We start from the raw sequence: 102,465 nt of genomic DNA, 5'->3' as shown, positions 1-102,465 counted from the left end.
GCGCGATATCGCGTCGTAAAACAAGGCGGTCGCGCGCGCCTGTCACAGGCGTGACTGGCCAGAAAAAAACGTAGGAGCGAGCGCAGCTCGCGATGCGCCGCGCGGGCGGCGCTCGATTTCTGCCACACCCTAAAACCCAAGCCAAACACACCCGGCCATTCCACAACCTCATGCCATGCGGTGTGGCTTCGTAAGGGTACGGCGGTAGAGGTGCGTCGTCTGGGAGACCGAGCGCCGCCCGCGCGGCGCATCGCGAGCTGCGCTCGCTCCTACGGTTGTTCCGGGCCAATTATTCCTGGGGGATTTGCGCGCGTACGCCTGGGCGCATGGCGCGATATCGCGTCGTAAAACAAGGCGGTCGCGCGCGCCTGTCACAGGCGTGACTGGCCAGAAAAAAACGTAGGAGCGAGCGCAGCTCGCGATGCGCCGCGCGGGCGGCGCTCGATCTCACTGGCAGCGCAAATCTTCCGTCATGCCCTACCGTTCGCGCAGTGCCTCCCTGGCTCGGTTCAGCGGTTTGATCAGGTAATCGAGGATGGTCTTCTCGCCAGTACGGATATCCACCGTGGCAATCATCCCTGGCACGATCGCGAAGTGCTTGCCGGCCTTGTTCTGCAAGCTGTCCTGTTCGGTGCGGATGAACACCCGGTAATAATAGATCTCTGGTTTCACCTCATCCTGCAAGGTATCCGGCGAGATCCCCACCACCTTGCCATCCAGCCCGCCATAGACCGAGTAGTCATAGGCGCTGATCTTGACCTTGGCCGCCTGGTCCGGGTGGATGAAGGCAATGTCGCGTGGGGCGATACGGGTTTCGATCAGCAGGCGCTCGTCCATCGGTACGATCTTCATCACCTGGCCCCCGGGTTGCACCACGCCGCCCAGGGTATTGACCTCGATGTCCTTGACGATGCCGCGTACCGGCGAGCGCAAGGTCAGGCGGGTAAGCGAGTCGCTGCGCCCGCGGACCACCTCCGACAAGCTGTCGGCCTCGGCGCTGGCCTTGGCCAGTTCTTCCCGGGCTCGCACCAGGTAGTCGGAGCGCGCCTCGTTGGCCTTGAGCTCCAGCTCCGAACGCTGGCGGTTCAGGCGGATCACCTCGACCCGGCTCGAGGCGCCCATCTTGGCCAGGTTCTCGGTGATCTTCAGCTCGCTGCGCACCAGTTGCAGCGAGTCCTCGATCCCTGCCAGGGTCTGTTCCAGGCCGCGGCGGCGGGTCTGGTACAGAGCGGTTTCGGCGTCGATCAGCTCGGGCGAGTCGCGCAGGCTGGCTGGGAAGGTCAGTGGCTTGCCGGTTACCTCGGCCTGCAGGCGCGCCTGGCTGGCCTTGGCCGCGCGGTACTTGGCCTCGCTTTCACCCACGCTGGAAGCAGTCTTGGTCGGGTCGAGCTGGGCCAGGATCTGGCCGCGCTCGACCAGGTCGCCCTCGGCCACGCTCATCTGCGCGACGATGCCGCCCTCGAACGACTGGATCACCTGCTCCCGTGAGCTTGGGATGACCTTGCCAGTGCCGGTGGAGACCTCCGTGACCTCGAACCAGGCTGCCCAGGCCACGAACGCCGCCAGCATCAGCGCGCACAGGGTGATGATACGACCGGCGCGGAATACTGCCTGGTCGTCCTGGCCGTCCAGGTAGGAGGCCGGGAGTTCATGGTTGCTCATGCCTGCGCTCCTTGCAGTTTGGCCAGTGCGGCATCGCGCGTGTCATCGATGACGATGCGCCCGCCATCGAGGACCAGAATGCGGTCGACCCGTTGCAGCACGCTCAGGCGGTGAGTGGCAATCACCAGGGTGCGGCCCTGGCAGAAGCGCTCGAGGTTATCCAGCAGCTTGCGCTCGGTCATGTCGTCCAGCGATGCGGTCGGTTCGTCCAGCAGCAGGACCTGCGGCTGGCGCACCAGCAGGCGGGACAGCACCAGCGCCTGGCGCTGACCGCCGGAAAGGCCCAGGCCGCCTTCAAGGATAAGGTGGTCCATCCCCTTGGGCAGGCGGCGGACGAAGTCCAGCGCGCCAGTGGCGGCCAGGGCGGCCACCAGTTCCTGGTCGCTGGCCTGGCCGGCGCCGAGGGTGAGGTTTTCCCGCAGGGTGCCGTGGAACAGCCGCGCGTATTGCGGCAGCAGGCCGACGTCGCGACGCAGGTCGGCAGGATCGAGGTGGGCCATGGCGATGCCGTCCAGGCTGACTTCACCCTGGACCAGGTCCATGGCCCCGCCCAGCGCTTGCAGCAGGGTGGATTTGCCGGCGCCGTTGCGCCCGAGCACGGCAATGCGCTCGCCAGGCTGAATATCCAGCTGGCCGATGTTCAGCACCGGCGGGGACTCTTCGCTGTAGCGGAAGTTGGCCTGGCGCAGCCGGTACTCGCCGCGGATGGCCGGCAGGTGCACGCGGGCTTCGCCTTCAGGGTGGTCGACCGGCGACTGCATCAGCTTGTCCAGGCCTTGCAGCGCTACCTTGGCCTGTTGCCAGCGGGTCAGGACATGGGTCAGCTGGGCCAGCGGCGCCATCATTCGCGATGAAAGCATCGACGCCGCCACCAGGCTACCGGTGGTGAGGTCGCCGGCGATTACCATGGGGGCGCCAACCACGATGACCACGGCGAACACCGCCCCCTGAACGTTCTGGGTCCACGTCACCAGGCCGTTGGTGAGGGTGCGCAGGCGCAGGTTGGTATGGGCACAGGCGGCGTTGTACTGGTTCCACTGGCGCTCGAAGCGTGCTTCGGCCTGCAGTGCCTTGATCTCGTCCAGGCCTTGGATGCTTTCCACCAGCATGGCGTTGCGCAGCGCCGATTCGCGCATCGAGGCATTGGCCAGCCGCGCCAGGCGCCGTTGCGCCAGCAAGCCTGGCAAGACCATGGCCAGCAGCGCGACCAGCGGGATGAACACCAGCACACCGCCAATCAGCCAGAACACGAACAGGAACAGCAGGAAGAACGGCAGGTCGGCCAGCGCCGTGGCGGTGCTGGACGTGATCAGATCGCGGATCGACTCCAGCTCACGCAGTTGCGAGATGAACGAGCCGGTGGACTTCGGCCGTACCGAGTTGCGCAGACGCAGGGCATGGCCGTAGACCAGGTCACTTACCCGCAGGTCGGCGCGCTTGCCAAGCAGGTCGCTCACTTTCAACCGCAGCAGGCGCATGCTGAAGTCGAACACCAGCGCCAGCACGACACCGCCAAACAGCACGTACAGGGTCGGCAGCGATTCCGCCGGGATCACCCGGTCGTACACCTGCATCGAGAACAGCACCCCGGCCAGCGCCAGCACGTTGGCCACCAGTGAGGCCACCATCACCTGGCCGTACGGGCGCAAGTCGCGCAGCACGATACGGGCGAACCAGTGGCGGTCGTAAGGTGCGGTGTAGTCGTCGGTACGCACGTCGCGCAGTGGCCGTGCCGGGCGCAGCAGGGCAACGCGGTTGATGCGGCCCTTGAGGGTGTCGCGGGGCAGGCGCGAGGTCAGGCCCTGGTCACCGGCAAACACCACTGCCAGGTCGTCTTCCTCGGTGACTGACTCGACCACAGCCAACTGGCCATCGTCCAGCTCCAGCACCAGCGGGGTGCGCCACTGCCGCAGGCCCTTGGCATCGAAGCGCACGAAGCGCAGGGCCAGCCCGGCCTGGCGGGCCATGTGCCGGAGAATTTCGTCGAGCGGTCGGGCATCCTCGACAGCGGCCAGGCGAATGCGCTGGGGCGATACATCCAGGCGGTAGTGGTGCGCGACCTGCAGCATCACTTCCAGCCATGGCCCGAGATCTGGCCGGTGGGCTTGGTCTGGGGCGGCAGCAGGAGCCTGGTTGGGCAGGGTCACATTGATCGAATCGCTCATGGCTGGATCTCCACACCTTGCAGGTTGCGCCCCTCGAGGCCAAAGGCCGTGCGCAGGGCGCCGGTGTTGTACAGGCAGTCGACATCCAGGCGCAGCAGATCGGAGCGGGTGCCGGCAAGTTCGAAGCGAGACTGATAGATCTCCTGCTCGGCGTTGAGCAGGTCGAGCAGTGGCCGGGTGCCCAGGTCCAGGTATTGGCGGCCATAAAGCATGCGTGCTTCCTGAATGCTGACCTGGCGCGCTTCCAGCGAGCTCAGTCGTCGACCCAGCCCAGAGGTTTGTGCCACGGCCTCGGCCAGGCCGCGGCGAGCCTGCAGGCGGGCGGCGTCCTCGGCAGAGTCGGCCGCGGTCAGGGCATGGCCAGCGGCGCGGCTTCGGGCGCTGATGGCACCGCCCTGGTAGATGGGCACTTCGACATTCAGGTAGATGCCTGCCTGGGTACGGTCCAGCCTGGCGTTGTCGCGGTTGTAGTCGTCGTCCAGGTAGTGGTTGACCTGCGGTTGCAACGACAAGGTGGGGTAGGCCTCGGCCTTGGCCTGGGCCAGTTCCGCCTGGCCTTGGGCGCGTTGGGCCAGGGCCATCAGCACCGCCGGCAGGCGGTCACCGCCCTGTGCGGGGCGTTTGCAGGCCTGGTTCAGTTCGTTGGGCGTGCCCTCGGCCAGGGCCGGCGGGGTGACGCGCCCCATCAGCGCAGCCAGGGTCGAGCGCCAGCGCTCGTATTGCGACTGGTACTCCTCCAGCGTGGCGCGGGCGCTTTCCACGCGAGACTCAGCCTGCACCACATCGGAACGGGTACTGGCGCCCATGTCGCTCCGCTGGCGCGCCATGCCGGCAATGTCACCGACCCCGCGGATCTGGTCGCGGGCAATGGTCATCAATTGTTCGTAGCGGCGGGTTTCGATCCAGGCGTAGGCGGTGTCACGGGCCAGGTCATCGACGACCAGCAGGATATTGGCCTGGGCGCGGGCAGCGGCAGCCTGAGCCGCGCTGACGGCGCTGTCGACCTTGCCGAAGTCGTAGAGCATCTGCTTGAGCGACAGGTTAAGGGCCTGGCTGTTGCGGTCGCCGCCATAACCGGTGTCGTAACCGGTGCGGATACCGCCGGAAATCTGCGGGTAGTAACCCGCGCGGGCGACGTTGATGCCTTCGCCCTGCTTGTACAGGTTGCCGATGGCTTCGGCGATGCTAGGGTGCCATTGCGCGGCTTGCAGCACCGCGTCTGTCAACCCGAGGCGTTCGCCACTGGCCACCGGGGCCATGCCGCTCGGCGGCCGGGCAGGCACCGCCTCGGGCGCATCGCGTAACAGCGATGGCCCGATCTGGCGCAGTTGAGGGTCTATATCATCGGCTGCCTGGGCACCCGGGTGGAAATTCAGCGCCACGAGCCCGAAGGCTCCCAGCAACAGCGGTGACAGCGGACTGCTTCGCTTCACATAGTTCCCTTACTGCTGGTCGTCCATGCCGCCGGGCGTGGGCCCGGCGGGTTTGCGGCGGCCTCAGACAACGTGGATACCGTTCTGTACCCACAGGTGGTGGCTTGGATCCTCCTGGGCCGTGTATTGGTTATAGTCGATCCCGTCGGCAGTTTGGTTCCCGACCAGGGTCCAGCTGTCCGTCATGTGCACCGAGTCTTTGTCGTCCCCCTTGATGATCAGTGTGTCGGTACCGGTTTCGGTGATTGCCACCACGTCCGCCAGATTGAGGGTCAGCGCCACCGAACTGGTGTCGTTGAGGTCGATGATTTCGATGTCATGCACACGGCCGGCCAGGTTGCCCAGGTCGATGCTGGCATCGCCGCCGCCCCACAGCAGGGTGTCGGTACCGGTACCCCCGTCGACACTGGCGAAGTTCTGGTCGACCACCACCAGCGTGTCGTCGCCTGCACCACCCTCCAGGGTGATGTGGCCACCCTGGCTGCCATCGAGGTGGTCGTTGCCGTCGGTACCGGCGATGACATCGCTGGCAGCGGCCACGCTGGCCAGCGCCACCGACTCGTCACTGGTGTCTGCCAGCAGCGAGGTGGTGGTGACGAGGCCGGCGGCGTTGTCCAGGTTGATGGTCAGCGTTGCCGTGTCGGTGGTGCCGTTGGGGTGGGTCAGCTCGTAGGTAAAGGTGTCATGCTGGCCCACCGCCGCCGAGGTGAGCCCGGCGTTGAGCGTATAGGTGTAGCTGCCGTCGGCATGCACCAGCAGCGAACCGTAGGTGCCTGCCACTGTCACGCCGTTGTAGCCCGGGATGGTGTAGGTGTTGGCGGCAGTCAGGACGCTCAGCACGGTCAGTGCCGAACCTACGTTGTCATCGGTCAGCAGGTTGCCGGTGGCCGCCGTTGCGCCACTGACCACGAATTCGGTCAGGTGCGTGGTGGTGGCGTTGACGCTGGTGGTGATCGAGCTGGCCAGGCCTATCCCGCCGGCAGTGACGCGCACGTGGTAGGTGCCAGCCCCTTGGTTCTGGAAGGTATAACCCGCGCCGCCACCCAGCAGGCTGATCAACGAACCACCGTTCACCGACTGCACCAGTACATACTGGCCGGTGGCCGGGTTGAGCTTGAGCAGTTCGATGGTAGTGCCGTTGAGCAGGCTCAGCAGGTTGGTGGAGTTGACCACCACTTGCAGGTTGGCCGTGGTGTCGGCGGCCACCGTGGTGGTGTAGGTGGCTTGCCGTGTACCGATCAAGGGCAAGGTCAGCGAGCCCAGCGTGGTACTGCTGGTGTCCACGCGGTTGGCCAGGGTGAGTTGACTGAAGCCGACATCGTTTACGGCGTCGACCACCGTGGCCGGGGCCCCGTAGTTGCTATCGCTCCAGATCTCCGTGGCTTGTGGGCTGTCGATGCGCACATACAGGTTGGCCGCATCAGACAGGCCGTTCGGGTGCACCAGTTGATAGCTGAACACGTCTACCTTGCCGACACTGCCTGGGCTGCCGTTCGGCGTATAGGTGTAGCTGCCGTCGCCCTGGATCACCAGTGTGCCGTACAGGCCCTGCACCGTGGTGGCAGTGCCAGCGGCAACGTAGCTGCCGTTTTTCAGTACTTGCAGCACCGCGCCGCTGTCCGGGCCGCGTGCATCCACGGTGCCATCAGTGCCCACATCGGTGATGACGTTGCCAGAGGTGGCAGTGCCGGTGCCGGTGAACTGGGTCAGGCTGGTGGACGTGATGTCCAGCGCGGTGGTTACCTGGGTGATCAGGCCAATGCCGCCACTGCCCACTGTCAGACGGTAGTCACCGGCTTGCAGGGTGCCGATATCGACCTGCAGCCCAAGTGGCAGCACGATCAGGTCGAGCAGCCCCTGGGTGTTGCCGGTGGCGATGGTGACCCAGGCGCCAGTCGCGTCTTTCACCTGCAGCGTGAATGTCGAGTTGTTGAGCAGCGCCAGCACACTGTTGGTGGTCAGCGTCAGGGTCGGGTCAACCGTGGTGCCTGCTGCCACTGTCCAGGTGTAGGTCTTGCTGAAGCCCGACAGCAGGGTCGTGAAGCTGTCCGTGTAGGTCTTGGTGGCGCTGACCGGCACCAGGTTGACCGTGGCCGTCGCCAGGTTGTCGCTGGCGACGACCGGCGCGTTGGCATCCACATCCGGCGCGGTGACGTTGACGTTGCCCGACACGTTGCCGCGCGGGTCGGCGAGGGTCACCGAAAGTATCTGGCCGTTGTCCTGCGGCGGGCTCAGGGTCACGGTGAAGGTGCCGTTCTGCTGCACGGTTGCGGTTTGCAGCACGTTACCGTTGGCACTGCGCACGGTCACCGTGGCCCCCACTTCGCCGGTACCGGTCAGGGTACCGCCGTCGGCGCTGAACACCAGGTTGCCGGCTGCCGCAGGCGGGGTCAGGTCCGGTGCGGTCAGTGCGGTGCCGGTAGACACGTTGCCGGCGCTGTCAGTGAGGGTGACGCTGAGCGCCTGGTTGTCGATCTGTGCGGCGGCCAGGCTGACCACGAACAGGCCGTTGCTGCCCACTGTCGCAGTCCCCAGCACGGTACCGGCGCTGTTGCGCACGGTGACCGTGCTGCCGACCTGCCCAGAACCGCTGACCGAGGTGCCGTTGGCGTTGATGGTAGCCAGCGGTGCAGCTGGCGCCGTGGTGTCGGGTGCGGTCAGGCTGGTGCTGGCGGACAGGTTGCCGGCAGCATCGGACTGGCGTACCACCAGCAGTTGCCCGTCGTTTTGCGGGGTAGTCAGGGTGATGCTGAAGGTGCCGTTGGCCTGCACGACTGCGCTACCGACCTGACCGCTCGGGCCTTGTACGGTGACCGTGGCGCCCGCTTCACCGGTCCCGGTGAGTACCGTGCCCGTGCCGTTGATGACCAAGTTGGCCGGTGCGGCAGGTGGCTGCAGGTCAGTGGCAGTGTAACTGGTGCTGCCCGAGTTGTTGCCCGCAGCGTCGGCCTGGCTCACAGCCAGGACCTGGCCATTGAGCTGCGCGGCGTTCAGGTTGATGGAGTACACGCCACCGGCATTCACCAGGCCGCTGCCGAGCACGTTGCCACCGGCATCGCGCACGGTCACCGTGGCTCCGGCCTCACCCGTGCCGCTCAGCACCAGGCCGTTGGTGGACAGGGCGGTCACCACCGGGTTGGCCGGTGGGGTGATGTCAGCTGCCTGCACGAAGGTGGGCTGCGACTCGCCGCCCACCAGCGCTACGGCTGTCACCGTGAGGTGCTGGCCGTTGAGCTGTGCCGAGTCAAGCGTGAGCGAGAAGGTGCCGTTGAGCGTTGCGCCACCGGTGCCGATCAGATTGCCTGCGGCGTCGTACACGCGGATACCGACACCGCTTGGCGCATTACCCGACAAGGTCAGGCCGTCGCTGTCCAGGATCACGTTGGTCGGTGGTACCGGCGGTGCGACCAGCGGCGTCACATAGGTCGTCACCGCTGATGTGTTGAAACCGTCGGACTGCGTGACTGCCAAGGTGGCGAGCGAGCCCGCCGCCGGCGACAGGGTGATCTGGAAGTTGCCTGCGGCATCGACCACGCCGGTGCCGATCACAGTCTGGTTGAGGCTGACGGTGACCGTCGCATTGGCCTCGCCCTTGCCGGTCAGCACGTTGAAGGTGTTGTTGATCGCCAGGTTGGTGACCGGCTCGGGTGCCGAGGTGTCGTTGGTTTGGTACGGCGCAGGCACCGAGGCGTTGCCGGCATCGTCGGTGGACACCACGCTGAGCAGCTGGCCGTTGTTCTGCGCCGGGCTGATCGGCACGGTGAACTGACCGTTGGCGCCCACTTCCACCTGGCCCACGATGCTGTTGTCCGGGCCGCGAACAGTGATGGTGCTGCCGGCTTCGGCGGTACCGGTCATCGACGTGCCGGCCGCATTCAGCAGCAGGTTGCTGGGCTGTACCGGTGGTGTCAGGTCCGGTGCAGTTACCAGCAGTGGCGACGATGGGTTGCCGGTGGCGTCCTGGGCGATCAGCGTCAGTTGCTGGCCGTTGATCTGCGGGCTGCTCAGGTCGACCACGAAGCTGCCGTCCGGGTCTACCGTAACTTGGCCCAGCAGGTCGCCACTGTTGTTGATCACGGTGACCCGAGTGCCGGCCTCGGCAGTACCGATCAGCTGGGTACCGCTGTCGTTGATGCTGGCAATGACGGTTGCCGGTGGCGTGATGTCCACCGCCGTGACCGTACTGATCGGCGAAACGTTGCTGCTGCCGTCGGTCAGGGTTACCTGCAACAGCTGGCCATCGAGCTGGGCGGCGTCCAGATTGACCGTGAAGGTGCCGTCCGGAGCAACCGTGGCGCTACCGATCTCGCTCGTGCCAACGTACACGCGCACCGTGGTACCCGCTTCGCCGGTACCCGCCAGCACATCGCCTGCTGCATTGAGCCGCAACTCGGTCGCCGCAGCCGGGGGCGTGAGATCCGGCGCCTGAACGTCGACCGGTTCGCTGACGTTGCCCGGTGGGTCAGCCTGCAGCACCGACAGCACCTGGTTGTTGATTTGCGCGGGGGTAAGCTCGACGCGGAAACTGCCGTCGGCGAGTACCGTGCCAGTCCCCAGCACGGTGCCAGCGGCGTCGCTCACGATCACGGTTGCACCGGCTTCGCCCAGGCCGCTGACTACGCTGCCATCGGCATTGATCACGACCTCGGTCAGCGGGGCAGGCGGGGTGAAGTCCGGGGACAGCAGGGTGGCCACTGCCGACACGTTCCCGGCGGCGTCGGTCTGGGTGAAGCTGAGCAGTTCGGCGTTACCCAGTGCCGGGTTGAGGGTAATGGTGAAGTGGCCGCTGGCATCGACAGTGGCACTGCCGATCTGCGCGCCGCTCGAATCGGTCACGGTCACCAGCGCGCCGGCTTCGCCACGGCCGGTCAGGGTCACACCTTCACCCGATACCGCCAGTTCGCTTGGTGCGGCAGGTGGCGTGGTATCTGGCGCGGTGATGGCGCTGGCAGCGGACTGGTTGCCAGCCGCATCGGTCAGCAGCACCTGCACCTGCTGGCCGTTGGCTTGCGGCGAGTTGAGGTTGACCTGGAAGGTGCCGTCGGCACGTACCACGGCGGTACCGAGCACGCTGCCATCGGCGGCCAGGACCCGCACACTGGCCCCGGCCTCGCCGCTACCATTGAGCAGGCTGCCACCCCCGGCGAACGCGAGGTTTTGCGCAGCATCCGGCGCCACACGGTCTGGCGCGGTGAGGCTGACACTGTTGGACTCGTTACCGGCGGCGTCGGCCTGCGCGGCGCTGAGCTGTTCCCCGTTGATCTGTGCGCTGCCCAGGTTGGCGCTGAAGTTGCCATTGGCATCGACCACGGCGGTGCCCAGGTCGATACCGCCTTCACCGATCACGGTAACGGTGGCCCCCGGTTCACCTCGGCCACTGAGGACCAGGCCATCGTTGGACAACACCAGGTTGGTCAGCGGTTGCGGTGCGGTGGTGTCCGGTGCCTGCAGCATCGCCGGCAGCGAAACCCCGCCGTCACTGCCGGTGGCGCTCACCTGCAGGACCTCGCCGTTGGCCTGTGCGCTGCCCAGGTTGACGGTGAAGGTGCCGTCGTTGGCCACTGGGCTGCTGCCCAGCAGCACGCCATTCGGGCCGTATACATTGACCGTGCTGCCCGCCGTCGCGGTACCGGTCACCGACAGGCCGTCCGCCGCCAGCACCAGGTTGTCCGGGGTGGCGGGCGCGAGCGCGCCAGGTGCGGTGACGTTCTGCGCAGGCGAGACGTTTTGTGATGCGTCGGCCTGGACCACGCTCAGGCTTTCGCCGGTGATCGCAGCCGGCGACAGGGTGACGCTGAAGCGCCCGTCGGCCGCGACCGTGGCTGTGCCCAGCGCGGTGCCGTCCGGGGCCCGGACGGTGACTGTCGCACCGGCTTCGCCATTGCCCATCAAGGTAGCGCCGTCGGCGGAGACTGCCAGGTTGCTTACCGCCGCAGGCGGCGTGGTATCGGTGGTGGTGTAAGGCGTCGCGGGCGATACGTTGCCTGCTGCATCGGTCGCGGTTACTTGCAGGGTCTGGCCATTGGTCTGGGCACTGCCCAGGGTGACCTGGAAGGTACCGTTGCTGCTGGCCACCGTGGTGCCCAGCACGTTGCCGCTGGCATCGCGCACGGTCACGGTGCTGCCGGCTTCGGCGTTACCGCTCAGTTGCAGCCCGGTGCCGGCCAGCACCAGTGCGGACGGTGCGGCTGGCGGGGTGAAGTCCGGTGCAGTCACCGCCACGGCGGTTGAAGTGTTGTTGCCGGCGTCGGTCTGGGTCACGCTCAGTTGCTGGGCGTTGAGCTGGGCACTGGTGAGCGTAAGGGTAAAGCTGCCATTGGCCGCAACCAGCCCGGTACCGATGATGGTGCCGTCCGGGCCGCGCACGGTGACGCTGGCGCCGGCTTCGCCGAGGCCGGTCAGGGTCAGGCCGTTGTTGTTCAGCACCACATTGGTCAATGGCGCAGGCGGGGCCAGGTCCGGAGTGGTCACATTGATCGCTGGCGAGGTGTTGCCGGCGGCATCCACTTGGGTGACGCCGATGGCCTGGCCGGTGGCTTGCGGTGTATCGAAGGTCACCGTGAAGCGGCCATCGGCACCCACTGTGGCGGTGCCAAGCACAGCCCCCGCAGCATTGCGCACCTGGACCGTTGCACCGACTTCGCCACTACCGGACAGCTGCCGGCCGTCCTGGCTCAGCACTGCGTTGGTGATTGCCGCAGGCGGTGTACGGTCTGGCGTGGCCAGGCTGGCGGGGCCGGAGACGTTGCCCGCTGCATCGCTGAGGGTAACTTGCAGGGGGCTGCCAGTGGTCTGTGCGCTAGGCAGGGTGATCTGGAACTGGCCGCTTTGGTTGACAGTGCCGGTCGCCAGGATAGCACCGCTGGCATCGCGAACCGTGACGGTTGCTCCTGCTTCGCCCTGGCCGCTGAGCACAGTGGCCGCATTGTTGAGGCTGAGGTTGCTGGCGGCCAGCGGTGCCAGCAGGTCGGGTGTCTGCACGCTGGTTGCCAGCGACTGGTTACCGGCGGCGTCGGCCTGGGTGACGATCAGGTTCTGGCCGTTGGCCGTATTGGCCGCCAGCGTGATGCTGTACAGGCCGTTGCTGCCGACGGTGCCGGTACCCAGCAGGGTGCCCTGGGCATCGGTGACCCGTACGGTAGCCCCTACCTCGCCCTGGCCGGTCAGCGTGCTGCCGTTGGTGCTGAGGTTGGCGGTCGGTGCATCTGGCGCCGTGGTGTCGCTGGCCACGACGGTGGCCGGCACCGATGGCTGGCCGTCGGCCGTGGCGCGGGCGCTGACGTGCAGGGTCTGAGCATTGAGCTGGGCGTTCTGGAAGAACACGCGGAAGGTGCCGTCGCTGCCGACGGTGGCGGTGCCCAGGGTGGTACCGCCGGAGGTCACGGTGATCAGCGAGCCAATGGTGCCGGTACCGGTCAGCAGGAAGCCGTCGGCGCTGATCGCCAGGCCGGCAGGTGTTGCCACTTCGTTGCCGGTCGGGCCTGCAACGGGTACTTCAGTGGAGGTGTTGCCCGCCGGATCGGTGACCTCCACGGTGCCGGTGTCGCCAGCGGCAAGGGGTGGATCGACCGGCACTACGAACGTGCCATCCGGGCCTGTGGTGCCGCTGCCGATAGGGTTGCCGTCGGCATCACGCACGACCACGGTACTGCCAGGTTCTGCGGTACCGCCCACAGTGCCGCCGTCCGGGCTCACGGCCACATCCGTGGCCGGTTGCGGGTCGGTGGTGTCGGGTGCTGTGGTTGTCACCGGGGCGGAGTCGTTACCGGCTGCATCGGTGACGACTACGGTCACGGTCTCGCCGTTGGTCTGCGGAGTGTCCAGCGGTACGCTGAAGCTGCCGTCCGGGTTGACCGGGACGGTGACCACGTTGCCCGCGCCGTCTGTGACGGTGACCGCGCTGGCACCTGGTGCAGTGCCGGTAACGGCGGTGCCGTCTGCGCTGACCGCCACATCGGTGGGCAGTGCCGGTGGGGTGATGTCGGGTGCGGTGATCGGGGTGGCGTCGGAGAGGTTGCCCGCCGCGTCGGTCAAGGTCACGTCCAGCACCTGGCCATCCAGCTGTGCCGGCGCCAGCGGTACCGTGAAGTTGCCACCCACCGGCACCACCACGCTGCCGAGCAGGTCGCCAGCGGCGTTGCGCACTTCAACGGTGCTGCCGGCTTCACCAGTGCCCTGGATGGCGTTGCCGCCCTGGGTGATGGTGAGGCCGGCCGGTGCCGTGGGTGCGGTGCTGTCGTCAGCAGTGAAGCTGGCCGAAGGCGAAGCGTTACCGCCGCCATCGATCAGTACCACCGACAAGGTTTCACCGTTGGTCTGGGCTGGCGCGATCGGCACGTCGAAGGTGCCATCGTCGTTGACCTCGATGGTGCCCAGCAAATCGCCGGCGGCGTTACGTACTTCCACGGTGCTGCCAGCCTCGCCCTGGCCGCTGAGCAGTGTGCCTTCCGCATTCAGGCCAAGGCCCTGGGCCGGCAGCGGAGCCTCAAGGTCTGGCGCGGTCACGGTGTCGGCCGGCGATGGGTTGCCGGCATTGTCTGCCTGGGTAACGGACAGGGTCTGGCCATTCACCTGCGGCGGGTCGATAGCCACGCTGAAGCTGCCATCGGGCTGCACGGTGGCGGTACCTACCACGGCGCCAGCCGCGCCGGTGACGGTTACTTGGGCACCAGGCTCGCCGGTACCGGTCAGGGTGGTGCCGTCGCCCGAAAGGGTGAGGCCGCCTGGAATGCCCGGCGGCTCGGTGTCGGGCGCAGCAAGGTCTACAGCCGCCGACAGGTTGCCGGTCGGGTCGCGTTGCTCCACGGTCAATGCCTGGCCGTTGGTCTGTGGTGTATCGAGGGTGATTTCGAATGCGCCGCCGGCGCCCACCACCACGCTGCCCAGCACGCTGCCGTCCGGCCCACGCACGGTGACGGTGGCGCCTGGCTCGCCGATGCCGGTGACGGTGGTGCCGGTGTCGTCGATGGTCGGGCTGGTGACCACTTGCGGTGGAGTGAAGTCTGGTGCAGTGAAGTCCACCGGCCCGGCACTGTTGCCCAAGTTGTCGGTGGCTTCCACGGTCAGGCTTTCGCCATTGCGCTGTGGCGCGTTGAGGGTAACGTCGAAGCGGCCGTCGCCCCCCACTGTGGCGGTGCCCAGGACGTTGCCTTCGGCATCGCGCACGGTAACGGTGGAGCCGCTCTGGCCCTGGCCGGTAAGGTGGATGCCAGCCGTGTCGATGGCCAGCCCCGAAGGTTGCAGCGGGCCGTCCAGGTCAGGCGCGGTGATGGTCGCGGTCGAGCTGTTGCCGGCTGCGTCGCGCAAGACCACATCCAGTTCCTGGCCGTCAGTTTGCGCCGGGTTGAGGATCACGCTGATCACGCCGTCGGCGCCGATTTGGGCATTGCCCAGCACGTTGCCCTGGGCATCCACCACCTGTACGGTGGTGCCCGGCTCGCCACGGCCAGTCAGGACGCTGCCGTCGTTGCTCAGTTGCAACTCGGTGGCTTCGTTAGGCGGGGTGATGTCTGGTGCACTGACCTGGGTGGGCAGCGAGCTGTTGCCATCGGCGTCGATCGCCACCACATCCAACAGCTCGCCGTTGGCCTGGGCAGGTGTGAGCGGGATGGTGAAGGTGCCATCGTTGCCGACCTGGATGCTGCCGATTACCGTGCCCTGGTCGTCAAGCACTTCAACCAGGCTACCTGCTGGCGCCGTACCGCTGATAGCGCTGCCGTCGGCCGACACGACCAGGCCGCTCGGGCTGTCAGGCAGTGCGGTGGCCGGTACGATGACGGTCAGGCCTGGCGAAGGGTTGCCGGCGGCATCGGTCTGCACCAGCACAACGGTTTCGCCCGCCGTGACCGGGCTGTCGAGGCTGACCAGGAATGTGCCATTTGCCGCGACGGTGCCGGTACCGATGACGGTGCCGTCGGCATCGCGCACTTCGACCGTGGCACCGGCTTCGCCACGGCCGGAAATGACCTGGCTGCCAGCACCAGTGATGACATTGCTGACGATGGCTGGCGGGGTGATATCCGGGGTTGCGTAGCTAAGCGGTACCGAGCTGTTGCCCGCCGCATCGGTCACCCTGACCGACACGGTTTCGCCGTTGGCTTGTGCCGGGTTCAAGGTAAGGCTGAAGCTGCCGTCCGGTGCGGCGATGGCGCTGCCTATCAGGTTGCCTGAGGCATCGCGCACATCCACCCGCGCACCTGCTTCGGCCGTACCGGTCAGGGTCACGCCATCGGCCAGCGCCAGGCCGGTCGGTTGCAGCGGCGCTACATTGTCGGGCGTAGTCAGCGGGCTTGGAGTGGACACGTTGCCAGCGGCATCGGTCAGGGTTACTTGCAGGGACGAGCCGTCGACCACCGGAGTCGGCAGGGTGACATTGAAGCTACCATCCGCTTGCACGGTGCCGCTGACCAGCACCTGGCCTTGGTCATCACGCACTTCCACGGTAGCGCCCGCTTCGCCGCGGCCGGATACCGTGCGCCCGTCGTTGCTGATCACCAGGTTGGTGGCCGGCTCCGGCGGCGTGGTGTCGCCGCCGTTGTCGATGATGGGGGCGGTGACGGTGCCTGCCTGCGAGGCGTTACCGGCAACGTCGGTGGCGGTGACTTGCAGCTGTTCGCCCGCTACCTGTGGCGGGCTGAGGGTAATTTCGAAGGCACCGCTGGCGCCCACCACCACGCTACCGAGCACGGTGGTGCCATCGGCGGCCAGCACACGTACGGTGCTGCCTGCCTCGGCGCGGCCACTGACGACGGTGCCATCGCCGGCGATTACCAGGTCGCTTGGCGCCACCGGCGGGGTGATGTCCGGTGCGGTGACTTGTACCGGCAGCGACGAGGCGCCGTTGCTATCGATGGCCACCACGTCCAGCAACTCGCCATTGGCCTGGGCTGGGTTGAGCACCACGGTGAAGGTGCCTTCGGCGCCGACCACGATACTGCCGACCAGCGTGCCATTGGCATCGTGGACTTCCACGCGGCTGCCAGCGGGGGCAGAGCCGCTGATGCTGGTGCCGTCTTCGGCCACCACCAGGCCGCTCGGGCTGGTGGGCGTGGCCACCAGTGGCACGTCGTAGGTCAGGGCCTCGGAGGCATTGCCGCTCGGGTCGGTCTGCACCACGCTCAACCGCTCGCCTGGCAGTGCCGCCGGGTCGAGGTCGAGCAGGAAGGTACCGTTCGCAGTCACTGTGCCGGTGCCGATCAGCGTGCCATTGGCATCGCGCACCTCGACCGTGGCACCGGCTTCGCCACGGCCGGCCAGAACCAGTCCATCGGCGCCGACCACAATGTTGCTGACTGCCGCGGGCGGGGTGATGTCCGGTGCATCGAACTGCAGTGGGCTGGAAATGTTGCCGGCGGCATCGACCAGGCGGATATCGAGCACTTCGCCGTTGGCCTGGGCCGGTGACAGGGTGACGCTGAAGCTGCCATTTTCGTTGACCAGACCGCTGCCAATCAAATTGCCCGCAGCATCACGCACCTGCACGGTCGCGCCTGGCTCGCCACTACCGGTGAGGGTAACGCCGTCTGCCAGGCCCAAGCCGGTTGGCTGGGTTGGCGCCTGCAGGTCCGGGGTGACCACCGAAGCCGGCGTGGAAGCATTGCCGGCAGCATCGGTCAGCACCACTTGCAGCGTGCTGCCATCCTTGACGGCCGGGACGAGGGTGATCTGGAAACTGCCATCCGGGTTGACCGTACCATTGGCCAGCACGTTACCTTGGGCATCGCGCACCTGCACGCTGGCCCCGGCTTCGCCGCGGCCGCTGAGCTGGGCGCCGGCGAGGCCGATGACCAGGTTGGTGGCGGCATCCGGTGGCGTGGTATCGCCACCGTCGATGTCTGGCGCGGTGACGCTGCCGGCGGTGGAAGCATTGCCGGCGGTGTCGGTGGCGGTGACTTGCAGCGTCTCGCCATTCACCTGTGGCGGGTCGAGGGTGATGCTGAAGCTGCCGGTGGCGCCAACCACCACGCTACCCAGTACAGTGGTGCCGTCCGCGGCAAGCACGCGCACGGTGCTGCCCGGTTCGGCACGGCCGGTGACCACGCTGCCGTCGGCATTGATCACAAGCTCGCTCGGGGCAACCGGTGGGGTGATGTCCGGCGCGGTGATTTGCGCCGGCAGCGACGAAGCGCCGCTGCCATCGATAGCTACCACATCCAGCAGTTCGCCATTGGCCTGAGCTGGATTGAGGATGACAGTGAAGCTGCCATCGGCGCCGGCCACCACACTGCCGATCAGCGTACCGTTGGCATCATGCACTTCGACGCGGCTGCCGGCAGGCGCGGTGCCGCTGATGCTGCTGCCATCCTCGGCGAACACTAGGTCACTCGGGCTGGCTGGCGCGGTAGTGACCGGCACTTCGAACTGCAGTGCCTCGGAGGCATTGCCGCTCGGGTCGGTCTGCACCAGGCTCAGTTGCTCGCCAGGTTGCACTGCCGGGGAGAGGTCGATGAGGAAGGTGCCGTTGGCCGTTACCACGCCGCTGCCGATCAGCGTGCCATTGGCATCGCGCACCTCGACGGTGGCACCGGCTTCGCCGCGCCCACTCAGGGCCAGCCCATCACCACCCACCACGATATTACTGACGGCAGTGGGCGGGGTGATGTCCGGTGCATCGAACTGCAGCGGCGCAGAAGTATTGCCGGCCGCGTCCACCAGCCGTACGTCCAGTGCTTCGCCATTGGCCTGGGCGGGGGACAGGGTGAGGCTGAACAGGCCATCGGCACCGACGATACCGGTGCCGACCAGATTGCCCGCGGCATCGCGCACTTGCACGGTGGCGCCGGGTTCGCCGCGGCCGCTGAAGGTGACGCCATCGGCCAGGGCCAGCTCGGTGGGCTGGGCGGGCGGCAGCAGGTCGGTCGAGGCAACCGAGCCTGGCGCCGACACATTGCCAGCGGCATCGGTGAGGGTGACTTGCAAGGTGCTGCCGTCTTTCACGGCAGGGGCCAGGGTGACGGCGAAGGTGCCATCGGCGCCAACGGTACCGCTTGCGATGAGGTTGCCTGCAGCGTCACGCACCTGCACGGTAGTGCCAGCCTCGCCACGCCCGCTGAGCTGGCTGCCGGCCAGGCCGACCACCAGGTTGGTCGGGGCATCCGGTGGCGTGGTGTCGCCGCCATCGATGTCCGGGGCAGTGACGGAACTGGCGGCGGAGGTGTTGCCAGCGGCATCGCTGGCAGTGGCTTGCAAGACTTCGCCGGCCACTTGCGGTGGCGCCAGGTCGATGCTGAACCGGCCGTCCTGGCCGACTACCGCAGTGCCCAGTTCGGTACCATCGGCGCCGACGATGCGCACGGTGCTACCCGGTTCGGCACGGCCGGTGAGCACGCTACCGTCAGCACTGACGGCCAGGTCGGTCGGCGCTGCCGGGGCCGTTACGTCGGGGGCAGTGACAGTGCCGGGGGCCGAGACATTGCCGGCGCCGTCGGTCAGGGTGACTTCAAGGTTCTCGCTGTTCACCTGCGGCGGGTTCAGGGTGATGTCGAAGCTGCCGTCGGCGCCGACGGTGCCAGTGCCGATGAGGTTGCCCGCGGCGTCACGGATGTTCACCGTGGTGCCCGCTTCGCCACGGCCGGTCAGGCGCAGGCCGTCCGGCGAGACCAGCAGGTCGATCGGCGTGGCCGGTGCGGTGGTGTCAGGATCGGAACCACCACTGCTCCCGCCACCGCCACCGCCACCGCCACCGTCGGCTGCCGCTGCCGCACCACCGACACCGAGCAGGCTGAGCCCGGCAATCGCCCAGGTCGGCATGGCACTACCAGCAGTGCCGATACCTGCGACCAGTTCGTCCAGCGAAGCCACATCCTCGAAGGTGAAACCGGTGAACGCCGCCGCATCGTACTGGGCATGCCACAGGGTGCCGTCTTCGCCAACGAAGACAATGTCGCTGCCGACCCCGGCCTGGTCCACGGCGAAGAAGTTGCCAATGGTGACTTTTTCACCGGATTTCAGGGTGACGATCAAGTCTTGCCCACGCTGAGTGACCGTGGCGATCTGGTCGGGGGCCACCGGCATCTGCACGACGCCTGGACCCTTCAGGTTGATATTCCCCCAGGCGCTCTGAGTGGCGACTTCGGATTGCTTATCGGCGACGACGATGTTGTCCATGAATGCTCCCTGCTGGTATCCGGATCCCCCGGCCCGGCTGTTCGGGCCACAACCGGCGTAACAAAGCCCCTTCAGGGTTGGTACGCACGGCCTCGACCAGGCAGTCGAGATTTGGGTGGTTAGGGAGATATAGCAGCCAGGCGGGAAGCAACCAGATGGCTTTCTGAGTTAATCCTTTTGTAGGTAAACCTCAGCGAAGCCCCAGCCGGCGGGCCAATCGGCTCAGATTTGCGCGGTCCAGCCCCAGCTCACGCGCTGCTGCCGCCCAGTTTTCCTGATGCCGTTGCAGGCAGGCCTCGATCATCTGGCGCTGGTAGACATCGATGGCTTCGCGTAGGCCTCCTTCGGGCACTGTACTGACCGGCAGCGGTGCCGCGGGCGAGGGCAGGGCGCCCGCGGTGGGTGAGGAAACGCGCAGATCAAGGTCGTTCGCTGCGAGGGTGAGGATCCGCGGCCGGTCGCGGTGCTGGCCCAATGCCTTGAGCGCCGAGCGGCCGATCAGGTGCTCGAGTTCGCGCACGTTGCCCGGCCAGTCGTAGGCCAGCAGCGCGGCCTGGGCTTCGCTGTTCAGGCGCAAGCTGTTCAGGCCCAGGCGTGAACGGTTCTGTTCGAGGAAGTAGCCCGCCAATAGCAGCACGTCCCGCCCACGTTCGCGCAACGGAGGCACCTGCAGTGGGTATACGCTGAGGCGGTGATAGAAATCGGCGCGGAAGTTGCCGTTGCGCACTTCTGCCGCCAAGTCGCGGTTGGTGGCGGCGATCAGGCGTACGTTCACGGTGTGCTCGCGGTCCGAACCCAGGCGCTGCAGTTGGCCGCTCTGTAGCACACGCAACAGTTTGGCCTGCACCGCCAGCGGCAGTTCGCCGACTTCGTCGAGAAACAGCGTACCGCCGTTGGCCAGTTCGAATTTGCCGCGGCGCTCGCCGTGCGCGCCTGTGAAGGCACCGCGTACATGGCCGAACAGCTCGCTTTCCACCAGCGTGTCGGGCAGGGCAGCGCAGTTGAGGCTGACCAGCGGCTTGTCGGCGCGGCTGCTGGCCTGGTGCAGGGCTTGGGCCACCAGTTCCTTGCCGACACCGGTTTCGCCTGTGATCAGCACCGTCAGGTCGCTGCCGCCGACCAGGCGAATTTCTTCTACCAGGCGTTTGTGCGCCGGGCTCTGGCCGATCAGCTCCTTGTCCTGGCCACTGGCCTGGCGGTAGATCTCGGCGCGAAGGTGTTCGTCCTCGGCGCGCAGGGCCAGGTGCTCTATGCGCTCGGCCACGGTCACAGTCGCGGCGGCCAGGCTGGCGAAGGCCTGCAGGGCATCCAGTTCCAGGCTCTGGAATTGCCCGGGGGTAAGGGCGTCAAGGGTGACCAGGCCCCAGGGGCGCTCATCGACCACCAACGGGCAGCCCATGCAGTCGTGCACTTCGAGGTCGGCATCCGGGGCATTGACCAGGCCATCGTAAGGGTCGGGCAGTTCGGAGTCGCTGGCGAAGCGGGTGGGCTCCGGGCGGCTGAGGAGGATCTGGAAGCGCGGGTGTTCGCTGACGCGAAAGCGCCGGCCGAGGGTATCCGGGCTCAGGCCGTCCACCGCTAGCGGCACCAGCCATTCGCCATCCAGGCGCAGCAGCGCGGCGGCATCGCACGGCAGCAAGCCACGCATGGCCTGCAGCAGCCGGCGATAGCGTTCCTGGTCGGGCAAGTCACGGGACAGGTCGCTGACCAGGGGCAGCAGGGCAGTGAGTAACGGCTTTGCAGTCATAAGGACTCCTCTTGGTCGATATGACTATACGCCGCCATGTGTCCTTTTGACATGTTATGGTTCAAGCCATTGATTTTCATGAACATAAAAGTTGGCACGATTGCTGTAGTGACCCTGGCAGTCATTTGAAGCCACCAGGCTCAGGAGTTTTTGCAATGCTCAATGCCGAACAACGTGCAATCATCAAGGCCACCGTACCGCTGCTGGAAAGCGGCGGCGAGGCGCTGACCACTCACTTCTACAAAATGATGCTCAGCGAGTATCCCCAGGTGCGCCCGCTGTTCAACCAGGCGCACCAGGCCAGCGGCGACCAGCCGCGTGCCCTGGCCAACGGCGTGCTGATGTATGCCCGCCACATCGACCAGCTGGAACAGCTGGGCGGCCTGGTCGGGCAAATCATCAACAAGCACGTTGCCCTGCAGATTCTGCCGGAGCACTACCCGATCGTCGGCAGCTGCCTGCTGCGTGCCATCGAAGAAGTGCTGGGCAAGGAAATCGCCACCCCTGCAGTCATCGAGGCCTGGGGGGCGGCCTATGGCCAACTGGCCGATATCCTGATCGGCGCTGAAGAAGGTTTGTATAAGCAAAAGGAGGAGGCCGAGGGAGGCTGGCGTGGTACTCGCGAGTTCCGCCTGGTGCGCCGCGATCGGGAAAGCAGTGAAATCGTTTCGTTCTACTTTGCCCCGGTGGATGGCAAGCCTGTGCTCAAGGCCGAACCTGGCCAGTACATCGGCCTGAAGCTGGACATTGATGGTGCCGAGCAGCGTCGTAACTACTCTTTGTCGGCGCTGTGCGATGGCAAGGAATACCGTATCAGCGTCAAGCGTGAAGCGGGCGGCAAGGTCTCCAGCTACCTGCACGATGAGCTGGTAGTTGGCGATACCCTGCAGTTGTTCCCACCTGCGGGCGACTTCACCCTGGCCACCAGCGAAAAACCGCTGGTGCTGATCAGCGGTGGCGTGGGTATTACCCCGACCTTGGCGATGCTGCAGGCTGCACTGCAAACCCAGCGTGAGGTGCATTTCATTCATTGCGCGCGCAATGGCGCGGTGCATGCCTTCCGCGACTGGGTCGATGGGCTGGCGGCGCGTCATCCGCAGTTGAAGCGCTTCTACTGCTACGCCGAGGCGCAAGGCGCGGATGCCGCCGATGCCGTGGGCCTGCTGAGCGCCGACCTGCTGGCGGAGTGGCTGCCACTTGAGCGTGATGTGGACGCCTACTTCCTTGGGCCGAAGGGCTTCATGGCGGCGGTCAAGCGCCAACTGAAGGGCCTGGGTGTGCCGGAGCAGCAGAGCCGCTACGAGTTCTTCGGGCCGGCGGCTGCCTTGGCGTGATGTAGCGCCTGTAATGCCCCTTCGCGGGTGAACCCGCTCCACCGGCATACCGCCCTGTAGCAGCGGGGTTCCCGGCGAAGAGGCCGGCACAGGCTTATGTGACTACTTCCTGCCTATATATAAAGGAAGATGAAACCGGCGCGCTGCGCTTTCATAGTTAATCGTCCTTTAATCACGGTATCCTTCACTCCCGGGTGTCGAGGGGCTTGCCCCTGCGCGGCACTCGGGCAGCCGTTTTTTTGCCGCCCGGCGTTGAACCGACGCCGTTACGGCCGGTCTCAGCCACACCGGATAGCCCTGCGCAGCGCTATCACGCCGCCTCCTCGGCACACTCACTGGCCCTGCCCAGCGTGTAGACTTGCGCCAAGGCGGGCGGACCACGCTGCCACTATCCATCGAAGGAACCGGTAATGATCGAACAAACAACGCGCCTGAATCGGGAACGGCGCTTTCTGGTGCTGCTGGGCCTGATCTGCATATCGCTGATCGGCGGCGCGCTCTACATGCAAGTGGTGCTGGGCGAGGCCCCTTGCCCGTTGTGCATCCTGCAGCGTTATGCACTGCTGTTCATTGCCGTGTTCGCCTTCATTGCCGCGGCAATGCCGGGGCGCCGTAGCCTGACCTTCTTCGAAGCCCTGGTGGTGCTCAGCGCCATTGGCGGAATCGTTGCGGCCGGCAACCATGTGTATATACTCGCCAACCCCATGGTCAGTTGCGGCATCGATACCCTGCAACCGATCGTCGATGACCTGCCGTTGGCCAAGCTCTGGCCGCTGGCATTCCAGGTCGACGGCTTCTGCAGCACGCCGTACCCGCCGATTCTTGGTTTGTCACTGGCGCAATGGGCGCTCGTTGCCTTCGTGCTGACTGCTGTGCTGGTCCCGCTCGGCATCTACCGCAACCGACGCCAGGCTTAGACAAAAGTCCCGAATTGCATCGGGTCTTTTGCAGCGCACGAGAAGAGCGAAAAGTTGCCTCCCGCTTGATTCAGATCAACCACCAAGCCTTGTAGAATGCGGCTTTGAGGGCTAGCAAGCGGGGTGCGACAAACTGTCGCGAAGTTGAATTGTTGAGTCGCATTGTTGCGGATTCTGTAAAAGACTGTTGCTCAATAAGTCATAGTCAAGGGTTGGCGACCTAACTACAATCGCCCCCAATTTCCGTTCGGCACTGCTTGCGAGTCGCAGGATTGAAGGAAGCCCCAGCGCTCCTTTTTGCTGACTTCGTCAAGTTTCGCCCAACGGCGATACCGGGCGGACCCCCCTCCGCGTTTTCCCGCACCAAATGGACTTGGTCTGAAGTACAGGCCTGTTGCCTACGAAACCATAAGCACCGTTAACCCGCTTGAAGCCAAGGTCCTGCAGTCGGACCCCAGGCAGGAGCGAGTACGGGCGCGAAATGCCTCACTTGGCAGGACGAAGTGTTGGCTACCAAAACACAAATTGCATTGAAGCAAGCTGATCTAGAGGTCGTGAGATGAGTAAAAAGCGTTACCCCAGACTGTTTGGCATATTGCCCTTTTTAGGCATGCTTTTACTCAGTGGGTGCAACTGGACCCTGCTCGACCCGAAGGGCCAGGTCGGCATTGAGCAAAAGAACCTGATCCTGATCGCTACCGGGCTGATGCTGCTGGTGGTGGTGCCCGTGATCATCATGACCCTGGCGTTCGCCTGGAAGTACCGTGCTTCCAACAAGGCTGCCACCTACACCCCTGACTGGTCGCACTCGACCAAGATCGAGGCCGCGGTGTGGATCATCCCGATCCTGATCATCATCGCCCTGGGTTACGTCACCTACCACTCCACCCACAAGCTGGACCCGTACCGTCCACTGGATTCCGATGTGAAGCCGGTGCAGATCGACGTGGTCGCGCTGGACTGGAAGTGGCTGTTCATCTACCCGGAACAGGGCATTGCCACGGTCAACAAGATCGTCTTCCCGGCTAATACCCCAGTCAACTTCCGCGTCACTTCCGACGCCGTGATGAACTCGTTCTTCATCCCGGGCCTGGGCGGCCAGATCTACGCCATGGCCGGCATGACCACCAAGCTGCACCTGATCGCCAACGAAAACGGCGAGTTCGACGGTATCAGCGCCAACTACAGCGGTGCTGGCTTCACCGGCATGAAATTCAAGGCTACTGCCACCTCCCAGGAAGACTTCGACAAGTGGGTCGCCGAGGTCAAGCAGTCGCCGAAGAAGCTGGACAAGGCCGAATACGACGCCTTGGCCAAACCAAGCGAAAACAACCCAGTCGCGCTGTATAGCGAGGCCTCGCCAGAGCAGTTCCAGCTGATCGTCGACAAGTACGAAGGCATGAACCGCGGTCGTAGCCACGAAGAAGCAGGCAGCAAAGATCTGGCCACAACCAAGGGTGTGGAATCGAGTATGCAACCAGCTGCCGGTGCAGAGGAGTAAGAGATGTTCGGTAAATTAAGCCTGGAGGCGATACCCTATCACGAGCCGATAGTCATGGTGACGCTTGCCATGATCGCGCTCGGCGGTATCGCTGTCGTCGGTCTTATCACCTATTTCCGCAAGTGGACCTACTTGTGGAGCGAGTGGCTGACTACTGTCGACCACAAAAAGATCGGCGTGATGTACATCATCGTCGCGATGGTCATGCTGCTGCGCGGCTTTGCCGACGCCATCATGATGCGTACCCAGCTGGCTGCCGCAACCGGTGGCTCCGAAGGCTACCTGCCGCCTGAACACTATGACCAGATCTTCACCGCTCACGGTGTGATCATGATCATCTTCATGGCGATGCCGTTCTTCACCGGCCTGATGAACCTGGCGGTTCCTCTGCAGATCGGTGCACGTGACGTTGCCTTCCCGTTCCTGAACTCCCTGAGCTTCTACCTGCTGCTGGCAGGCGTGCTGCTGGTCAACATCTCGCTGGGTGTTGGTGAATTCGCCAAGACCGGCTGGGTTGCCTATCCGCCGCTGGCGGGCATCCAGTACAGCCCTGGGGTGGGTGTCGACTACTACATCTGGGCGCTACAGCTATCCGGATTGGGTACGACGCTTACCGGCGTGAACTTCCTCGTCACCGTGATGAAGATGCGCGCACCTGGCATGAAGCTGATGGACATGCCGATCTTCACCTGGACCTGCACCTGGGCCAACGTTCTGATCGTTGCTTCGTTCCCGATCCTGACTGCTGCACTCGCGCTGCTGACTGTTGACCGTTATCTGGACTTCCACATCTTCACCAACGAGCTTGGTGGGAACCCGATGATGTACGTCAACCTGTTCTGGGCGTGGGGTCACCCTGAGGTTTACATCCTGATCCTGCCGGCCTTCGGCGTGTTCTCGGAAGTTACCTCGACGTTCTCTGGCAAACGCCTGTTCGGCCACCACTCGATGATCTACGCATCGGGCGCGATCGCCATCCTCGGCTTTGCAGTATGGCTGCACCACTTCTTCACCATGGGTGCCGGCGCCAGCGTCAACACCTTCTTCGGCCTGGCGACGATGCTGATCTCCATCCCGACCGGTGTGAAGCTGTTCAACTGGCTGTTCACCATGTACCAAGGCCGTGTGCGCTTCACCGCACCGATGCTCTGGACCCTGGGCTTCATGGTCACCTTCTCCATCGGTGGCATGACTGGCGTACTGCTGGCCGTTCCGGGTGCTGACTTCGTCCTGCACAACAGCCTGTTCGTAATTGCGCACTTCCACAACGTGATCATCGGTGGCGCGGTATTCGGCTACATCGCCGGTTTCGCCTTCTGGTTCCCGAAAGCCTTCGGCTTCACCCTGAACGAGAAGTGGGGCAAGGCTGCCTTCTGGTTCTGGCTGTCGGGCTTCTACGTTGCGTTCATGCCGCTGTACGCCCTGGGCTTCATGGGCATGACCCGTCGTCTGAACCACTCCGACAACCCACTGTGGGAACCCTACCTGTACGTAGCCGTCGTTGGCGCCGTGCTGATCCTGTTCGGTATCGCTTGCCAGCTGATCCAGATCTTCGTTTCGGTCCGCGACCGCAACCAGAACCTGGACGTGACCGGCGACCCATGGGGCGGCCGTACCCTGGAATGGTCGACTTCTTCGCCACCTCCGTTCTACAACTTCGCTCACATGCCTGAGAAAGTTGGCCTGGACTGCTGGCACGAAGCCAAGGAAGCGGGCGTTGCGTACAAGGCCCCGGCCAAGTACGAAGCCATCCACATGCCGAGCAACACTGCTACCGGTCTGTTCATGGGCCTGTTCCTGACCGTCTTCGGCTTCGCCTTCATCTGGCACATCTGGTGGCTGGTGGGCGCGAGCCTGGTTGCAACCATCGCTGTCTTCGTTCGCCACGCTGCACGTGACGACCAGGGCTACATGGTTCCGGCCGAAGAAGTGGCGCGCATCGAAGGCGAGCGTATGAAAGCGCTGGCCAAAGCAGGTGCTCTGCCTGCCGGCGCACGTGTCGAATCGTTTGAGCGGGTGTAATCAATGTCCAGTCAAGTAATGCACGGCGGCGCTGCTCATGGTCACGACCATGGGCATGACGACCACCACCACGACTCGGGCCAGATGACCGTACTGGGTTTCTGGCTGTACCTGATGACCGACTGCATCCTGTTTGCGTCGCTCTTCGCCACCTACGCGGTGCTGTCCGGCAGTTTTGCCGGCGGCCCGTCGGGTCATGACATCTTCCAGCTCGATTTCGTAGCTGTTGAAACGCTGTTCCTGCTGCTGTCCTCGATCACCTTCGGCTTCGCCATGCTGAAGATGTTCGATGGCAAGAAAGCAGGTGTACTGGGCTGGTTGGCTGTGACCTTCCTGTTCGGTGCAGGCTTCATCGCGATGGAAATCTATGAGTTCCATCACCTGATCAGCGAGGGCTTCGGCCCGCAGCGCAGTGGCTTCCTGTCGGGCTTCTTCGCCCTGGTAGGTACCCACGGTCTGCACGTGACTGCTGGTCTGATCTGGATGGCAATCATGATGTACCAGATCAACAAGCACGGCATCACGCCGACCGCCAAGACCCGCATGAGCTGCCTGAGCCTGTTCTGGCACTTCCTGGACGTGGTCTGGATCTGCGTATTCACCGTCGTTTACCTGCTGGGAGTTCTGTAATGGCTAACGCACACGACACTCATCACGAAGGTAATCACGGCAGCGTCAAGTCGTACATGATCGGTTTTGTACTGTCGATCATCCTGACCGCGATCCCGTTCGGCCTGGCCATGACCGCCAGCCTGCCGAAGAACCTGACCGTTCTGATCATCGTTGCCATGGCCGTGATCCAGGTAGTTGTTCACCTGGTCTACTTCCTGCACATGGACCGCTCGAAAGAGCAACGCAACAACGTATCGACGTTCCTGTTCACCACCTTGGTGATCGCTCTGCTTGTCGGCCTGTCGCTGTGGATCATGTTCAGCATCCACTTCGAAATGTTGGCCAAGTGAGGTAAGACTGCATGTCCGTTAAGCACTTTATCCAAATCACCAAACCGGGGATCATTTTCGGTAACGTGCTTTCCGTGGCAGGCGGTTTCTTCCTTGCCTCGAAGGGCCATGTGGATTTCGCCCTGTTCCTGGCGGTGGTGATCGGTACTTCGCTGGTGGTTGCGTCCGGATGCGTGTTCAACAACTGCATCGACCGTGACATCGACCACAAGATGGAGCGCACCAAGAACCGCGTCATGGTTCAGGGCGGTATGTCGCTGCCCCTCGCGCTGATTTACGCCACCCTGCTCGGGGTGGCGGGTTTCAGCCTGCTGTATGTACAGGCCAACCCGCTGTCTGCGTTCTGCGCACTGATTGGTTTCGTCGTCTACGTCGGTTTCTACAGCCTGTGGCTGAAGCGCAAGTCGGTGCACGGCACCTTGGTCGGCAGCCTGTCCGGTGCCATGCCTCCGGTGATCGGCTACTGCGCCGTGAGCAACAGCTTCGACCTGGCTGCGGTTACCCTGCTGGTGATGTTCAGCCTGTGGCAGATGCCGCACAGCTTTGCGATCGCCATCTTCCGCTTCAAGGATTACAGCGCTGCCAACATTCCGGTTCTGCCGGTGGCGCGCGGTGTCCTCGCGGCGAAGAAGCAGATCGTGCTGTACGTACTGGCCTTCGTTCTTGCCACCCTGATGCTTACCCTCGGCGGTTACGCCGGCCTCGGCTACCTGGCCGTGGCAGCCGCCATGGGCCTGTACTGGCTGTACATGGCCTGGGGTGGTTACAAGGCTGAAGACGATAGCAAGTGGGCCCGCAAGGTGTTCGGCTTCTCCATCCTTACCGTCACTGCATTGAGCGTGATGATGGGCGTGGACAGCCAGACTGCTGCGGACGTGCTGATGACCTACGCACGCTGAAACTGCTGCCTGCTTCACGAAAACCCCGGCCTCTGTGCCGGGGTTTTTTTTGGGTATTTTTCCTGTGCTGGCCTTTTCGCGGGTAAACCCGCTAGGAAGCCGGCACAGGAAAAATAGAAATTTCTGATTTTCAAACAATAGATCTGAAAAGACTAAACAAAACAGGAAATTATCCTTTACAAGGATCATGTTTCGGCACTATCTTCTGATTCAGGCCGCCACATCGGCCAGCGTCGCTCGGACGGTTCCGGGCGCTTACGTCCTCAGAGGAAGCCATGGCCAACCCAGGTTCGCCGCGCCGCTTTGCGCGCATCGATCGTCTCCCCCCTTACGTCTTCAACATCACTGCCGAGCTCAAGATGGCTGCCCGCCGCCGGGGCGAAGACATCATCGACCTGAGCATGGGCAACCCCGATGGCGCCACCCCGCCGCACATCGTCGAGAAGCTGGTGCAGGTCGCCCAGCGTGAAGATACCCATGGCTATTCCACCTCGCGCGGTATCCCGCGCCTGCGTCGGGCAATCTCCAACTGGTACAAGGATCGCTACGAGGTCGACATCGACCCGGAAAGCGAAGCCATCGTCACCATCGGTTCGAAAGAAGGCCTGGCGCACCTGATGCTGGCCACCCTCGACCAGGGCGACACTGTACTGGTGCCCAACCCCAGCTACCCGATCCACATCTACGGCGCAGTGATCGCCGGTGCGCAGGTGCGCTCGGTGCCGTTGGTGCCTGGTGTGGACTTCTTCAACGAGCTTGAGCGGGCCATTCGCGAGTCCATCCCCAAGCCGAAGATGATGATCCTCGGCTTCCCGTCCAACCCGACCGCGCAGTGCGTGGAGTTGGACTTCTTCGAGCGCGTGGTGGCCTTGGCCAAGCAATATGGCGTGCTGGTGATCCACGACCTGGCCTATGCCGATATCGTCTACGACGGCTGGAAAGCCCCGTCGATCATGCAGGTACCGGGTGCCAAGGACATTGCGGTGGAGTTCTTCACCCTGTCCAAGAGCTACAACATGGCCGGCTGGCGGATCGGCTTCATGGTCGGCAACCCCGAGCTGGTCAGTGCCCTGGCGCGGATCAAGAGCTACCACGACTACGGCACCTTCACACCGCTGCAGGTGGCCGCCATTGCCGCTCTTGAAGGCGACCAGCAGTGCGTGCGCGACATTGCCGAACAATACCGCCAGCGCCGCAACCTCTTGGTGAAAGGTTTGCACGAGCTGGGCTGGATGGTCGAGAACCCCAAGGCTTCGATGTACGTGTGGGCGAAGATCCCGCCAGAGTACGCGCACTTGGGTTCGCTGGAGTTCTCCAAGAAACTGCTGGCCGAGGCAAAGGTGTGCGTGTCGCCGGGGATCGGCTTTGGTGATTATGGCGATGATCATGTGCGCTTTGCCCTGATCGAGAACCAGGACCGCATTCGCCAGGCTATTCGCGGGATCCGGCAGATGTTCCGGGCCGACGGGTTGGCCCGCAAGTAAGGTGACTGGGGCTGCGACGCAGCCCCGATTGCCTCGAAGGTGAGCTTTCCACCTGCCTTCTGGGTATCGATATTCCTACCTTCAGCACTCATTTCTCACCAAAGAGATTCCCATGAGTGTCTTCACCGCCTATTTTTGCGGCACCGGATCGCACCGTTTCGACGATGCCAACCCCAACTTCTGGAATGGTGAGCTGGTCTCGACCCTGGCCAGCAACGACCAAGGCCGCGAGTTCGCCCACTGGATTGCCGTAGACGGCCCCGGCAGCGGCAACCTTCAGGATGACACCCTGTTCGTCGAACCCGGCGGCTATTTCAACTGGAGCGGCCAGCTGTTTGGCCGCGGCTGGGAAGAAAACGTCAACCATGTGCTGCAGGTGATCAAGGGCGAAAGCAACTGGCAGCGCACCAAGCTCGACGAAGAAGAGTACCAGCGGCTGAAAGCCGCCGGGGTGCCAATCCCGGACGTTACCACTACGGCGTCGTGGTTCTGGCGCAACTACGACTACGGCGATCGTCATCCAACGCCGCAGGAACTGCAAGAGCGTATCATCAGTGTGTTCCGCAAGCCGCGCTTGCCCACGCAGGTGAACCTGGTGGGTTGGAGCAGGGGAGGGATCAGTTGCCACATGCTGGCCAACGCCATGGCCCAAGACCCTGTATTGCGCGGCATCCCAGTGAATATCTTTGCCATTGACCCGGTGCCAGGGGTCGGTAATGTGCAAACCGAACGCGTCACGTTGGCTGGCAACGTCAAGGAGTACGTAGGTTTCTACTCGCGGGATGAGCGGTCCAAAGGTTTTGCGTGCGTGATCCCAGCGGTCGCCAGCTCCACGCGAACCTGCATCTATCCGATGCCAGGCCGGCATGCCACGCTGGTGGGTAACGCCTCGGTCGACGGCGCGAGCGACGGCAAGGTGCTGCCAGAACCTGGGTTGATCGTTCGCCACTTTGCCGAGGTCTGCCTGACCCGCTGGGGTGTGCAGCTGGACAAGTGCCTGGCCTTGGACGAAGGCCAGTTAATGAAGTATCACCAGCTCATGGCCGCTGCCGAAAAGCAGTACCAGGCCATGCGCAGTGAGTCTTACACGGTCCTTACCGAGGGCGAAAAGCACGACCGTCTGGTGCACCGTGGTGAGCAGCGTACGTACTTCAGCAAAGTGCGGGGCGAGGGTTACGACCCGAGCACAGGGCTGGCATTGCAGCGTTGGGATGCTGCCACTTACAAGTCCATCTGCTAGCCGAGGCGGGCGGCCGGATCAGCGGCAATTTTTTTTGCATTGCCCCTCTATCCAGCCGCCCCCGCTTGGAATGAAAATGGCGCGGCGGGCCAGCCCCGATAACAACAACCTTCCCTCCGTGCCATCATGTCCGAATATAACCCTTGCCTTGACTGCGGCGCCTGCTGCGGGTACTTCCGTGTGTCCTTCTTCTGGGGCGAATGCCAGTCTGCCGGGGGCGTCGTGCCGGACGACCTGGTGGTACAGATCAATCCCACCCGCGTTGCCATGATTGGCACCGATGCCAAGCCCTGCCGCTGCGTCAGCCTGCAGGGCGAGATCGGTAAAGAGGTGGCTTGTACGATTTACGCCAACCGTTCCAGCCCGTGCCGCGAGTTTGACGCGTCTTGGGAGGGTGGTGTGCATAACCCAAGCTGTGATGATGCGCGGGCGGCGTATGGTTTGCCGCCGCTGACCCCGCCAGAGGCCAACGAGCCGCATTGGCCGGATGATGGGGCCGAGGTGGCCTGATTTATTTGCACGGATGAGTTAGCTAGGCTCTGTACGAAAAGCCTTGATACTTGTTCATGCTGCGTTGAAAACAGCCTCGGGATGCTCATGTACGCCAGTACAGTCGGGCGCGACCTCGGCCGTTCCTCGGCTGTTTTCGCCTTGCCTGACCTGCGTCCCAAGACTTTTCGGACAGAGCCTAGTTTGCTTGAACGAGTGAGCCAGGCTAACTCATTACATTATTTCCAAGCCTTAGCAAAATATTTACTTCGTTTTCGCTTTCGCGCTGTCGAATATGGATGTTGTTATTCGTAAACGAAAATGCTCCTGCAGTGGATCGCGTAGCTTGGTAGCGGCCTTGTGCCGCGATGGGCTGCAAAGCAGCCCCGGGATGCCTCAACCCTGCACTTGACGGTAAACTGTCATCTCCCCAGCAATGGACAGGAGATCCGGCGTGACCCCACCCCGCAGTTTCCCCAGTGACCTCTGCCTCGACAGCCCACGCCTGCAACTGCGCCCCATGCGCCATGCCGATGCCGCGCAGTGGCTGGCGATCATGGCCGACCCCGAGGTCATGCGCTATTGGCACCATGCACCCTGGCAAGACCTGGCCGAGGCCGAAAGTGCCCTGGCCGCCGACCGCGAAGCCTATGCCAATGGCGACCAACTCAAGCTCGGCATGTACCGCCGCGACAACGGCGAACTGATCGGCATGGTCCAGCTGTTCAACATCGACGACATTTCCCGCCGTGGCGAAATCGGCTACTGCCTGGCCAGCGCCGTGCAGGGCAGGGGCTACATGGACGAAGCGCTGACCTGCTTCATCGACTACCTCGCCCACACCCTGCACATGCGCCGCCTGGAAGGCGAAATCGACCCGCGCAACCAAGGCTCGGCACGCACCCTGGAGCGCCAGGGTTTTGTCCTGGAAGGCACCTTGCGGGCCCGTTGGTGGGTGGCAGGTGAGCTGTCCGACTCTGGCATTTACGGCTTGTTGCTCGAACCACCTGTTGCATAGTCTTACGGCGAATAGCTACTATTCGGGAACAATTCTCACTTGTGTCCCGGTGCCCCATGCCCGTAGCCGACTCACCGAGCCCGTACCCGCTTGAACAGCTATACAGCGAGCACCATGGCTGGCTTTTCAGCTGGCTACGTCGCAAGCTGCGTTGTTCGCACAGCGCAGCCGACCTGGCCCAGGACACCTTCGTGCGCATCCTGGCCTCGCGTGATGCCTTGCTGGGCATGCGCGAGCCACGCGCCTACCTCAGTACCACTGCACGCCGCCTGTTGATCGACCGGGTCCGCCGACAGCAAATCGAAGAGGCCTACCTCAGCGAACTTGCCTTGGCTGCCGAGGCGCTGGAAGGGCACCAGTCTCCCGAAAGCATCCTCATCACCCTCGAAGCGCTGGAGCAGATCGCTTTCCTGCTGGAAGGCCTGCACCTGAATGCCCGCGAGGCCTTCGTCGGTTACTATTTGGACGACCTGACCCAGCCTCAGATTGCTAAACGCCTGCAGATTTCCCCACGCATGGTGCGCAAGTACCTGGCCCAGGCCTTGATCCATTGCCACCGCACGCTGGACATTGCCGAACCGTGAATCCCTCGCGTATCGAACAGGAAGCGGCCGAATGGGCCCTGTGCCTGGGCGAAGGTGAGCTGGATGCCGACGAGGCGCGTGAGTTCGACGCCTGGCTGCAGGCAGACCCACGCCACGGCGCCACCTTGCGCCGCATGCAAGGGGTGATCAGCCAGGTGCAGGCACTGCGCGAGCAACGCGGACCGGTGGGCGCGGGGCTGCGCGTCGGCGTACAGGTTTCGGCTCCAGGCTCGGGCGCACGGCGCACTTTGCTCGGTTTGGCCCTGACAATCTCCTTGCTGGGCACACTGAGCCTTTCCGGTGGAACCCCGCGCGACTGGCTGGCCGACTTGCGTACCGCGCCTGCGGAGTGGCGCAGCCAAACCTTGGAAGATGGCTCGCAGCTGACCTTGGCGGGCAACTCTGCCGTGGATGTCGACTTCAGCACTGGCGAGCGGCGCATCCGCCTGCTGCATGGCCAGGTGCTGGTGGATGTCAGTCATGACCCGACGCGACCCTTCGTGATACAGACCGACGAAGGCAGCTTCAAGGCCCTGGGCACGCGCTTCGTGGTCAGACACGGCCACGCTCGCAGCGAGCTGACCATGCTTGAGTCCCGGGTCGAGGCGCGCACTGCCTTGTCCGGCGATCAGTTGGTCGTCGGCCCGGGAGAGCGGGCATGGGTGGCGCGTGAAGGGCTTGGCCCGTTGCCGGCCATCGACCCGGCGCGGGTCGATCGGGCCTGGCAGCATCACCAGTTGGTGGCCGACGGCGTACCGCTCGACCAGGTGCTCGATGCCTTGGCCGAGCAACGCCGTGGCGTGCTGCGCTTCGATCGCCAGGCAATGCAGGCGATCAAGGTGTCGGCGGTGCTGCCTCTGGATGACAGCGAAAGGGCCCTGCGCCTGCTGGCCGAGGCGCTGCCGATTCGTATCGGCGGCGTTGGCCGCTGGTGGACCACGGTCGAGCCCGTCTCACGAGAAAATTGATTCAGGTGGTTCCGCTTCTGCGCAGTGGCCCGTCAGACAAGAGGCCAACCGATCAAGAACAAGGAGCCGATCCACCATGCGCCGATTCCCTGGCCACCCCGTCCTCAGCCCGCTAGCCCTGGCCTTGCGCCTTTCCTGTGCCGGGCTGGCCCTGTCCGTTGCGGCCCTGCCGGCTGTCGCCGAGGAGGCCGCCCGCCGCAGCTTCGAAGTGCCCGCCGGCAACCTGGCCCAGGCGCTGGGTAGCTATGCCCAGCAAGCCGCCGTGTCGCTGGCCTTCACCCCCGAAGCACTGGCCGGCCTGCACAGCAACGGCCTGCATGGTCTGTATTCGGTGGACAGCGGTTTTGCCGTGCTGCTGGCCGGCAGTGGCTACCGGGTAGAGCGTAGCGATAACGGCTACCGGCTGGTGGCCGAGCCGCAATCGGCGGTGAGCAGTGACGCGCTGGAACTTGGCGTGACCACAGTAGCCGGGCAGGGCATGGGCCAGAGTACCGAGAACACCGGCTCCTATGCACCGGGCCTGATCAGCGTTGGCTCCAAGACCCCGACCAGCCTGCGCCAGACGCCGCAATCGGTGTCGATCGTGACCCGCCAGCTGATTGAAGACCAGCAACTGACCGACATCAACCAGGCGATGAAAGTGACGCCGGGCATCGTCACCCAGAGCACCACCTTCCGCACCCAGGACTTCCTCTCGCGTGGTTTCAGTATCCAGAACCTGCAGATCGACGGCGCTGCGCCTCAGGCGCTGGGCACCGCGATGGGTTCATTCTATTCGTCGAACATCTTCGAACTGGCCGAGTTCGACCACATCGAGGTACTGCGCGGTACTGCTGCGTTGTATGGTGGCTCGGGTGACCCGGGTGGCATCATCAACATGGTGCGCAAGCGGCCGACTTCTTTTAACCAGCTGAAGCTGACCCTGTCGGCCGGTAGCTGGGACAACTATCGCCAGGAATTCGACCTTTCCGGCCCGCTGGGCTGGGATGGCCGCGTGCGCGGTCGCCTGGTGATGTCCAACACCGATCGCCAGTATTTCACCGACAACCGCGCCACCGAGCGGCCGTTGGTGTATGGCGTGCTGGAGGCGGACGTTACGGACGACACCATGCTCACCTTCGGTGCTCGCTACAACAAATCCCACGAAACCGGCAGCAACAGCGCGGTGCCGCGCTACAGCAATGGTGCTGACCTGAACCTGCCACGGCATACCGGCCTGACCAAGAAGTGGGCCTACCTCGACGCCACCGCGCGCGAGTACTTCGCCAAGGTGGACCACCGATTCAACGACGACTGGAAGCTTAACCTCAGCTACACCAACACTTGGGACCTTGGGCTGTTCAAGACGGCGACCACTCTGAATGCAGTGGACCCGGTGACCAATACCGGAGCGACCTGGTACGGCACCTCGACCCGCCAGGAGAACGAGCAGCACCTGTATGACGGTAACGTCTCTGGCCACTTCCAGGCCTTTGGTCTGGACCATGAAGTGGTCTTCGGTGCCGACTACCAGAAGATCGACAGCCGGTGGCTGGGCACTGCGCCTTATGCCGCGTCGGGCGCGCCCGCCAACGTGTTCGACCCCGACAGCTCGGCGTTCGACGACCCCGGCAATGGGCGTGACTACAAGCGCGACTACAGCCCCAACTCGCAACGCCAGTACGGCCTGTACGGCAGCCTGCGGTTGCAGTTGGCCGAACCCTTGCACCTGATTGTCGGGGCACGTGCGCAGCGTTTCCACTTTTGGCAGACCTACACCAACAATCTGACCTCGCCAGCAAGTATCTCCAGCCCGGAGCAGCGTATAGGCACGAAGGTCACCCCGTTCGGTGGCCTGGTCTACGACCTTGACGATCAATGGTCGACATACGTCAGCTATTCGGAAATCTACAAACCGCAGTCCAGCCGAATCAGCGGCCCTGCGCAAAGCGGTTCGCCGCTCGAGCCCATGACCGGCAAAACCTACGAAACCGGCCTCAAGGGTGAGTTGTTCAATGGCGCACTCAACGCCAGCGTGGCGCTGTACTACAGCACCCGCGAAAACGAAGCGGTGCAGGACCCGAACTTCCTGGCCACCAACGCCGGCTTCTCGGGCAGCTGCTGCTATGTGTCCAACGGTAAGGTGGTGAGCAAGGGCATCGACATGGAGCTGTCTGGCGAGCTGCTGCCGGACTGGATGCTGGTGGGGGGCTACACCTTCAACCTGAACCGTAACCGCAGCGCCGATGCGCCGCTGAGCACGGTGATGCCAAAGCACCTGTTCAAGCTGTACAGCACCTACCGGCTGCCGGGTATCCTCAGCGACTTCAAGGTCGGCGGCGGCGTGCAGGTGCAAAGCGCCACGTACATGAGCGGTACAGTGAATCGCTACGACAGCAGCGGCGCGCTGGTTGAGCGAAACGTCCCGTTCGACTTCGACCAGAGCGGCTATGCGATCTGGAACGCGTTGGTCGAATACCGTGTCGATGATCACTGGAACGTCACGCTCAACGGCAACAACCTGTTCGACAAGAAGTACTACGAAACCGTGGGTACTTCGACCTATGGCAACTACTATGGTGAGCCACGCAACTTCATGGTGACCCTGCGCGGCACCTATTGAGGGTTTGGAAGCGGGGCAGGGCCTGGGTTAAGGTCATGGGCTGTCCCGTTTCTCTCAGGAATCCCCTTTGCCCGTTTTCTACCTGAGCATCAGCCTGCTGCTGTATTTGCTCGCCCTGTTCTTCGATGGCGCGCTGATGAGCGGCGAGCGTCATATGCCGGCCCTGCAGATGCTGCTGTACGGGCCATGGGGTGTGCCTTTCGGCTTGCACCAATGGTTTGCCAATCCGCTGCTGGCCTTGGCCATCCTTGCCCATCGGCGGTTTCGCCGCCTTGCATTGCTGGCTGGTCTGGCCGCTACGTACCTTGCGGCCACCAGCTTCGGCATTACCCGACTGCCGGATAACCAGACCTATGAATTCCATGACCTGACGGGTTTCGGGGCGGGCTTCTACCTGTGGTTGGGGGCAATGGGGGTGTTCTGCATTGGCCAGGCCTGGCATTGCTGGAAGGCCCGCAGCGCGGATGACATGCCCGGTTGGAGCTGGCTTGATGTAGCCTTGATCGCGGCGCTGGGTGTGACGTTGTATGCGGCCACGCAGATGCCATCGTTGCGCTTCGAGCCAGGCAAGGTGTTGGTGCCGCCAGAGCAGCCGCAGACGCTTTGATACCCACAAGGAGGGTTAGCATGATCAAGCATTACCTGGCAGGCCTGGCGCTGGCCTGCGTGCTGCCTTTGGCAGTGGCGGACGATTACACGGCGGCTTACGGGCAGTGCATGGATAAGGCCTCCAGCACCGTGGCCATGAGCGCGTGCATCGGGGCCGAAACGCAAGTGCAGGACCAGCGGTTGAACCGGTTGTACAAGCAATTGATGGGCAAGCTGGATGCCGGGCAGCAAAAACGTCTGCGGGATGTGCAGCGCAAGTGGCTGGCCTACCGTGATGGCAATTGCCAGTTCCATGTACAGGCCAGTGGCGGCACCATGGCGCAGCTGGAAGGTGGCACCTGCATCATGGACATGACCCGCGACCGCGCGGCGGAGCTGGAGCGGGTGCTTAGCCCTGGGCAGTAGCGCCTGTTCAGGCATGATTGGCTCACCTCTGCCGGCACGGGTTCAGCCGCGAACACCGGCAAACCCGGTGTCATGCACCGCTTCGCCTTCTTCGCGGTTAAACCTGCGCCTACAGGGACTGCAGGGTGCTGGTTCTATTTGCGCGGCTCGCGCAGCGCCCGGGCCTTCAGGTACTCACGCACTTCCACGGCATCCCCGGCAAACTCGATACGTTCTGCCTTGGCATCGCGCTGGTAGGCATACATCGGGTCGTAGTACTCGGTCAGCAAGCCTTCGATCCAGCCCCGGTGCAAGTCCACCGCACCACTGCGCTGCTGCACTTCCAGCGCTTCGCGCAGAATCTCTGACAGCCGCTGGTAACGCTCGCCACCCAAGCGCTTGTAGATGTTGGCCATGCTCTGCAGCATGCGCTCGGCAAACAGCCGGCGACCGTCTTCCTCGCCATGTACCGCTACAAACTCGGCACTCAGGTTGACCACGTAATCGCGCAGGATGCGTTCCACGCGGTTGGCGAAGCTGTCTTCCAGCCATACCAGCGGGTACTGCTGCATGCCCTGGTACAGCGCCAACGGCACCGTGCAGCTGCCGACGATGCGGCCTTCGTCTTCCAGCACGAACTGTTCGATACCATGGGCGCGTTTCTTCAGCAGGTCGATCGCCAGCTGGTTTTCAAAATCGATCTGCGCCGGCTGCGCGGTGGCACGCTTGCCAAAGCTGGAGCCGCGATGGTTGGCATGGCCTTCCAGGTCCAGCACGTTGGTCAACTGGTGCAGCACATCGGTCTTGCCGGTACCGGTCAGGCCGCCCACCAGCACGAAATCGCATTGCTCCACGGCCTGCTGGGTAGTTTCCAGCAAGAAGGTCCGCATGGCCTTGTAGCCACCTTTGACGCGCGGGTATTGGATACCCGCCTCATCGCGCAGCCAGCCTTGCACGATCTGCGAACGCAGGCCGCCACGGAAGCAGTACAGGTAACCTTCAGGGTGGGCCTGGGCAAACGCTGCCCAGGCTTCGAGGCGAGCCTGCTTGGTGGCGCCGCTGACCAGCTGGTGCCCCAGGGCGATGGCGGCGGCCTGGCCCTGCTGCTTATAGCAGGTGCCCACCTTTTGCCGCTCTTGGTCATTCATCAGTGGCAGGTTGACCACGCCGGGGAACGCGCCCTTGGCAAATTCGACGGGGGCGCGCATGTCCATCATCGGCACGTCGTCGAGGAATAGCTGGCGGAAGTCAGTGCAGTCGTGGCGCATCAGAACACCTCGACCGCGTGGCTCTGTCGCTCGACCAGCTTGCCGATCGGTGCCAGTTGCAAGCCCAGTTCTGCCGCCACGGCAAGGAACTCGGTTTCACCCTCTGCAGTAACCGCAACCAGCAGGCCGCCGCTGGTCTGCGGGTCGCACAGCAGATACTTCTGCTCGTCACCTAGGGCGCCGATCTTGTGGCCGTAGCTGTCGTAGTTGCGCAGGGTGCCGCCGGGGATGCAGCCCTCGGCCAGGTAGTACTCGACGCTGGGCAGGCGTGGCACGGCGGCGTAGTCCAGATGGGCAGTGAGGCCGCTGCCCTCCGCCAGTTCGACCAGGTGGCCGAGCAGGCCAAAACCGGTGACGTCGGTCATGGCTTTGACCCCGTCAAGCTTGCCGAAGCGGCTGCCGGGGGTGTTGAGGGTGCACATCCAGTCACGGGCCAGGCCCTGGTCCTGCGCGCGCAGCTTGGCCTTTTTTTCGGCGGTGGTGAGGATGCCAATACCCAGCGGCTTGGTCAGGTACAGGCGGCAACCGGCGCTGGCGGTGTCGTTACGCTTGAGGTGGCGCTTGCTGACCACCCCGGTGACGGCCAGGCCGAAGATTGGCTCGGGGGCGTCGATGGAGTGCCCGCCGGCCAGCGGGATGCCGGCTTCGGCGCACACGGCGCGGCCACCCCGGATCACTTCGCGAGCCACTTCCGGGGGGAGCACGTTGACTGGCCAGCCGAGGATGGCAATGGCCATCAGCGGGTCGCCGCCCATGGCGTAGATGTCGCTGATGGCGTTGGTGGCGGCGATGCGGCCGAAGTCGTACGGGTCATCGACGATCGGCATGAAGAAGTCGGTGGTCGAGACCACGCCGCGTTCGTCGTCCAGCGCGTACACGGCTGCATCGTCGCGCGAGGCGTTGCCGACCCACAGTTTAGGGTCCAGCGCCTGGGTGCCGCTTTCGGCCAGGATCACGTCCAGCACCTTGGGGGAAATCTTGCAGCCACAGCCGGCACCGTGGCTGTACTGGGTCAGGCGAATCGGCTCGCTCATGCGTACCTCAGCAGGTCAAATTGTTGCGCGATTGTAGCAAAGCTGGCCTTTGCGCCTGTGCCTCTTATAATTCCCGGTGTCGGCGGAATTGTCGGCGCATCTGTTGGCATTGTCCCGCTATTGAACCGGAGAACACCCATGCTCAAACGCCCACTGGCGCTCGCCGCCGGCCTCGTGCTGTCCTGCTGTGCCGTTGTCGCCCAGGCCGCTGAAACCCTACGGGTCAGCGCCATCCCAGACGAAGCGCCAACCGAGCTGCAGCGCAAGTTCAAGCCGTTGGGCGAGTACCTGGCCAAGCAGTTGGGCATGGACGTGAAGTTCGTACCGGTGGCCGACTACCCAGCGGTGGTTGAATCCCTGGCCTCCGACCGTTTGGACCTGGCCTGGCTGGGTGGCTTCACATTCGTCCAGGTACACCTGAAGGACCCGACTGCCACGCCGCTGGTGCAGCGTGAACAGGATGCGCAGTTCACCTCCAAATTCATCACCGCCAACCCCGATGTGAAAAGCCTGAGCGACCTCAAGGGCAAGTCGTTCGCCTTCGGCTCGATCTCGTCCACTTCGGGCAGCCTGATGCCGCGCTACTTCATGCTCAAGCAGGACAACATCAAGCCTGAAGAGTACTTCAGCCGCGTGGCCTATTCTGGCGCGCATGACGCCACCGTGGCCTGGGTGCAGGCGGGCAAGGTTGACGCTGGGGTGCTCAACGCCAGCGTGTGGCAGAAGCTGGTGGATGCCGGCAAGGTCGATACCGGCAAGGTGAAGGTGTTTGCCACCACACCGACTTACTTCGACTACAACTGGACCGTGCGCGGCAACATGGACCCGTCGCTGAAAGAGAAGATCAAGAAGGCCTTCCTCGACCTCGACCCGGCCAACCCGGAGCACAAGGCGATCCTCGATCTGCAGGCCGCCAGCCGCTTCATCGAGACCAAGCCTGAGAACTACGCCGGCACCGAGCAAGCAGCACGCGAGGCCGGCCTGCTCAAGTGACAGCTCTGAATGTGGCCATCCACCTGTACGGCGCCAGTCTGCGCCATGGCCAGGTACGCGCACTTGATGCGGTCAACCTGCGCATCGACCAGGGCGAACGCGTCGCCATCATTGGGCCGTCGGGGGCGGGCAAGTCCAGCTTGCTGCACCTGATGGCGACCGCTGTCCAGCCCGGCAGCGGGCGCCTGGAACTGCTCGGCGAGCAGCCTTGGGCGCTATCGGCCCGGGCGCGCCAACGCCTGCGTGCAAGGGTAGGGCTGGTGCATCAGGCGCCGCCCCTGCCGCCGCGCCAGCGGGTAGTCACTGCGGTGCTGGCAGGGCGCCTGGGGCGGTGGAGTGTGCTGCGCGGCTTGCTCAACCTGTTGTACCCCAGCGATGTAGCAGGCGCGCGGCAAGTGTTGGCCGAGCTGGGGCTGGCCGACAAGCTGTTCGTGCAGTGTGGGCAATTGTCCGGTGGCCAGTTGCAGAGGGTCGGCATTGCCCGCGCGTTGTATCAGCAGCCGCAGCTGCTGCTGACCGATGAGCCGGTGTCGGCCATGGACCCGGTGTTGGCCGACCACAGCCTGGCGTTGCTCAACCGCTATGCCCAGGCCAACGGCGTAACCCTGGTAGCGAGCCTGCATGCGGTGGAGCTGGCGCTGGCGCACTTCCCGCGGGTGATCGGGATTCGCGAGGGGCAGGTGGCATTCGACTGCCCGGCGGAAGCCGTTACCCAGCAGTTGCTGGATGCGTTGTACGCCAATGAACAACTGGCTTCGCCGCCAACCCAGGGGCCGGCCCTGACCGTGCAGATTCCGCGATGTTGAGGGCTGACGCGCGCGACCCGGCTTTAATGCCGCGGTTGTTGTTGGCCTTGTTGGCCATAGCGGTGCTGTGGCCTGGTATCCAGTTGAGCGAGCTGAACCCCGCGGTGCTGCTGCACGCAGAGAACCGGCAGCAAATCGCCAGTTTCACACGTGCTTTTTGGCCGCCGGCGCACGATACCGAGTTCCTTGCATTGTTATACCAAGCCACCTTGCAGACACTGGCCGTGGCGACTGCCGGCATGGCGCTGGCGTTGTTGCTGGCAATCCCGGCCGGTTTGCTGGCGAGCCGCGCCTTGTCCTTGGGTGCGGCGTCACGCGGGGGGCGCGCCGGGTTCTGGTCACGCTTTTTGCGCCTGCCGGTGCGCGGGCTGCTGATTTTCCTGCGTAGCGTGCCGGAGATCGTCTGGGCGTTGTTGTTCGTGCGTGCTGTGGGCCTGGGGCCGACGGCAGGCGTGTTGGCCATCGCCATCACCTATAGCGGCATGCTCGGCAAGGTCTACGCCGAGATCTTCGAGTCGGTTGACCAGCGCCCGGCCCATGCCTTGTTGCAGGCGGGCAGCGGCCGGTTGGCGGCGTTTCTCTACGGCATCCTACCCAATGCCGCCTCCGAGGTGGTGTCGTACACCGTGTACCGCTGGGAGTGCGCGGTGAGGGCTTCGGTGGTGATGGGTTTTGTCGGTGCTGGCGGGCTGGGGCAGCAGATCGACCTGTCGATGCGCATGTTCGCTGGTGGCGAGGTGGCGAGCATGTTGCTGATGTTCCTGCTGCTGGTGATCCTGGCTGACCTGCTCAGCCGCCTGCTGCGCTGGAGGTTGGCATGAATCGGGTGATCAACCTGCTACTGCTGGGCGCCATCGTGGCGGCGGTGGTGGCTTCATTTGCCTACCTGCAGCTGGACCTGCACGCGCTGGTCGGTAACGGCGGACTGGCGCAGATGGGCGAGTATGCCGGGCGCTTCCTGCACCCGGACCTTTCGCCGGGGCATTTGCAGGCGGTGTGGCGCGGGGCGCTGGAAACCCTTGCCATGTCCGGGCTGGGCACCTTGTTGGCGATGGTGCTGGGGATGTTGCTGGCACTGCCGGCGGCGGGTCGCTTCGGTTGGCCGTTGCAGGGGGCGGCGCGTTTGCTGCTCAATGCCTTGCGGGCCATTCCGGAACTGGTGTGGGCGGCGCTGACCGTGCTGGCTGCAGGGCTTGGGCCGAATGCCGGTACCCTGGCCTTGGCGCTGCACACCGCAGGGGTGCTGGGGCGGCTGTTCGCCGAGGCGCTGGAGAACGCGCCGCCGGAACCCGCGGCGGCGATCCGCTTGCAGGGTGGTAGCCAGGTCGCGGCGTTCTGCTTCGGTACCTTGCCCAATCTGTGGCCGCAGTTGCTGGCCTACAGCCTGTATCGCTGGGAGAACAACATCCGCATGGCCAGCGTGCTGGGGTTTGTCGGAGCGGGCGGGCTGGGGCAGATGCTGTACACCACGTTGAGCCTGTTCCAGGAGGCTCAGGCCAGCACCGTGATCATCGGCATGCTGGTGCTGGTATTGCTGGTGGATATGTTGAGTGATGTGTTGCGCCAGCGCTATGTGCGTGCCTGACCGATAGCCGGGGCTGCTTTTCCGCCCCGCAGCTCTCAGGCATCCACAGCTTCGGCACACTGCGCCTCCCGTTGCATCGACTCCAGGTTGCGCTCGATCGTTTCGCAAATGGTATCCATCTGGATCTGGTGCTCACTGAACCGGAACGGGCTTTGCAAATCTGTCCCTATCCGCTCAATCGCCAGCAACATGAACCCCACCACCGTCGAAGCCAGTGGCGTGAACCAGCCCAGCGACTCCACCAACCCTACCGGCACGATCAGGCAGAACAGAGTGATGAACAGCCGTGGGAAGTACACATAAGGGTAGGGCAATGGTGTATTGGCGATCCGCTCCATGCCACCCTGGGCATTGGACAGGTCGACCAGCGTCGACTCCAGCCGTGCCAGGCGAATGCTGTCCAGCCGCCCGGCCTGGTATTCCCGCGCCAGCAAGGCCGCTGAGCCGCCGAGGATGTCGTTGGCGAAATTGTTCGAGCGGTTGCGCCTTTCAAACTCGGCTGGCGGGATAAAGGCCATCAACTCGTCCGGGCACGACTCACCCTTCAGGTGCGCCGCCAGGCAGTTCACATAGGCGATATGCCGACGCAGCAGGGTCGCCTTGACCGGGTTGAGGCCGTCGTCCGGGTCATCGATCAGGGTCAGCGTTTGCCGTGCGAAGCTGCGCGAACTGTTCACCAGCGCGCCCCACAACGTACGCGCCTCCCACCAGCGGTTGTAGGCACTGCTGTTGCGAAAACTCACCAGCACCACCAGTGCCGAACCCAGCAAAGTCAACGGGATCAGCGGCAGGCTGAACTTGCTGTTGAAGAACAGCATGAAGTCGATGGTAACCAGCACATCCCAGATCAGCAGCCAGAACAGCGACCAGCCGATGTAGCCGATGGTCTTCACCACCAGGCGGTACTTGCGGGCGATGACGTCTTTCACGCGGGGGTACCTCGGAACGCGGGGGATGCAGGATCGGACGTCGAGGGGCGCCGAAGGTTCGGGTGCCGAATGTTGCAAGGAATTTAGAAGCTGAAATGATGAGATAAGTCTGACCCGGCTAGACCGGGCCCGTTAGCTGAGCAGCTGCTTCATCTGCACCAACGCCACCCGCGTGCCATCCCACGCCTGCCGCTCCTCGATACCGAACGGTATGAAGCCCAGTTGCGGATAGAGCAGCAAGCCTGCGGTGTTGTGATTGAAGCATGACACCCAGACCTCCCGGGCGGCGTATTGCTGGCGGGCCAGGTCGATCATGGCGGTCACCAGATAGCGCGCCACGCCTCGGCCGCGGGCGGCGGGCGCCACGACGACGTTGCCCAGGGCACACACGCCGCCGTGTTCGGCTTTGTAAAAGTTGGCGAAAGCCAGGACCGTGCCCTTGTCTACCACCACCGTGGAGCCGCTGCGTTGAGCGATGGCGTCACTCAGCTGGACTGGGGTGAGGGGGTAGGTGGCTTTGGGGAACATATAGAACAGCTCGTCCGCGCCCTGCGGGAAGTTGCAGATGGCGGGGATGTCGCCCGGCTGAATCGGGCGGTGGGTCAGGTACATGGCAGATCCTTCTTGCGCGGGCTGGGCGCGCCTCTTCGCGGGTCAACCGCGCGAAGAGGCCATCAGCCTTGCATCATAAGCCGCTTTGCATCCGTATAGGTGGCCTGCCACTCAACTCATGGCTTGGCCGCTACTGCCACGTAGCCTTTCACCGCAGCCGGCGCGCGTGGCCTGGCCTTGTTGGCCAACTGGTACTGATAGCGCCGCCATTCCTTGTCGATCTCGTTGAACGACATGAATACGCTGATACGCTCCTTGCCCGCCAGGTCCGGGCGCTTGCCCGCGTCGATTTCGCTGGTGGGGATGATGGCAACGTTGATGCCCACTACCTGGCCGTCATCGGCGAAGACTGGCCCGCCCGACATGCCCTTGGTAATCGGGCCGTCATGCACCGAGTAGAAGACGCTGCCCGGCGTACCTTCAAGCCGCACCAGCGAAGGCAAGGCATGGCCCTTGCCCTGCATCGGCATCATGAAACTGTTGAAACCTACCGCCGTCACCGCTTCCCCAGGTACGTACTGGCGCCAGTGCGGCACGTTGCTGGCCTTGTGTTTGAAGAACACCACGTCACCGAGGCCCTCGTGGACCACGTTGCGCAGGAAAGGGGTGTGCTTGGCGGTGACGGCGTATTCATCGTTCCACTGAATAGCGCTTGCCATCAGCAACATCGGCAGCGGGGCGCCGGAAGTCACCACGAAAGCCTGGCTGTAGACAGGGTCGGAAACGTAAGACGTTGGCACTCCATTGCACCCACCGAGCAGCATCATTGCCGCCATGCAGGGCGCGATTTTTTTCATGGTTCACACACGGGTGGAGAAATGGGAGCGCAACTATGGCTAAGTGCCACTACCTCATCAATACTTTCGGCATATATCCGACGAATGACAGCTTAAGTGCTATCCATGTGTGCGGCCAATAGAATGCGGGTATGGCTCCCGGCCGCCTGGTCATTGAGGTGGCGTCAAATCTGCGCGGGGCTGCTCATGAAGAAATGGCAGAAAAAAAACCGACCATAAGGTCGGTTTTTTCGGGATCTTGGTGCCTGAGCGGGACTTGAACTGTGTCCCCCCATTGGCGATAGCCCCCTGTAAACAACGCCACTTCCATACAGCTAGGGTGATCGGGCACCGTCGCTTTAGGCAATGAGGTCGCTCATGGATCTAAGCAACCAGCAAGGTCAATGACCAAATCGTCTTAAAGTTAGATTTTTGGTATGCGCACCACTGAGCCAGTGTATTTGGGGTCTGTAGTGTCTTTCACAACCGTCACGTACATATACTTCTCGTCCGCATCGAAGGCAACATTCGTCGTTCCATCGCCACTGGCAATGTCAAACTGGTGCAGCAATACCCCTTCAGGAGAAATTTTGAGAATTTTCGAACCTTTCCATTGCGCCACATAGATATTACCTGTGCGGTCAATCTTCATGCTGTCAGGCCCTAGGGCAATGGATTTAGTAGCGTCATTAGTGAGGAGATTGAGGAAGGCAAAATTGGCGCGATCTGTTAAGGAGCCATTATCACTGATGTTGAATTTCTTGATGGTATTGCCAAATGTTTCAGTAACATACAGTGTTTTTTGATCTGGAGAAATTGCGACGCCGTTCGCGTGGTTAAGGTAATCCGCAACCAGTGTCCACTGACTTGAGCCTGGTGCCAGGTATAGAATTTTACCGACGACAGGGGCTTGGGGGCCGCCAGGGCCAGTCAATGTCGCATATGCGCCACCATTTTTGGTGACTACAATGTCGTTAACACCCCCTGCCATGGGGTGCCCATCTGCATCCTGCTCCCAACGGCGGATTTCTTGTCCATTAAGATCAGTTTCGATAATGGCTCCAGGTTCGGAATCACAAGCCAGCAATAACGTATTTTTCTGAGTGAGTGCCAACCCATTTTGGCTGCACTTTTTATCGCTGTTGATTACCGTTTTTTTATCGCCATCCATGCGAATTAGCTGGTAGCCTTCCCACGCTACGAAATACAGCTTGCCTTCGATAACTAAAGGACCTTCGGGGCCTAGGATATCCGTAGCAATGACTGTTTCGTCAGCTAAACATACCCCTGCACCTAGCATCAGTGAGACGAAGGAAATCATTCTTAGTAATTTCATTAGCATGCCCCCAGCTGCAACATAGTTATATTGTATTTTTCTGGCCAGCCAAAAGCCCATTTCTCGGCGAGGGGCGCAGGCCGCCAGGCGTGAAGAAATATTCTAATCGCTGTCTTGTTTTTGCCTAAAGAAGCTCATGGCCAGCGCTCGGGTCAGAGTGTCTCGCCAGTCCTAGTTGGACGCACTAACAGCGCGTGCTGAAAGCCATTAAAAGTCTGCTTAAAATCACGCGCTGGGATTGAGTATTGCAGATAGGGCAGGAGAGACACAGGGAAAACAATAGAACCGAAAATATTCCAAAATCAGATGGCACACCGCATTGCCCTACCCCAAGGATTCTGTTGCCACCACGGGTTATAGAGCGTGAATTTCCGATCACCGTCCGTTGACACCAAGTTAAGGGGGATGGCGCAGCCGTTAGCTATCTGCTTGATGCCCTTGATTCGGAACAAGCCATCTTCGGACAGGGGTGTGCGCTCCGTCCTGACCGACCATTACGACTGATATTTCTTGTTGGTATCGTCCATGACTGGTGACGTTTGGACGGGGCAAGGTAGATGCTGGATGCGTGGGACTGCCAGTGAGGTGTAAGCGCCAGGGAAGGCACATTGCGATGCGCTAAGCTGTAATCCTTTAGGATTGAGGTCTCAGCATGGAATGCCACGTTCGTCCCGCCACGAGCAGAGATGCAGCAGCGATAAGCCGCGTAGTTATAGCCGCCCTGCGTGAGTCAAATTCACAGGACTATCCGCCTGATGTGATCGCTCAGGTTGAGCAGAGCTTTTCTCCTGAAGCCATCACCACACAGCTTACGAAGCGTAGGGTCTTCGTAGCCTTATTGGGCGAAAACATTATTGGCACTGCCGGTCTCGACGGTGACGTCGTCAGAAGTGTTTTCGTTGACCCAGCTCACCAGAAAGGCGGTATCGGGCGGCATTTGATGGATGTCATTCATACAACTGCTGCCAGCGCAGGAGTTGGAGCTGTACGTGTGCCATCGTCGATTACAGCTGAAAGGTTTTATACCGCGTTGGGTTATCAGAGAATCCGCGACGAGTTTCATGGGGCGGAACGCACCATCGTTATGGAGAAGCGGCTGTAGGATTATTCCAGCCTATTTACCCACTTATGCGGCAATAAATCAGTGATCTCACTGGCCCACTGCGTGGGCAGCCGCGTCAGCACATCTTTGAGATAGGCATACGGATCATGCCTATTCATACGCGCCGACTGGATCAGGCTCATGATTGCAGCCGCCCGTTTACCACTGCGCAGCGACCCGGCAAACAGCCAGTTCGAACGCCCGAGCGCCCATGGCCGTATTTGGTTCTCGACCTGATTGTTGTCGATGGGGCTGTAGTCGAGCGCTTTGGCCGTGGCCGATCCATTGGGCACCAAGTCGCGCTGGGCCAACATCCAGTCATGCATTGTTTTGCCAATCGGTACCGCCAACTTCTGACGTATTCGCCAACGATCTCCATCACTCATGTCCCGAGCCTGGCGCTCGATCTCGTGCAAGCCGCTGATCGAGTGCAGCGCTTGTTCGGCCGATCTTCTCCTGCCCGTACAGACTCGTTGAGGTCGTTGATGTACCCATTGTTTTTGCGCGTTTTCAGCTTGTACTGGTAGCTGGAGTACTTCGGGGCGAATTCCCAGGACAGGACCGCTATGAGCTTATTAAGTGCCGACTCCACTTCGAGCCAGGAATGCATGATCGCCGCTCTAGGTGAGATTGAGGCTAACAGGGCTGTTTCAGCTGGAAGGGCAGATGTGACGGGGGGCGTTTAGCACAACAGTGCTGGATGAGAGCTCTTCCTGAACAGCTTTCAGCTTGTCCTCAAGATCTATCTCGAGGTCGCCATACTTCAGGCTGCGGATCGTGGGTAAGAGCTGTACGACGTGCTTCTTCAAGGCAAAGACCACGACAATGATGGCAACCGGCCAAGCCAGCGAGGAGGTGAGCGCTGCTACGCACTGCTTCCAATCCATGGTGACACCCTCGAAAGCCGATGCTTGTTAAGTGTGTAGCCAAAAAAAGGCTCAAGACCTACTGACCGCTAGCCAGGCATGGATCGCACCAGCCAGCGTTACGCCCAAACTACGCCTTAGGCATAAAAAAAGCCTGTAGATCAGGGATCTACAGGCTCGGATTGGTGCCCCGAGGGAGACTCGAACTCCCACTCCTTTCGAAAACGGATTTTGAATCCGCCGCGTCTACCAATTCCGCCATCAGGGCGTGGCGCGCAGTATAGAGAGGTGCCGCTGGTCGGTCAATCGGCTTTCATGGTCAATTTTCACACATTGGGCTAAACTTCTCGGCCCTGCCGAACCGAACATCATCATGCGCGTCGCCGATTTTTCCTTCGAACTCCCCGATTCCCTGATCGCCCGCCACCCATTGGCCGAGCGCCATGGTAGCCGTCTGCTGGTCCTCGATGGGCCGAGCGGCGCGCTTACGCACCAGCAATTTCCCGATCTGCTCGACTACCTGCGCCCCGGCGACCTGATGGTGTTCAACAACACCCGGGTGATCCCGGCGCGGTTGTTCGGCCAGAAAGCCTCCGGCGGCAAGCTGGAAGTGCTGGTCGAGCGTGTGCTCGACAGCCATCGGGTGCTGGCCCATGTGCGTGCCAGCAAGGCGCCGAAAGAGGGCGCGGTCATTCTCATCGATGGCGGTGGCGAGGCCGAAATGGTCGCGCGCCACGACACCCTGTTCGAACTGCGCTTCACCGAAGAGGTGCTGCCACTGCTCGACCGTGTGGGCCATATGCCGCTGCCGCCTTACATCGATCGCCCAGACGAGGGCGCCGACCGTGAACGCTACCAGACCGTGTACGCCCAGCGTGCCGGTGCGGTCGCCGCGCCCACCGCCGGCCTGCACTTCGACGAGGCGTTGCTGGAAAAAATCGCCGCCAAGGGCGTCGATCGTGCCTTCGTCACCCTGCACGTGGGGGCCGGCACCTTCCAGCCGGTACGGGTGGACAAGATCGAAGACCACCACATGCATAAAGAGTGGCTGGAAGTGAGCCAGGACGTGGTCGATGCCATCGAGGCCTGTCGTGCCCGTGGCGGCCGGGTGATCGCGGTCGGCACCACCAGCGTCCGTTCGCTGGAGAGCGCTGCGCGCGATGGCGTGCTCAAGGCCTTCAGCGGCGATACCGACATCTTCATCTATCCTGGCCGGCCGTTTCATGTGGTCGACGCCCTGGTCACCAACTTCCACCTGCCGGAGTCCACGCTGCTGATGCTGGTCTCGGCCTTCGCCGGTTATCCCGAGACCATGGCCGCCTACGCGGCGGCGGTCGAGCAGGGGTACCGCTTCTTCAGTTACGGTGATGCCATGTTCATCACCCGCAATCCGGCGCCACGTGGCCCCGAGGATCAAGCATGAGTCGCACCTGTCGAATGTCCTTCGAACTGCTGGCCACCGACGGCAAGGCCCGTCGTGGTCGCATCACCTTCCCCCGTGGCACCGTGGAAACCCCGGCGTTCATGCCGGTGGGCACCTATGGCACGGTCAAGGGCATGCTGCCACGCGATATCGAGGCCATTGGCGCCGAGATGATCCTGGGCAACACTTTCCACCTGTGGCTGCGCCCGGGCACCGAGGTGATCAAGAAGCACAATGGCCTGCACGATTTCATGCAGTGGAAAGGTCCGATCCTCACCGACTCCGGTGGTTTCCAGGTATTCAGCCTGGGCGCCATGCGCAAGATCAAGGAAGAGGGCGTGACCTTCGCTTCGCCGGTCGATGGTTCCAAGGTGTTCATGGGCCCGGAAGAGTCGATGCAGGTACAGCGTGACCTGGGCTCGGACGTGGTGATGATCTTCGACGAATGCACGCCTTACCCGGCCGAGCACGATGTGGCGCGCAACTCCATGGAGCTGTCGCTGCGCTGGGCCCAGCGCTCGAAGAACGCTCACGCCGACAACACCGCGGCGCTGTTCGGGATCGTCCAGGGTGGCATGTACCAGGACCTGCGCATGCGCTCGCTGGAAGGCCTGGAAAACATCGGCTTCGACGGCCTGGCCATCGGCGGCCTGTCGGTAGGCGAGCCCAAGCACGAAATGATCAAGGTGCTGGATTACCTGCCGGGCCAGATGCCGGCTGACAAACCTCGTTACCTTATGGGGGTAGGCAAACCGGAAGATCTCGTTGAGGGTGTGCGCCGCGGCGTCGACATGTTCGACTGCGTGATGCCGACGCGCAACGCGCGCAACGGTCATCTGTTCGTCGATACAGGGGTGATCAAGATCCGCAATGCGTTCCATCGCCATGATGATTCGCCGCTGGATCCGACCTGTGACTGCTATACCTGCACCAACTTCTCGCGTGCCTATCTGCATCACCTGGACAAGTGCGGCGAAATGCTGAGCAGCATGCTGAATACCATCCACAACTTGCGCCATTACCAGCGCTTGATGGCCGGTTTACGCGAGGCTATTCAACAGGGTAAATTGGCCGCCTTTGTCGACGCCTTCTACGCCAAGCGCGGGCTTCCCGTACCGCCTTTGGACTGACTGTTTGCATCCATTATTAGAAAATTACATTAGGAGTGCCCAATGAGCTTCTTGATCCCCGCCGCATACGCGGACGCTGCAGCACCTGCCGCTGGCCCAGCCGGCACCGGCTTCGAGTGGATTTTCCTGGTCGGTTTCCTGGTCATCTTCTACCTGATGATCTGGCGCCCGCAGGCCAAACGTGCCAAAGAGCAGAAGAACCTGCTGAGCAACTTGCAGAAAGGTGACGAAGTTGTCACCAACGGCGGTATCGCCGGCAAGATCGTCAAGGTTTCCGATGACTTCGTGGTTCTGGAAGTGTCGGACACTGTCGAGCTGAAGTTCCAGAAGGGCGCGATCGCTGCGACCCTGCCAAAAGGTACGCTCAAGGCTATCTGAGTTACCGGTTTTATTTTCCAGTCGGGGCGCGCAACGCGCCCCGCGTCTTGAACGGGCGGCGTGATGCTGAACAAATACCCTCTGTGGAAATATGCACTGATCGTGCTGGTACTGGTGGTCGGTTTCATTTATTCCGCTCCCAACCTCTACCCGGATGACCCGGCGGTGCAGATCAGTGGTGCCAGCTCGGCGCTGCAGGTAAACCAGGCCGACCTCGATCGCGTCAGCAAGGCGCTGGTCGATGCCAAAATCGCGGTCAAGGGCGCGAGCCTGGGCGAGAAGGGCAGCGGGCTGATCCGCCTGACCAACCAGGAAGACCAGCTGCCAGCCAAGGATGTTGTGCGCAAGGCACTGGGCGATGATTACGTCGTGGCCCTGAACCTGGCCCAGACGACCCCGCAATGGCTGCGTAACCTGGGTGCGAGCCCCATGAAGCTGGGCCTGGACCTGTCCGGTGGTGTGCACTTCCTGCTGGAAGTGGACATGGACAAGGCCATGACTGCCCGCATGAAAGTCTACGAAGGCGAGGTCAAGACCTTGCTGCGCAAAGAGCGCGTCCGCTACCGCAGCCTGCCTCAGCAGGATGGCGGCATCATGCTGGGCTTCGCTGACGATGCCACCCGCGAACAGGCACGTGCCCTGATCCGCAAGAATTTCAATGATTTCGACCTGACCACCACCGACCGCAACGAGCTCGCGGTGCTGCGTCTGGCGCTGACCCAGGCAAAAGTCGCCGAGATCCGCGAATACTCGATCAAGCAGAACCTCACCACTGTGCGCAACCGCGTCAACGAGCTGGGCGTGGCCGAGCCGCTGGTACAGCGCCAGGGCGCCAACCGTATCGTGGTCGAGCTGCCAGGCGTGCAGGACACTGCCGAAGCCAAGCGTATCCTCGGTAAAACTGCCAACCTGGAGTTCCGCTTCGGTGCTGAGCCAGGTGCATCCAAAGCCACCACCGAAGTGTTCGAGTTCCGTGAAGGCGGCCGCTCTGCCGCGGTCGAGCGGGGCCTGATCATCACCGGTGACCAGGTTACCGACGCCCAGGCCAGCTTCGACGAACACGGCCGCCCGCAGGTGAACATTCGCCTGGATGGCCACGGTGGCGAGCTGATGAGCCGCGCAACGCGCAGCAACGTCGGCCGCAGCATGGCGGTAATCTTCATCGAGCAGAAGCCGGTTACCCGCTACGTGAAGCAAACCGTCGACGGCGTCGAGAAGGACGTTGCCGTACAAAGCTTCGTCGAAGAGAAGAAGATCATCAGCCTGGCGACCATCCAGTCGCCACTTGGCAGCCAGTTCCGCATCACCGGCCTGAACGGCCAGGGTGAATCGTCCGAGCTGGCTCTGCTGCTGCGTGCCGGTGGCCTGGCCGCGCCGATGTACTTCGCTGAAGAACGTACCATTGGCCCAAGCCTGGGTGCTGACAACATCACCAAAGGTATCGATGCGTCGCTGTGGGGCATGCTGTTCGTCTCGCTGTTCATCATCGCCATCTATCGCGGCTTCGGCGTGATCGCCACCATCGCTCTGGCGGGCAACATGGTCCTGCTGCTGGCGTTGATGTCGCTGCTGGGTGCTACCCTGACACTGCCGGGTATTGCCGGTATCGTGCTGACCATGGGTATGGCAGTGGACGCCAACGTGCTGATCTTCTCGCGTATCCGCGAGGAGCTGAAAGCCGGCATGTCGGTGCAGCGTGCCATCCACGAAGGCTTCAACCGTGCGTACACCGCGATCATCGACGCCAACCTGACCAGCCTGCTGGTCGGCGGTATCCTGTTCGCCATGGGTACCGGCCCGGTCAAAGGCTTTGCGGTTACCATGTCCCTCGGGATTTTCACCTCGATGTTCACCGCCGTCATGGTGACCCGCGCAATGGTCAACCTGACCTGCGGCGGGCGTGACATCAAGAAGCTGTGGGTTTGAGGGAGCTGCGATGAAAACCATCAACTTCATGGGCGTGCGCAATGTCGCGTTCGCCATTACCGTGCTCCTCACCGTACTGGCGCTGTTCAGCTGGTGGCAGAAGGGCCTGAACTTTGGCCTGGACTTCACCGGCGGTACGCTGATCGAGCTGACTTACGAGCGCCCGGCCGACCTCAAGGCGGTGCGTGCCGAGCTGGTCGACTCCGGTTTCCACGAGGCGGTAGTGCAGAGTTTTGGCGCTACCACTGACTTGCTGGTGCGCATGCCGGGCGATGACCCGCAGTTGGGCAACAAGGTCGCTGCTGCGCTGCAAAAGGCCGGGGGTGACAACCCTGCCACAGTCAAGCGGGTCGAGTTTGTCGGCCCGCAGGTGGGTGAAGAACTGCGCGACCAGGGTGGCATGGGCATGCTCCTGGCCTTGGGCGGCATCCTCATCTACCTGGCATTCCGCTTCCAGTGGAAGTTCGCCGTGGGTGCGATCATTTCGCTGATCCACGACGTCGTGGTGACCCTGGGTATCCTGTCGTTCTTCCAGATCACCTTCGACCTGACGGTGCTGGCCGCGGTGCTGGCGATCATTGGCTACTCGCTGAACGACACCATCGTCGTGTTCGACCGGGTACGTGAAAACTTCCGCGTCATGCGCAAGGCTTCGTTGATCGAAAACATCAACGTGTCCACCACCCAGACCTTGCTGCGCACCATCGCCACTTCGGTTTCGACCTTGCTGGCAATTGCCGCGCTGCTGTTCTTCGGTGGCGACAACCTGTTCGGCTTCTCGCTGGCACTGTTCATCGGTGTTCTGGCCGGTACCTACTCGTCGATCTACATCGCCAACGTGGTACTGATCTGGCTGAACCTGAACAGCGAAGACCTGATCCCGCCGGTCAAGGCTGAAGGTGTGGACGAGCGGCCCTAAGGCCTAGTCCCTACGCCATACGGCGGCCCAAAGGCGCGAGTGTTGAACTCGCGCCTTTTTTTTTGCTCCAAGGCTGGGAGAAGGCGGGGTTACCCCCGCGGGTATGATCAGGAGGTTCATGTGAACAAATCAATGCTGGTGGGCGCGGTACTGGGTGCTGTCGCTGTGACTGCCGGAGGTGCTGTCGCAACCTACAGCTTGGTCAACAAGGGGCCTGAATATGCGCAGGTCACTGACGTGCAACCGATCAAACAGCAGGTTAAAACCCCGCGTGAAGTATGCAAGGACGTCGCCGTGACGCGTCAGGCGCCAGTCAAGGACCAACACCAGATTGCCGGCACCGTGGTCGGTGCTCTGGCGGGCGGCTTGCTGGGTAATCAGATTGGCGGCGGTACCGGCAAGAAGATCGCCACCGTGGCCGGTGCGGTCGGTGGCGGTTACGCCGGTAACAAGGTGCAAGAAGGCATGCAGCAGCGTGACACCTACACCACCACGCAAACCCGCTGCAACACGGTCAACGACATCAGCGAGAAGGTGGTGGGTTACAACGTGACCTATTCCATCGGTGATCAGGTTGGCAAGGTGAAGATGGATCGCGAGCCGGGCTCGACCATCCCGCTGGACAAGAATGGCAAGTTGATCCTGAGCGAAGCTGGTCAGTAATTTACGTTGTCACGCAAAACCATCAGGCATAAAAAAAGCACCTCGAGAGGTGCTTTTTGCTGTCTGGCAATTTGCGCTTAGCGCTTCATGCTTTCCGGCAGGTGTGGCTGGATAGCGGTCAGTACGGCCTTGAAGCACTTGATGTTGCCTGCAACGATGTGGCCCTTGTCGAGGAAGTCGTGGCCACCGTTGAAATCACTCACCAGGCCGCCGGCCTCTTGGATCAGCAGCACGCCAGCTGCCATGTCCCACTCGGACAGGCCGGACTCCCAGAAGGCGTCGAAGCGGCCAGCGGCAACGTAGGCCAGGTCCAGGCTGGCGGAGCCGGCGCGGCGGATGCCGGCGGTCTGGCCAGTCAGGGCGCGGAACATGCCCAGGTAGTTGTCCAGGTCGGCCATCTGGCTGTCGCGGAACGGGAAGCCGGTACCCAGCAGGGCGCCTTCCAGGCTGGTGCGCGAGCTGACGCGCAGGCGACGGCCATTGAGCTGGGCGCCACGGCCACGGCTGGCGGTGAATTCTTCTTGGCGAACTGGGTCGACGATTACCGCGTGCTCGAGGCGACCACGGTATTTGCAGGCGATGCTGACCGCGAAGTGCGGGATGCCGCGCAGGAAGTTGGTGGTGCCGTCCAGTGGGTCGATGATCCACAGGTAGTCTTTGCCTTCTTCGCCGGTACCCGCGTGCAGGCCGGTTTCCTCGCCCTGGATGGAGTGGTTCGGGTAGGCCTTGCGCAGGGCATTGACGATGCTTTGCTCGGCGGCGCGATCGACTTCGGAAACGTAGTCCTTGGCCTCTTTCTCATCGACCTTGATGCTATCCAGGCGTTCGATGGAGCGGAAAATCAGTTCACTGGCGCTGCGAGCGGCGCGCAGGGCGATATTCAGCATAGGCTGCATGGGCGGGTCACCTGGAGATGTTAAAGAAGAAAGCCGATCATTCTAGCAGAAAACTTTGGCGGCAGAAGTGTCACATTTGCTTTCATGGCGTTACGTCTGTCGGTTCTGTAAGATCGAAGGCCCTGATTCCTGCATCTGTGAGCACAACACCTTGCTGCAAAATATTCGTGTTGTTCTGGTCAATACCAGCCACCCCGGCAACATCGGCGGCGCTGCGCGTGCCATGAAAAACATGGGCTTGTCGCGTCTGGTGCTGGTGCAGCCGAAAGAATTCCCCGCCCTTGATGCCAGTGCCCGTGCCTCGGGCGCCGACGATGTGCTGGACAACGCCCAGGTGGTCGACACCCTCGAGCAGGCGCTGGTCGGCTGTAACCTGGTGATGGGCACCAGCGCCCGCGAGCGCAGCATTCCCTGGCCGTTGATCGGCCCGCGGGAGTGTGGTGACAAGGCGGTGGAGCATGCCAATGGCGGTGAAGAGATCGCCTTGGTGTTCGGCCGCGAACACGCCGGCCTGACCAACGAAGAACTGCAGCGATGTCACTTCCATGTGCACATTCCCTCCAACCCCGACTTCAGCTCGCTGAACCTGGCGGCCGCCGTGCAGGTGCTCTCCTACGAGGTGCGCATGGCCTGGCTGGCCGCCGGTGCGGTGCCGGGCAAGGTCGAGAAGGTTGACGCCAGTGAGCTGGCGACCATGGACGAAATGGAGCTGTTCTACGACCACCTGGAAAAAACCCTGGTAGGTATCGGCTTCCTCGACCCGGAAAAGCCCAAGCACCTGATGCCGCGCCTGCGCCGGCTATATGGGCGGGTGGCGGTCGAGCGTTCGGAAATGAGCATTTTGCGCGGCATCCTTACCGAGACCCAGAAAGTGGTCCGGGGCGAGCCGCATAAACGGAAGGACTGACAGATGTTCGAACGCCTGCGTGAAGATATTCAAAGCGTTTTTCACCGTGACCCGGCTGCGCGCAACGCTTTCGAGGTGCTCACCTGCTACCCCGGCATGCACGCCATCTGGCTGCACCGGTTGGGCAACGCCCTGTGGAAGCGCGATTTCAAGTGGCTTGCCCGCCTAGTGTCGAACTTCGGCCGCTGGATGACCGGCATCGAGATCCATCCCGGCGCCACCATCGGCCGGCGTTTTTTCATTGACCACGGCATGGGCATCGTCATTGGCGAAACGGCCGAAATCGGCGATGACGTCACCCTGTATCAGGGCGTGACCCTGGGCGGCACCAGCTGGAACAAAGGCAAGCGCCACCCGACCCTGGAAAATGGCGTGGTAGTAGGGGCGGGCGCCAAGGTGCTTGGGCCGTTCACCGTCGGTGCCGGGGCCAAGATCGGTTCGAACGCGGTGGTGACCAAGGCGGTGCCGGCCGGCGCCACGGCGGTAGGCATCCCGGGGCGGATCATCGTCAAGAGCGAAGACAACGAGGTCGAGGCCAAGCGCAAGGCCATGGCCGAGAAGATCGGTTTCGACGCTTACGGTGTCAGCGGTGACATGCCCGACCCGGTGGCGCGCGCCATCGGCCAGATGCTCGACCACTTGCAAGCCGTCGACGAGCGGCTGGAGGGCATGTGTGGTGCCCTGACCAAGATGGGCAGTGACTATTGTGCCAAGGAGCTGCCGGCCTTGCCGGAAGATGACTTCACCGAGGTTGCCCAGGCCACCCGGCGCGACACTCAGGCGCATTGATTGCGCCGTGTTGAAAGCCCGGTGACATACGGGGCGTGTGCTCACGCCCCATGCCTGCTACAATCGCGCCCGCCTCCCAGATGCAAACCCGACTAAAGCAGTAGGTCTAATAGTTGACTTAAATGCTCGGGAATCGCATACTCGCACACATCCCGAAACTCCCGTGGTACCCAATAGCCATGCGACTGACTACCAAAGGCCGATACGCCGTGACTGCCATGCTCGACCTGGCGTTGCACGCGCAGCATGGGCCGGTGTCTTTGGCCGATATTTCCGAGCGCCAGGGCATTTCCCTCTCTTATCTGGAACAGCTGTTCGCCAAGCTGCGCCGCAGCAGCCTGGTTTCCAGCGTGCGCGGTCCAGGTGGCGGCTATCAGCTGTCCCGGGGCATGGAAACCATCCAGGTGGCGCAGGTCATCGACGCAGTCAACGAGTCGGTCGATGCCACCCGTTGCCAGGGGCTCGGGGACTGCCATGCCGGTGATACCTGCCTGACCCACCACCTGTGGTGCGACCTCAGCCAGCAGATCCATGAATTCCTCAGCGGCATCAGCCTGGCCGACCTCGTCATGCGCCGCGAGGTGCAGGAAGTCGCCCAGCGCCAGGACCTGCGTCGAGTCGCAGGCCGAACCGCCCAGCTGGACAAGATTGAGACGTCAGCCGTCGATTGATCCCTTTGGGACGACGAGCGACGCCACCGCCTGATAGGAGAGACAAATGAAGTTGCCGATCTACCTCGATTACTCCGCGACCACTCCGGTTGACCCACGTGTCGCCCAGAAGATGGCCGAATGCCTGCTGGTTGACGGGAACTTCGGTAACCCGGCCTCGCGCTCCCACGTCTTCGGCTGGAAGGCCGAGGAAGCGGTCGAGAACGGTCGCCGCCAGGTTGCCGAGCTGATCAACGCCGACCCGCGCGAAATCGTCTGGACCAGCGGTGCCACCGAGTCCGACAACCTCGCACTGAAAGGCGTGGCGCACTTCTATCAGACCAAGGGCAAGCACATCATCACCTCCAAAATCGAGCACAAGGCGGTCCTGGATACCGCTCGCCAGCTGGAGCGTGAAGGTTTCGAAGTCACCTACCTCGAGCCAGGCGAAGACGGCATCGTCACCCCGGCCATGGTAGAGGCCGTGCTGCGCGACGACACCATCCTGGTCTCGCTGATGCACGTGAACAACGAAGTCGGCTCGATCAACGACATCGCCGCCATCGGTGAACTGACCCGTTCGCGCGGCGTACTGTTCCACGTCGACGCTGCCCAGTCGGCCGGCAAGGTGGACATCGACGTGCAAAAGCTCAAGGTCGACCTGATGTCGTTCTCGGCGCACAAGGCCTACGGCCCGAAAGGCATCGGCGCGCTGTACGTCAGCCGCAAGCCGCGTGTACGCCTGGAAGCCATCATTCACGGCGGTGGCCATGAGCGCGGCATGCGTTCGGGTACCCTACCGACCCACCAGATCGTCGGCATGGGCGAGGCCTTTGCCATCGCCAAGCAGGAAATGGCCGCGGAAAACGTGCGCATCAAGGCCCTGAGCGACCGCTTCTTCAAGCAGGTCTCCAACCTTGAAGAGCTCTACGTCAATGGCAGCCAGACTGCCCGCGTGCCGCACAACCTGAACCTGAGCTTCAACTACGTCGAAGGCGAATCGCTGCTGATGTCGCTGAAGGACATCGCCGTATCGTCCGGTTCGGCGTGCACCTCTGCGTCGCTCGAGCCGTCTTACGTGCTGCGCGCTCTGGGCCGCAACGACGAGCTGGCGCACAGCTCGATCCGCTTCTCCTTCGGCCGCTTCACCACCGAAGAAGAAGTCGACTACGCCGCGCAGAAAGTCTGCGAGGCTGTCAATAAACTGCGTGAGCTGTCGCCGCTGTGGGACATGTACAAAGACGGCGTTGACATCTCCAAGATCGAGTGGGCCGCCCACTAAGCAGTCGCCGGCAAGAGCGGCTCCCTGATGAGGAAGGAATTGCACCATGGCATACAGTGAAAAGGTCATCGACCACTACGAAAACCCACGCAACGTCGGCAAGATGAATGCCGAGGACCCGGATGTCGGTACCGGCATGGTCGGCGCCCCAGCGTGCGGTGACGTGATGCGTCTGCAAATCAAGGTCAACGAGCAAGGCGTCATCGAAGATGCCAAGTTCAAGACATACGGCTGCGGTTCGGCCATCGCTTCCAGCTCCCTCGCCACCGAGTGGATGAAGGGCAAGACCCTGGACGAAGCCGAAACCATCAAGAACACTCAGCTGGCCGAAGAACTGGCGCTGCCGCCGGTCAAGATCCACTGCTCGGTACTCGCCGAAGATGCCATCAAGGCAGCTGTGCGCGATTACAAGCAGAAGAAAGGCTTGATCTAAGTCGCCTGTTGCAAGGTAAGGAGTCCTGATGGCTATCAGCATGACAGAAGCCGCCGCCAACCACATTCGCCGCTCCCTTGACGGGCGCGGCAAAGGTGAGGGCATTCGCCTGGGCGTGCGCACCACCGGTTGCTCGGGCCTGGCCTACGTGCTGGAGTTCGTCGACGAACTGGCGGACGAAGACACCGTGTTCGAGAACCATGGCGTGAAGGTGATCATCGATCCCAAGAGCCTGGTGTACCTCGACGGCACTGAGCTGGATTTCGTCAAGGAAGGGTTGAACGAAGGCTTCAAGTTCAACAACCCCAACGTGCGCGGTGAATGTGGCTGCGGCGAAAGCTTCAACGTTTGAGGCTGGCTGTGGGTACTCCTTGTCATTACGCATTGTTTGACCTCCAGCCAAGCTTCCGCCTGGATCTCGACAAGCTGGCCACTCGCTATCGCGAGCTGGCCCGCGAAGTCCATCCCGACCGCTTTGCCGACGCCTCCGAGCGTGAGCAGCGGGTAGCGCTGGAAAAGTCCGCAGCACTCAACGACGCCTACCAGACGCTGCGCAGCGCTCCGCGCCGCGCCCGCTACCTGCTGGCCATCAGCGGCCATGAAGTGCCTCAGGAAGTCACGGTCCACGACCCTGACTTCTTGTTGCAGCAAATGCAGTGGCGTGAAGAGCTCGAAGAGTTGCAGGACGAAGCCGACCTTGATGGTGTCGGCGTGTTCAAGAAGCGCCTGAAGGCTGCCCAGGACACGCTGAACGAGGACTTTGCCGCCTGCTGGGATGCCCCAGGCGAGCGCGACAAGGCCGAGCGCCTGATGCGCCGCATGCAGTTCCTCGACAAGCTCGCCCAAGAAGTGCGCCAGCTGGAAGAGCGCCTCGACGATTAACCCGGTGTTGCCCGTGATGACACCTAAGGTATTCAGATAAGCATGGCCCTACTGCAGATTGCCGAACCCGGTCAAAGCCCTCAGCCTCACCAGCGCCGCCTGGCGGTGGGGATCGACCTGGGTACCACCAACTCTCTGGTCGCTGCACTGCGTAGCGGCCGCAGCGAGCCCCTGCCTGACGCGCAGGGCAACGTCATTCTGCCGTCCGCGGTGCGCTACCTCGACGGGCGTATCGAAGTGGGGCAGGCTGCGCGTGACGCCGCTTCCAGCGACCCGCTGAACACTGTGCTGTCGGTCAAGCGCCTGATGGGGCGCGGCCTGGCCGACGTCAAGCAACTGGGCGAGCAACTGCCGTACCGCTTCGTTGGCGGTGAGTCGCACATGCCGTTCATCGACACCGTGCAGGGTCCGAAAAGCCCGGTGGAAGTGTCTGCAGATATCCTCAAGGTGCTGCGTGAGCGTGCCGAGGCGACATTGGGTGGCGAGCTGGTGGGTGCGGTGATTACCGTGCCGGCCTATTTCGACGACGCTCAGCGCCAGGCTACCAAGGATGCTGCGCGCCTCGCCGGCCTGAACGTGCTGCGCCTGCTCAACGAGCCGACGGCAGCTGCCGTGGCTTACGGCCTGGACCAGAACGCCGAAGGCGTGGTGGCCATCTATGACCTGGGCGGCGGTACCTTCGATATTTCTATCCTGCGCCTGACTGCTGGCGTGTTCGAAGTGCTGGCAACCGGGGGCGATACCGCCTTGGGTGGTGACGACTTCGACCATGCCATTGCTGGCTGGATCATCGAGCAGGCTGGCCTGTCGTCCGACCTCGACCCGGCCACCCAGCGCGCGCTGCTGCAAACCGCTTGCGCCGCCAAGGAGGCCCTGACCGACGCCGACGTAGTCAGTGTCAGCCACGGTACCTGGCAAGGCGAACTGAGCCGTGCTGCCTTCGAGGGCATGATCGAGCCTATGGTCGCCCGCAGCCTCAAGGCTTGCCGCCGCGCCGTGCGCGACAGTGGCGTGGAGCTGGAAGAGGTCAGTGCCGTGGTCATGGTCGGCGGCTCGACCCGCGTGCCGCGCGTGCGTGAAGCGGTGGGCGCGCTGTTCGGGCGTACCCCGCTCACTTCGATCGACCCTGACCAGGTGGTGGCCATTGGCGCCGCCATCCAGGCCGACACCCTGGCCGGCAACCGCCGTGAGGGTGGTGAACTGCTGCTGCTCGATGTCATCCCGCTGTCCCTGGGCCTTGAAACCATGGGTGGGCTGATGGAGAAGGTGATCCCGCGCAATACGACCATCCCGGTGGCGCGTGCCCAGGAATTCACCACTTATAAAGATGGCCAGACGGCCATGATGATCCACGTGTTGCAGGGCGAGCGTGAGTTGATCAGCGATTGCCGTTCGCTGGCCCGCTTCGAGCTGCGTGGCATCCCGGCCATGGTCGCTGGCTCGGCAAAAATTCGCGTCACGTTCCAGGTCGATGCCGACGGCCTGCTCAGCGTCGCTGCGCGCGAGCTGGGCTCGGGCGTGGAAGCCAGCATCCAGGTCAAGCCGTCTTACGGCCTCACCGACGGCGAAATCGCCCGCATGCTCAAGGACTCCTTCGAACACGCAGGTTCCGACAAGCACGCCCGTCAGTTGCGCGAGCACCAGGTGGACGGCGAGCGCCTGCTCGAAGCGGTACAGGGCGCCCTGGACGCCGACGGCGAACGCTTGCTCAGCAGTGACGAGCGCGACGCCATCGAATTCCAGATGCAAGAACTACGTGATTTGCTGGCCGGCACCGATGGCGCAGCCATCGAGCAACAGACCAAGCGTCTGTCGCAGGTGACCGATGCATTTGCCGCCCGTCGCCTTGATTCGACGGTCAAAGCCGCACTGGCCGGGCGCAACCTGAATGAGATCGAGGAGTAATCGATGCCGCTGGTGACATTCCTGCCGCATGAGAAGTTCTGCCCCGAGGGGTTGACCGTGGAGGTCGAGCCCGGGACCAATATCCTGGAGTTGGCCCACGACCATCACATCGAGATGGAAAGCGCCTGCGGCGGCGTCAAGGCCTGCACCACTTGCCACTGTATCGTGCGCAAGGGCTTCGATTCGCTCGAAGAGGCCGACGAGCTGGAAGAGGACATGCTGGATAAGGCCTGGGGCCTGGAAGCGCAGTCGCGCCTGGGCTGTCAGGTGGTGGTCGCCGACGAAGACCTGACCATCGAGATACCCAAGTATTCGCTCAACCACGCTGCTGAAGCACCGCACTGAGGGCCTGTACATGAGTCTGAAATGGGTTGATGTACTTGAGATCGCAATCCAGCTTGCAGAAAGCAAGCCTGAGGTCGATCCTCGTTATGTGAATTTCGTCGACCTGCACCGCTGGGTGCTGGCCTTGCCAGAGTTCAGCGACGATCCGTCACGCGGCGGAGAGAAAGTGCTTGAGGCAATCCAGGCTGCCTGGATTGACGAAGCCGACTAAGCGTCATGTGCAGGTTAGGCAATCCCCTGAAACCCGCGTATAATTCGCGGGTTTAATTTTTCGTAACACTCATATTCTGGAGTTTTCCATGGCTGTTCAACGTACTTTCTCGATCATCAAGCCTGACGCTGTTGCCAAAAACGTCATCGGCAAGATCACCACTCGCTTCGAAGAAGCCGGCCTGAAAATCGTTGCCTCGAAAATCAAGCAGCTGTCCAAAGCCGAAGCCGAAGGCTTCTACGCTGAGCACAGCGAGCGCGGCTTCTTCGGTGACCTGGTTGCCTTCATGACTTCCGGCCCAGTTGTTGTTCAGGTTCTGGAAGGCGAAAACGCCATCGCTCTGAACCGTGAGCTGATGGGTGCTACCAACCCTAAAGAAGCTGCTGCCGGCACCATCCGCGCTGACTTCGCCGAGTCGATCGACGCCAACGCTGTTCACGGTTCGGACTCCGAAGCTGCTGCTGCTCGCGAAATCGCTTACTTCTTCGCTGCTACCGAGGTAACCACTCGCTAAGCGAAAGCTTACGGGTGAGGGTGAATCCATGACGACATCTACTGGCAAAATCAACCTGTTGGGTCTGACCCAGCCGGAAATGGAACAATTCTTCGACTCTATCGGGGAGAAGCGCTTCCGCGCCGGTCAGGTGATGAAATGGATTCACCATTTTGGCGTGTCCGACTTTGCGGCCATGACCAACGTTGGCAAGGTCTTGCGCGAAAAGCTCGAGGCCGTTGCCGAGATTCGCCCCCCGGAAGTGGTCAGTGAAGACATTTCCGCCGACGGCACCCGCAAGTGGGTGATCCGCGTTGCCTCCGGCAGCTGCGTCGAGACCGTCTACATTCCTACCGACGATCGCGGCACCCTGTGCGTGTCGTCGCAAGCTGGCTGTGCCCTGGACTGCAGTTTCTGCTCCACCGGCAAGCAAGGCTTCAACAGCAACCTCACTGCCGCCGAGGTAATCGGCCAGGTGTGGCTTGCCAACAAATCCTTTGGGACCGTTCCTGCCAAAGTCGACCGCGCGATTACCAACGTGGTGATGATGGGCATGGGCGAGCCCTTGCTGAACTTCGACAACGTCATCGCCGCCATGAAAATCATGATGGATGACCTTGGCTATGGCATTTCCAAGCGTCGCGTCACCCTGTCAACCTCGGGCGTGGTGCCGATGATCGACGAACTGGCCAAGCACATCGACGTGTCGCTGGCCCTGTCGCTGCACGCCCCGAACGACGAGCTGCGCAACAAGCTGGTGCCCATCAACAAGAAGTACCCGCTGAAAATGCTGCTGGAATCGTGCATGGGCTACATGGCCACCCTGGGTGGCAAGCGCGTGCTCACCGTCGAGTACACCCTGCTCAAGGACGTCAACGACCAGCCGGAGCATGCTGCGCAAATGATCGAGCTGCTGCGCGATGTGCCGTGCAAGATCAACCTGATCCCGTTCAACCCGTTCCCGCACTCGGGTTACGAGCGGCCGAGCAACAACGCTATCCGCCGCTTCCAGGACCTGCTGCACCACGGTGGTTTCAACGTGACCACCCGCACCACCCGGGGCGACGACATCGACGCCGCCTGTGGCCAGCTGGTCGGCCAGGTCAACGACCGTACCCGCCGCAGCGAGCGCTACATCGCGGTACGCCAGCTTTCCGCGGACGTCGAGCTGCAAGACAGCGCCGCCAGCCACTGACCGGGACCTGCCCATGAGCCTGCGCGCCGCGCTGTCGATCCTTGCGCTTTCGCTGCTGGCCGGCTGCGTGTCGGGCGGCGCGGGCGACCCCTTGGCCAGCCGCCAGGGCAGGGTGGAGGCAGGGCGGGCTTATGTGCAGCTTGGCCTGGGTTATTTGCAACAGGGTTTGACCGAGCAGGCCAAGGCGCCGCTGGGCAAGGCCCTGGCCCTCGACAGCTCCGATGCCGATGCGCACGCCGCCCTGGCCCTGGTGTTCCAGGCCGAAGCCGAGCCGGTATTGGCCGAGACCCACTTTCGCAAAGCCCTGCAGGTCAGCCGCGGCGACACGCGAATTCGCAACAATTACGGCAGTTTCCTTTATGCTCAGGGGCGATTTGCCGAGGCCGAGCAGATGTTTCGCCTGGCCAGTGCCGATACCCTGTATCCTGAGCGCTCACGCGTATACGAGAACCTCGGCCTGACCGCCCTGAAGCTCGAGCGCCGCGAGCAGGCGCACGGGTATCTGTCGAAAGCGTTGCAACTCAACCAGCGGCAACCGAAAGCATTGCTTGAAATGGCTGAGTTGTCCTACGAAAACAGGCATTATGTGCCGGCCCGGGACTACTACGATCGTTTCAGCCAGTTGAGCGACCACGATGCCCGTAGCCTGCTGCTGGGCAGCCGCCTTGCCAGGGTGTTCGACGAGCAGGGCACACTGGCCGAGCTTGGCCAGCAATTACAACGACTTTATCCCGGTACGCCGGAATATCAGCAATACCTGTCGGAGCAACGATGAACGCCGCGCATCCCGAAGTAGCAGTAGCGCCTGGCCAGAACCCCGGTGAGCTTTTGCGCCTGGCCCGTGAGAAACGGGGCTGGACTCAAGCCGAGGTGGCCCGCAAGCTCAACCTCACTGTCAGTTCGCTGAACCACGTGGAGACCGGCGCCTTCGACAAGCTGCCGGGGCATACTTTCGCCCGTGGCTACATTCGCGCCTACGCCAAGCTGATGGACCTCGACCAGGCCGCCCTGGTCGATGCCTTCGACCGCCACACCGGTACCCACGCCAAAGGCAGCGATGTGCATTCGCTGGGCCGTATCGAAGAGCCGGTACGCCTTTCGCACAACATCCTGCGCGGTGTCAGCCTGCTGTTGCTGGTGGCCGTGGTGGGTGGCGGCTTCGTCTGGTGGCAGGACCAGGGTAGCCTGCGCGGCAAGGACCTGGCCAAGATCGCCCTGGAGCACGTCGAAGTCGAGAGCGCCGACGGCACTACCCAGATTCACCCGCTCGATGAGCCTGAAGACCAGGCGGTATCCGCTGGCCAGCAAGCCGAAAGCGCGCCCTTGCCGTTGGAGCAGGCTGCTGCCGGGCAACCGGCCGCTGCTGCCGAGCAGGCACCTGCCAGCCCAGCACCCGGCGAAGCCGTAGCTGCTACCCCGGCACCTGCCCAGCAGGCGCCGGTACAGCCGGCTGTCAGCGCACCTGCCGCCCCGGTAGCGCCGGCTACCCCGGCTGCTGCACCGGCCGCGCCGGCGGTGGCTGCCGCCGAGCCCGCCGCAGTGCCGGCTGGTAGCGCCAAGGTTGCCATCCAGTTCACCGCCGATTGCTGGACCCAGGTCAGCGACGGCAACGGCAAGGTGCTGTTCAGCGCCATCAAGCGCAAAGGGGACAACCTCGAGCTGACCGGCAAGCCGCCATTCGCGGTACGCCTGGGCTTTGCCCGTGGCGCTCAGGTCAGCTACAACGGCCAGGCCGTCGATGTTGCCCCGTTCACCAGTGGCGAGACTGCTCGCCTGAAGTTGGGACAGTAAGTCATGCACGGCGAATCTCCGATCAAACGTCGCGAATCCCGCAAAATCTGGGTCGGCAATGTACCGGTGGGTGGTGACGCGCCCATCGCGGTGCAGAGCATGACCAACACCGATACCAACGATGTCGCCGCCACCGTGGGGCAAATCCAGCGCCTGGTCGATGCCGGCGTGGACATCGTGCGTGTTTCGGTGCCGGACATGGACGCTGCCGAAGCGTTCGGCAAGATCAAGCAACTGGTCAGCGTGCCGCTGGTCGCCGACATTCATTTCGACTACAAGATCGCCCTGCGAGTGGCTGAACTTGGCGTCGACTGCTTGCGTATCAACCCAGGCAACATCGGCCGCGAAGACCGTGTTCGCGCCGTGGTCGATGCCGCCCGCGACCGTGGCATCCCGATCCGTATCGGGGTCAACGCCGGCTCCCTGGAAAAAGACCTGCAGAAGAAGTACGGCGAGCCGACCCCGGCCGCACTGGTCGAGTCGGCCTTGCGCCACGTCGAGCACCTCGACCGTCTGGACTTCCAGGACTTCAAGGTCAGCGTCAAGGCTTCCGACGTGTTCATGGCCGTTGAAGCCTACCGCCTGCTGGCCAAACAGATCGTGCAGCCGCTGCACCTGGGCATCACCGAAGCCGGTGGCCTGCGTTCAGGGACAGTGAAATCCGCCGTTGGCCTCGGTATGCTGCTGGCCGAAGGCATTGGCGATACCATCCGTATCTCGCTGGCGGCCGACCCGGTCGAAGAAGTGAAGGTCGGCTACGACATCCTCAAGTCGCTGCACCTGCGTTCGCGTGGCATCAACTTCATCGCCTGCCCGAGCTGCTCGCGGCAGAACTTCGATGTGGTCAAGACCATGAACGAGCTGGAAGGGCGCCTGGAAGACCTGCTGGTGCCGCTGGACGTTGCGGTAATCGGTTGCGTGGTCAATGGCCCGGGCGAAGCCAAGGAAGCCCATGTAGGCCTGACCGGCGGTACGCCGAACCTGATCTACATCGATGGCAAGCCGGCGCAAAAGCTGACCAATGACAACCTGGTCGATGAGCTGGAAAAACTCATCCGCCAGAAAGCGGCTGAAAAGGCCGAAGCCGACGCGGCGTTGATCGCTCGTGGCTGACACACAGAATTCGTAAGGACTTTTCGTGAGCAAATCGCTGCAAGCCATTCGTGGCATGAACGACATCCTGCCAGAACAGTCGCCGCTGTGGCGCTACTTCGAAGGCACCGTGGCCGGTCTGCTGGACACCTACGGGTACAGCCAGATCCGCACGCCGATCGTCGAGTTCACCGAGCTGTTCAAGCGCTCGATCGGTGAAGTGACCGACATCGTCGAGAAAGAGATGTACACCTTCGAGGACCGCAACGGCGATTCGCTGACCCTGCGCCCGGAAGGCACCGCTGCCTGCGTGCGCGCCGTGCTCGAACACGGGATCACCGGCAACGGCCAGGTGCAGAAACTGTGGTACATCGGTCAGATGTTCCGCCACGAGCGCCCGCAGAAGGGCCGTTACCGCCAGTTCCACCAGATTGGTGTGGAAGTGTTCAATCTGGATGGCCCGGACATCGATGCCGAGCTGATCATGCTGACCTGGCGCCTCTGGGGCCAGCTGGGTATCCAGGACGCGGTCAAGCTGGAGCTCAACAGCCTGGGCACCAGCGAAGCCCGTGCGCGCTACCGTGACGCGCTGGTCGAGTTCCTCTCGGCGCGCCTGGAGCAACTGGACGAAGACAGCCAGCGCCGCCTGAAGAGCAACCCGCTGCGCATCCTCGACAGCAAGGACCAGAACACCCAGGCGGTGCTGGTGGGGGCGCCGAAGCTTGAAGACTACCTGGACGAAGAGTCGCGCGTGCACTTCGAGGGCCTCAAGGCCCGCCTGGACGCTGCCGGCATTCCGTTCGTGATCAACACCAAGCTGGTGCGTGGCCTGGACTACTACAGCAAGACCGTATTCGAGTGGGTGACCGACAAGCTTGGCGCCCAGGGCACGGTGTGTGCCGGTGGCCGCTACGACGGCCTGGTTGAGCAAATGGGTGGCAAACCGACCGCCGGCGTTGGTTTCGCCATGGGTATCGAGCGCCTGATTCTGCTGCTGGAAACCCTGGGCAAGGTACCAGAGTCCATCAGCCGTCAGATCGACGTCTACCTGTGCGCCTTTGGCGAACAGGCAGAACTGGCTGGCCTGCGCCTGTCCGAAGGCCTGCGGGACCGGCTGCCGGGCCTGCGCCTGGCGGTCAACGCCGGGGGGGGCAGCTTCAAGAGCCAGTTCAAGAAGGCCGACAAGAGCGGCGCACTGTTCGCCTTGATCCTCGGCGACGACGAACTGGCCAAGCAAGAAATCGGCTTCAAGCCCCTGCGTGGCCAGGGCGAACAACAGAACATTGCCTGGGATGCTCTGGCCGAGCACCTGGAAACCGCGATCGCGCAGGCGTAACGCGGTTCAACAACGAATAGGCGAAAAGGAGTATTGGGGTGTCGAGTACCGATGATGATGACCTGGCAGGGGTCAAGGACTGGTGGAACCGCAACGGCAAGCCGCTGCTGACCGGCGCATTGCTGGCTGGCGTGGTGGTGCTGGGCTGGAATACCTGGCACAAGTACCAGAGCAACCAGTCGCAAGGTGCCTCGCAACTGTATCAGGCGCTGCTTGAAACCAGCCTGACGCCGACTGGCCAGCCCGACGCCACCAAGGTCGCGGAACTGGCCGGCAAGCTCAAGAGCGAGTTTGGCGGAACCGCCTACGCCCAGTATGGCAGCCTGTTCGTGGCCAAGGTCGCAGTCGAGAGCGGCAAGCTCGACGACGCTGCTGCCGAGCTGAAAAGCGTGCTGGACAAACCGGCCGACGCTACCCTGGGCGAAATTTCGCGCCAGCGCCTGGCACGTGTACTGGCCGCCCAGAACAAGGCCGAGGACGCCCTCAAGCTGCTCGACGGTGACGCCGACAAAGCCTTCCTGGCCAGCCGTGAAGAGTTGAAGGGTGACCTGCTGGTACAGCTGGGTCGTGCCGACGACGCGCACAGCGCTTACGAAAAAGCCAAGGCCGCGCTGTCTGATGAGGCGGCGGTCGGTGGCCTGCAATTGAAGCTGGATGACCTGGCTAAAGGGGACGCGTAAGTGATCGGTTGGAAACATGCAGCAGTGCTGACCCTGGCCGTACTGGCCGCAGGTTGCAGCAGCAACAGCAAGAAGGAACTGCCCCCGGCCGAGCTGACCAAGTTCACCGAGGAAGTGGTGCTGAAGAAGCAGTGGAGCCGTTCGATCGGTGACGGCCAGGGTGAAACCTACAACACCCTGGTACCGGCCATCGAGAACGACCGCATCTACGCTTCCGACGTCAACGGTGAAGTCTTCGCCCTCGACCGCATCACTGGCGACGTGGTGTGGAAGAAGGACCTGGAGCTGCAGGTTTCCGGTGCAGTCGGCGTAGGCTATGGCCTGGTCATGCTCGGTACCCTCAAGGGTGAAGTGATTGCCCTGGATTCCAGTACCGGTGAGGAGCGCTGGCGCTCCCGCGTGACCAGCGAAGTGCTGGCTCCGCCTGCCAACAACGGTGACGTGGTGGTGGTGCAGACCCAGGATGATCGCCTTATCGGCCTGGATGCTGCCACTGGCGACCGTCGCTGGATCTACGAAAACTCCCCGGCCGTGCTGACCCTTCGTGGTACCGGTGCGCCGATCGCCACCAACCGCCTGGCCGTCGCCGGCCTGTCGACCGGCAAGGTAGTTGCGGTGGACATCAACAACGGCGTGCCGGTGTGGGAAAGCCGCGTGGCCATTCCGCAGGGGCGTTCCGAGCTTGACCGCGTGGTCGACATTGACGGCGGCCTGCTGCTGTCCGGTGGTACCCTGTACGTCAGCACCTATCAGGGCCGCGTAGCGGGCCTGGACCTGGAAAGCGGCCGCGAGCTGTGGCAGCGCGATGCTTCGAGCTACGTGGGTGTCGCCCAGGGCTTTGGCAACGTCTATGTGAGCGAGGCCTCGGGCTCGGTCGAGGGCATCGACGAGCGTTCTTCCAGCGCCCTGTGGACCAACGACTCGATGGCGCGTCGCCAGCTGACAGCCCCTGAAGTGTATTCCAGCTATGTGGCTGTAGGGGACTTCGAGGGTTACCTGCACCTGCTCAGCCAGGTCGATGGCCGCTTCGTTGGCCGTGAGCGTATCGACAGCGATGGCCTGCGCGCCCGCCCACTTGTGGTCGGTGACACCATCTATGTCTTCGGCAACAGCGGCAAGCTCGAGGCACTGACCATCCGCTGAAGCTATGCTTGAAGCCTTGGCTGGCTTCAAGCCGCGGCGTAGGACACGCCGCCCGTACTCCGGCCGCTGCCTTGCAGCGGCCTTTGCATTTTCAAGAATTCGAGAGTGGAGAGCCGATGGTTCCCGTAATTGCCCTGGTGGGCCGCCCGAACGTCGGCAAATCCACCATGTTCAACCGCCTGACCAAGACCCGCGATGCCATCGTCGGTGACCTGTCGGGTCTGACCCGTGACCGCCAGTACGGCGATGCCAGCTGGCAGGGTCGTTCTTTCATCCTGATCGACACCGGTGGCATCACTGGTGACGAAGTGGGCATGGACGAGAAAATGGCCGAGCAGTCGCTCATGGCCATCGAGGAAGCCGACTACGTACTGTTCCTGGTCGATGCACGCGCCGGCATGACCGCCGCCGACCAGATGATTGCCGAGCACCTGCGCAAGCGCAACAAAGAGGCGATCCTGGTCGCCAACAAGATCGACAACATCGACGCCGATGTCGCGCGCGCCGAGTTCTCGCCGCTGGGTATGGGTAATGCCATCCCGGTGGCCGGTTCCCAGGGCCGCGGCATCAACGCGCTGATGGAAGTCGTGCTTGGCCACCTGCCGCGCGACCAGGTCGAGGAAGCGCTGGACGCTGAAGTCGCCGAAGGCGAAGAAGCCGTCCGGATTCCTGGCCCGAGCGAAAAAGATGGCATCAAGATTGCCATCATCGGCCGGCCGAACGTTGGCAAGTCGACCTTGGTCAACCGCATGCTCGGCGAAGAGCGCGTGGTGGTGTACGACCAGCCGGGCACCACCCGCGACAGCATCTACATCCCGTTCGAGCGCGACGACGAGAAGTACACCTTCATCGACACCGCCGGCGTGCGCAAGCGCGGCAAGATCCACGAGGAAGTCGAAAAGTTCTCGGTGGTGAAGACGCTGCAGGCGATCAAGGACGCCAACGTGGTGATCTTCGTCATGGACGCCCGCGAGGGTGTGGTGGACCACGACCTGAACCTGTTGGGCTTCGCCCTGGAAGCCGGCCGCGCCATCGTCATCGCCCTGAACAAGTGGGATGGTATGCAGCCGGGCGAGCGTGACTACGTGAAGACCGAGCTGGAGCGCCGACTGTTCTTTGTCGACTTCGCCGACATCCACTTCATTTCCGCCTTGCATGGTACAGGCGTGGGTAACCTGTACAAGTCGGTGCAGGCCGCGTTCAAGTCGGCAGTGACGCGCTGGCCGACCAGCCGCCTGACGCAAATCCTCGAAGATGCCGTGAGCGAGCACCAGCCACCGCTGGTCAACGGCCGCCGCATCAAGCTGCGCTACGCCCACCTGGGTGGGGCCAACCCGCCGCTGATCGTGATCCATGGTAACCAGACCGAGAAGATTCCGAAGTCGTACTCGCGCTACCTGGAAAACACTTACCGCCGCGTGCTGAAGCTGGTCGGTACGCCGATCCGTATCGAGTACAAGGGCGGCGAGAACCCGTATGAGGGCAAGAAGAACACCCTCACCGATCGCCAGGTCAACAAGAAGCGTCGCCTGATGTCGCACCACAAGAAGGCCGAGAAGAAGCGTCGCGACAAGCGCTGATTCCGTGGCGGCTTCTTCGCGGGCAAGCCCGCGAAGAAGCCCTTTGATCCAAAGCAATCCCCCTATTGTTTCAACCTTTTTCCTGACCGCTCGATCCGCTATGCTCGGACCTCACCCCGTGCCGGATACACCCCAGGAAAGAGGGCTTCATGATCCGCAGCAAACTGCCGAATGTCGGCACGACCATCTTCACTACCATGTCCCAGCTCGCCGTGCAGACCGGCGCGCTTAACCTGTCGCAAGGCTTTCCCGACTTCAACGGCCCGCAGGCGCTGCTCGATGCAGTAGGCCGGCATGTGGCCGCCGGGCATAACCAGTATTCGCCGATGACCGGCTTGCCTGCGCTGCGCCAGCAAGTGGCGGCCAAGGTCGAGCGCTTGTACGGCGCCAGGGTGGATGCCGACCAGGAGGTGACCATCACCCCCGGCGCCACCGAGGCGATCTTCTGCGCCATACAGGCGGTGGTGAATGCCGGCGACGAGGTGATCGTCTTCGACCCGTGCTACGACAGCTACGAGCCTTCGGTGCAACTGGCCGGTGGCCGCTGCGTGCATGTGCAGCTCAGTGACGGCAACTTCCGTATGGACTGGCAAAAATTCAGTGATGCCCTGACCCCGCATACGCGCATGGTCATCCTCAATTCGCCGCACAACCCCAGCGGCGCACTGATCACCCGCGAAGACCTTGACCAGCTGGCACGCCTTATCGCTGACCGCGATATCTACCTGGTCAGTGATGAAGTCTACGAGCACCTCGTCTACGACGGCGTGCGCCACGCCAGCGTACTGGCCCACGCACAGTTGTACCAACGTGCCTTTGTGGTCAGCTCGTTCGGCAAGACCTACCACGTCACCGGCTGGAAGACCGGTTACGTGATTGCCCCGCCGGCGCTGAGCGCCGAGTTGCGTAAGGTGCACCAGTACGTCAACTTCTGCGGGGTGACGCCGCTGCAGTGCGCGCTGGCCGATTACATGGCCGAGCACCCAGGGCATGTCGATGAATTGCCGGCGTTCTACCAGGCCAAGCGCGACCTGTTCTGCGGTTTGCTGGAAGGCTCGCGCTTACGCTTTACCCGCACGGCGGGCACTTATTTCCAACTGGTGGACTATTCGCTGATCCGCCCGGACCTGAACGATGTCGACATGTCGCTGTGGCTGACCCGTGAGCACGGCGTGGCGACCATTCCGGTATCGGTGTTCTACCAGCAACCCATCCCCGAGCAACGCCTGGTCCGCCTGTGCTTTGCCAAACGAGAGGAGACGCTGCATCAGGCAGCGGAAAAACTATGCGCGATCTGAGCACACTCCCGAACCTGAAAGTCGCCCTGGTGCAGACCACCCTGGCCTGGCATGACCGTGAGGCCAACTATGCGCATTTCGAGGTGCTGCTGGAGCAGGTAGGTGAAGTGGACCTGGTGATCCTGCCGGAAATGTTCACTACCGGTTTTTCCATGCAGTCGGAAAGCCTGTGCGAGCCGGAGAACGGCCCGACCTACAAATGGCTGAAGGCCCAGGCCAAGAAGGTCAACGCAGTGATTACCGGCAGCGTGATCATCCAGGCCGCAGATGGCAGCCACCGTAACCGCCTGCTGTGGGCGCGCCCGGACGGGGAGATCTTGCACTACGACAAACGCCACCTGTTCCGCATGGCGGGTGAGCACAAGCACTACACCCCGGGTGAGCGCCAGGTGCAGTTCGAGATCAAGGGGTGGCGGATTCGTCCGCTGATCTGCTACGACCTGCGTTTCCCGGTGTGGAGCCGCGATGCCCAGGACACCGATCTGCTGCTGTATACCGCCAACTGGCCGGCTGCACGCCGCCAGCACTGGAACCGACTGCTGCCGGCGCGAGGGATCGAGAACCTCTGCTATGTGGCGGCGGTGAACCGGGTGGGGACGGACGGCAAAGGCTTTGCCTATTCGGGCGACAGCCAGGTGCTGGACTTCCAGGGCGAGAGCCTGCTGAGTGCCGGGGAGGCAGACGGCGTGTTTACCGCCGTGTTGAGCGCTGCGGAGCTGGCAGCGTACCGGGCCAAGTTCCCGGCCAACCTGGACGCCGATACCTTCGAGCTGCACTGACAGCCTGTACTGGCCTCTTCGCGGGTAAACCCGCCAAGAGGCCGGGGCGAGTTACATCGATGTCTGGTCAGTAAACATCCCGCCTATACCGCCCATCCTCGATCAACTGCTGCACAGCGGCTTCCCCAAGCATGCCGATGAGCGCAGCATCCACCCCTGCAGCCATCCCTTGCAGGCTGCCGCAGACATAGACACAGGCGCCCTCAGCCACCCAGCCCTTGAACGCTTCAGCCTGCTGCAGCAACACATCCTGCACATACACTTTTTCGGCCTGATCCCGCGAAAACGCAAGGTCCAGGCGTGCCAGGTCACCGCTTTGCAGCCACCCTTGCAGCTCCTCACCACACAGCAGGTCATGCGCGCGATTACGCTCGCCAAACAGCAGCCAGTTACGCTGCTCACCGGCATTCACCCGCGCCCGGAGCAGGCTGCGCAGGCCGGCCAGGCCGGTGCCGTTGCCGATCAGTATCATCGGGGCGGCGGTTTCTGGCAGATGGAAGCCACTGTTACGGCGCAGGCGCAGGTTCAGGGTGCCGTTCAACGGCAGGTACTCGGTCAGCCAGCCGGAGCCCAGGCCCAGGTTGCCATCGGCATGGCGTTCCTGGCGCACGATCAGCTCCAGCACACCATCACTGGCAATCGAGGCAATGGAGTACTCGCGGCTGCCAATCGGCACCAGGGCATCGACCAGCGCCTGTGGATGCAGACCGATAAGGTGATCGCGGCGTGTTGGTAGCTGGCGACCCGCGAGGGCCTGGGCAAGTGTTTCGTTCAGGCCATTCACTTGCACCGGGGTACTTGCGTCCAGCGCCATGCCTTTGAGGAACGCGTCGATCCGCGGTTGTCCATTCAGCGGCAGGATTTCCACCAGGTCACCGGCCTCCCAGCTGGCAGGCGCTTGCGGCTGCAGGCCGAGCAGGTAAACCGGCTGCCCCTGGCTGCCGGGGTTGAGCAGTTTGCGGTGCACCAGCGACCAGCTACCAAAGCTTGGCGGCTGCCAGGCGGCCACCGGCTGGGCGCCCGTCAGCTGCGCCAGTTCCTGTTGCCACTGCTGCAGTGCCGCCTGATCGGCGTTGTCCACTTCTACCGGGCTGAACGCGCTGCTGGCACCGCGCTCGCCCAGCCACGCCTGCAGACGCCGGGCGAAGCCGCAGAAGTGCGGGTACTGGCGGTCGCCGAGGGCGAGCAGGGCGTAGTTGAGGTGGTTCAGTGCCCACGGCTGGCCTAGTGCCTTGCGCTCGAAGGCGCGGGCGCTGTCAGGCGCTTCGCCGTCGCCGAAGGTGCTCACCACAAACAGCGCACGGCGGGCTTGGCGCAGGTCATGTTCACCCAGTTCGGCCAAAGCGCGTACCTGCACCGGCATGCCGGCGGCCTGCAGCTGGCTTGCGCTCTGCCAGGCCAGTTGCTCGGCGAAGCCGCTTTGGCTGGCAAAGCCGATCAGCCAGCTATCGCCGCTGCCATCGTTGCGGGCAACGTTGCCGCGGGCGGCACGCACCTGGCGCTTCTTGCGGCGGCGGTCGAGGTACAGCAGCCAGCCAGTGACGAAGAACAGTGGCATGGTCAGGCTGGCGACAGTGACGATGATGCGCCCTGGCAGGCCGAAGTACTCGCCCACGTGCAGGGCGTAGACGCTCTGCAGCAGTTGAGCCTTGAAGGACTTTTCAGTGTAGCGGTCATGGTTTTTCACCTGGCCGGTGGCCGGGTCCAGCACCAGGGTGTTGAAGGCGCGAGGGTGTTCGGCGCTGTCGAGCAGGTAAAACAGGTTTGCCGGTTGGCCGCCGACCGGGGGCAGTCGCAGGTTGTAGGTGGCAAGGCCTGGGCCGGCGGCGTTCTTGAGGTTGGCCCAGATGGCGTCGTAATCGACCACCAGTGGCGGGGCATTCTTGTCGACCTTCTGCGGCCCGTGGCGCCCACGGCCTTCGCCGCGCTTCTGTTGCTGGCCCGCAGCCGGTTTATCGGCCAGCAGTTTGTTCAGGCCCTCGCGGTACCACTCATAGGACCAGAACAGGCCGGTCAGCGCGAACAGCAGGTAAAACAGCAGGCACCAGGTACCTGCGACGGCGTGCAGGTCCCAGTTGAAGGCACGGCCTTTCTTGGCCCAATCGAAGGTCAGCCAGGTGCGCCAGTCCAGCGCTTTGCGCGGCCAGCGCAGGTACAGGCCGGAGAGGCAGAAGAACACCAGCATGAGGGTACAGGCACCGGTGATCTGCCGGCCGGTATCGCCCATGGCCAGGAAGCGGTGCAGGGTGAGCATGAGGTTGAAGAAGTCTTGCCCGGCCACTTCACCCTTGAGCTCGCCGGTGTACGGGTCGGCGTAACGCAGCTGACCGCGGCGCTCGCCCGGTGGCGGCGTGAAGAAGATGCGTGCGGCGTTGCCTTCACGCACGTCGACCCACAGCATCGATACCTTGTCGTGCTGCTGGGCTTCGACCCGTTGCACCAGTTCAGCTGGCGGCAGCACGCCTTCGGCGCGTACTTCGACCTTGAGCACATCGGCATTGAATGCGCGCAGCAGTTCTTCCTGGAACGAGTACAGCGCCCCGGTAATGCCCATCAAGGCCAGCACCAGGCCAGCGGTGATGCCAAAGAACCAGTGCAATTGGAACAGCGTCTTCTTCACCACATCGATCACCTTGTGTTGCTGCCGCAGACTGCGCGGCGTGCATTATGCCTTGATACGCAAAAGCCCCGCTCATTGAACGGGGCAGGGGGTGGGCTGCCTTGAGTGATGCCCGTGCTGAACGCTTCGCGGGACAAGCCCGCGAGCGGGCCGCTACAGGAGCAGCCTTTCTAGCGGATCAACCCAACGCCGACATCAGAAGTGCACGCTGGTGGTCAACAGTGCAGTCCGCCCGGCCGCCTGGTTGGCGAAGTGGGTGGAGAATGCCTTGTCGTAATACACCTCGTTGGTCAGGTTCTGTACGTTCAGCTGCAGGTCGATGTTCTTGGTCAGCTTGTAGGCGGCCATGGCGTCGTAGCGTACGTAGCTGTCGACCATGGTGGTGTTGGCCACGTTGCCGTACACGTCATCCACGTAGAACGCACCACCGCCCACAGTCAGCTTTGGCGTGATCGAGTAGGTGGTCCACAGGCTGGCGCTGTTGTTTGGCGTGTTCGGCAACTGGTTGCCGTCGTTGGCCTTGCCCACCGGGCCGCCGTCGATCTGGCGAGCCTGCATGTAGGTGTAGCCGGCGAATACCTGCCACTTGTCGGTCAGCTTGCCGCTGGCCGACAGTTCGATACCTTGAACCCGAGTTTCGCCAATGTTCTCGTAGGTGTTGGTGTTGACCTGGACCCGGGCGTTTTCCTTCTCGGTGCGGAACAGCGCCGCGGTCAGCGACAGACGCTCGTCAAGCAGATCCCACTTGGTACCGATTTCGTAGTTGGTGGTTTCTTCCGGCTCCATGTCGCTGCCCAGCAGGTTGCCGTTACGGTCTGGCGTGCCGCCCAGCGGGTTGCCTTCGGTACCTTCGCCAAGCATGGCGCCTGGTGGCGTGGCGGAGGTGGCATAGGACACGTAGATGCTGCCGTTTTCGGCCGGCTTCCACACCAGGCCCAGCTGGCCGGTCACGAACTCGCTGACATCTTTGCCTTTGGCGGTGGTGGTGCCCGCAGCGTTGTAGGTCTTGTAGTCAGTGTCGAAGTGGTCGTAGCGCAGGCCCATGTTGACCAGCCACTCCGGGGTCAGCTCCAGCGTGTCGAACACGTAGATTGCCCGGGTCTTGCTGTTGGTGGTGGTGCCGGCATAGTTGCGCGAGATGGTGCCGTTCCACGGATCATCCGGGTTCGGGTTGCCCAGCGAGGTGCAGTTGTAGCCGCTGGTGGCGCCGATCATGCCCGGGGTGCAGTTGGAATTGGCAGCGCCGCCAGGCACGGTGTCGGTGTTGACGGTGTAGCTCGAACGCTCGCTTTCTTCACGGCTCAGCTCGATACCGGTCGAGAAGCTGTTTTTCAGGCCGCCGACGTAGAACTCGCCGAACAAGTCGGTCTGGTTGGTAGTGGTAGCGGTGTTGCCGACGCGGGTGTTGGCACGGCGCCAGACACTGCCGTTGTTGACGTTGCCCTTGCTGTCGTCAGGCTGGGTCAGGATGTAGTCCTGCATGCTGTTGCCGTGACGCAGGGTGTTCTTGATGGTCAGCGAGTCGGTCAGGTCGTGCTCGATGGCGAAGGTGGCGATGTCCACGCGGGTTTTGCGGAAGTCGCGACCGGTCAGGCCATAGAAGTTGTCGCTGTCGCCACCGTCGTTCGGCTTGCTCGGGTGCGCCGAGGTGCGCCCGGCGCTACCGTTTGCAGGGATGGTGTACGGAATGCCCGAGTCCGGCAGGTCGTCGCTTTCCAGGTGGTAGTAGTCAAGGTTGACGCGGGTTGGCGTACCCAGGCCGAAGGCCAGCGACGGGGCGATACCCCAGCGATCGTAGTTGACCTTGTCGCGGCCGGCGACGTTGCTTTCATGGGTCATCAGGTTCAGGCGGCCGGCAACGGTATCGCTGAACTGATAGTTGCCGTCGAACGTGTAGCGCTGAGTCTGGTCGCTGCCCCAGGTCCAGGCGCCGTCCAGCGAGTTGCCCAAGTGTGCGCGCTTGCTCACCAGGTTGATGGTACCCCCTGCTGCACCACGGCCGCCCACGGCCGAGTTTGGCCCTTTGGCCACTTCCACCGACTCGATGGCGAAGATTTCGCGGGTTTGCGCGCCAGTGTCACGCACGCCGTCCAGGTAGGTGTCGCCCTGGGCGTCGAAGCCACGGATGAACGGCCGGTCGCCTTGCGGGTTGCCGCCTTCGCCAGCGCCGAAGGTAATGCCTGGCACGGTGCGCAGGGCATCCTGCAGGGTCAGCGCGTTGGTGTCCTTGATCACCTGCTGCGGGATCACGGTAACCGAACGCGGGGTGTCCACCAGCGGTGCGGTGTACTTCTGCGAAGCGGCCTTTTCGACCTTGTAGTCGGTGCTGGCCTGTTCAGCCTTGCCGTTGACGCTGGTGGCGTCCAGGGTGATGGCGCTGCTGGCAGCCGGGTCGGCGGCGTGAACCGACGAGGCGCTTAGCGCCACACCGATGGCGGTAACGATCAGGCGTGGTGAGCTCACTGCAGATGGTACGTACTGGCGCATTGCTAAGAACCTTCCCCAAGGTGTTGAGGCGGCGGATACTAATGTAAGCAATTGTGACTCACAATTGAGATTCGTTACCATTCGTGAAGAATTTACAATCTTTACAATTTGCCCTTACGGTTTCATGCAGCTGAAACGTCTTAAGCGGTGAATGGGGCTTGTGTAGCGCAAAAGGGAATCAATATCATTGGCGCCTTTGCATTTCCTTACGGTGCCGCCGCCATGCTGCTTCACATCCCAGGCCTGTTCGACGCAGATGAACTGGCCCGTATCCGCAAGGCGCTGGAGCAGGCCGACTGGGCCGACGGCAAGGTTACGGCTGGCTACCAGTCAGCCAAGGCCAAGCACAACCTGCAGCTGCCGGAAGGCCATGCGCTGGCCAAGGAAATCGGTAGTGCGCTGATCGACCGCCTGTGGAAAACCCCACGCTTCATGTCGGCAGCCTTGCCCCACAAGGTGTTCCCGCCGCTGATCAACTGCTACCGCGAAGGCGGCAGTTTCGGTTTCCATATCGACAATGCCTTGCGCCAGCCCAAGGGCAGCCCGGAGCGGGTGCGCACCGACCTGTCCTCGACGTTGTTCCTCAGCGACCCGGACAGCTACGACGGCGGCGAGCTGGTGATTCAGGACACCTTTGGCGAGCAGCAGGTCAAGTTGGCCGCCGGTGACCTGGTGCTATACCCCGGTACCAGCCTGCACAAGGTCAACCCGGTTACCCGTGGCCAACGCTATGCCGCGTTCTTCTGGACCCAGAGCCTGGTGCGTGAGGACAGCCAGCGGGCGTTGCTGTTCGAGATGGATAACGCCATCCAGCAACTGACAGCCGACGTACCTGAGCACCCTGCGCTGCTCCAGTTGACCGGCACCTACCACAACCTGCTGCGCCGCTGGGCCGAGGTCTGAGCCGTGTCCTATCAGTTGCGACGTGAGGAAGTAGTGGATGTGGCCGGCTTGCAGGCCATGCTCGAGGAGAGCCCCGGCAAGGCCGCCCAGGCAATTCTGGCAGCGGCGGGGCAGGGCGCGATCGAGGCGCAGTTGCTGCTGGGGCAGATCCTGCTGGATGGCCGTGGTATCCAGGAGGATGCCACCGTTGCCCGCCGATGGTTCGGTATTGCTGCACAGGGCGGTAGTCCCATGGCGCACAACATGCTCGGCCGTTGCCTGGAGCATGGCTGGGGGGGGGAGCCAAGCCTGGAACAGGCGGCCATTCATTATGCGCGTGCCGCAGACGCCGGGCTGGACTGGGGCCTTTACAACCTGGGCAACCTGCTGGCTACCGGGCGCGGGGTGCCGGCCAATCAGGCGCAGGCGCTCATGTGTTACGAAAAGGCTGCGCAGTTGGGGCATGCCAAGTCGATGAACCTGTATGGGCGTTACCTGGAGCAGGGTATTGCCACGGCACCGAGCCCGGCGCGGGCGGTGCGCTGGTATCGACGCTCGGCCGAGGCGGGGGATTTCCGCGGGATGTTCAGCCTGGCGTTGGTGTTGGTCGAGCGCGGGCAGTTGGCCGAGGCCGGGCAGTGGCTGGAGCAGGCCCGGGTTACAGGGAACATGAATTTCCTGCGTGCTGCGTTGGTAACCCTGCAGGGCGCGGGGCCGGTGTTGATGGCCTTTGCCGCACGGTATGCCGAAGAGATCGAGCGGCGCGGCGAGTAAGAGGCCTAGGAGAGCACACATGAAAACGGGGCCTTGCGGCCCCGTTCTGCATTACAGGTAGTAAGCCTTCAGCGGCGGGAAGCCGTTGAATTCCACTGCGCTGTAGCTGGTGGTGTAGGCGCCGGTCGACAGCCAGTACAGGCGGTCACCGATGGCCAGGTTCAGCGGCAGGCCGTACTTGTAGTTTTCGTACATGATGTCGGCGCTGTCGCAAGTCGGGCCGGCGATGACCACTTCCTCGGCTTCGCCTTTCTTCTCGGTCCAGATCGGGAACTTGATAGCTTCATCCATGGTTTCGATCAGGCCAGAGAACTTGCCCACATCGGTGTAGATCCAGCGCTCGACGGCGGTACGCGACTTACGTGCGACCAGCACCACTTCGCTGACCAGGATACCGGCGTTGGCGATCAGCGAACGGCCTGGCTCGAGGATGATTTCCGGCAGTTCGTCACCGAAGTCTTCCTTGAGGAAGCGAATGATCTCTTCGGCGTAGGTTTCCAGGCTGTTGGTCCGGGTGATGTAGTTGGCCGGGAAGCCGCCACCCATGTTGATCAGCTTCAGCTCGATGCCGTCTTCTTCCTTCAGGCGCTCGAAGATGACCTTGACCTTGGCGATGGCGGCGTCCCATACGCTGATGTCGCGCTGCTGCGAACCGACGTGGAAGGAGATGCCGTAAGGCACCAGGCCCAGGTCGCGGGCAAGGATCAGCAGGTCCATGGCCATGTCGGTCTGGCAGCCGAACTTACGCGACAGCGGCCAGTCGGCAGTGGTCGAGCCTTCGGTCAGGATACGCACGTACACCTTCGAACCCGGGGCGGCCTTGGCGATGTTGCGCAGGTCGGCTTCCGAGTCGGTGGCATACAGGCGTACACCCTTCTCGTAGAAGTAGCGGATGTCCTTGGACTTCTTGATGGTGTTGCCGTAGCTGATGCGGTCGGCGCTGACGCCGCGACCCAGCACTTTGTCCAGCTCGTAGATCGAGGCGATGTCGAAGCTCGAGCCTTTCTCTTTGAGCAGGTCGATGATCTCGACGGCCGGGTTGGCCTTGACCGCGTAGTAGACCTTGGCGAATTCGAAACCGGCGCGCAGGTCGTCATAGGCCTGGCTGATCATCTGGGTATCGATGAGTACGAACGGGGTTTCCTGCTTGTCGGCGAACGCCTTCATTTTCTGGAAGGTGTCACGCGCGAAATAGTCTTCGACCTGGATCGACATGCTCAGGGACTCCATGGGCAAACAAAAAGAATAAGTGGCTGCAAACTGAACGTCCTCCGTATCCCCACTTTGGTTCGCCTACTCAGTACTTGAGCCGGATGGATCGTTTCCAGCATGGACGTTCGGCGCGCACTTTAGGGCGTGAAGAATGCAGAATCAACAGGCAATCCGGGCGTGATCGGCGTTGATCGACGACCAGCCATTTGAATAACCGACTCGTGTGACCGGCTGATGTTCCCCGCGATGTTTCAAGCGTAAAAAATTGTGGAATGGACCGGATTGACCCCTTGGCGGGCAAGCCCGCTCCCACAGGGGATACGCGTTGCGTGTGGGCGCGGGCTTGCCTGCGAAAAGGCCGCGGGTGTTCATATTTATGGCCACATATTCCTGGCACCCCCGTACAGGAAATCGCCCATAAATTTTTTGTTACCGACTGGCGGATTTGCTGGTTTTGATGAGAAACATTACTATTCGCACCCTTGTCTGCCTCCCTGATGACCCCGACCGTGTCCGGACCCAAAGGCTTCCTCGACCACTACCATGAGCTGATCGGCACCTGGACGCGCAAATTGCGCAGTCGGCAGCAGGCCGAGGACCTCACCCACGATGCCTTTGTCCGGGTACTGGAAAACCCGCGCGAGCGGGTCGAGCAGCCACGCGCCTACTTGCACCAGACCGCACGCAACATTGCCGTGGATGGTTTTCGCCGCGAGGATCGCCGCCAGGCCCTGGAGCAGGGGGTCTTCGACGCCGCTGCTGCCGGCAGTGGCGACCCAGAGGCATACGTGCATGCGCTGGAGCTGGCTGACAGCGTGGAGCGGGCGCTGGCCGAGCTGCCACTCAACTGCCGGCAGGTGTTCATCTGGCAGAAGCTCGAGGGCCTGACCCAGGCCGAAATCGCCGAGCGCATGGGCTTGAGCAAGAACATGGTCGAAAAGTATATGATCCGCACGCTTCGGCACCTGCGTGAGCAGCTGGATGTGTCGGCATGATGAGTCAGGAGACCTTTTCGATGAAACCGCACGGTAGCGAAACCGTCCGCGAGCAGGCCGCCGCCTGGTTCGTCCGTGTGCAGGATGCGCCCAAGGATGCCGGGCTGCAGAAACAGTTGCGTGCCTGGCTGGCCAGCGATGAGCGTCACCGCCAGGAATACGAGCATCTCTGCCGGGTATGGCAGGCCGCCGACTTGATTCCACGCCAGCGCCTGGAGGCGTTGGCCCAGCCGGCACCGGTACAGCAGCTGCCACGTCGGCGTTGGCTGCGTCAGGCGCTGGCTGCCAGTGTCGCGGTGTTGGCGCTGGGCCTTGGCTGGGGCGGCTGGCACTACCAGCAACTGAACCATCAGGGCAGCTTGCAGACTGCCTTCAACGAGCGACGCCAGGTCGAATTGCCGGATGGCTCGCACCTCGAGCTCAATGGCGGTACGCAGCTGCAAGTCGACTTCAGCGCCGGGCAGCGGCATATCCGCCTGAGTGCCGGTGAGGTGATGTTCAGCGTCGCCCATGACAGCAGCAGGCCGTTCGTGGTCGACACTGCGCAAGGCCGCGTAACGGTCACCGGAACGCGCTTCGATGTGCGCCTGGACCCGGCCAGCACTCGTGTGGCGGTGGAGCAGGGTTCGGTACGGGTGCAGGGCCAGGGTGCGTCGTTGGCACGACTGACGGCTGGGCAGGGCTCGAATATAAATGCACAAGGCCTGGTAGCCGCACCTTATGCGGTGAACACCGGCGCCATCACCGCCTGGCGGCAGGGCAAGCTGGTGTTCGACAACGCTACCCTCGCCGATGTGGTGGCCGAAGCTTCGCGCTACCGCAGCCAGCCATTGCGGGTCGCCCCGGGTAAAGTCGCCCAGTTGCGCCTGTCCAGTACCTTCAACACCGACGACACCGACGCGTTGCTGCGTGCCTTGCCGAGCATCCTGCCGGTAGCCATCAAGGCCCATGAGGACGGTTCGCGCGAAATAGTCGCGAAATAAATTCAGGTTTTTTTCCGCTCGTTCGTCTTCCTCGCCAGCTGCAACTGCCAAGCATTTCCATTTGCACGCGGTTGGCGTTTATTCCGCATTCAGGAAGTTTCGACGACGTGAACAACAACAAGCCCTTCCCACGCTTGAGCGCCCTGGCGCTGGCCCTGGCGGTCAGCGCCGCGGCCGTCCATAGCCAGGCCGTCCAGGCCGCCAGCGCGATCCAGATCCAGGCCCAGCCGCTGGCTTCGGCGCTGAGCCAGCTTGGCCAGCAGACCAATCTGCAGCTGTTCTTCAGCCCCGAACTGGTGGCTGGCAAGCAGGCCCCGGCCGTGTCCGGCCCATTGGCGCCTGAGCAAGCCCTGCAGCAATTGTTGCAGGGCAGCGGCCTGACCTACGAAATGTCCCAGGGCACCGTGGTGCTCAAACCGGCCCAGGTCGACGGCACCTTGACCACCGGCAGCCTGGAGCTGGCACCAACGGACATCAAGGTGGTTGGTGACTGGCTGGGGGATGCCCAACAGAGTGTGGTGCAGAACCACCCTGGCGCGCGCACCGTGGTGCGCCGCGAGGCCATGGTCGAGAAGGGCGCGATGAACGTGCGCGATGTGCTGCGCGGTATCCCGGGTGTGCAGGTGCAGGACTCCAACGGCACCGGCGGCAGTGACCTGTCGCTGAACGTTGGGGTGCGTGGCCTGACGTCGCGCCTGTCACCGCGCTCCACGGTGCTGATCGACGGCATACCCGCAGCCTTCGCACCCTATGGCCAGCCACAGCTGTCGATGGCGCCCATTTCCTCGGGCAACCTCGACAGCATCGACGTGGTGCGTGGCGCAGGCTCGGTGCGCTATGGCCCGCAGAACGTCGGCGGGGTGATCAACTTCGTCACCCGGGCGATCCCCGAGAAGGCTTCGGCCGAGCTGTCCACCACCCTGGAAACCTCCCAGCATGGTGGCTGGAAGCATACCGAGTCGGCCTTCGTCGGCGGCACGGCGGAAAACGGCATGGGCGTGGCGTTGCTATACACCGGGGTGAACGGCAACGGCTATCGCGAAAGCAATAACGGTAACGATATCGACGACGTCATTCTCAAGACCCACTGGGCGCCGACCGACGTCGATGAGTTCTGGCTCAACTTCCATTACTACGATGGCCGTGCCGACATGCCCGGCGGCCTGACCCAGGCCCAGTACGACAGCAACCCGTATCAGTCGGTACGCGATTACGACTACTTCGCCGGCCGCCGCAAGGATGTGTCGTTCAAGTGGCAGCGCCAGCTCGACGAAGCCACCCAGTTCGAAGTGCTGACCTACTACACCGACAGCTTCCGTGGCAGCGCCATTGCCGCGCGCGACATGAAGACCCTGTCGTCATACCCGCGCAATTATCACACCTTCGCCATCGAGCCCCGGCTGTCGCGGGTCTTTTTCGCAGGCCCGACCACCCAGGAAGTCAGCGTCGGTTACCGCTACCTGAAAGAAGCGATGCGTGAGCAGTCCACTCGTCTGGCGCTGATCGACAATGTGCCGACGCCTACCCCGACTTCCGATGGCCACGTGTTCCAGGACCGCAGTGGCGGCACCGAGGCCAGCGCCTACTACATCGACGACAAGATCGATGTGGGCAACTGGACTATCACCCCGGGCATCCGCTTCGAGCACATCAACACTGACTGGCGCGATCGCCCGGTGCTCGGCGCCAACGGCCAGCCAGTGCCGGAGAAGAAGCGCAGCATCACCAGCAACGAGCCATTGCCGGCGCTGAGCGTGATGTACCACATCTCCGATGCGTGGAAGGTGTTCGCCAACTATGAGACCTCGTTTGGCAGCCTGCAGTACTTCCAGCTGGGCCAGGGCGGTACTGGCAACAGCACGGCCAATGGCCTGGAGCCGGAGAAGGCCAAGACTTATGAAATCGGCACCCGGTATGACAACGGTGGTTTCGCCGGTGAGTTGACCGCGTTCTACATCGACTTCGATGACGAGCTGCAGTACATCAGCAACGACGTGGGCTGGACCAACCTCGGTGCGACCAAGCACCAGGGCATCGAGGCTTCGGTGCGTTATGACCTGGCCGGGCTGGACCCGCGGCTGGACGGGCTTTCGGTGAGCGGTGGCTATACCTATACCCGCGCTACGTATGAAGGGGACATTCCGGGCTTCAAGGGCCGTGACCTGCCGTTCTATTCGCGCCAGGTGGCCACTGCCGGGGTGCGTTACGCCGTTAACCGTTGGACCTGGAACCTGGACGCCTATGCCCAATCGAAGCAGCGTGCGCCGGGTACCGGGATCAATGCCGACGGCAGCTTCAATGGCGATTACATTACCCAGCCAAGTGCCGACGGGCAGTATGGCGATATTCCGGGTTATGTGACCTGGCATGCCCGCGGTGGGTATGAATTCGGGCCTGAAGTGTCCAACCTGAAGCTGGCGGCGGGGGTGAAGAACCTGTTCGACAAGCAGTACTTCACCCGCTCCAGCGACAACAATGCCGGCCTCTATGTGGGTGAGCCGCGGACTTTCTATGTGCAGGCTAGCGTAGGGTTCTGATCTGAACTCGCCGGGGGCCGCTGTGCGGCCCATTCGCGGGGCAAGCCCGCTCCCACAGGCTTGATATCGACGCCGTCCCGAGAATGGGGCGCAAGGCGCCCCCGGGCATTACGAAACCACTGCCTCGGCCGGCGAGACGATGCTGGTCTTGGCCCCGCGCGATCTCCCCGAGCTCAGGTACGCCGCGATCGACTCCTGCGTCACCTCGCCCAGGAATACTTGCTCGGCATCCAGCACTGGCAACCACGCGCGGTTGAACTCATACATGCGCGACAGCAGGATGCGCAAGTGCTCATCGTACGACGCCGTGGCATTGAACTGCCGCAGGAAATCACCGCAAGTGCCTTGCTGGCGGTGCATGTCGCGCCGGCGCACGTAGCCCAGGGCCTTGTTCTGTGCATCGGTCACTACCACGTAGCGGCGGTCGTGCTCATCCAGCAGCTCCAGCGCGTCGCTCACAGGTGTTTCCGGGCTCACCGACGGCGCGTTGTCCGCCGCATCCTCGGCACGCACCAGCAACAGGCGTTTGAGGGTGCTGTCCTGGCCAACGAAGTTGCTGACGAAATCATCCGCCGGGTGCGCCAGCAGGGTATCCGGGTGATCCAGCTGCAACAGCTTGCCGGCACGGAAGATGGCAATCTTGTCGCCCAGCTTGATCGCTTCGTCGATGTCATGGCTGACCATGATCACGGTCTTGTTCAGCGCCCGCTGCATCTCGAAGAACTCGTTCTGGATCATCTCGCGGTTGATCGGGTCGACCGCGCCGAACGGTTCATCCATCAACAGTACCGGCGCTTCTGCCGCCAGCGCACGGATCACGCCGATACGCTGCTGCTGGCCACCGGAAAGCTCGCGTGGGTAGCGCTGCAGGTACTGCTTGGGCTCCAGCTTGATCATGTGCATCAGTTCGCGGGCGCGCTCGTGGCATTTCTGTTTATCCCAGCCAAGCAGGCGCGGGACCACGGTAATGTTTTCCTCGATGGTCATGTTGGGGAACAGGCCGATCTGCTGGATCACGTAGCCGATGTGCCGGCGCAGGGTGACTTCGTCCAGGCCGGTGGTGTCTTCGCCGTTGATGAACACCTGGCCGGAGGTCGGTGTGATCAGGCGGTTGATCATTTTCAGCGTGGTGCTCTTGCCGCAGCCCGACGGGCCGAGGAACACGCAGATTTCCCCTTCGTTGACGGTGAGGCTTACCGAGTCGACGGCTTTGACGTCCTTGCCGTTGACGTTGAAGGTTTTGCTGAGGTTCTTCAGTTCGATCATGAGCGCAGTCCTTCTGGAGTCAGGGCACGTTGCAGGGTTTGCAGCAGCAGGTCGGCGATGATCGCCAGCAGGCTGACCAGTACGGCGCCGACCAGCAGCATCGACATGTCGCTGCGGCTGATGGAAGTCAGAATCAGCACGCCGAGGCCGCCAGCGCCGATGGTGGCGGCAATGGTCATCACACCGATGTTCATCACCACGGCAGTGCGCACGCCGGCGAGGATCACCGGCACGGCGATGGGCAGCTCGACCATGCGCAGGCGCTGGCCGAAGGTCATGCCGATGCCACGCGCGGCTTCACGGATACCGGGCTCGACATTGGTCAGGGCCAGGTAGGTGTTGCGCAGGATTGGCAGCAGCGAATAAAGAAACACGGCAGTGATCGCCGGCAAGGGGCCCAGCCCCTGGCCGAACTTGGAGTAGAACGGCAGCAGCAGGCCGAACAACGCAATCGATGGGATGGTCAGCAGCACCGTGGCGCTGGCCTGCAGCGGGCCGGCCACCGCCGGGAAGCGGGTCATCAGGATACCCAGCGGCACGCCAACGAGGATCGCCAGGCCGACGGCGATGCCGACCAGCATGATGTGCTGCCAGGTCAGTTGCAGCACCTGGGCCCAGTCGAGGTGGGCGAACGTGTCGAGCAGGCTCATGGCTGTACCTCCTTGAGGGGATGCTCTCGCAGGAACGCGGCGGCCACTGCGGACGGGTTCTGGTGGTCCACGTCGACCTTGGCGTTGAGCTGGCGCATGGTCTCGTCATCGAGCTGCTCGGCCAGTGGCTTGAGCAGGGCGACCAGTTGCGGGTTGGCGTCGAGCACGGCCTTGCGCACCACCGGGGCGGCGGTGTAGTCGGGGAAGTAGTGCTTGTCGTCTTCGAGCAGCTTGAGGTTGAACGCGCTCAGGCGACCGTCGGTGGTGTAGACCAGGCCTGCGAACACTTGGTTGTTGTGCATGGCCGTGTAGACCAGGCCTGCGTCCATCTGGCGGATGTTGGCGCGGCCGACCTGCAGGTCGTACATCTCCTTGAGCCCGACCAGGCCGTCGGGGCGGTTGGCGAACTCGGTGTCCAGGGCCACCAGGTGGTTACGCTTGCGCTCGTCGCGCAGCACCTGGTTGAGGTCGCTGATCGAATTGATCTGGGGGTAGGCCTCGGCGACCTGCTTCGGCAAGCCGAGGGCATAGGTGTTGCTGAATTTCGATGGGGTCAGCCAGATCAGGTCTTTCTTGGCATCCAGCTCCTTGACCTTGGCGTAGGTGGCCTCGGCACTGGGCATACGCTCATCGATGTGGTTGTAGGACACCAGCGATACCCCGGTGTATTCCCACATCAGGTCGAGCTGGCCGGTTTCCTGGGCCTGGCGAGCGATGCTGCTGCCAAGGCCGGTGGTGACGCGTACGTCAAAGCCGTTGGCGCGCAGGTACTGCGCGGTGATTTCGGCGAGCACGGTCTGTTCGGTGAACACCCGCGCGCCGATGCGCACCAGGGGTTTTTCCGCTGCCTGGGCAACTCCTGCGAACAGCAGGGCCGCGCCCAGCAGCAAGGCGATTCTCTTCTTCATGCGTTTCCTATCCTTATTGGGCCAGGCCACGTTCCAGCCAGCGCCTGCTGGAGAAACTCACCGCTGCGTCCAGCACCAGTGCCAGCAGCGCGGTGCAGGCGGCCCCGAGCAGCAGCTGCGGCTGGTTGTTCAGGGCGATGCCGGGGAAGATCAGGCTGCCCAGGCTGTTGGCGCCGATCAGGAATGCCAGCGGTGCGGTGCCCACGTTCAACGCCAGGGCCACGCGTACGCCGCCGACGATGATCGGCACCGCGTTGGGCAGCTCCACCTGCCAGAGTTGCTGGCGCGGGGTCATGCCGATGCCGGTAGCGGCTTCCTTGAGCGAGGCGGGGACGTTTTTCAGGCCTTCGTAGGTGTTGCGCACGATGGGCAGGAGGGACGCGAGGAACAGTGCGAAGATCGCAGGCCCGGCGCCGATGCCCAGGATACTCAGGGCGATGGCCAGAACGGCAAGGGGGGGAATGGTGTTGCCAACGTTGAAGAACTGCATAAAGCGCTCGGCTTTGTCGACCCGGTGCGGTCGACTTAACGCAATGCCGGCGGGGATGCCCACGGCCAGCGCCGCCGCCATCGAAGCCAGCACCAATACCAGGTGCGCTTGCAGGTAGAACCCAAGATCGTCGCGATAACGCGCGATCGTGTCGATGCCGATCCAGTGGACCAGCAGGGCCAGGATGACGAGCACGGCGGCCCATCCCAACAGCCCCTTTCCGTAGCGTTTAGCCACAGGCGGACTCCTTGTGTTGTCGGCGAGCACACTTCTTGGAAGCCGGCCAATCCTGGCGGCGGGTGGTGTGTTCGCGAGTAGCAGCGAGATGCAAGCCGAAGGCTGCGATCAGGCCATGAGCCGAACCCCGTCGGGCCCGAAAATGCTGATGAAACCAGTCCCCAACCGAAGCGGGTTGCAGGGGAGTGGACGTCTCCGTGGGCGTAAAGGTTCCCATCTGAGGCGGCATTTGGCCAGTGTTAATCGCTGGGTGGCAGGATTCATGGCGAGAAAAAACAGCGCCTTAATTGGCTGCAGGCGTTGAAATAACTGCGCTTTGGTCATTTGTCGTGATAAAGCGATGGTCTGTTGGATTTCTTTTGTCTGTGCCGGCATCTTCGCGGGTAAACCCGCGCCTGCTTCCGCAGATTTTGGTCCAGGCCCAACTTCAGGTATGATACTGCCCCTTTCAAATCCCCCAGTCAGGCGATTTCCCATGACCAACCAGGCCGCCGAAGTCGCGAAGCGCCGCACTTTCGCAATCATTTCCCACCCCGACGCCGGTAAGACCACCATCACCGAGAAGCTGCTGCTGATGGGCAAGGCCATTGCCGTCGCCGGTACCGTGAAGTCGCGCAAGTCCGACCGCCACGCCACCTCCGACTGGATGGAAATGGAGAAGCAGCGCGGCATCTCCATCACCACCTCGGTGATGCAGTTCCCGTACCGCGAGCACATGATCAACCTGCTCGACACCCCCGGCCACGAAGACTTCTCGGAAGACACCTACCGCACCCTGACCGCGGTGGACTCGGCGCTGATGGTGCTCGACGGCGGTAAAGGTGTAGAGCCGCGGACCATCGCCCTGATGGACGTGTGCCGCCTGCGTGACACGCCCATCGTCAGCTTCATCAACAAACTCGACCGTGACATCCGCGACCCGATCGAACTGCTCGACGAGATCGAAGCCGTTTTGAAGATCAAGGCCGCGCCAATCACCTGGCCGATTGGTTGCTACCGCGACTTCAAGGGCGTGTACCACCTGACCGGTGACTACATCGTGGTGTACACCCCCGGCCACGGCCACGAGCGCACCGAAGCCAAGATCATCCAGAAGCTGGACTCGGACGAAGCGCGTGCCCACCTGGGCGACCAGTACGATTCGTTCGTCGAGCAACTGGAGCTGGTGCAGGGCGCTTGCCACGAGTTCAACCAGGACGAGTTCATCAACGGTCAGCTGACCCCGGTGTTCTTCGGTACTGCGCTGGGCAACTTCGGTGTCGACCACGTGCTCGACGCGGTGGTCGACTGGGCGCCGCGTCCGCTTGGCCGTGTTGCCCACGAGCGCACCGTGGAGCCTGTGGAAGAGAAGTTCACCGGCTTCGTGTTCAAGATCCAGGCGAACATGGACCCGAAACACCGCGACCGTATCGCCTTCATGCGTATCTGCTCGGGCAAGTACGAGAAGGGCATGAAAATGCGCCATGTGCGCTTGAACAAAGACCTGCGTATCGGCGATGCGCTGACGTTCTTCTCCTCCGAGCGTGAGCAGCTGGAAGAAGCCTTTGCCGGTGACATCATCGGCCTGCACAACCACGGCACCATCCAGATCGGCGACACTTTCACCGAAGGCGAGGCGCTGGGCTTCACCGGCATCCCGCACTTCGCGCCGGAGCTGTTCCGCCGCGTACGCCTGAAAGACCCGCTGAAATCCAAGCAACTGCGTCAAGGCCTGCAGCAGCTTGCCGAAGAAGGTGCTACACAGGTGTTCTTCCCTGAGCGCAGCAACGACATCATCCTCGGTGCGGTCGGTGTGCTGCAGTTCGACGTGGTCGCCAGCCGCCTGAAGGAAGAGTACAAGGTCGAGTGCGCCTATGAGCCTATCACCGTCTGGTCGGCGCGCTGGATCAGCTGCGATGACAAGAAGAAGCTCGAGGAATTCCAGACCAAGGCCATGGAAAACCTGGCTATTGACGGCGGCGGTCACCTGACCTACCTGGCGCCGACCCGGGTCAACCTGGCGTTGATGGAAGAGCGCTGGCCGGACATCAAGTTCCGCGCTACCCGCGAGCACCATTAAGGCCTGAAATCGGGGCCGCCAGGCGGCCCCATTTCAATTTCCGGCTTTGATACTGGTCCAGATTCGCGTACGAATACGGTCGATCTTCGCCGGCATCGCTTCCAGCGCATACAGCTTGCCCATCACCTCGTCGCTTGGGTAAATCATCGTATTGCCCTTCATTGCCGGGTCTACCAGCCCATCCGCCTTGAGGTTGCCGTTTGCGTATTGCACATGGTTGCTGATGTTGGCCATCACCTCCGGCTGCAGCAGGTAGTTCATGTAGGCATACCCGGCCTTTTCATCGGGTGCATCGGCCGGCATGGCCACCATGTCGAACCACATCGGCGCGCCTTCCTTGGGAATCGAATAGCCCACCTTCACGCCATTGTTCGCCTCGTCGGCACGGTTCTTCGCCTGCAGCACATCCCCCGAGAAGCCCACCACCACGCAGATATCGCCGTTGGCCAGGTCGCCGGTGTACTTGGACGAGTGGAAATAGCTGATGTACGGCCGTACCTGCATCAGCAGCGCCTTGGCCTTGTCGTAGTCCGCCGGGTTCTGGCTGTGGTGCGGCAGGCCCAGGTAGTGCAGGGCGATCGGCAGCAGTTCGGGGCCATTGTCCAGCACTGCGACGCCACAGCTTTTCAGCTTGCTCATGTACTCGGGCTTGAAGATCAGGTCCCAGGAGTCCACGGGCGCGTTGTCGCCGAGCACCGCCTTGACCTTGTCGATGTTGTAGCCGATGCCGGTACTGCCCCATAGGTACGGGAAGCCGTACTGGTTGCCCGGGTCGTTGACCTCCAGCGCCTTGAGCAGCACCGGGTTGAGGTTGTGCCAGTTGGGTAACTGCGACTTGTCCAGATGCTTCAGGGCCTTGCCCTGAATCTGCCGGGCCATGAAGTGGTTGGAGGGAAACACCACGTCGTAGCCGGAGTTGCCGGTCATCAGCTTGCCGTCGAGGGTTTCGTTGCTGTCGTATACGTCGTAGGTGGGCACGATACCGCTGGCTTGCTGGAAGTTCTTCAGCGTGTCCGGGGCAACGTAGCTGGACCAGTTGTAGATCTTTACCGTTTCGGCGGCACCGGCCACGCTGGCGGCCAGCATCAAGGGGGCGATAAGGAGTGTGCGCATGTCGGGTTTACCTTGCTTTGTCTGTTGTTATCGAAGGCAGGCGATCAGCGGATCAGAAGATAAGTACGTAGGTCTTGCGCACGGTCTCCTGGATATCCCAGGTGCCGGTGCTATTGGCCGGTAGCATCAGTGCGTCTCCGGCTTCTATGACCAAGGGCTCGCCACCGTCCGGGGTGAAGGTGCAGCGGCCCTTGATGAAATGGCAGAACTCCTGTTGCACGATCTGCCGCCGCCACCGCCCCGGGGTGCATTCCCAGATGCCGGTTTCGACGCCATCGCTGCGCTCCACGCTGGTGACCGAGGTCACGGCCACTGGCTCGCCGAGCGGTACCGCAACGGGGTTGGAACTGTCGAGCACGGCGCTGTCGGTGTTCTTGAACTGGGTGATGCTCATGACCGGTGGATCCTGTGTCGGGTAAAAGGGAAGTCAGTGCATGAAGCCTTCCATGAGGTCCGCAAGGTTGCTGGCCAGGCGCCGCCTCCACGGCGCACTGGCGGGGTTGGCGAGGGTCCGGTCCTCGTGGACGAAACTCTGGATGATCGCGTTGTAGCCCAGCCAGCGGCAGGGTTCGGGTGGCCAGCTGGCCAGGCTTGATACGGGTCGGTTGTCGAGCACCCAGGGTTGCGCGGTCAGCTCGTTGTGCTGGTTGAGGATCAGCGCTGCCAGGGTGCGTCCGCCCAGGTTGGTGGCACCGACACCTTCGCCGCCGTAGCCGCCGGCCAGGGCGATGCCGCGCTGGCGGTCGCAGAGCATGTGCGGGCGGAAGCGCCGCGCCATGCCAAGGTTACCGCCCCACGAATGGGTGATGCGCACGTGCTTGAGCTGTGGGAACAGCTCGCTGAACAGGTAGCGGCGCAGCTCGATTTCGTGCTCGTCGAGGTTGAAGTTTTCGCGTAGGCGGCCACCAAAGCGGTAGCCACCCCGTGCGCCGAACACCAGGCGGTTGTCAGCAGTCCGCTGGCCATAGGTGACTTGGCGGCTGCTTTCACTGAAGGCCTGGCCCTGGCTCAGGCCAATCTGCTCCCAGGTGGTTTCCGGCAACGGCTCGGTGGCTACCAGCAGGCTCTGTACCGGCAACTGATGTTTGCCCAGCGGCGGCAGGCTGGCTGCATAGCCTTCCACGGCGGGCACCATCCATTGGCAGCGGATGCGCGCCAGCGGAGTACGTACCTCGCCGGGCTGCCAATCGATGGCCGGGGTGTTCTCGTAGATCGGTACGCCCAGCGCCTCAACGGCCCGGGCCAGCCCGCGTACCAGCTTGGCGGGCTGGATGGTGGCGGTGTGCGGGCTGTAGATGGCGCCGTAGGCGTTGCTGACCCGCAGCTGGGCGTCCAGTTGTTCGGGGCGTAACCAGCGGTAGTCGTCCTCGGTCATGCCCTGGCGATACAAGTCATCGAGGTAGCCACGCAGGCTGCGCTCCTGTTCCGGGTAGCGCGCGGCGCAGTACAGCACACCGCCTTTGCGGTAGTCGCAGTCGATGCCTTCGCGTTGCAGCACGCGGTGTACTTCATCGGGAATACCGTGCAGCAGGTCGGTACTGCTGCGTCGCTGTTGTGGCGACAGGCTCGCAAGCAAGCGGTCTTCGCCAAGCAGGTTGCCCATCAGCCAGCCGCCGTTGCGCCCCGAGGCGCCGAAACCGGCGATGTTGGCATCGATGACTGCAATGTTCAGCTGGGGTGCCTGGCGCTTGAGGTAATAGGCGGTCCACAGGCCGGTGTAGCCGGCACCGATGATGCACACATCCGCGTCCAGGTCGTCGCGCAGGGCTGGGCGGGCGCACAGTGGCTCGTCGAGCTGGTCCATCCAAAGGCTGAGCGTGCGCAGGGGTTGCATCGGGTTTGGCTCCACATCCGTCAAGGTCTGTGGGCGATGCTAGTGGTGTCAGTGGGCGGCTGTCTTACGTGCGTGCACGCAGGGAAATTTGCTTCAGGTAGGCCTTGGGCGTGAGCCCGGTGTGTTCGCGGAAGCACTTGTAGAACGCCGACAGCGAGTTGAAACCGGCGTTGTATGCCAGGTCGTCGATCGGCGTTTCGACGCTGTCGTCGTCGAGGCAGGCCATCAGGTGCTGCAGCCGCGCCTGGTTGACGTAGCGGTAGAAGCTTTGCCCGAGCACCTGGTTAAGCAGGTAGGAAATCTGGTTGCGGCTGTACCCGCTGGCTTCCGCTACTTGCTGCAGGTCCAGTTCTGGGTCCAGGTACGGGCGCTGGCGCTGGAAGTAGTGCTCCAGGTCCTGGGCCATGGTCGACAGTTGCCGCGGTGACAGGCCCAGGCGGCTGGTGGCCGGGCGCGGGCCGCTGCTGACCAGGCCATTGCCATGCTGGCGTACCAGCGTGGCGTACTCGTTGACCCGCCAGATCAGGCCGTCCCTGACGGTGATCGCCTCGCTGGACTGGAACGCCACAAGGCCGTCGCCGCCCTGGACCGTGACCTGATACTGGATGAATGCGGTGCAGCCATCGACGCGGATGCGGTCGCTGTGGACGATGTCCTCGCCGGCTTCATGGGGCAGGCAGGCGCGTACGTAGTCGCGCAGCTCCTGATAGCCGAGCACGCGGTTCTGAAAGAAGTCGTGGTACTGGATATCGGGGTGGTACAGCGCCATGACGCCATCGAGGTCACGGTGCTTCCAGCACAGGTGGTAGCGCAGCACGGTGTCGGCGGTGAGCGGGGTCTGGGCAGCGTCGTCGGGAAGCGTCATGACCGAATCATGCCCCGTCGACTGGCCCTGTTACAAGAATGCAGAACACCTGATGCATTAGCGCCAGTCGCGCATTTTGCACGGTCCTGATTCAGCGGAGCTCTCTAACGCATTGATTTGTATGGGCGTCATTTTTTGTCACAACTGGCACAGCCGCTGCAATGGTTAATGCGCGAATGGAATTTTCGCTAACAACATAAGGCGCACACATCATGATCACCCCTGCCGACTATCCCGTTGTTGATACGCAAAGCCGCTCAGGTGTTTCCTGGGCGGCGATCTTCGCTGGCGCGGCTGCCGCCGCGTCGGTGTCCCTGATACTGGTGGTACTGGGCGCCGGCCTTGGCTTTGCGGCCACCTCGCCTTGGGCTGACGAAGGCGCCAGCGCGAAAGCCCTGGGCGTTTCGACCATCGTCTGGCTGCTGGTGACCCAAATCATTGCTTCAGGCCTTGGCGGTTATATCGCGGGTCGGCTGCGGGTGAAGTGGGCCAACCTGCACGGCGATGAAGTGTACTTTCGTGATACCGCGCATGGCTTCCTGTCCTGGGCGGTGGCCACTTTGGTGGCGGCGATGCTGATACTGGGTGCTGCAGGTAATCTGGTGGGTGCCGGTGCCAGTGCGGCTTCCCAGGCGGCCACAGTATCCGCCGCCGCGGGTGCTTCGTCGGCAACCGGTAGCGACAACGACTCGATGGGCTACTTCGTCGATAGCCTGTTCCGTGGCGACGGCCCGGCGCCGGTCAGCGAGGATGCTGCAAATAGCGTAGCCGCACGCATTCTGGCCAAGGGTATTGCAGGGGACGGTGCGTTGCCCGCCGAGGACCGCGCTTACCTGGCGCAGTTGGTTGCGCAACGCACTCGCCTGACCCAGGCCGAAGCTGAAGCGCGCGTGGACCAGGTGATGGCCCAGGTACAACAACTGAAAACCGATGCCAAACAAGCGGCTGAAACCGCTACCAAAGTTGCTGCCTGGACAGCGCTGTGGACCTTCGTCGCGTTGCTGTGTGGGGCCTTCTTCGCCAGCTTGGCTGCCCTGTATGGCGGTCGTCTGCGTGACCGGGTGCAGTGGGTTGAGGGCGACTACGTTACTCACCGCACCGTTCAACGTTAAGCAAGGAGAATCACTATGCGCTCGATACTGCTGTGGATGCTTGGGGTACCGATCCCCGTGATCATCCTGATTGCCCTGTTCATGCACTGATCAGAAGGGCGGCTTAGGCCGCCCTTCGCGACAAAAGGCTGCTGCCAAAGACCTGCATATGCTGGTCACTGTGGGAGCGGCCTATTGTCGCGAAAGGGCTACAAACCAGACCCGGCAATTCAAAGGCTAGAGAAACTGCTCCGCATAATGGCAGGCAACCTGCCGTGTACTCACCTGCCGCAATGCCGGCACCTCCTTGGCACACCGTTCGGTCGCATACGGGCAGCGTTTGTGAAACGCACACCCATCCGGCGGGTTCAGCGCAAAGATGCAGGTCCTCGATCCTGACGAAATTCTCCATGCTTTTCGACTGTTTTCGCCTTCGCGAATCCAGAAGCCTTGGGGGCTTGAGACCAATAAATTCAATAGAAGTTGGTGTGCTGATGAACACCAAAGGTCTCGTTAAATTAGTGAAACTTAGTGTAGGAGTACAGGCGGGTGTGTTGTCTGAAAGTTCCTACAGTATTCTATTGGCACTTGCCATTGTCTCTACGGTACTAACTAAGCCGTTAATGGCGTTGTTGGGCTGGTGGGCGTGCAGAAATAGGTCGATCTGTAGACGCTCGCCCAAAATAGATGTTTGATTTCTGCTATTTTCCCGATTACTGTCTGGGGAGGTTGAGGGATAACTCATAATTAAAGGCCGTTACTATGGACGTATTCATGGGGTTGCTGGCTGCGGTGTTCTGGGGGGCTACCGACTTCTTGGTCGGCGTGAACGCAAGAGCGGTCGGAGTAAAGCGGGCGGTATTTTTCGGGCAGTTGCTAGGGCTTTTCTTGATGGCAGTATTGATTGCTGTTTCAGCCGATCAGTGGCAAAAGTTTACATCTGCGCCTTGGTTCACCATAGGGTTAGGAGTTGTCGCCGCTCTATGCACCGTAGTAGGAGCGCTGGCGCTTTCAAAAGCTTTCGCTATTGGCAAGACAGCCGTCGTGGCGCCCCTGGTCACTTCGTATGGTGTTTTTACAACGCTGTTGGCATGGCTGGGTGGCGATGCCCTCTCCGCTTGGCAGGTGGTCGGTATCCTTGTCTGCTTTTTCGGCGTGCTGTTGGCCTGCCGCAGCGATAAGGGTGGTGATTTCGATCGTAAGGTCACCAGTGTGATGTCTGTGTGGTTTGCTTTGTTGGCGGCCATGCTCTACGGCATCAGCTTCTGGATTCAGGGGAAATTCGTCTTGCCGGCGCTGGGACCGGTGAACATGCTGGCGCTAGGGTATGCGGTAGGGGTCATGTTCCTGATCCGTGAAGCCGTCAGGTTTCTGCGGGACCATACGACGATAACGCTGAAGACCTATGGCTCACTGTGCGGGGCCAGTCTCTTCAACTTGGGAGGGTTTTCTGCGTTTTCTTGGGGGGCGCTAAATGGCTCGGTTTCCGTTGTCACCGTCATCAGTACTTTGTCGGGTGGTATTGCCGCGATCCTGGGGTACTTCTTTTTTCGCGAGCGGCTGTCAGTTATCCAGATCGGCGGTGTTAGCCTAGTGCTGTCAGGGGCTTTGCTTCTGCACCTGTATGGGTGAGATTTTTTCGGTATGTAAAATTGTAGATTTTTTGGGAGTTGTGCCAGTGGCGTATGTCTTCGCCGTGGTCCTGTAGATATGAGTGCTCATGGCAATGGACTATCAATGCTGCCTTGCGAAAGTTTATGTTGATATAGCTGCGTGAGTCGTCAGCAAATATATTTCGATTAAAGGAGCGATTTCTCGAAAGCCCGTAAGGGCTTATCCGTGTCGCGGTGCCACGTTCGTTGTATGTGTTGTGTCGTCAACTCGTTCCTGAGTTTCTTTAATGCTACCCCAGCGTCAATGTCCAGCTCATTTCTAATGAAGGGGATTTTGACTTCATTACCGAGGGTGTCGACGTTGGCATAAGAGTCACTGATAGCCCACCCTTAGGGCTGGTGGCACGCGAATTGTTTTCTGTCGACTTTGTTGTCTGTGCATCGACCAGCTACCTTGATACACACGGCCGTCGCGTTCACCCCGGCCCGAAACACCGACCTCACACACGCCGTGCGCCGAAGTGAATTTCCAATTTTTGCTTTTCACTGAACTCAAAACGGTATGCAGCTGTGTTCCGTCAAGGCCGTCGGGGCTGGAACGCATGCTCAGTCCTCCACTATTAGCCCTGCTAAGTGCGCGGTGGTCAGGAAGAGTGACTGGGCAGCGCAGCAAACTACGTTTTTTCGCATTGAGGGCTGCCCAGTTTTCTAACAGTTAAAGAAACTGCTCCGCATAATGGCAGGCAACCTGCCGTGTACTAACCTGCCGCAATGCCGGCACCTCCTTGGCACACCGTTCGGTCGCATACGGGCAGCGTTTGTGAAACGCACACCCATCCGGCGGATTCAGCGGGTTGGGCAGCTCCCCGACGATACGAATTTTCGGCTTCAACGGGTCTGGATGAATCGCCGGAGTCGCCGACAGCAGCGCCTGGGTATACGGGTGCAGCGGCTTCTCGTAGATGTCCTCCTTCGGCCCCATTTCTGCCGGCCGCCCCAGGTACATGACCAGTACCTGATCCGCCACATGCCTTACCACCGCGAGGTTATGCGAAATGAACACGTAGGCGGTGTTGAACTCTCTTTGCAAATCCATGAACAGGTTCAGCACCTGAGCCTGGATCGACACGTCCAGCGCGGAGGTCGGTTCGTCGGCCACCAGCACTTTCGGTTGCAGCATCATCGCCCGGGCGAGGGCGATACGCTGGCGCTGGCCACCGGAAAACATGTGCGGGTAGCGCTGATAGTGCTCGGGGCGCAGGCCGACCTGCTCCATCATCTTCTGCACTTTGTCGCGGCGCTCGGCCTTGCTCAACGAGGTGTTGATCAGCAGCGGTTCGGCCAGTTGGTCACCGATCTTCTGCCGTGGGTTGAGCGAGGCGTAGGGGCTCTGGAAGACCATCTGCACATCGCGGCGCAGTTGCTTGCGCTCGGCCTTGCTGGCGCCCTTCACCTCGGTGCCGGCTATTTGCAGCGAGCCGGACGATGGCTCTTCGATCAGCGTCAGGGCGCGGGCCAGGGTCGACTTGCCGCAGCCGGACTCGCCAACCACGGCGAGGGTCTTGCCGGCCTCCAGCTCGAACGACACGCCGTTCAGCGCACGGACCAGGGCATGGCCCTTGAACAGCCCGCGGGAGACTTCGTAATGCCGGGTCAGCTCCCGGGCAGATAGAACGACGGCCATCACGCCACCTCCTGGTTCAGCGGATAGAAGCAACGCACCAGGCTATGGGCCTGAGGGTCGAGGGGCGGGCGCTGCCGCCGGCAGTTGTCCTGCACATACGGGCAGCGCGGCGACAGCAGGCAGCCAGCGGGGCGGTCGTAGCGGCCGGGGACGATGCCGGGCAGGGTGGCCAGGCGTTCGGCACCGATGCTGTGCTCAGGGATCGCCGCCAGCAGGGCTTCGCTGTAGGGGTGCGCGGGAACATCGAACAGATCGGGTACCTGGCCCACTTCCACAGCCTGGCCGGCGTACATCACGCACACCCGCTTGGCCGTTTCGGCAACGACGGCTAGGTCGTGGGTGATCAGGATAAGCGCCATATTGCGCTCCTTCTGCAGGTTCACCAGCAGCTCCATGATCTGCGCCTGGATGGTCACATCCAGCGCGGTGGTCGGTTCGTCGGCGATCAGCAGCTTGGGCTCGCCTGCGATTGCCATGGCAATTGCCACGCGCTGGCTCATGCCCCCGGACAGCTGGTGCGGGTAGGCATCCAGTCGGCTTTCGGCGGCCGGGATCTCGACCTTTTTCAGCAGCTCCAGGGCACGCTGGCGCGCGGCCTTGCCCTTC

83 protein-coding genes, 1 tRNA gene and 2 pseudogenes (1 of these 86 running past the window's edge) are annotated in these 102,465 nt (G+C 62.6%); 57 read left to right on the top strand and 29 right to left on the bottom strand.

Annotated elements, in window-relative coordinates:
* Positions 1–477 precede the first annotated feature (477 nt).
* The 5 genes from DMX11_RS13485 to norR all read right to left on the bottom strand — a co-directional run bounded on the left by DMX11_RS13485 (position 478) and on the right by norR (position 21,113).
* A complete protein-coding gene (locus DMX11_RS13485) occupies positions 478–1,662 on the bottom strand; it encodes an HlyD family type I secretion periplasmic adaptor subunit (protein WP_110744967.1) in 1,185 nt (394 codons plus the stop codon).
* Entirely contained in the window at positions 1,659–3,827 is a 2,169-nt protein-coding gene (locus DMX11_RS13480) for a type I secretion system permease/ATPase (RefSeq protein WP_110744966.1), read from the bottom strand. The genes DMX11_RS13485 and DMX11_RS13480 overlap by 4 nt, the downstream gene beginning before the upstream one ends.
* Positions 3,824–5,260, bottom strand: coding sequence for a TolC family outer membrane protein (locus DMX11_RS13475; protein ID WP_110744965.1), 1,437 nt, complete (start codon positions 5,258–5,260; stop codon positions 3,824–3,826). The genes DMX11_RS13480 and DMX11_RS13475 overlap by 4 nt, the downstream gene beginning before the upstream one ends.
* A gap of 63 nt (positions 5,261–5,323) precedes the next feature.
* On the bottom strand, positions 5,324–19,366 hold the full coding sequence (locus tag DMX11_RS13470; RefSeq protein WP_110744964.1) for a BapA/Bap/LapF family large adhesin: 14,043 nt from the start codon (positions 19,364–19,366) through the stop codon (positions 5,324–5,326).
* 190 nt (positions 19,367–19,556) lie between these two features.
* Positions 19,557–21,113: a nitric oxide reductase transcriptional regulator NorR gene (norR, locus tag DMX11_RS13465; RefSeq protein WP_110744963.1), complete on the bottom strand. Its 1,557-nt coding sequence runs from the start codon at positions 21,111–21,113 to the stop codon at positions 19,557–19,559.
* Between the two features lie 155 nt (positions 21,114–21,268).
* Here norR and hmpA point away from each other — a divergent pair, with 155 nt between their 5' ends.
* From hmpA to DMX11_RS13380, 16 genes are all read left to right on the top strand, one after another.
* Entirely contained in the window at positions 21,269–22,447 is a 1,179-nt protein-coding gene (gene hmpA, locus DMX11_RS13460) for an NO-inducible flavohemoprotein (RefSeq protein WP_110744962.1), read from the top strand.
* A gap of 410 nt (positions 22,448–22,857) precedes the next feature.
* A complete protein-coding gene (locus DMX11_RS13455; RefSeq protein WP_110744961.1) occupies positions 22,858–23,364 on the top strand; it encodes a disulfide bond formation protein B in 507 nt (168 codons plus the stop codon).
* Positions 23,365–23,923: 559 nt separating this feature from the next.
* A complete protein-coding gene (cyoA, locus tag DMX11_RS13445; protein WP_110744959.1) occupies positions 23,924–24,865 on the top strand; it encodes a ubiquinol oxidase subunit II in 942 nt (313 codons plus the stop codon).
* Between the two features lie 3 nt (positions 24,866–24,868).
* Positions 24,869–26,887: a cytochrome o ubiquinol oxidase subunit I gene (gene cyoB, locus DMX11_RS13440; protein WP_003248603.1), complete on the top strand. Its 2,019-nt coding sequence runs from the start codon at positions 24,869–24,871 to the stop codon at positions 26,885–26,887.
* 3 nt (positions 26,888–26,890) lie between these two features.
* Positions 26,891–27,517: a cytochrome o ubiquinol oxidase subunit III gene (cyoC, locus tag DMX11_RS13435; RefSeq protein WP_012051225.1), complete on the top strand. Its 627-nt coding sequence runs from the start codon at positions 26,891–26,893 to the stop codon at positions 27,515–27,517.
* Complete coding sequence (cyoD, locus tag DMX11_RS13430) at positions 27,517–27,849, top strand: cytochrome o ubiquinol oxidase subunit IV (protein ID WP_003248599.1); 333 nt, start codon at positions 27,517–27,519, stop codon at positions 27,847–27,849. The genes cyoC and cyoD overlap by 1 nt, the downstream gene beginning before the upstream one ends.
* Positions 27,850–27,860: 11 nt before the next feature.
* Positions 27,861–28,748, top strand: coding sequence for a heme o synthase (gene cyoE / locus DMX11_RS13425; protein WP_014861450.1), 888 nt, complete (start codon positions 27,861–27,863; stop codon positions 28,746–28,748).
* Between the two features lie 275 nt (positions 28,749–29,023).
* The gene (gene alaC, locus DMX11_RS13420) at positions 29,024–30,232 is read left to right on the top strand and encodes an alanine transaminase (protein ID WP_110744958.1); all 1,209 of its coding nucleotides are present in this window, start codon (positions 29,024–29,026) and stop codon (positions 30,230–30,232) included.
* Between the two features lie 112 nt (positions 30,233–30,344).
* Positions 30,345–31,472 carry a hypothetical protein gene (locus DMX11_RS13415; protein WP_110744957.1) on the top strand — a complete coding sequence of 376 codons (1,128 nt, stop codon included), beginning with the start codon at positions 30,345–30,347 and terminating at the stop codon, positions 31,470–31,472.
* Between the two features lie 126 nt (positions 31,473–31,598).
* Entirely contained in the window at positions 31,599–31,982 is a 384-nt protein-coding gene (locus DMX11_RS13410) for a YkgJ family cysteine cluster protein (RefSeq protein ID WP_003248590.1), read from the top strand.
* Between the two features lie 433 nt (positions 31,983–32,415).
* Positions 32,416–32,979 carry a GNAT family N-acetyltransferase gene (locus DMX11_RS13405; protein WP_110744956.1) on the top strand — a complete coding sequence of 188 codons (564 nt, stop codon included), beginning with the start codon at positions 32,416–32,418 and terminating at the stop codon, positions 32,977–32,979.
* A 56-nt stretch (positions 32,980–33,035) separates the two neighbouring features.
* Complete coding sequence (locus DMX11_RS13400) at positions 33,036–33,563, top strand: sigma-70 family RNA polymerase sigma factor (protein WP_110744955.1); 528 nt, start codon at positions 33,036–33,038, stop codon at positions 33,561–33,563.
* Entirely contained in the window at positions 33,560–34,531 is a 972-nt protein-coding gene (locus DMX11_RS13395; RefSeq protein ID WP_110744954.1) for a FecR domain-containing protein, read from the top strand. The genes DMX11_RS13400 and DMX11_RS13395 overlap by 4 nt, the downstream gene beginning before the upstream one ends.
* 76 nt (positions 34,532–34,607) lie before the next feature.
* Positions 34,608–37,133: a TonB-dependent receptor gene (locus DMX11_RS13390; protein WP_110744953.1), complete on the top strand. Its 2,526-nt coding sequence runs from the start codon at positions 34,608–34,610 to the stop codon at positions 37,131–37,133.
* A 67-nt stretch (positions 37,134–37,200) separates the two neighbouring features.
* Complete coding sequence (locus tag DMX11_RS13385; protein ID WP_110744952.1) at positions 37,201–37,740, top strand: hypothetical protein; 540 nt, start codon at positions 37,201–37,203, stop codon at positions 37,738–37,740.
* A 20-nt stretch (positions 37,741–37,760) separates the two neighbouring features.
* Entirely contained in the window at positions 37,761–38,147 is a 387-nt protein-coding gene (locus DMX11_RS13380; protein WP_110744951.1) for a lysozyme inhibitor LprI family protein, read from the top strand.
* A 134-nt stretch (positions 38,148–38,281) separates the two neighbouring features.
* Here the strand turns inward: DMX11_RS13380 and mnmH are convergent, their stop codons facing one another.
* Positions 38,282–39,394, bottom strand: a complete 1,113-nt coding sequence (gene mnmH / locus DMX11_RS13375; protein ID WP_110744950.1) for a tRNA 2-selenouridine(34) synthase MnmH — start codon at positions 39,392–39,394, stop codon at positions 38,282–38,284.
* Complete coding sequence (selD, locus tag DMX11_RS13370; protein WP_110744949.1) at positions 39,394–40,428, bottom strand: selenide, water dikinase SelD; 1,035 nt, start codon at positions 40,426–40,428, stop codon at positions 39,394–39,396. Before selD ends, mnmH begins: the two co-directional genes overlap by 1 nt.
* A 138-nt stretch (positions 40,429–40,566) precedes the next feature.
* On the opposite strand from selD, the gene DMX11_RS13365 reads away from it, so the two are divergent.
* The 4 genes from DMX11_RS13365 to phnE are packed head-to-tail and all read left to right on the top strand — an operon-like array spanning position 40,567 to position 43,812.
* Positions 40,567–41,421 (top strand): putative selenate ABC transporter substrate-binding protein, encoded by an 855-nt coding sequence (locus DMX11_RS13365; protein WP_110744948.1) that lies wholly within the window; start codon positions 40,567–40,569, stop codon positions 41,419–41,421.
* Positions 41,418–42,227: a phosphonate ABC transporter ATP-binding protein gene (locus DMX11_RS13360; RefSeq protein WP_110744947.1), complete on the top strand. Its 810-nt coding sequence runs from the start codon at positions 41,418–41,420 to the stop codon at positions 42,225–42,227. The genes DMX11_RS13365 and DMX11_RS13360 overlap by 4 nt, the downstream gene beginning before the upstream one ends.
* Entirely contained in the window at positions 42,221–43,048 is an 828-nt protein-coding gene (locus tag DMX11_RS13355) for an ABC transporter permease (RefSeq protein WP_110744946.1), read from the top strand. Before DMX11_RS13360 ends, DMX11_RS13355 begins: the two co-directional genes overlap by 7 nt.
* Entirely contained in the window at positions 43,045–43,812 is a 768-nt protein-coding gene (gene phnE / locus DMX11_RS13350; RefSeq protein WP_110744945.1) for a phosphonate ABC transporter, permease protein PhnE, read from the top strand. Before DMX11_RS13355 ends, phnE begins: the two co-directional genes overlap by 4 nt.
* Before the next feature lie 35 nt (positions 43,813–43,847).
* On the opposite strand, the gene DMX11_RS13345 is transcribed toward phnE, so the two are convergent.
* From DMX11_RS13345 to DMX11_RS13330, 4 genes are all read right to left on the bottom strand, one after another.
* On the bottom strand, positions 43,848–44,741 hold the full coding sequence (locus DMX11_RS13345; protein WP_110744944.1) for a bestrophin family protein: 894 nt from the start codon (positions 44,739–44,741) through the stop codon (positions 43,848–43,850).
* 132 nt (positions 44,742–44,873) lie between these two features.
* A complete protein-coding gene (locus DMX11_RS13340; protein WP_110744943.1) occupies positions 44,874–45,353 on the bottom strand; it encodes a GNAT family N-acetyltransferase in 480 nt (159 codons plus the stop codon).
* Between the two features lie 116 nt (positions 45,354–45,469).
* Positions 45,470–46,117 (bottom strand): trypsin-like peptidase domain-containing protein, encoded by a 648-nt coding sequence (locus DMX11_RS13335; RefSeq protein ID WP_110744969.1) that lies wholly within the window; start codon positions 46,115–46,117, stop codon positions 45,470–45,472.
* 436 nt (positions 46,118–46,553) lie between these two features.
* Positions 46,554–47,450: an SMP-30/gluconolactonase/LRE family protein gene (locus DMX11_RS13330; RefSeq protein WP_158286176.1), complete on the bottom strand. Its 897-nt coding sequence runs from the start codon at positions 47,448–47,450 to the stop codon at positions 46,554–46,556.
* Between the two features lie 667 nt (positions 47,451–48,117).
* On the opposite strand from DMX11_RS13330, the gene DMX11_RS13325 reads away from it, so the two are divergent.
* Positions 48,118–48,567 carry a GNAT family N-acetyltransferase gene (locus DMX11_RS13325; protein WP_110744941.1) on the top strand — a complete coding sequence of 150 codons (450 nt, stop codon included), beginning with the start codon at positions 48,118–48,120 and terminating at the stop codon, positions 48,565–48,567.
* 2 nt (positions 48,568–48,569) lie between these two features.
* On the opposite strand, the pseudogene DMX11_RS13320 reads toward DMX11_RS13325, so the two are convergent.
* The 3 genes and pseudogenes from DMX11_RS13320 to DMX11_RS13310 form a co-directional block, all read right to left on the bottom strand.
* Positions 48,570–49,013 (bottom strand): annotated as a pseudogene (locus DMX11_RS13320) (transposase); the annotation flags it as partial.
* 204 nt (positions 49,014–49,217) lie between these two features.
* Entirely contained in the window at positions 49,218–49,454 is a 237-nt protein-coding gene (locus tag DMX11_RS13315; RefSeq protein WP_110744940.1) for a hypothetical protein, read from the bottom strand.
* 162 nt (positions 49,455–49,616) lie between these two features.
* Positions 49,617–49,701: transfer RNA gene (locus tag DMX11_RS13310), tRNA-Leu, on the bottom strand.
* 105 nt (positions 49,702–49,806) lie between these two features.
* Here DMX11_RS13310 and queA point away from each other — a divergent pair.
* The 6 genes from queA (at position 49,807) to DMX11_RS13280 (ending at position 55,872) form a co-directional block, all read left to right on the top strand.
* On the top strand, positions 49,807–50,856 hold the full coding sequence (gene queA / locus DMX11_RS13305) for a tRNA preQ1(34) S-adenosylmethionine ribosyltransferase-isomerase QueA (RefSeq protein ID WP_110744939.1): 1,050 nt from the start codon (positions 49,807–49,809) through the stop codon (positions 50,854–50,856).
* A gap of 14 nt (positions 50,857–50,870) precedes the next feature.
* Positions 50,871–51,986 carry a tRNA guanosine(34) transglycosylase Tgt gene (tgt, locus tag DMX11_RS13300; RefSeq protein ID WP_177410743.1) on the top strand — a complete coding sequence of 372 codons (1,116 nt, stop codon included), beginning with the start codon at positions 50,871–50,873 and terminating at the stop codon, positions 51,984–51,986.
* 42 nt (positions 51,987–52,028) lie between these two features.
* Entirely contained in the window at positions 52,029–52,364 is a 336-nt protein-coding gene (yajC, locus tag DMX11_RS13295) for a preprotein translocase subunit YajC (RefSeq protein ID WP_008092587.1), read from the top strand.
* A gap of 63 nt (positions 52,365–52,427) precedes the next feature.
* Complete coding sequence (gene secD / locus DMX11_RS13290) at positions 52,428–54,290, top strand: protein translocase subunit SecD (RefSeq protein ID WP_110744937.1); 1,863 nt, start codon at positions 52,428–52,430, stop codon at positions 54,288–54,290.
* A 10-nt stretch (positions 54,291–54,300) separates the two neighbouring features.
* The gene (gene secF / locus DMX11_RS13285; RefSeq protein WP_110744936.1) at positions 54,301–55,209 is read left to right on the top strand and encodes a protein translocase subunit SecF; all 909 of its coding nucleotides are present in this window, start codon (positions 54,301–54,303) and stop codon (positions 55,207–55,209) included.
* A gap of 120 nt (positions 55,210–55,329) precedes the next feature.
* Positions 55,330–55,872 carry a glycine zipper 2TM domain-containing protein gene (locus tag DMX11_RS13280; RefSeq protein ID WP_110744935.1) on the top strand — a complete coding sequence of 181 codons (543 nt, stop codon included), beginning with the start codon at positions 55,330–55,332 and terminating at the stop codon, positions 55,870–55,872.
* A 77-nt stretch (positions 55,873–55,949) separates the two neighbouring features.
* Here DMX11_RS13280 and suhB read toward each other — a convergent pair whose 3' ends face one another.
* Complete coding sequence (gene suhB / locus DMX11_RS13275; protein WP_110744934.1) at positions 55,950–56,768, bottom strand: inositol-phosphate phosphatase; 819 nt, start codon at positions 56,766–56,768, stop codon at positions 55,950–55,952.
* A gap of 151 nt (positions 56,769–56,919) precedes the next feature.
* Here suhB and trmJ point away from each other — a divergent pair, with 151 nt between their 5' ends.
* From trmJ to DMX11_RS13170, 21 genes are all read left to right on the top strand, one after another.
* Positions 56,920–57,675: a tRNA (cytosine(32)/uridine(32)-2'-O)-methyltransferase TrmJ gene (trmJ, locus tag DMX11_RS13270; RefSeq protein ID WP_110744933.1), complete on the top strand. Its 756-nt coding sequence runs from the start codon at positions 56,920–56,922 to the stop codon at positions 57,673–57,675.
* Positions 57,676–57,678: 3 nt separating this feature from the next.
* Positions 57,679–58,464, top strand: coding sequence for a serine O-acetyltransferase (gene cysE / locus DMX11_RS13265; RefSeq protein ID WP_110744932.1), 786 nt, complete (start codon positions 57,679–57,681; stop codon positions 58,462–58,464).
* A 179-nt stretch (positions 58,465–58,643) separates the two neighbouring features.
* Entirely contained in the window at positions 58,644–59,135 is a 492-nt protein-coding gene (gene iscR, locus DMX11_RS13260) for a Fe-S cluster assembly transcriptional regulator IscR (protein WP_008092572.1), read from the top strand.
* A 46-nt stretch (positions 59,136–59,181) separates the two neighbouring features.
* A complete protein-coding gene (locus DMX11_RS13255; protein WP_110744931.1) occupies positions 59,182–60,396 on the top strand; it encodes an IscS subfamily cysteine desulfurase in 1,215 nt (404 codons plus the stop codon).
* A gap of 46 nt (positions 60,397–60,442) precedes the next feature.
* Positions 60,443–60,829, top strand: coding sequence for a Fe-S cluster assembly scaffold IscU (gene iscU, locus DMX11_RS13250; RefSeq protein ID WP_003248539.1), 387 nt, complete (start codon positions 60,443–60,445; stop codon positions 60,827–60,829).
* Positions 60,830–60,857: 28 nt separating this feature from the next.
* Positions 60,858–61,181, top strand: a complete 324-nt coding sequence (iscA, locus tag DMX11_RS13245; protein ID WP_060511418.1) for an iron-sulfur cluster assembly protein IscA — start codon at positions 60,858–60,860, stop codon at positions 61,179–61,181.
* 8 nt (positions 61,182–61,189) lie between these two features.
* The gene (hscB, locus tag DMX11_RS13240) at positions 61,190–61,711 is read left to right on the top strand and encodes a co-chaperone HscB (protein ID WP_003248535.1); all 522 of its coding nucleotides are present in this window, start codon (positions 61,190–61,192) and stop codon (positions 61,709–61,711) included.
* A 42-nt stretch (positions 61,712–61,753) separates the two neighbouring features.
* Entirely contained in the window at positions 61,754–63,616 is a 1,863-nt protein-coding gene (gene hscA / locus DMX11_RS13235; RefSeq protein ID WP_110744930.1) for a Fe-S protein assembly chaperone HscA, read from the top strand.
* Between the two features lie 3 nt (positions 63,617–63,619).
* Positions 63,620–63,961, top strand: coding sequence for an ISC system 2Fe-2S type ferredoxin (gene fdx, locus DMX11_RS13230; protein WP_021781772.1), 342 nt, complete (start codon positions 63,620–63,622; stop codon positions 63,959–63,961).
* 10 nt (positions 63,962–63,971) lie between these two features.
* Positions 63,972–64,172, top strand: coding sequence for a Fe-S cluster assembly protein IscX (iscX, locus tag DMX11_RS13225; RefSeq protein ID WP_003248529.1), 201 nt, complete (start codon positions 63,972–63,974; stop codon positions 64,170–64,172).
* Between the two features lie 88 nt (positions 64,173–64,260).
* The gene (gene ndk, locus DMX11_RS13220) at positions 64,261–64,686 is read left to right on the top strand and encodes a nucleoside-diphosphate kinase (protein ID WP_012316140.1); all 426 of its coding nucleotides are present in this window, start codon (positions 64,261–64,263) and stop codon (positions 64,684–64,686) included.
* 28 nt (positions 64,687–64,714) lie between these two features.
* A complete protein-coding gene (gene rlmN, locus DMX11_RS13215) occupies positions 64,715–65,860 on the top strand; it encodes a 23S rRNA (adenine(2503)-C(2))-methyltransferase RlmN (protein ID WP_110744929.1) in 1,146 nt (381 codons plus the stop codon).
* 13 nt (positions 65,861–65,873) lie between these two features.
* Positions 65,874–66,635 (top strand): type IV pilus biogenesis/stability protein PilW, encoded by a 762-nt coding sequence (pilW, locus tag DMX11_RS13210; RefSeq protein WP_110744928.1) that lies wholly within the window; start codon positions 65,874–65,876, stop codon positions 66,633–66,635.
* Positions 66,632–67,651 (top strand): RodZ domain-containing protein, encoded by a 1,020-nt coding sequence (locus tag DMX11_RS13205; RefSeq protein WP_110744927.1) that lies wholly within the window; start codon positions 66,632–66,634, stop codon positions 67,649–67,651. Before pilW ends, DMX11_RS13205 begins: the two co-directional genes overlap by 4 nt.
* 3 nt (positions 67,652–67,654) lie before the next feature.
* Entirely contained in the window at positions 67,655–68,764 is a 1,110-nt protein-coding gene (gene ispG / locus DMX11_RS13200) for a flavodoxin-dependent (E)-4-hydroxy-3-methylbut-2-enyl-diphosphate synthase (protein ID WP_110744926.1), read from the top strand.
* 25 nt (positions 68,765–68,789) lie between these two features.
* On the top strand, positions 68,790–70,079 hold the full coding sequence (hisS, locus tag DMX11_RS13195; protein ID WP_110744925.1) for a histidine--tRNA ligase: 1,290 nt from the start codon (positions 68,790–68,792) through the stop codon (positions 70,077–70,079).
* A gap of 38 nt (positions 70,080–70,117) precedes the next feature.
* Positions 70,118–70,759, top strand: a complete 642-nt coding sequence (locus DMX11_RS13190) for a tetratricopeptide repeat protein (protein ID WP_110744924.1) — start codon at positions 70,118–70,120, stop codon at positions 70,757–70,759.
* The gene (bamB, locus tag DMX11_RS13185) at positions 70,760–71,902 is read left to right on the top strand and encodes an outer membrane protein assembly factor BamB (protein WP_110744923.1); all 1,143 of its coding nucleotides are present in this window, start codon (positions 70,760–70,762) and stop codon (positions 71,900–71,902) included.
* Between the two features lie 116 nt (positions 71,903–72,018).
* Positions 72,019–73,482: a ribosome biogenesis GTPase Der gene (gene der, locus DMX11_RS13180; protein ID WP_110744922.1), complete on the top strand. Its 1,464-nt coding sequence runs from the start codon at positions 72,019–72,021 to the stop codon at positions 73,480–73,482.
* A gap of 149 nt (positions 73,483–73,631) precedes the next feature.
* Positions 73,632–74,780 (top strand): pyridoxal phosphate-dependent aminotransferase, encoded by a 1,149-nt coding sequence (locus DMX11_RS13175; RefSeq protein ID WP_110744921.1) that lies wholly within the window; start codon positions 73,632–73,634, stop codon positions 74,778–74,780.
* The gene (locus DMX11_RS13170) at positions 74,768–75,559 is read left to right on the top strand and encodes an amidohydrolase (protein ID WP_110744920.1); all 792 of its coding nucleotides are present in this window, start codon (positions 74,768–74,770) and stop codon (positions 75,557–75,559) included. The genes DMX11_RS13175 and DMX11_RS13170 overlap by 13 nt, the downstream gene beginning before the upstream one ends.
* Positions 75,560–75,626: 67 nt before the next feature.
* Here the strand turns inward: DMX11_RS13170 and DMX11_RS13165 are convergent, their stop codons facing one another.
* Together DMX11_RS13165 and DMX11_RS13160 are read right to left on the bottom strand one after the other, a co-directional pair.
* Positions 75,627–78,182, bottom strand: a complete 2,556-nt coding sequence (locus DMX11_RS13165; RefSeq protein ID WP_110744919.1) for a sulfite reductase flavoprotein subunit alpha — start codon at positions 78,180–78,182, stop codon at positions 75,627–75,629.
* A 192-nt stretch (positions 78,183–78,374) separates the two neighbouring features.
* Positions 78,375–80,666, bottom strand: coding sequence for a TonB-dependent siderophore receptor (locus tag DMX11_RS13160; RefSeq protein ID WP_110744918.1), 2,292 nt, complete (start codon positions 80,664–80,666; stop codon positions 78,375–78,377).
* A 222-nt stretch (positions 80,667–80,888) separates the two neighbouring features.
* Between DMX11_RS13160 and DMX11_RS13155 the strand changes: the two genes are divergently transcribed.
* Positions 80,889–81,569, top strand: a complete 681-nt coding sequence (locus tag DMX11_RS13155) for a Fe2+-dependent dioxygenase (protein WP_110744917.1) — start codon at positions 80,889–80,891, stop codon at positions 81,567–81,569.
* A gap of 3 nt (positions 81,570–81,572) precedes the next feature.
* Positions 81,573–82,322, top strand: coding sequence for a tetratricopeptide repeat protein (locus DMX11_RS13150; RefSeq protein WP_110744916.1), 750 nt, complete (start codon positions 81,573–81,575; stop codon positions 82,320–82,322).
* Between the two features lie 51 nt (positions 82,323–82,373).
* Here DMX11_RS13150 and DMX11_RS13145 read toward each other — a convergent pair whose 3' ends face one another.
* The gene (locus DMX11_RS13145; RefSeq protein WP_016713187.1) at positions 82,374–83,537 is read right to left on the bottom strand and encodes a type III PLP-dependent enzyme; all 1,164 of its coding nucleotides are present in this window, start codon (positions 83,535–83,537) and stop codon (positions 82,374–82,376) included.
* Between the two features lie 494 nt (positions 83,538–84,031).
* On the opposite strand from DMX11_RS13145, the gene DMX11_RS13140 reads away from it, so the two are divergent.
* The 3 genes from DMX11_RS13140 to DMX11_RS13130 all read left to right on the top strand — a co-directional run bounded on the left by DMX11_RS13140 (position 84,032) and on the right by DMX11_RS13130 (position 88,049).
* On the top strand, positions 84,032–84,529 hold the full coding sequence (locus DMX11_RS13140) for an RNA polymerase sigma factor (RefSeq protein ID WP_110744915.1): 498 nt from the start codon (positions 84,032–84,034) through the stop codon (positions 84,527–84,529).
* Positions 84,530–84,549: 20 nt separating this feature from the next.
* Positions 84,550–85,512: a FecR family protein gene (locus tag DMX11_RS13135; RefSeq protein WP_110744914.1), complete on the top strand. Its 963-nt coding sequence runs from the start codon at positions 84,550–84,552 to the stop codon at positions 85,510–85,512.
* Positions 85,513–85,619: 107 nt separating this feature from the next.
* The gene (locus DMX11_RS13130; RefSeq protein WP_110744913.1) at positions 85,620–88,049 is read left to right on the top strand and encodes a TonB-dependent receptor; all 2,430 of its coding nucleotides are present in this window, start codon (positions 85,620–85,622) and stop codon (positions 88,047–88,049) included.
* Between the two features lie 108 nt (positions 88,050–88,157).
* On the opposite strand, the gene DMX11_RS13125 is transcribed toward DMX11_RS13130, so the two are convergent.
* Genes DMX11_RS13125 through DMX11_RS13110 form a run of 4 tightly spaced genes read right to left on the bottom strand, consistent with a single transcriptional unit; the run spans position 88,158 to position 91,600 of the window.
* Positions 88,158–89,315 (bottom strand): betaine/proline/choline family ABC transporter ATP-binding protein, encoded by a 1,158-nt coding sequence (locus tag DMX11_RS13125; protein WP_110744912.1) that lies wholly within the window; start codon positions 89,313–89,315, stop codon positions 88,158–88,160.
* Positions 89,312–89,965, bottom strand: coding sequence for an ABC transporter permease (locus tag DMX11_RS13120; RefSeq protein ID WP_010952080.1), 654 nt, complete (start codon positions 89,963–89,965; stop codon positions 89,312–89,314). The genes DMX11_RS13125 and DMX11_RS13120 overlap by 4 nt, the downstream gene beginning before the upstream one ends.
* Entirely contained in the window at positions 89,962–90,873 is a 912-nt protein-coding gene (locus DMX11_RS13115; RefSeq protein ID WP_110744911.1) for a glycine betaine ABC transporter substrate-binding protein, read from the bottom strand. Before DMX11_RS13115 ends, DMX11_RS13120 begins: the two co-directional genes overlap by 4 nt.
* Before the next feature lie 13 nt (positions 90,874–90,886).
* Complete coding sequence (locus tag DMX11_RS13110) at positions 90,887–91,600, bottom strand: ABC transporter permease (RefSeq protein WP_003248483.1); 714 nt, start codon at positions 91,598–91,600, stop codon at positions 90,887–90,889.
* Between the two features lie 475 nt (positions 91,601–92,075).
* On the opposite strand from DMX11_RS13110, the gene DMX11_RS13105 reads away from it, so the two are divergent.
* Complete coding sequence (locus tag DMX11_RS13105) at positions 92,076–93,659, top strand: peptide chain release factor 3 (protein ID WP_110744910.1); 1,584 nt, start codon at positions 92,076–92,078, stop codon at positions 93,657–93,659.
* A gap of 33 nt (positions 93,660–93,692) precedes the next feature.
* On the opposite strand, the gene DMX11_RS13100 is transcribed toward DMX11_RS13105, so the two are convergent.
* The 4 genes from DMX11_RS13100 to DMX11_RS13085 all read right to left on the bottom strand — a co-directional run bounded on the left by DMX11_RS13100 (position 93,693) and on the right by DMX11_RS13085 (position 97,471).
* The gene (locus DMX11_RS13100; RefSeq protein WP_110744909.1) at positions 93,693–94,772 is read right to left on the bottom strand and encodes a polyamine ABC transporter substrate-binding protein; all 1,080 of its coding nucleotides are present in this window, start codon (positions 94,770–94,772) and stop codon (positions 93,693–93,695) included.
* 52 nt (positions 94,773–94,824) lie between these two features.
* A complete protein-coding gene (locus tag DMX11_RS13095; protein ID WP_110744908.1) occupies positions 94,825–95,166 on the bottom strand; it encodes a cupin domain-containing protein in 342 nt (113 codons plus the stop codon).
* Positions 95,167–95,199: 33 nt separating this feature from the next.
* Positions 95,200–96,606: an FAD-binding oxidoreductase gene (locus DMX11_RS13090; protein WP_110744907.1), complete on the bottom strand. Its 1,407-nt coding sequence runs from the start codon at positions 96,604–96,606 to the stop codon at positions 95,200–95,202.
* Positions 96,607–96,670: 64 nt separating this feature from the next.
* Complete coding sequence (locus tag DMX11_RS13085) at positions 96,671–97,471, bottom strand: nuclear transport factor 2 family protein (protein ID WP_110744906.1); 801 nt, start codon at positions 97,469–97,471, stop codon at positions 96,671–96,673.
* Between the two features lie 212 nt (positions 97,472–97,683).
* On the opposite strand from DMX11_RS13085, the gene DMX11_RS13080 reads away from it, so the two are divergent.
* Positions 97,684–98,583, top strand: a complete 900-nt coding sequence (locus DMX11_RS13080; protein WP_110744905.1) for a hypothetical protein — start codon at positions 97,684–97,686, stop codon at positions 98,581–98,583.
* 216 nt (positions 98,584–98,799) lie between these two features.
* Here DMX11_RS13080 and DMX11_RS13075 read toward each other — a convergent pair.
* Positions 98,800–98,934, bottom strand: a pseudogene (locus tag DMX11_RS13075) (oligopeptide/dipeptide ABC transporter ATP-binding protein); the annotation flags it as partial.
* 390 nt (positions 98,935–99,324) lie between these two features.
* Between DMX11_RS13075 and DMX11_RS13070 the strand changes: the two are divergent.
* On the top strand, positions 99,325–100,194 hold the full coding sequence (locus DMX11_RS13070) for a DMT family transporter (protein ID WP_110744904.1): 870 nt from the start codon (positions 99,325–99,327) through the stop codon (positions 100,192–100,194).
* A 296-nt stretch (positions 100,195–100,490) separates the two neighbouring features.
* Complete coding sequence (locus DMX11_RS26460; RefSeq protein ID WP_110744903.1) at positions 100,491–100,700, top strand: hypothetical protein; 210 nt, start codon at positions 100,491–100,493, stop codon at positions 100,698–100,700.
* Positions 100,701–100,890: 190 nt separating this feature from the next.
* Here the strand turns inward: DMX11_RS26460 and DMX11_RS13060 are convergent, their stop codons facing one another.
* Positions 100,891–101,859 carry a peptide ABC transporter ATP-binding protein gene (locus tag DMX11_RS13060; RefSeq protein ID WP_110744902.1) on the bottom strand — a complete coding sequence of 323 codons (969 nt, stop codon included), beginning with the start codon at positions 101,857–101,859 and terminating at the stop codon, positions 100,891–100,893.
* Positions 101,859–102,465 carry the 3' portion of an ABC transporter ATP-binding protein gene (locus DMX11_RS13055; RefSeq protein WP_110744901.1) on the bottom strand. It continues 362 nt past the right edge of the window, so the window shows 607 of its 969 coding nt (coding positions 363–969); its start codon lies beyond the right edge, outside the window — the gene reads right to left on this strand; it ends in the stop codon at positions 101,859–101,861. Before DMX11_RS13055 ends, DMX11_RS13060 begins: the two co-directional genes overlap by 1 nt.

Origin of the sequence: Pseudomonas sp. LB-090624 (assembly GCF_003205205.1) — a bacterium.
In the GTDB taxonomy this organism is placed as follows: Bacteria; Pseudomonadota; Gammaproteobacteria; order Pseudomonadales; family Pseudomonadaceae; genus Aquipseudomonas.
The sequence above is the reverse complement of the archived record's forward strand: the minus strand, read 5'-3'. Positions and strand labels throughout refer to the sequence as shown.

Excerpts from the sequence above, each read along its gene's own strand:
- DMX11_RS13155 (WP_110744917.1), top strand. The coding sequence starts at position 80,889 with ATGCTGCTTCACATCCCAGGCCTGTTCGACGCAGATGAACTGGCCCGT.
- DMX11_RS13170 (WP_110744920.1), top strand. The coding sequence starts at position 74,768 with ATGCGCGATCTGAGCACACTCCCGAACCTGAAAGTCGCCCTGGTGCAG.
- DMX11_RS13315 (WP_110744940.1), bottom strand. The coding sequence starts at position 49,454 with ATGGATTGGAAGCAGTGCGTAGCAGCGCTCACCTCCTCGCTGGCTTGG.
- ispG (WP_110744926.1), top strand. The coding sequence starts at position 67,655 with ATGCACGGCGAATCTCCGATCAAACGTCGCGAATCCCGCAAAATCTGG.
- yajC (WP_008092587.1), top strand. The coding sequence starts at position 52,029 with ATGAGCTTCTTGATCCCCGCCGCATACGCGGACGCTGCAGCACCTGCC.
- cyoB (WP_003248603.1), top strand. The coding sequence starts at position 24,869 with ATGTTCGGTAAATTAAGCCTGGAGGCGATACCCTATCACGAGCCGATA.
- DMX11_RS13095 (WP_110744908.1), bottom strand. The coding sequence starts at position 95,166 with ATGAGCATCACCCAGTTCAAGAACACCGACAGCGCCGTGCTCGACAGT.
- secD (WP_110744937.1), top strand. The coding sequence starts at position 52,428 with ATGCTGAACAAATACCCTCTGTGGAAATATGCACTGATCGTGCTGGTA.
- alaC (WP_110744958.1), top strand. The coding sequence starts at position 29,024 with ATGGCCAACCCAGGTTCGCCGCGCCGCTTTGCGCGCATCGATCGTCTC.
- DMX11_RS13410 (WP_003248590.1), top strand. The coding sequence starts at position 31,599 with ATGTCCGAATATAACCCTTGCCTTGACTGCGGCGCCTGCTGCGGGTAC.
- selD (WP_110744949.1), bottom strand. The coding sequence starts at position 40,428 with ATGAGCGAGCCGATTCGCCTGACCCAGTACAGCCACGGTGCCGGCTGT.
- DMX11_RS13455 (WP_110744961.1), top strand. The coding sequence starts at position 22,858 with ATGATCGAACAAACAACGCGCCTGAATCGGGAACGGCGCTTTCTGGTG.
- DMX11_RS13080 (WP_110744905.1), top strand. The coding sequence starts at position 97,684 with ATGATCACCCCTGCCGACTATCCCGTTGTTGATACGCAAAGCCGCTCA.
- iscU (WP_003248539.1), top strand. The coding sequence starts at position 60,443 with ATGGCATACAGTGAAAAGGTCATCGACCACTACGAAAACCCACGCAAC.
- secF (WP_110744936.1), top strand. The coding sequence starts at position 54,301 with ATGAAAACCATCAACTTCATGGGCGTGCGCAATGTCGCGTTCGCCATT.
- cyoE (WP_014861450.1), top strand. The coding sequence starts at position 27,861 with ATGTCCGTTAAGCACTTTATCCAAATCACCAAACCGGGGATCATTTTC.
- DMX11_RS13340 (WP_110744943.1), bottom strand. The coding sequence starts at position 45,353 with ATGTACCTGACCCACCGCCCGATTCAGCCGGGCGACATCCCCGCCATC.
- fdx (WP_021781772.1), top strand. The coding sequence starts at position 63,620 with ATGCCGCTGGTGACATTCCTGCCGCATGAGAAGTTCTGCCCCGAGGGG.
- DMX11_RS13390 (WP_110744953.1), top strand. The coding sequence starts at position 34,608 with ATGCGCCGATTCCCTGGCCACCCCGTCCTCAGCCCGCTAGCCCTGGCC.
- hscA (WP_110744930.1), top strand. The coding sequence starts at position 61,754 with ATGGCCCTACTGCAGATTGCCGAACCCGGTCAAAGCCCTCAGCCTCAC.
- cyoD (WP_003248599.1), top strand. The coding sequence starts at position 27,517 with ATGGCTAACGCACACGACACTCATCACGAAGGTAATCACGGCAGCGTC.
- DMX11_RS13355 (WP_110744946.1), top strand. The coding sequence starts at position 42,221 with ATGTTGAGGGCTGACGCGCGCGACCCGGCTTTAATGCCGCGGTTGTTG.
- DMX11_RS13085 (WP_110744906.1), bottom strand. The coding sequence starts at position 97,471 with ATGACGCTTCCCGACGACGCTGCCCAGACCCCGCTCACCGCCGACACC.
- DMX11_RS13140 (WP_110744915.1), top strand. The coding sequence starts at position 84,032 with ATGACCCCGACCGTGTCCGGACCCAAAGGCTTCCTCGACCACTACCAT.
- DMX11_RS13335 (WP_110744969.1), bottom strand. The coding sequence starts at position 46,117 with ATGCTGCTCGGTGGGTGCAATGGAGTGCCAACGTCTTACGTTTCCGAC.
- DMX11_RS13120 (WP_010952080.1), bottom strand. The coding sequence starts at position 89,965 with ATGAGCCTGCTCGACACGTTCGCCCACCTCGACTGGGCCCAGGTGCTG.
- norR (WP_110744963.1), bottom strand. The coding sequence starts at position 21,113 with ATGACTGCAAAGCCGTTACTCACTGCCCTGCTGCCCCTGGTCAGCGAC.
- cyoC (WP_012051225.1), top strand. The coding sequence starts at position 26,891 with ATGTCCAGTCAAGTAATGCACGGCGGCGCTGCTCATGGTCACGACCAT.
- DMX11_RS13380 (WP_110744951.1), top strand. The coding sequence starts at position 37,761 with ATGATCAAGCATTACCTGGCAGGCCTGGCGCTGGCCTGCGTGCTGCCT.
- DMX11_RS13400 (WP_110744955.1), top strand. The coding sequence starts at position 33,036 with ATGCCCGTAGCCGACTCACCGAGCCCGTACCCGCTTGAACAGCTATAC.
- DMX11_RS13480 (WP_110744966.1), bottom strand. The coding sequence starts at position 3,827 with ATGAGCGATTCGATCAATGTGACCCTGCCCAACCAGGCTCCTGCTGCC.
- DMX11_RS13205 (WP_110744927.1), top strand. The coding sequence starts at position 66,632 with ATGAACGCCGCGCATCCCGAAGTAGCAGTAGCGCCTGGCCAGAACCCC.
- DMX11_RS13365 (WP_110744948.1), top strand. The coding sequence starts at position 40,567 with ATGCTCAAACGCCCACTGGCGCTCGCCGCCGGCCTCGTGCTGTCCTGC.
- DMX11_RS13255 (WP_110744931.1), top strand. The coding sequence starts at position 59,182 with ATGAAGTTGCCGATCTACCTCGATTACTCCGCGACCACTCCGGTTGAC.
- DMX11_RS13115 (WP_110744911.1), bottom strand. The coding sequence starts at position 90,873 with ATGAAGAAGAGAATCGCCTTGCTGCTGGGCGCGGCCCTGCTGTTCGCA.
- phnE (WP_110744945.1), top strand. The coding sequence starts at position 43,045 with ATGAATCGGGTGATCAACCTGCTACTGCTGGGCGCCATCGTGGCGGCG.
- DMX11_RS13100 (WP_110744909.1), bottom strand. The coding sequence starts at position 94,772 with ATGCGCACACTCCTTATCGCCCCCTTGATGCTGGCCGCCAGCGTGGCC.
- DMX11_RS13060 (WP_110744902.1), bottom strand. The coding sequence starts at position 101,859 with ATGGCCGTCGTTCTATCTGCCCGGGAGCTGACCCGGCATTACGAAGTC.
- tgt (WP_177410743.1), top strand. The coding sequence starts at position 50,871 with ATGTCCTTCGAACTGCTGGCCACCGACGGCAAGGCCCGTCGTGGTCGC.
- cysE (WP_110744932.1), top strand. The coding sequence starts at position 57,679 with ATGTTCGAACGCCTGCGTGAAGATATTCAAAGCGTTTTTCACCGTGAC.
- cyoA (WP_110744959.1), top strand. The coding sequence starts at position 23,924 with ATGAGTAAAAAGCGTTACCCCAGACTGTTTGGCATATTGCCCTTTTTA.
- DMX11_RS13090 (WP_110744907.1), bottom strand. The coding sequence starts at position 96,606 with ATGCAACCCCTGCGCACGCTCAGCCTTTGGATGGACCAGCTCGACGAG.
- DMX11_RS13135 (WP_110744914.1), top strand. The coding sequence starts at position 84,550 with ATGAAACCGCACGGTAGCGAAACCGTCCGCGAGCAGGCCGCCGCCTGG.
- DMX11_RS13070 (WP_110744904.1), top strand. The coding sequence starts at position 99,325 with ATGGACGTATTCATGGGGTTGCTGGCTGCGGTGTTCTGGGGGGCTACC.
- DMX11_RS13175 (WP_110744921.1), top strand. The coding sequence starts at position 73,632 with ATGATCCGCAGCAAACTGCCGAATGTCGGCACGACCATCTTCACTACC.
- DMX11_RS13145 (WP_016713187.1), bottom strand. The coding sequence starts at position 83,537 with ATGTCGATCCAGGTCGAAGACTATTTCGCGCGTGACACCTTCCAGAAA.
- der (WP_110744922.1), top strand. The coding sequence starts at position 72,019 with ATGGTTCCCGTAATTGCCCTGGTGGGCCGCCCGAACGTCGGCAAATCC.
- iscR (WP_008092572.1), top strand. The coding sequence starts at position 58,644 with ATGCGACTGACTACCAAAGGCCGATACGCCGTGACTGCCATGCTCGAC.
- DMX11_RS13160 (WP_110744918.1), bottom strand. The coding sequence starts at position 80,666 with ATGCGCCAGTACGTACCATCTGCAGTGAGCTCACCACGCCTGATCGTT.
- DMX11_RS13470 (WP_110744964.1), bottom strand. The coding sequence starts at position 19,366 with ATGGACAACATCGTCGTCGCCGATAAGCAATCCGAAGTCGCCACTCAG.
- queA (WP_110744939.1), top strand. The coding sequence starts at position 49,807 with ATGCGCGTCGCCGATTTTTCCTTCGAACTCCCCGATTCCCTGATCGCC.
- iscX (WP_003248529.1), top strand. The coding sequence starts at position 63,972 with ATGAGTCTGAAATGGGTTGATGTACTTGAGATCGCAATCCAGCTTGCA.
- DMX11_RS13105 (WP_110744910.1), top strand. The coding sequence starts at position 92,076 with ATGACCAACCAGGCCGCCGAAGTCGCGAAGCGCCGCACTTTCGCAATC.
- DMX11_RS13485 (WP_110744967.1), bottom strand. The coding sequence starts at position 1,662 with ATGAGCAACCATGAACTCCCGGCCTCCTACCTGGACGGCCAGGACGAC.
- pilW (WP_110744928.1), top strand. The coding sequence starts at position 65,874 with ATGAGCCTGCGCGCCGCGCTGTCGATCCTTGCGCTTTCGCTGCTGGCC.
- DMX11_RS13415 (WP_110744957.1), top strand. The coding sequence starts at position 30,345 with ATGAGTGTCTTCACCGCCTATTTTTGCGGCACCGGATCGCACCGTTTC.
- ndk (WP_012316140.1), top strand. The coding sequence starts at position 64,261 with ATGGCTGTTCAACGTACTTTCTCGATCATCAAGCCTGACGCTGTTGCC.
- DMX11_RS13330 (WP_158286176.1), bottom strand. The coding sequence starts at position 47,450 with ATGATTTCCTTCGTCTCACTGATGCTAGGTGCAGGGGTATGTTTAGCT.
- iscA (WP_060511418.1), top strand. The coding sequence starts at position 60,858 with ATGGCTATCAGCATGACAGAAGCCGCCGCCAACCACATTCGCCGCTCC.
- suhB (WP_110744934.1), bottom strand. The coding sequence starts at position 56,768 with ATGCAGCCTATGCTGAATATCGCCCTGCGCGCCGCTCGCAGCGCCAGT.
- mnmH (WP_110744950.1), bottom strand. The coding sequence starts at position 39,394 with ATGCGCCACGACTGCACTGACTTCCGCCAGCTATTCCTCGACGACGTG.
- rlmN (WP_110744929.1), top strand. The coding sequence starts at position 64,715 with ATGACGACATCTACTGGCAAAATCAACCTGTTGGGTCTGACCCAGCCG.
- hmpA (WP_110744962.1), top strand. The coding sequence starts at position 21,269 with ATGCTCAATGCCGAACAACGTGCAATCATCAAGGCCACCGTACCGCTG.
- DMX11_RS13125 (WP_110744912.1), bottom strand. The coding sequence starts at position 89,315 with ATGATCGAACTGAAGAACCTCAGCAAAACCTTCAACGTCAACGGCAAG.
- DMX11_RS13325 (WP_110744941.1), top strand. The coding sequence starts at position 48,118 with ATGGAATGCCACGTTCGTCCCGCCACGAGCAGAGATGCAGCAGCGATA.